General features: G+C 67.7%; 109 protein-coding genes, 3 tRNA genes and 1 other annotated feature (2 of these 113 running past the window's edge). Of the genes, 54 read left to right on the top strand and 58 right to left on the bottom strand.

Translation table 11 applies throughout. The features are described from left to right. Positions 1 to 481: the final stretch of a threonine aldolase family protein gene (locus tag ASE86_RS02485; RefSeq protein ID WP_056421943.1), read on the top strand. The gene continues 521 nt to the left of window position 1, outside the view; only the last 481 of its 1,002 coding nucleotides appear in the window; its start codon lies beyond the left edge, outside the window; it ends in the stop codon at positions 479 to 481. Between the two features lie 4 nt (positions 482 to 485). Then, on the top strand, positions 486 to 1,412 hold the full coding sequence (locus ASE86_RS02480) for a DMT family transporter (protein ID WP_056421942.1): 927 nt from the start codon (positions 486 to 488) through the stop codon (positions 1,410 to 1,412). Here the strand turns inward: ASE86_RS02480 and ASE86_RS02475 are convergent. Both ASE86_RS02475 and ASE86_RS02470 read right to left on the bottom strand, forming a co-directional pair. After that, positions 1,322 to 2,140 carry an NAD(P)-dependent oxidoreductase gene (locus tag ASE86_RS02475; protein WP_235523965.1) on the bottom strand — a complete coding sequence of 273 codons (819 nt, stop codon included), beginning with the start codon at positions 2,138 to 2,140 and terminating at the stop codon, positions 1,322 to 1,324. The two genes, ASE86_RS02480 and ASE86_RS02475, sit on opposite strands and share 91 nt — an antisense overlap. Further along, the gene (locus ASE86_RS02470) at positions 2,137 to 2,841 is read right to left on the bottom strand and encodes an NAD-dependent deacylase (RefSeq protein ID WP_056421940.1); all 705 of its coding nucleotides are present in this window, start codon (positions 2,839 to 2,841) and stop codon (positions 2,137 to 2,139) included. Before ASE86_RS02470 ends, ASE86_RS02475 begins: the two co-directional genes overlap by 4 nt. Before the next feature lie 173 nt (positions 2,842 to 3,014). Here ASE86_RS02470 and ASE86_RS02465 point away from each other — a divergent pair, with 173 nt between their 5' ends. The 4 genes from ASE86_RS02465 to ASE86_RS02450 all read left to right on the top strand — a co-directional run bounded on the left by ASE86_RS02465 (position 3,015) and on the right by ASE86_RS02450 (position 5,988). Beyond that, positions 3,015 to 4,160, top strand: a complete 1,146-nt coding sequence (locus ASE86_RS02465) for a sensor domain-containing diguanylate cyclase (RefSeq protein WP_056421939.1) — start codon at positions 3,015 to 3,017, stop codon at positions 4,158 to 4,160. A 75-nt stretch (positions 4,161 to 4,235) separates the two neighbouring features. Then, the gene (dapB, locus tag ASE86_RS02460) at positions 4,236 to 4,964 is read left to right on the top strand and encodes a 4-hydroxy-tetrahydrodipicolinate reductase (RefSeq protein WP_056421938.1); all 729 of its coding nucleotides are present in this window, start codon (positions 4,236 to 4,238) and stop codon (positions 4,962 to 4,964) included. Next, on the top strand, positions 4,961 to 5,626 hold the full coding sequence (gene nth, locus ASE86_RS02455) for an endonuclease III (protein ID WP_056421934.1): 666 nt from the start codon (positions 4,961 to 4,963) through the stop codon (positions 5,624 to 5,626). The genes dapB and nth overlap by 4 nt, the downstream gene beginning before the upstream one ends. After that, entirely contained in the window at positions 5,623 to 5,988 is a 366-nt protein-coding gene (locus tag ASE86_RS02450; RefSeq protein ID WP_056421933.1) for a hypothetical protein, read from the top strand. The genes nth and ASE86_RS02450 overlap by 4 nt, the downstream gene beginning before the upstream one ends. A gap of 12 nt (positions 5,989 to 6,000) precedes the next feature. On the opposite strand, the gene ASE86_RS02445 is transcribed toward ASE86_RS02450, so the two are convergent. Further along, positions 6,001 to 6,276 (bottom strand): DUF3297 family protein, encoded by a 276-nt coding sequence (locus ASE86_RS02445; protein WP_056421931.1) that lies wholly within the window; start codon positions 6,274 to 6,276, stop codon positions 6,001 to 6,003. A gap of 75 nt (positions 6,277 to 6,351) precedes the next feature. Further along, positions 6,352 to 6,729, bottom strand: coding sequence for a hypothetical protein (locus ASE86_RS02440; protein WP_056421929.1), 378 nt, complete (start codon positions 6,727 to 6,729; stop codon positions 6,352 to 6,354). A 142-nt stretch (positions 6,730 to 6,871) separates the two neighbouring features. Between ASE86_RS02440 and ASE86_RS02435 the strand changes: the two genes are divergently transcribed. The 4 genes from ASE86_RS02435 to ASE86_RS02420 are packed head-to-tail and all read left to right on the top strand — an operon-like array spanning position 6,872 to position 12,010. After that, positions 6,872 to 7,273: an EVE domain-containing protein gene (locus ASE86_RS02435; RefSeq protein WP_056421928.1), complete on the top strand. Its 402-nt coding sequence runs from the start codon at positions 6,872 to 6,874 to the stop codon at positions 7,271 to 7,273. Then, entirely contained in the window at positions 7,270 to 9,534 is a 2,265-nt protein-coding gene (locus ASE86_RS02430; RefSeq protein ID WP_235523964.1) for a dehydrogenase E1 component subunit alpha/beta, read from the top strand. Before ASE86_RS02435 ends, ASE86_RS02430 begins: the two co-directional genes overlap by 4 nt. After that, positions 9,534 to 10,532, top strand: coding sequence for a hypothetical protein (locus ASE86_RS02425; RefSeq protein ID WP_056421927.1), 999 nt, complete (start codon positions 9,534 to 9,536; stop codon positions 10,530 to 10,532). Before ASE86_RS02430 ends, ASE86_RS02425 begins: the two co-directional genes overlap by 1 nt. Beyond that, positions 10,529 to 12,010 (top strand): aldehyde dehydrogenase family protein, encoded by a 1,482-nt coding sequence (locus ASE86_RS02420; RefSeq protein WP_056421923.1) that lies wholly within the window; start codon positions 10,529 to 10,531, stop codon positions 12,008 to 12,010. The genes ASE86_RS02425 and ASE86_RS02420 overlap by 4 nt, the downstream gene beginning before the upstream one ends. Positions 12,011 to 12,076: 66 nt before the next feature. Here the strand turns inward: ASE86_RS02420 and ASE86_RS02415 are convergent, their stop codons facing one another. Further along, entirely contained in the window at positions 12,077 to 12,553 is a 477-nt protein-coding gene (locus tag ASE86_RS02415; RefSeq protein WP_056421921.1) for a MucR family transcriptional regulator, read from the bottom strand. A 255-nt stretch (positions 12,554 to 12,808) separates the two neighbouring features. Here ASE86_RS02415 and plsY point away from each other — a divergent pair, with 255 nt between their 5' ends. Together plsY and dprA are read left to right on the top strand one after the other, a co-directional pair. Next, complete coding sequence (gene plsY, locus ASE86_RS02410) at positions 12,809 to 13,429, top strand: glycerol-3-phosphate 1-O-acyltransferase PlsY (protein WP_056421919.1); 621 nt, start codon at positions 12,809 to 12,811, stop codon at positions 13,427 to 13,429. Continuing rightward, entirely contained in the window at positions 13,422 to 14,504 is a 1,083-nt protein-coding gene (dprA, locus tag ASE86_RS02405; protein ID WP_056421914.1) for a DNA-processing protein DprA, read from the top strand. The genes plsY and dprA overlap by 8 nt, the downstream gene beginning before the upstream one ends. On the opposite strand, the gene ASE86_RS02400 is transcribed toward dprA, so the two are convergent. Then, on the bottom strand, positions 14,495 to 16,282 hold the full coding sequence (locus tag ASE86_RS02400) for a hypothetical protein (protein ID WP_056421912.1): 1,788 nt from the start codon (positions 16,280 to 16,282) through the stop codon (positions 14,495 to 14,497). The two genes, dprA and ASE86_RS02400, sit on opposite strands and share 10 nt — an antisense overlap. Positions 16,283 to 16,408: 126 nt before the next feature. Between ASE86_RS02400 and ASE86_RS02395 the strand changes: the two genes are divergently transcribed. Continuing rightward, positions 16,409 to 16,825 (top strand): GtrA family protein, encoded by a 417-nt coding sequence (locus ASE86_RS02395; RefSeq protein ID WP_156347003.1) that lies wholly within the window; start codon positions 16,409 to 16,411, stop codon positions 16,823 to 16,825. Between the two features lies 1 nt (position 16,826). Continuing rightward, entirely contained in the window at positions 16,827 to 17,555 is a 729-nt protein-coding gene (locus tag ASE86_RS02390) for a class I SAM-dependent methyltransferase (RefSeq protein WP_056421907.1), read from the top strand. Between the two features lie 46 nt (positions 17,556 to 17,601). On the opposite strand, the gene ASE86_RS02385 is transcribed toward ASE86_RS02390, so the two are convergent. From ASE86_RS02385 to ASE86_RS02340, 10 genes are all read right to left on the bottom strand, one after another. Then, positions 17,602 to 18,642, bottom strand: coding sequence for a glycosyltransferase family 2 protein (locus tag ASE86_RS02385; RefSeq protein ID WP_056421905.1), 1,041 nt, complete (start codon positions 18,640 to 18,642; stop codon positions 17,602 to 17,604). Positions 18,643 to 18,670: 28 nt separating this feature from the next. Next, the gene (locus ASE86_RS02380) at positions 18,671 to 20,116 is read right to left on the bottom strand and encodes a M48 family metalloprotease (RefSeq protein ID WP_056421903.1); all 1,446 of its coding nucleotides are present in this window, start codon (positions 20,114 to 20,116) and stop codon (positions 18,671 to 18,673) included. A 164-nt stretch (positions 20,117 to 20,280) separates the two neighbouring features. After that, positions 20,281 to 22,095 (bottom strand): DUF885 domain-containing protein, encoded by a 1,815-nt coding sequence (locus ASE86_RS02375; protein ID WP_056421901.1) that lies wholly within the window; start codon positions 22,093 to 22,095, stop codon positions 20,281 to 20,283. Between the two features lie 101 nt (positions 22,096 to 22,196). Further along, complete coding sequence (locus tag ASE86_RS02370; RefSeq protein ID WP_235523963.1) at positions 22,197 to 23,237, bottom strand: sensor histidine kinase; 1,041 nt, start codon at positions 23,235 to 23,237, stop codon at positions 22,197 to 22,199. Between the two features lie 5 nt (positions 23,238 to 23,242). Beyond that, complete coding sequence (locus ASE86_RS02365; protein WP_056421899.1) at positions 23,243 to 23,686, bottom strand: response regulator; 444 nt, start codon at positions 23,684 to 23,686, stop codon at positions 23,243 to 23,245. Continuing rightward, a complete protein-coding gene (locus ASE86_RS02360; RefSeq protein WP_056421897.1) occupies positions 23,683 to 25,188 on the bottom strand; it encodes a sensor histidine kinase in 1,506 nt (501 codons plus the stop codon). The genes ASE86_RS02365 and ASE86_RS02360 overlap by 4 nt, the downstream gene beginning before the upstream one ends. Positions 25,189 to 25,233: 45 nt before the next feature. Beyond that, a complete protein-coding gene (locus ASE86_RS02355; RefSeq protein ID WP_056421895.1) occupies positions 25,234 to 25,992 on the bottom strand; it encodes a 3'-5' exonuclease in 759 nt (252 codons plus the stop codon). A gap of 81 nt (positions 25,993 to 26,073) precedes the next feature. Further along, positions 26,074 to 27,456: a phosphoglucomutase/phosphomannomutase PgmG gene (gene pgmG / locus ASE86_RS02350; RefSeq protein WP_056421893.1), complete on the bottom strand. Its 1,383-nt coding sequence runs from the start codon at positions 27,454 to 27,456 to the stop codon at positions 26,074 to 26,076. 173 nt (positions 27,457 to 27,629) lie between these two features. After that, complete coding sequence (locus ASE86_RS02345) at positions 27,630 to 27,887, bottom strand: J domain-containing protein (protein ID WP_056421892.1); 258 nt, start codon at positions 27,885 to 27,887, stop codon at positions 27,630 to 27,632. Continuing rightward, complete coding sequence (locus ASE86_RS02340; RefSeq protein ID WP_235523962.1) at positions 27,887 to 28,690, bottom strand: division plane positioning ATPase MipZ; 804 nt, start codon at positions 28,688 to 28,690, stop codon at positions 27,887 to 27,889. Before ASE86_RS02340 ends, ASE86_RS02345 begins: the two co-directional genes overlap by 1 nt. A gap of 80 nt (positions 28,691 to 28,770) precedes the next feature. Between ASE86_RS02340 and panC the strand changes: the two genes are divergently transcribed. Then, a complete protein-coding gene (panC, locus tag ASE86_RS02335) occupies positions 28,771 to 29,613 on the top strand; it encodes a pantoate--beta-alanine ligase (protein WP_056421888.1) in 843 nt (280 codons plus the stop codon). 65 nt (positions 29,614 to 29,678) lie between these two features. Beyond that, on the top strand, positions 29,679 to 29,975 hold the full coding sequence (locus tag ASE86_RS02330; RefSeq protein WP_056421887.1) for a hypothetical protein: 297 nt from the start codon (positions 29,679 to 29,681) through the stop codon (positions 29,973 to 29,975). A gap of 132 nt (positions 29,976 to 30,107) precedes the next feature. Here ASE86_RS02330 and topA read toward each other — a convergent pair whose 3' ends face one another. From topA to ASE86_RS02295, 7 genes are all read right to left on the bottom strand, one after another. Then, positions 30,108 to 32,735, bottom strand: coding sequence for a type I DNA topoisomerase (gene topA, locus ASE86_RS02325; protein ID WP_056421885.1), 2,628 nt, complete (start codon positions 32,733 to 32,735; stop codon positions 30,108 to 30,110). 63 nt (positions 32,736 to 32,798) lie between these two features. Continuing rightward, positions 32,799 to 33,422, bottom strand: a complete 624-nt coding sequence (locus ASE86_RS02320; protein WP_056421883.1) for a MarC family protein — start codon at positions 33,420 to 33,422, stop codon at positions 32,799 to 32,801. Beyond that, positions 33,419 to 34,051 (bottom strand): hypothetical protein, encoded by a 633-nt coding sequence (locus ASE86_RS02315; RefSeq protein WP_056421882.1) that lies wholly within the window; start codon positions 34,049 to 34,051, stop codon positions 33,419 to 33,421. The genes ASE86_RS02320 and ASE86_RS02315 overlap by 4 nt, the downstream gene beginning before the upstream one ends. Beyond that, positions 34,048 to 34,923 (bottom strand): bifunctional methylenetetrahydrofolate dehydrogenase/methenyltetrahydrofolate cyclohydrolase FolD, encoded by an 876-nt coding sequence (gene folD / locus ASE86_RS02310; RefSeq protein WP_056421881.1) that lies wholly within the window; start codon positions 34,921 to 34,923, stop codon positions 34,048 to 34,050. The genes ASE86_RS02315 and folD overlap by 4 nt, the downstream gene beginning before the upstream one ends. Before the next feature lie 221 nt (positions 34,924 to 35,144). Next, a complete protein-coding gene (locus ASE86_RS02305; protein ID WP_056421880.1) occupies positions 35,145 to 35,441 on the bottom strand; it encodes a YggT family protein in 297 nt (98 codons plus the stop codon). A gap of 44 nt (positions 35,442 to 35,485) precedes the next feature. Then, a complete protein-coding gene (argB, locus tag ASE86_RS02300; protein ID WP_056421879.1) occupies positions 35,486 to 36,385 on the bottom strand; it encodes an acetylglutamate kinase in 900 nt (299 codons plus the stop codon). Positions 36,386 to 36,440: 55 nt separating this feature from the next. After that, positions 36,441 to 37,103, bottom strand: coding sequence for a queuosine precursor transporter (locus ASE86_RS02295; RefSeq protein WP_056421878.1), 663 nt, complete (start codon positions 37,101 to 37,103; stop codon positions 36,441 to 36,443). Between the two features lie 166 nt (positions 37,104 to 37,269). Here ASE86_RS02295 and ASE86_RS02290 point away from each other — a divergent pair, with 166 nt between their 5' ends. Beyond that, positions 37,270 to 38,586 carry a NupC/NupG family nucleoside CNT transporter gene (locus ASE86_RS02290; protein WP_235523961.1) on the top strand — a complete coding sequence of 439 codons (1,317 nt, stop codon included), beginning with the start codon at positions 37,270 to 37,272 and terminating at the stop codon, positions 38,584 to 38,586. Further along, positions 38,583 to 38,864, top strand: coding sequence for a hypothetical protein (locus tag ASE86_RS02285; protein ID WP_056421876.1), 282 nt, complete (start codon positions 38,583 to 38,585; stop codon positions 38,862 to 38,864). The genes ASE86_RS02290 and ASE86_RS02285 overlap by 4 nt, the downstream gene beginning before the upstream one ends. Before the next feature lie 95 nt (positions 38,865 to 38,959). On the opposite strand, the gene ASE86_RS02280 is transcribed toward ASE86_RS02285, so the two are convergent. The 3 genes from ASE86_RS02280 to ASE86_RS02275 all read right to left on the bottom strand — a co-directional run bounded on the left by ASE86_RS02280 (position 38,960) and on the right by ASE86_RS02275 (position 40,914). Continuing rightward, complete coding sequence (locus tag ASE86_RS02280) at positions 38,960 to 39,655, bottom strand: L,D-transpeptidase family protein (protein WP_082441611.1); 696 nt, start codon at positions 39,653 to 39,655, stop codon at positions 38,960 to 38,962. 235 nt (positions 39,656 to 39,890) lie between these two features. Next, the gene (locus ASE86_RS16275) at positions 39,891 to 40,037 is read right to left on the bottom strand and encodes a hypothetical protein (RefSeq protein WP_200911473.1); all 147 of its coding nucleotides are present in this window, start codon (positions 40,035 to 40,037) and stop codon (positions 39,891 to 39,893) included. 7 nt (positions 40,038 to 40,044) lie between these two features. Then, a complete protein-coding gene (locus ASE86_RS02275) occupies positions 40,045 to 40,914 on the bottom strand; it encodes a 3-hydroxyacyl-CoA dehydrogenase NAD-binding domain-containing protein (protein WP_056426489.1) in 870 nt (289 codons plus the stop codon). Between the two features lie 163 nt (positions 40,915 to 41,077). Between ASE86_RS02275 and ASE86_RS02270 the strand changes: the two genes are divergently transcribed. After that, positions 41,078 to 41,644 (top strand): HNH endonuclease, encoded by a 567-nt coding sequence (locus ASE86_RS02270; protein ID WP_056421875.1) that lies wholly within the window; start codon positions 41,078 to 41,080, stop codon positions 41,642 to 41,644. A 56-nt stretch (positions 41,645 to 41,700) separates the two neighbouring features. After that, positions 41,701 to 43,851 carry a transglycosylase domain-containing protein gene (locus ASE86_RS02265; RefSeq protein ID WP_056421874.1) on the top strand — a complete coding sequence of 717 codons (2,151 nt, stop codon included), beginning with the start codon at positions 41,701 to 41,703 and terminating at the stop codon, positions 43,849 to 43,851. Between the two features lie 4 nt (positions 43,852 to 43,855). On the opposite strand, the gene ASE86_RS02260 is transcribed toward ASE86_RS02265, so the two are convergent. After that, positions 43,856 to 45,124, bottom strand: a complete 1,269-nt coding sequence (locus ASE86_RS02260; RefSeq protein WP_056421873.1) for a dicarboxylate/amino acid:cation symporter — start codon at positions 45,122 to 45,124, stop codon at positions 43,856 to 43,858. Between the two features lie 72 nt (positions 45,125 to 45,196). On the opposite strand from ASE86_RS02260, the gene glmM reads away from it, so the two are divergent. Next, positions 45,197 to 46,534, top strand: a complete 1,338-nt coding sequence (glmM, locus tag ASE86_RS02255; protein WP_056426486.1) for a phosphoglucosamine mutase — start codon at positions 45,197 to 45,199, stop codon at positions 46,532 to 46,534. A 16-nt stretch (positions 46,535 to 46,550) separates the two neighbouring features. Here the strand turns inward: glmM and ASE86_RS02250 are convergent, their stop codons facing one another. Continuing rightward, entirely contained in the window at positions 46,551 to 46,946 is a 396-nt protein-coding gene (locus ASE86_RS02250) for a hypothetical protein (RefSeq protein WP_056421872.1), read from the bottom strand. Between the two features lie 104 nt (positions 46,947 to 47,050). On the opposite strand from ASE86_RS02250, the gene ASE86_RS02245 reads away from it, so the two are divergent. The 5 genes from ASE86_RS02245 (at position 47,051) to folP (ending at position 51,600) form a co-directional block, all read left to right on the top strand. After that, entirely contained in the window at positions 47,051 to 47,275 is a 225-nt protein-coding gene (locus ASE86_RS02245) for a DUF1272 domain-containing protein (RefSeq protein ID WP_056421871.1), read from the top strand. After that, positions 47,275 to 48,408, top strand: a complete 1,134-nt coding sequence (thiD, locus tag ASE86_RS02240) for a bifunctional hydroxymethylpyrimidine kinase/phosphomethylpyrimidine kinase (protein ID WP_056426484.1) — start codon at positions 47,275 to 47,277, stop codon at positions 48,406 to 48,408. The genes ASE86_RS02245 and thiD overlap by 1 nt, the downstream gene beginning before the upstream one ends. Beyond that, positions 48,401 to 48,997, top strand: coding sequence for a ribonuclease HII (locus ASE86_RS02235; RefSeq protein WP_056421870.1), 597 nt, complete (start codon positions 48,401 to 48,403; stop codon positions 48,995 to 48,997). Before thiD ends, ASE86_RS02235 begins: the two co-directional genes overlap by 8 nt. Before the next feature lie 238 nt (positions 48,998 to 49,235). Further along, a complete protein-coding gene (locus ASE86_RS02230; protein ID WP_056421869.1) occupies positions 49,236 to 50,366 on the top strand; it encodes a site-specific DNA-methyltransferase in 1,131 nt (376 codons plus the stop codon). Positions 50,367 to 50,475: 109 nt separating this feature from the next. After that, entirely contained in the window at positions 50,476 to 51,600 is a 1,125-nt protein-coding gene (gene folP / locus ASE86_RS02225) for a dihydropteroate synthase (protein ID WP_056421868.1), read from the top strand. 36 nt (positions 51,601 to 51,636) lie between these two features. On the opposite strand, the gene ASE86_RS02220 is transcribed toward folP, so the two are convergent. The 3 genes from ASE86_RS02220 to ASE86_RS02210 form a co-directional block, all read right to left on the bottom strand. Continuing rightward, positions 51,637 to 51,966, bottom strand: a complete 330-nt coding sequence (locus ASE86_RS02220) for a hypothetical protein (protein WP_056421867.1) — start codon at positions 51,964 to 51,966, stop codon at positions 51,637 to 51,639. Positions 51,967 to 51,994: 28 nt separating this feature from the next. Continuing rightward, positions 51,995 to 52,747, bottom strand: a complete 753-nt coding sequence (locus tag ASE86_RS02215) for an SDR family NAD(P)-dependent oxidoreductase (protein WP_056426481.1) — start codon at positions 52,745 to 52,747, stop codon at positions 51,995 to 51,997. A 117-nt stretch (positions 52,748 to 52,864) separates the two neighbouring features. Beyond that, a complete protein-coding gene (locus ASE86_RS02210; RefSeq protein WP_056421866.1) occupies positions 52,865 to 54,286 on the bottom strand; it encodes a sigma-54-dependent transcriptional regulator in 1,422 nt (473 codons plus the stop codon). 146 nt (positions 54,287 to 54,432) lie between these two features. Here ASE86_RS02210 and ASE86_RS15590 point away from each other — a divergent pair, with 146 nt between their 5' ends. The 10 genes from ASE86_RS15590 (at position 54,433) to metW (ending at position 61,589) form a co-directional block, all read left to right on the top strand. Next, entirely contained in the window at positions 54,433 to 54,558 is a 126-nt protein-coding gene (locus ASE86_RS15590; RefSeq protein WP_082441609.1) for an aa3-type cytochrome c oxidase subunit IV, read from the top strand. Positions 54,559 to 54,574: 16 nt separating this feature from the next. Further along, entirely contained in the window at positions 54,575 to 55,699 is a 1,125-nt protein-coding gene (locus ASE86_RS02205) for a Re/Si-specific NAD(P)(+) transhydrogenase subunit alpha (protein ID WP_056421865.1), read from the top strand. After that, positions 55,696 to 56,148, top strand: a complete 453-nt coding sequence (locus tag ASE86_RS02200; RefSeq protein ID WP_082441608.1) for an endonuclease domain-containing protein — start codon at positions 55,696 to 55,698, stop codon at positions 56,146 to 56,148. Before ASE86_RS02205 ends, ASE86_RS02200 begins: the two co-directional genes overlap by 4 nt. Beyond that, positions 56,145 to 56,501, top strand: coding sequence for a hypothetical protein (locus tag ASE86_RS02195; protein WP_056421864.1), 357 nt, complete (start codon positions 56,145 to 56,147; stop codon positions 56,499 to 56,501). Before ASE86_RS02200 ends, ASE86_RS02195 begins: the two co-directional genes overlap by 4 nt. A 4-nt stretch (positions 56,502 to 56,505) precedes the next feature. Continuing rightward, positions 56,506 to 56,805: a proton-translocating transhydrogenase family protein gene (locus ASE86_RS02190; protein ID WP_056421863.1), complete on the top strand. Its 300-nt coding sequence runs from the start codon at positions 56,506 to 56,508 to the stop codon at positions 56,803 to 56,805. A gap of 154 nt (positions 56,806 to 56,959) precedes the next feature. After that, entirely contained in the window at positions 56,960 to 58,468 is a 1,509-nt protein-coding gene (locus ASE86_RS02185) for an NAD(P)(+) transhydrogenase (Re/Si-specific) subunit beta (RefSeq protein WP_056426474.1), read from the top strand. Positions 58,469 to 58,677: 209 nt separating this feature from the next. Then, positions 58,678 to 59,619: a MarR family winged helix-turn-helix transcriptional regulator gene (locus tag ASE86_RS02180; protein ID WP_056421862.1), complete on the top strand. Its 942-nt coding sequence runs from the start codon at positions 58,678 to 58,680 to the stop codon at positions 59,617 to 59,619. 112 nt (positions 59,620 to 59,731) lie between these two features. Then, a tRNA-Val gene (locus ASE86_RS02175) sits at positions 59,732 to 59,807 on the top strand. Positions 59,808 to 59,889: 82 nt separating this feature from the next. Continuing rightward, positions 59,890 to 61,005 carry a homoserine O-acetyltransferase MetX gene (gene metX / locus ASE86_RS02170; protein ID WP_056421861.1) on the top strand — a complete coding sequence of 372 codons (1,116 nt, stop codon included), beginning with the start codon at positions 59,890 to 59,892 and terminating at the stop codon, positions 61,003 to 61,005. After that, positions 61,002 to 61,589, top strand: coding sequence for a methionine biosynthesis protein MetW (gene metW / locus ASE86_RS02165; RefSeq protein ID WP_056421860.1), 588 nt, complete (start codon positions 61,002 to 61,004; stop codon positions 61,587 to 61,589). The genes metX and metW overlap by 4 nt, the downstream gene beginning before the upstream one ends. Before the next feature lie 164 nt (positions 61,590 to 61,753). On the opposite strand, the gene ssb is transcribed toward metW, so the two are convergent. Continuing rightward, entirely contained in the window at positions 61,754 to 62,296 is a 543-nt protein-coding gene (gene ssb / locus ASE86_RS02160; RefSeq protein ID WP_056421859.1) for a single-stranded DNA-binding protein, read from the bottom strand. A 49-nt stretch (positions 62,297 to 62,345) separates the two neighbouring features. Between ssb and ASE86_RS02155 the strand changes: the two genes are divergently transcribed. Beyond that, the gene (locus ASE86_RS02155; protein WP_056421858.1) at positions 62,346 to 62,525 is read left to right on the top strand and encodes a DUF4169 family protein; all 180 of its coding nucleotides are present in this window, start codon (positions 62,346 to 62,348) and stop codon (positions 62,523 to 62,525) included. On the opposite strand, the gene ASE86_RS02150 is transcribed toward ASE86_RS02155, so the two are convergent. The 7 genes from ASE86_RS02150 to ASE86_RS02120 all read right to left on the bottom strand — a co-directional run bounded on the left by ASE86_RS02150 (position 62,522) and on the right by ASE86_RS02120 (position 71,393). Next, the gene (locus ASE86_RS02150) at positions 62,522 to 63,223 is read right to left on the bottom strand and encodes a FadR/GntR family transcriptional regulator (protein ID WP_056421857.1); all 702 of its coding nucleotides are present in this window, start codon (positions 63,221 to 63,223) and stop codon (positions 62,522 to 62,524) included. The genes ASE86_RS02155 and ASE86_RS02150 overlap by 4 nt on opposite strands. Then, entirely contained in the window at positions 63,220 to 63,957 is a 738-nt protein-coding gene (locus tag ASE86_RS02145) for a helix-turn-helix domain-containing protein (RefSeq protein WP_056426471.1), read from the bottom strand. The genes ASE86_RS02150 and ASE86_RS02145 overlap by 4 nt, the downstream gene beginning before the upstream one ends. Before the next feature lie 56 nt (positions 63,958 to 64,013). After that, a complete protein-coding gene (locus ASE86_RS02140) occupies positions 64,014 to 65,318 on the bottom strand; it encodes an MFS transporter (RefSeq protein ID WP_056421856.1) in 1,305 nt (434 codons plus the stop codon). 166 nt (positions 65,319 to 65,484) lie between these two features. Next, entirely contained in the window at positions 65,485 to 66,885 is a 1,401-nt protein-coding gene (locus ASE86_RS02135) for an FAD-linked oxidase C-terminal domain-containing protein (RefSeq protein ID WP_082441607.1), read from the bottom strand. A gap of 8 nt (positions 66,886 to 66,893) precedes the next feature. Further along, positions 66,894 to 69,020 carry a TonB-dependent receptor gene (locus tag ASE86_RS02130; RefSeq protein ID WP_056421855.1) on the bottom strand — a complete coding sequence of 709 codons (2,127 nt, stop codon included), beginning with the start codon at positions 69,018 to 69,020 and terminating at the stop codon, positions 66,894 to 66,896. Positions 69,021 to 69,144: 124 nt separating this feature from the next. Next, a complete protein-coding gene (locus ASE86_RS02125; RefSeq protein ID WP_235523960.1) occupies positions 69,145 to 69,927 on the bottom strand; it encodes an SDR family NAD(P)-dependent oxidoreductase in 783 nt (260 codons plus the stop codon). Continuing rightward, positions 69,906 to 71,393 carry a carboxylesterase/lipase family protein gene (locus ASE86_RS02120; RefSeq protein ID WP_056421853.1) on the bottom strand — a complete coding sequence of 496 codons (1,488 nt, stop codon included), beginning with the start codon at positions 71,391 to 71,393 and terminating at the stop codon, positions 69,906 to 69,908. Before ASE86_RS02120 ends, ASE86_RS02125 begins: the two co-directional genes overlap by 22 nt. Before the next feature lie 226 nt (positions 71,394 to 71,619). Here ASE86_RS02120 and ASE86_RS02115 point away from each other — a divergent pair, with 226 nt between their 5' ends. From ASE86_RS02115 to ASE86_RS02095, 5 genes are all read left to right on the top strand, one after another. Then, positions 71,620 to 72,420, top strand: a complete 801-nt coding sequence (locus ASE86_RS02115; RefSeq protein WP_056421852.1) for a glycoside hydrolase family 75 protein — start codon at positions 71,620 to 71,622, stop codon at positions 72,418 to 72,420. A 99-nt stretch (positions 72,421 to 72,519) separates the two neighbouring features. Then, positions 72,520 to 73,263: an ABC transporter ATP-binding protein gene (locus ASE86_RS02110; protein ID WP_056421851.1), complete on the top strand. Its 744-nt coding sequence runs from the start codon at positions 72,520 to 72,522 to the stop codon at positions 73,261 to 73,263. Continuing rightward, a complete protein-coding gene (locus tag ASE86_RS02105; protein WP_056421850.1) occupies positions 73,260 to 74,699 on the top strand; it encodes an ABC transporter permease in 1,440 nt (479 codons plus the stop codon). The genes ASE86_RS02110 and ASE86_RS02105 overlap by 4 nt, the downstream gene beginning before the upstream one ends. Further along, positions 74,696 to 75,946: a DUF3526 domain-containing protein gene (locus tag ASE86_RS02100; RefSeq protein WP_056421849.1), complete on the top strand. Its 1,251-nt coding sequence runs from the start codon at positions 74,696 to 74,698 to the stop codon at positions 75,944 to 75,946. The genes ASE86_RS02105 and ASE86_RS02100 overlap by 4 nt, the downstream gene beginning before the upstream one ends. 59 nt (positions 75,947 to 76,005) lie before the next feature. Next, positions 76,006 to 76,061: a sequence feature (sul1 is cis-regulatory element that is thought to sense ions involved in sulfur or methionine metabolism; They are found in Alphaproteobacteria), on the top strand. 60 nt (positions 76,062 to 76,121) lie between these two features. After that, entirely contained in the window at positions 76,122 to 77,618 is a 1,497-nt protein-coding gene (locus ASE86_RS02095; RefSeq protein WP_056421848.1) for a SulP family inorganic anion transporter, read from the top strand. A 23-nt stretch (positions 77,619 to 77,641) separates the two neighbouring features. Here the strand turns inward: ASE86_RS02095 and katG are convergent, their stop codons facing one another. Further along, positions 77,642 to 79,915, bottom strand: a complete 2,274-nt coding sequence (gene katG / locus ASE86_RS02090; protein WP_056421847.1) for a catalase/peroxidase HPI — start codon at positions 79,913 to 79,915, stop codon at positions 77,642 to 77,644. Between the two features lie 136 nt (positions 79,916 to 80,051). Then, the gene (locus ASE86_RS02085; RefSeq protein ID WP_056421846.1) at positions 80,052 to 80,426 is read right to left on the bottom strand and encodes a hypothetical protein; all 375 of its coding nucleotides are present in this window, start codon (positions 80,424 to 80,426) and stop codon (positions 80,052 to 80,054) included. 154 nt (positions 80,427 to 80,580) lie between these two features. Between ASE86_RS02085 and uvrA the strand changes: the two genes are divergently transcribed. The 4 genes from uvrA to ASE86_RS02070 all read left to right on the top strand — a co-directional run bounded on the left by uvrA (position 80,581) and on the right by ASE86_RS02070 (position 87,677). Then, a complete protein-coding gene (gene uvrA / locus ASE86_RS02080; RefSeq protein ID WP_056421845.1) occupies positions 80,581 to 83,514 on the top strand; it encodes an excinuclease ABC subunit UvrA in 2,934 nt (977 codons plus the stop codon). A 189-nt stretch (positions 83,515 to 83,703) separates the two neighbouring features. Next, a complete protein-coding gene (locus ASE86_RS15865) occupies positions 83,704 to 85,023 on the top strand; it encodes a hypothetical protein (protein ID WP_156347002.1) in 1,320 nt (439 codons plus the stop codon). Beyond that, positions 85,020 to 85,868, top strand: coding sequence for a DNA adenine methylase (locus ASE86_RS15585; protein ID WP_082441606.1), 849 nt, complete (start codon positions 85,020 to 85,022; stop codon positions 85,866 to 85,868). The genes ASE86_RS15865 and ASE86_RS15585 overlap by 4 nt, the downstream gene beginning before the upstream one ends. A 216-nt stretch (positions 85,869 to 86,084) precedes the next feature. After that, positions 86,085 to 87,677 (top strand): hypothetical protein, encoded by a 1,593-nt coding sequence (locus ASE86_RS02070; protein WP_056421843.1) that lies wholly within the window; start codon positions 86,085 to 86,087, stop codon positions 87,675 to 87,677. Positions 87,678 to 87,686: 9 nt separating this feature from the next. Here ASE86_RS02070 and sdhA read toward each other — a convergent pair whose 3' ends face one another. The 3 genes from sdhA to sdhC are packed head-to-tail and all read right to left on the bottom strand — an operon-like array spanning position 87,687 to position 90,286. Then, complete coding sequence (gene sdhA / locus ASE86_RS02065) at positions 87,687 to 89,489, bottom strand: succinate dehydrogenase flavoprotein subunit (protein ID WP_056421842.1); 1,803 nt, start codon at positions 89,487 to 89,489, stop codon at positions 87,687 to 87,689. After that, on the bottom strand, positions 89,489 to 89,875 hold the full coding sequence (gene sdhD, locus ASE86_RS02060) for a succinate dehydrogenase, hydrophobic membrane anchor protein (RefSeq protein WP_056421841.1): 387 nt from the start codon (positions 89,873 to 89,875) through the stop codon (positions 89,489 to 89,491). The genes sdhA and sdhD overlap by 1 nt, the downstream gene beginning before the upstream one ends. A gap of 3 nt (positions 89,876 to 89,878) precedes the next feature. Then, positions 89,879 to 90,286, bottom strand: coding sequence for a succinate dehydrogenase, cytochrome b556 subunit (gene sdhC, locus ASE86_RS02055; RefSeq protein WP_056421840.1), 408 nt, complete (start codon positions 90,284 to 90,286; stop codon positions 89,879 to 89,881). A gap of 164 nt (positions 90,287 to 90,450) precedes the next feature. On the opposite strand from sdhC, the gene ASE86_RS02050 reads away from it, so the two are divergent. Then, positions 90,451 to 91,215, top strand: coding sequence for an OmpA family protein (locus ASE86_RS02050; RefSeq protein ID WP_056421839.1), 765 nt, complete (start codon positions 90,451 to 90,453; stop codon positions 91,213 to 91,215). Positions 91,216 to 91,297: 82 nt separating this feature from the next. Continuing rightward, complete coding sequence (gene gyrB, locus ASE86_RS02045) at positions 91,298 to 93,793, top strand: DNA topoisomerase (ATP-hydrolyzing) subunit B (protein ID WP_056426464.1); 2,496 nt, start codon at positions 91,298 to 91,300, stop codon at positions 93,791 to 93,793. A 49-nt stretch (positions 93,794 to 93,842) separates the two neighbouring features. Here the strand turns inward: gyrB and feoB are convergent, their stop codons facing one another. Continuing rightward, positions 93,843 to 95,699, bottom strand: a complete 1,857-nt coding sequence (gene feoB, locus ASE86_RS02040; protein WP_056421838.1) for a ferrous iron transporter B — start codon at positions 95,697 to 95,699, stop codon at positions 93,843 to 93,845. 4 nt (positions 95,700 to 95,703) lie between these two features. Continuing rightward, positions 95,704 to 95,967: a FeoA family protein gene (locus tag ASE86_RS02035; RefSeq protein ID WP_056421837.1), complete on the bottom strand. Its 264-nt coding sequence runs from the start codon at positions 95,965 to 95,967 to the stop codon at positions 95,704 to 95,706. Positions 95,968 to 96,129: 162 nt separating this feature from the next. Here ASE86_RS02035 and ASE86_RS02030 point away from each other — a divergent pair. Beyond that, positions 96,130 to 96,216, top strand: a tRNA-Leu gene (locus ASE86_RS02030). A gap of 383 nt (positions 96,217 to 96,599) precedes the next feature. Here ASE86_RS02030 and ASE86_RS02025 read toward each other — a convergent pair. From ASE86_RS02025 to ASE86_RS02005, 5 genes are all read right to left on the bottom strand, one after another. Continuing rightward, a complete protein-coding gene (locus ASE86_RS02025; protein WP_056421836.1) occupies positions 96,600 to 98,390 on the bottom strand; it encodes a DUF885 domain-containing protein in 1,791 nt (596 codons plus the stop codon). Between the two features lie 71 nt (positions 98,391 to 98,461). Then, positions 98,462 to 99,799 (bottom strand): dihydrolipoamide acetyltransferase family protein, encoded by a 1,338-nt coding sequence (locus ASE86_RS02020; RefSeq protein ID WP_056421835.1) that lies wholly within the window; start codon positions 99,797 to 99,799, stop codon positions 98,462 to 98,464. An 85-nt stretch (positions 99,800 to 99,884) separates the two neighbouring features. Next, on the bottom strand, positions 99,885 to 100,889 hold the full coding sequence (locus tag ASE86_RS02015) for an alpha-ketoacid dehydrogenase subunit beta (protein ID WP_056426463.1): 1,005 nt from the start codon (positions 100,887 to 100,889) through the stop codon (positions 99,885 to 99,887). 53 nt (positions 100,890 to 100,942) lie between these two features. Continuing rightward, positions 100,943 to 101,779, bottom strand: coding sequence for a serine aminopeptidase domain-containing protein (locus ASE86_RS02010; protein WP_156347001.1), 837 nt, complete (start codon positions 101,777 to 101,779; stop codon positions 100,943 to 100,945). Then, on the bottom strand, positions 101,779 to 103,065 hold the full coding sequence (locus ASE86_RS02005; RefSeq protein WP_056421833.1) for a thiamine pyrophosphate-dependent enzyme: 1,287 nt from the start codon (positions 103,063 to 103,065) through the stop codon (positions 101,779 to 101,781). Before ASE86_RS02005 ends, ASE86_RS02010 begins: the two co-directional genes overlap by 1 nt. 180 nt (positions 103,066 to 103,245) lie before the next feature. On the opposite strand from ASE86_RS02005, the gene ASE86_RS02000 reads away from it, so the two are divergent. Next, a tRNA-Arg gene (locus ASE86_RS02000) sits at positions 103,246 to 103,322 on the top strand. Positions 103,323 to 103,355: 33 nt separating this feature from the next. Here ASE86_RS02000 and ASE86_RS01995 read toward each other — a convergent pair. Both ASE86_RS01995 and trmB read right to left on the bottom strand, forming a co-directional pair. Then, positions 103,356 to 103,622, bottom strand: coding sequence for a hypothetical protein (locus ASE86_RS01995; RefSeq protein ID WP_056421832.1), 267 nt, complete (start codon positions 103,620 to 103,622; stop codon positions 103,356 to 103,358). A gap of 11 nt (positions 103,623 to 103,633) precedes the next feature. Continuing rightward, entirely contained in the window at positions 103,634 to 104,314 is a 681-nt protein-coding gene (trmB, locus tag ASE86_RS01990; RefSeq protein WP_056421831.1) for a tRNA (guanine(46)-N(7))-methyltransferase TrmB, read from the bottom strand. Between the two features lie 67 nt (positions 104,315 to 104,381). On the opposite strand from trmB, the gene ASE86_RS01985 reads away from it, so the two are divergent. Together ASE86_RS01985 and ASE86_RS01980 are read left to right on the top strand one after the other, a co-directional pair. Further along, positions 104,382 to 104,963 carry a phosphatase PAP2 family protein gene (locus ASE86_RS01985; RefSeq protein WP_056421830.1) on the top strand — a complete coding sequence of 194 codons (582 nt, stop codon included), beginning with the start codon at positions 104,382 to 104,384 and terminating at the stop codon, positions 104,961 to 104,963. Next, positions 104,960 to 106,342: an RNB domain-containing ribonuclease gene (locus ASE86_RS01980; RefSeq protein ID WP_056421829.1), complete on the top strand. Its 1,383-nt coding sequence runs from the start codon at positions 104,960 to 104,962 to the stop codon at positions 106,340 to 106,342. Before ASE86_RS01985 ends, ASE86_RS01980 begins: the two co-directional genes overlap by 4 nt. On the opposite strand, the gene ASE86_RS01975 is transcribed toward ASE86_RS01980, so the two are convergent. The 4 genes from ASE86_RS01975 to lnt form a co-directional block, all read right to left on the bottom strand. Further along, positions 106,326 to 107,375 (bottom strand): hypothetical protein, encoded by a 1,050-nt coding sequence (locus ASE86_RS01975; RefSeq protein WP_056421828.1) that lies wholly within the window; start codon positions 107,373 to 107,375, stop codon positions 106,326 to 106,328. The genes ASE86_RS01980 and ASE86_RS01975 overlap by 17 nt on opposite strands. Next, entirely contained in the window at positions 107,372 to 108,199 is an 828-nt protein-coding gene (locus ASE86_RS01970; protein WP_056421827.1) for a hypothetical protein, read from the bottom strand. Before ASE86_RS01970 ends, ASE86_RS01975 begins: the two co-directional genes overlap by 4 nt. Before the next feature lie 41 nt (positions 108,200 to 108,240). After that, positions 108,241 to 109,455 carry a methionine adenosyltransferase gene (metK, locus tag ASE86_RS01965; protein WP_056421826.1) on the bottom strand — a complete coding sequence of 405 codons (1,215 nt, stop codon included), beginning with the start codon at positions 109,453 to 109,455 and terminating at the stop codon, positions 108,241 to 108,243. 105 nt (positions 109,456 to 109,560) lie between these two features. Beyond that, positions 109,561 to 111,108, bottom strand: coding sequence for an apolipoprotein N-acyltransferase (gene lnt, locus ASE86_RS01960; protein ID WP_056421825.1), 1,548 nt, complete (start codon positions 111,106 to 111,108; stop codon positions 109,561 to 109,563). An 80-nt stretch (positions 111,109 to 111,188) separates the two neighbouring features. Here lnt and ASE86_RS01955 point away from each other — a divergent pair, with 80 nt between their 5' ends. Together ASE86_RS01955 and ASE86_RS01950 are read left to right on the top strand one after the other, a co-directional pair. After that, a complete protein-coding gene (locus ASE86_RS01955) occupies positions 111,189 to 111,611 on the top strand; it encodes a VOC family protein (protein WP_056421824.1) in 423 nt (140 codons plus the stop codon). 13 nt (positions 111,612 to 111,624) lie between these two features. Beyond that, the gene (locus ASE86_RS01950; RefSeq protein ID WP_056421823.1) at positions 111,625 to 111,927 is read left to right on the top strand and encodes a polyhydroxyalkanoic acid system family protein; all 303 of its coding nucleotides are present in this window, start codon (positions 111,625 to 111,627) and stop codon (positions 111,925 to 111,927) included. 107 nt (positions 111,928 to 112,034) lie between these two features. Here ASE86_RS01950 and ASE86_RS01945 read toward each other — a convergent pair whose 3' ends face one another. After that, on the bottom strand, positions 112,035 to 112,549 hold the 3' portion of the coding sequence (locus tag ASE86_RS01945) for a sterol desaturase family protein (RefSeq protein WP_082441818.1). The gene runs 385 nt beyond the window's last position; only the last 515 of its 900 coding nucleotides appear in the window; the start codon falls outside the window, past its right edge — the gene reads right to left on this strand; its stop codon occupies positions 112,035 to 112,037.

Raw genomic sequence — 112,549 nt, 5'->3', positions numbered from 1 at the left:
CAATGCGCTGGCGCATCTCGGCTGCGCGCCTGCCGACGTGACGTGGCGCGCCGGCGTCGATGCCCTGTCGTTCGGCTGCGTCAAGAACGGCGGCATGTCGGCGGAAGCGCTGGTGTTCTTCCGTCCCGAACTGGCCGCACCGATCCTCTACCGTCGCAAGCGCGCCGGACTGCTGTTTTCCAAGGGCCGCTATCTCGCCGCGCAGTTGCTGGCGATGCTGGAGGGCGACCTGTGGCTGGAGAACGGACGCGCCGCCAACGCCGGCGCGCGGTTGCTGGCGGAGGCCGCCGGCGACCGGCTGGTCCATCCGGTCGAGGCGAACGAGGTGTTCCTGCGGGTGACCGTCGACGAAGCGGCGTCGCTGCGCGCGCTGGGCTTCGACTTCTACGACTGGGGCGTCGGCGAAGCGCGACTGGTGATATCATGGAACCAGACCCAAGCGGAGATCGCGCCGCTGGCGGCCGCGATCGCGGCGCTCTGACGCGGTGACCACGCCCGCGTCCAGCGACCGCCCGCAATCGACCCGCCTGTCGGTCCTGCTCCCGTTCGCCATCGTCACCGCGATCTGGGGATCGACCTGGATCGTCATCACCGGGCAGCTGGGCGTCGTGCCGGCGAGCTGGTCGGTCACCTATCGCTTCATCGTCGCCGGCACCGCGATGCTCGCCTGGGCGGCGTGGCGGCGCGATCCCCTGCCGCTCGACGCGCGCGGCCTGATGTTCGCGGCCGTGCTCGGCGCGGCGCAGTTCGTGCTCAATTTCAACTTCGTCTACCGTGCAGAGGGTTACATCACTTCCGGCCTGGTCGCGGTCATCTTCGCGCTGATGCTGGTCCCCAACGCGCTCCTCGGGCGCGTCTTCCTGGGCCAGCGGCTGGGCAAGCAATTGCTGCTGGGATCGGCCATCGCGATCGCCGGCGTCGCGCTGCTGTTCGTCCACGAACTGCGCAGCGACCCGAGCGGCGGCGCCAAGCTGTTCGCCGGCATCGGCTTCACGCTGGCGGGCGTGCTGTCGGCCTCCAGCGCGAACATCCTGCAAGGCACGCAGACCGCGAGACGCTATCCGATGGCGTCGATGCTGGGCTTGGCGATGCTGATCGGCGCAGTCCTCGATGCGGCCTATGCCTATGCGACGGTCGGCCCGCCGGTGCTCGACCCGCGGCCGGTCTATTGGGCGGGCGTGCTGTACCTGGGGCTTGCCGCCTCGGCGATCGCCTTCCCGCTCTATTACGGCGTCATCCGCGTGATCGGCCCGGCCAAGGCGGCCTATTCGGGCGTGCTTGTCCCCGTCATCGCGATGCTGCTGTCGACCCTGTTCGAGGGCTATCGCTGGTCGCTGCTGGCCGCGGCAGGCGCTGCGCTGGCGATGGTCGGGCTGGTCGTCGCGCTGACCGCGCGCAGGCCCAATCGATAGTCGGCGTAGCGCGGGCGCCAGCCGAGCACCCGCTGCGCCTTGCCGTTCGCGACCCGGCGGTTCTCGGCGTAAAAGGCGCGCGCCATCGGCGACAGGTCGTCGAGTGAGACGAGCGGCGGCGGCGGAACCCCGATCAACCGCGCGGCATAGGTCACGACATCGTCCTGGCTGGCCGGCACGTCGTCGGACAGGTTGTAGGCCCCCGCCGGAGCATCGAACCCGGCGATGACGCCCGTCGCCAGGTCGTCGACATGGATGCGGCTGAACACCTGGTCGGTGAGGCCGGTGCGATGCGCGTGCCCCGCGCGCAGCCGGTCGATCGGCGAGCGGCCCGGGCCGTAGATGCCGGGCAGGCGAAACACGCGCGCGCGCCGTGCCAGCCACCGCGCATCGGCGGCATTGCGGTTCGCGCGCCGCCCGCGAACGGCCGAGCTTTCGTCGACCCACGCGCCGCCGGCATCGCCGTACACTCCGGTCGAGGACAGATAGCCCAGCCAGCGGTCACCCAGCAGGTCGCCGTACCGGTCGAGCACCGGATCGCCCTCGTCCGGCGGCACCGACGACAGGACATGCGTCGCTGTCGCCAGGCCCGCCCTTACCGCATCGGCATCGTCGAACGCGATGTCACCTGACTGCCCGGTCGCCGTCACCACGCCGCTGCGCGCGCGCACAGCATCGGCGATACGGGCCGCGGCATAGCCCAGCCCGAAGATGAAGAGCCGCGTCACGCGTCGCCCAGCACGCTGACGACCCATTCGGGCACCAGCACGCTGGCTGCTCCCATGCGGCTTTCGTGGAAGAAGACGCTGCCATCCGACGGGTCGAGGTTCAGCTCGATCGTCTGCGCGCCGCGCCACCGCGCGGTGCGGACGAAACCGGCCGCGGGATAGACCGCGCCCGACGTGCCGATCGAGACAAACAGGTCGCACGCCTCAAGCGCCGCCTCGATCCGCTCCATCGCGTACGGCATCTCGCCGAAGAACACGATGTCGGGACGCAATGCCGGCGCGCCGCACGCATCGCAGACCGTCGCCGGTGGCAAGTCCCCCGCCCATGCCGTCCGCGCCCCGCACCGCGCGCACAGCGCGGACCGCAACTCGCCGTGCATGTGCAGCAACCGCCTCGCCCCGGCCCGTTCGTGCAGGTCGTCGACATTCTGCGTGACGATCAGCAACTCGCCCGGCCAATGCGCATCGAGCCGCGCCAGTGCGCGGTGCGCGGCATTGGGCTCGACCGCCGCCAGAGCCGCACGGCGCAGGTCGTAGAAACGATGGACGAGCGCGGGATCGCGAACCAGCGCCTCGGGCGTGCAGACATCCTCGACCCGGTGGCCTTCCCACAGCCCGCCCGGCCCGCGGAACGTCGCAATGCCGCTTTCGGCGGAAATGCCAGCGCCGGTCAGCACGACGATGTTGCGGATGTCGGTCATCCGCCCGGCGCTACCCCAGCCGCGGCGCGAACGCCACGGGCGACGGGCCATGTAAAATCCCGCTTTCGGCGCTCGGCATAAACCTATGTTCAAAGATTCGCGTGTAGACCGTCGCCCTGATCGCAATGCCCGAGGGGCGGGGTTTCGTAAAAAGATGCCGATGGGGACCGACAATGACGAGTACCGCGGACCTGCGGTCGTGCGGGCGGGCGACTGACATGGTCGCCACTGCCGCGCTTGCCGCCCCGCGCCTGTCGCGCATCGGCACCTGGTTCGGGTCGCCTGCGGCGCAGCCGCAGCGCGACGACGCCGACGCGCGTCGCCGGGTCGATCGCCTGCTGTACGCGGTCATCGGCGACTTCCTCGACACGCACCGGCTTGCCCCCTCGCCGCTGCATTTCGAAGTCGCGCATGCCTATCTGACCGGAGAGGTCCCGCCGATCGCCGAGGGCATCGCCGCCATGATCGCCAGCGGCGACGGGCTGACGAGCGCCGGCATCGCCGCGTTGATCGCCCGGGTCCGCCCGGAGGCGGCGGTGCCGCAGGTGCTGGCGACGCTTGCCGACCAATTGCAAACGCGCCTGGCCGAATGCCTGGAGGCCGCCGATCGCTCGCACAGCTCGGCGAGCCGCTACGGCGACGCACTGGACATCGCGCAGGACGAACTGGCGACCGACCCGTCCGGCACGATCGGGCGGATCGCCGGGCTGACCCGCGACGTGGTCGAGACGACGCGACGGGTCCAGACCGAACTGGACCATACCCGACGCGAGACGGAAAAACTGCGCGGCGACCTCGACCGTGCGCTCGACGCGGCCGAGCACGACCATCTGACCGGCCTGCCCAACCGTCGCGGTGTCGAGCGGAAGCTGGCCGAATGGCGCGACCGTGACGCCACCGATACCCCCCGCCCGCGCGCCGTCGCCTTGTGCGACATCGATGATTTCAAGCGGGTCAACGATGTCCATGGCCACGCCGCCGGCGACCGCGTGCTGAAATTCGTCGGCACCTTTCTGGCCGATACGCTCGGCACTGCGGCCTGTGTCGGGCGGCACGGCGGCGAGGAGTTCATCGTGCTGATTGACGGGCATGACGTGGCGGCCGCGCGGATGCTGCTGGACGACGCGCGCGCCCGGCTCGCCGCGCGATCGCTGGTCAACCAGGACACCGGCATCGCCATCGGCCACATCAGCTTTTCGGCCGGCATCACGGCGTTCGACGACAGCCTGGCGCCGGCGCTCGAAGCCGCCGATGCCGCGCTTTACCGGGCAAAACGCAGCGGCAAGAACCGCGTGGAGACCGCCGCATCAGCTGCCTGATTGCTGTCGCAGGTCGTGCGCACGTCCACCGATAGGGCTGGGCCGCGCCTTCGGCTTGTGCCACAGGCTCCGCCCATGACGGCGATCGGCATCTACGGCAGCATGGGGCGTATGGGTCAGGCCATTGTCCAGGAACTCTCAGGGCTCGGCGCGCGCTACGCGGGCGGTGCGGATGCCAAGGACGATCCGGCGCCGGTCGCGCAGGCCGCCGATGTGCTGGTCGATTTCTCCGCACCCGCCGCCCTTGCCGCGCATCTGACCGCCGCGCGCGCGGCGAAGACGCCGATCGTCATCGGCACGACCGGCCTGTCGAGCGCGCACCATGCGATGATCGATGACGCCGCGGCCGACATCGCGGTACTCCAGACCGGCAACACGTCGCTCGGCGTCACCCTGCTCGCGCAACTGGTGCGCGAAGCCGCCGCGCGTCTCGATGCCGACTGGGATATCGAGATCGTCGAGATGCACCACCGCCACAAGGTCGATGCGCCGTCGGGCACAGCCCTCCTGCTGGGCGCCGCCGCCGCCGACGGACGCGGCACGACGCTGGCCGACAGCAGCGTCTACGACCGCGCGGGCGTCACGGGTGCGCGCAGCGAAGGCACGATCGGCTTCGCTAGCCTGCGCGGCGGATCGGTCATCGGTGACCATAGCGTCGTCCTGGCCGGCGAAGGCGAACGGATCGAACTGGTCCACCGCGCCGACAGCCGCGCGATCTTTGCCCGCGGTGCGGTGCGCGCGGCACTGTGGCTCGCGAAGCAACCCGCCGGCCGCTATGCGATGGCCGAGGTGCTCGGGCTTTGAAGAAGGCGGACGTCGTCACCTTTTTCCACCGGCTGGCGGAGAACGACCCGCATCCGGTCACCGAGCTCGAATATTCGAACCCGTTCACATTGCTGGTCGCGGTCGCCCTGTCGGCGCAGATGACCGATGCCGGCGTCAACAAGGCGACCCGCGCGCTGTTCGCGGTCGCCGATACGCCGGAAAAGATGGCCGCGCTGGGACTCGACGCGATCCGCGAGTATGTCCGCACGATCAATTTCAACAACACCAAGGCGAAGAACGTCCTGGCGCTCAGTGAGGCGCTGGTTCGCGATCACGGCGGCGTGGTGCCCGAGGATCGCGCGGCGCTGGAGGCGTTGCCCGGTGTCGGGCGCAAGACGGCGAACGTCGTGCTAAACACCGCCTTCGGGCACGAGACGTTCGCGGTCGACACCCACATCTTTCGCGTGTGCAACCGCACGAAGCTGGCGCCCGGCAAGGATGTGGTGGCGGTCGAGCACAAGCTCGACAAGACCGTTCCGCAACCGTTCCGCCTGCACGCGCACCACTGGCTGATCCTGCACGGTCGCTACACCTGCAAGGCGCGAAAGCCCGAATGCTGGCGCTGCATCGTCGCAGACCTGTGCCCGTTCAAGCCGAAGACGCCGCCACCCAAGGCCGCGGCCGAAGAGGAGACGCCATGACTCGTTTCGCGCTCGCCACGGTCCTGCTGATCGCCGCCCCCGCGCTCGCGCGAGACGAGCCGGTGCCGCCGGCGATAAAGATCGGCGCGGCCGTGTCGTGCATCTCGACCGTCGGAATGCGCAGCGAGGTGCGCAGCGACCGGGTGATCGATTTCACCGTGGCGGGCCGCACCTATCGCAACACGCTGCCGCAGGGCTGCCCCGGTCTCGGCTTCGACCGCAGCTTTGCCTACCGCGTGCCCCAGCCGCGCCTGTGCGACGTGGACATCATCACCGTGCTGCAATCGCCCGGTGTCTCAGGTGGTGCCAGCTGCGGGCTGGGCAAGTTCCAGCCGATCGCGCGACCCCGCCGCGGACGCTAGCGCGGCGCGCCCCTACTTCTCGCCGTCCTCGTCGCCTTCGGCACCCTCGGCGGGCGATTCATACCATGCCTCGACCGGGCCGGTCAGCTTGATCGTCAGCGGCTGGCCGTGGCGATCGACCTTCTTCTGGAGCTGGACGCGGATCCAGCCCTCGGTGATCGAATATTCCTCGACGTCGCGGCGCTCGACGCCCTTGAAGCGGATGCCGATGCCGCGGCGCAGCGCGTCTTCGTTGAAATGCGGGCTGCGCGGATTGTTCGACAGCGTGTCGGGGGGTGTATCGCTCATGCACGTTCCCCTGCCTCAACCACGCCCAAAAGAAAAGCGGCGCCGGAGGCCTACCCCCGGCGCCGCCAAATCTGCTTACCAGCCGCCGCGGTCGCAATAGCGGACACGGACGGTGCGGCCGATGTAGGGATCATACACCCGGCGGACGTAGCAATCGTTCCAACCCTGGTAGCGGTTGTAGTAATTGCGCGCGTAATAGCCGTCCTGCGGGAAATAGCCGCGCTGGTCGTAATAGCGGTAATCATAGCGATAGCGCGGATCATAGCGGTCGCGCCCCGACGTCAGCGCCGCGCCGATGGCCAGCCCGGCGATGCCCGCGACAAGCGCGGTGCCGGTGCGGTCGCGGTCCCGGTAATGCCGCCCGCGCCACTGCGCGTCGGCCGGTGCCGCTGCGGTCAGCGCGGTCGCGCCCAGGACTGCGCCGAGGGTCGCCTTCTTCAACAGAGTACGCATGGTCAACCTCCTCAAACTCGCATGGTCGTCACTGAAGGGATCAACGCCGATTCGACCGTGCTTGTTGCGTTTGATACGGCTAGGCGACTGAACTCAGGGCGAATGGCCCGTTTAATCGGCGTTCAGGGAGTGGAAGCGGGACATGGCGTACTGGTTGCTGCGGTCGGAGCCCGATGCCTACAGCTGGCAGGATCTGGAGCGCGACGGCGCCACCGAATGGGACGGCGTGCGCAACGCGACCGCGCGCATCCACCTGAAGGCGATGCAGCCCGGCGACCAGGCGATCTTCTACCACTCCAACACCGAAAAGGCCGCGGTCGGGGTTATGGAGATCACGCGGGCGTGGCGCGAAGACGGGCCCGATGGCAAATGGGCGTCGGTCGCGGTGAAGCCGGTCCGACCGCTCCCCCGCCCGGTCACGCTTGCCGCGATCAAGGCCGAGCCGCGGCTGGAAAACATGATGATGCTCAAGCAATCCCGCCTGTCCTGTTCGAAGGTCGAGCCCGACGAGTGGAAGGTGCTGATGGAGATGGCGGGAGCGTGATCGACGCCGCCGAAGCCGTCCATGCGAAGTTCGTCGCGCGCCTGGCGTCCCGCGACCTCCCGGCGGCGACGCTTGCACAAGGACTGGCGCGCGAGGATGTCGCGCAGATCTTTCAGAGCCAAGTGTCCAGCCGCCAGCTCGACCGGCTGGCGCGCCGGTTGCAGGCGCGCGGCGAAGGCTTCTACACGATCGGCAGCTCGGGGCATGAAGGCAACGCGGTGCTGGCCCGCGCCAGCCGGCTGACCGACATGGCGTTCCTCCATTATCGCTCCGCCGCATTCCAGATCGAACGATCGAGGCAGCTCGCCGGCCAGACGCCCGAATGGGACATGCTGCTGAGCTTCACGGCAAGCGCCGAAGACCCCATCGCCGGCGGACGGCACAAGGTCATCGGCTCCAAGCCGCTGTTCATCCCGCCGCAGACCAGCACGATCGCATCGCACCTGCCCAAGGCGGTGGGTGCGGCCTTCAGCATCGGTATCGCGCGCCGGATGGGGCTGGCCGACACGCCGCTACCGGGCGACGCGGTCGTCATCGCCAGTTTCGGTGATGCCTCGGCCAACCACTCGACCGCGCAAGGGAGCTTCAACACCGCCGGCTGGGCCGCGCACCAGGGCACGCCGATGCCGATCGTCTTCGTGTGCGAGGACAATGGCATCGGCATCTCGACCGCGACACCCACGGGGTGGATCGAGACGCAGTTCCGCCACCGCGCCGGGCTGCACTATATCCAGTGCGACGGCACCGACCTGGGCGACGCGTGGGCGGGCGCCAGTGAAGCGATCGACTACGCCCGCCGCACCCGTCGCCCGGTATTCCTGCACATGGCGACCGTGCGCCTGTACGGTCACGCCGGCAGCGACATCCAGTCGGTGTACCGCGCGAAGGCGGCGATCGAGGCGGAGGAGAGCCGCGACCCGCTGCTGAAGACCGCATCGCTGCTCGTGCAGATGGGCGTGCCGGCCGACGACCTGCTTGCGCTTTACGACGCGACCGAAACCCGCCTCGCCCGCGCCGCCGAACTCGCGATCGCGCGACCGAAGCTGGCGACATCGCAGGACGTGATGGCCAGCATCGCGCCGCCGAGGATCATGCCCCGCCCCGCCCGTGCCGTCACGCCCGAGGATCGCACCGCGCTGTTCGCGCGCGACGCCGGGCAGATCGACAAGCCGCAGCACATGGCACGCCTCATCAGCTGGACGCTGGCCGAACTGATGCTCGCCCACCCCGAGGTCATCGTCGCGGGTGAGGACGTCGGGCCGAAGGGCGGCGTGTACAACTGCACCGCGCGCCTGCACGAACGCTTCGGGTCGGCGCGGGTCATCAACACCCTGCTCGACGAACAGGCGATCCTGGGCCTCGCGATCGGCGCGGCGCACAACGGGCTGATCCCGATCCCCGAAATCCAGTTCCTGGCCTATGTCCACAATGCCGAGGACCAGATCCGCGGCGAGGCGGCGACGCTCAGTTTCTTCTCGAACGGGCAGTACACCAACCCGATGGTCGTGCGGATCGCCGGCCTGCCGTACCAGAAGGGGTTCGGCGGGCATTTCCACAACGACAATTCGCTCGCCGTCTTCCGCGACGTGCCGGGCGTGGTGCTGGCCGTACCGTCGAACGGCGCCGACGCCGTCGCGATGCTGCGCGAATGCGTCCGGCTGGCGCGCGAGGAGGGTCGCGTGGTGGTCTTCGTCGAACCGATCGCACTGTACATGACCCGCGACCTGCATACCGAGGGCGACGGGCTGATGACGACGACTTACGCCGACGTGGCACCGCTGCGACTGGGCGAGGTCGGGGTGCACGGCGATGGCGAAACCCTGGCGATCGTGACGTACGGCAACGGCGTCTTCCTGTCGCGGCAGGCGCAGCCGATCCTGGCCGCCGAGGGCATCGATGCGCGGGTGATCGACCTGCGCTGGCTGGCGCCGCTGGCGGCGGATGCGCTGCTCGCGGCGGTGGGAAATCGCCCGGTGCTGATCGTCGACGAATGCCGGACGACGGGGTCGCAAAGCGAGGCTCTGATGGCGTTTTTTGCCGAGAGGACGCCGGGACGTGCGGTGAGCCGGATTGCCGCCGAGGACAGCTTCATCCCGCTCGGCAAAGGCGCGACGCTGACGTTGCCGAGCCGGGATGGCATCGTGGACGCGGCCATCAAAGCCCTCTCCCCTTCAGGGGAGAGGGTTGGGAGAGGGGAAGGTGTCTTACCGAGACCTGAACCCGCGGATAGGCCCCTCTCCCCTGAAGGGGAGAGGGCGTGATGACCCGCCCCACTGCCCTCGTCGTAGCTCCCGGTCGCGGGAGCTACGGCAAGACCGAACTCGGCTCGCTAGCCCGCGCGGGCATCGACCTCGCCCCCTACGACGCGATTCGTCGCGCCGCCGGCAAGCCGACCCTCACCGACCTCGACCAAGCCGACCGCTTTTCCCCCGGCACCCACCTCGCCGGCCCGAACGCCGCGCCGCTGATCTATGCCGCGTCGATGGCCGACATGGCGGCGATCGATCCCGACAAGATCGACGTCGTCGCGGTCACCGGCAATTCGATGGGCTGGTACACCGCGCTCGCCGCGGCGGGTGCGGTCACATCCGAGCACGGTTTCCGCATCGCCGACGCGATGGGGGTCAATTCGGGACGGCACGGCCCCGGCGGGCAGTTGGTGCTCCAGACGCTCGACGACGACTGGCGCCCCGTCCCGGGCCTGCGCGACGCCGTCATGGCACTGGCGGAGCGGACGGGTATGCGGATGTCGATCGACCTGGGCGGCACGATCGTCCTCGCCGGCGACGAAGCTGCGGTGAAAGCCTTTGCCGCCGACAGCCCCGTCCCCGCCACCCGCCTCGCCGGGCACGGCCCGTTCCACACCGCGATGATGGCCGACAGCAGCGCCGCGGCGATGGCCGACCTGCCCGCTGCCTGGTTCGGCAACCCGCGCGTCCCGCTGATCGACGGCGCGGGCCGCATCTGGCAGCGTTGGGCGAGCCCCGCCGAGGCGCTGTGGCGCTACACCTTTGCCGCGCAGATCCTGGAAACCTATGACTTCGCCCGCGCGATTCAGGTCGCGGTGAAGGAATTCGCACCCGATCATATCATCCTGCTCGGGCCCGGTGACACGCTGGGCGGCGCGATCGCGCAGGCCCTGCTCGGCATCCGCTGGCTGGGCATGGAAACCAAGCAGGATTTCGTCGCCCGCCAGTGCGAGCGCCCCTTCCTGATCTCCATGGCCCGCCCCGACCAACGAAGGCTTGTGATCCGATGACGACCGCGCAGGACGTGACGCCCCTCCTCGACCGGCTGGGCGTGCGGCGGTCGAGTGCGGGCATGGAGGCGACCTCGCCGATCGACAGCGCGAGCCTGGGCCATGTCGCCGAATGCGACGATGTCGGCGCGGTGGTCGGCGAGGCGGCAGCGGCGTTCGATCGCTGGCGTCGGGTTCCCGCCCCGCGGCGCGGCGACCTCGTCCGCCGGCTGGGCGAAGTGCTGCGGGAGCATAAGGACGACCTGGGCGCATTGATCGCGATCGAGATCGGCAAGGTCACGTCGGAAGGCCTTGGCGAAGTGCAGGAGATGATCGACATCTGCGACTTCGCGGTCGGGCTTTCCCGCCAGTTGCACGGCCTGACCATCGCCACCGAACGCCCCGACCACCGGATGATGGAGACGTGGCATCCGCTGGGCGTCGTCGGCATCGTCACCGCGTTCAACTTCCCCGTCGCGGTGTGGGCGTGGAACGCGGCGCTGGCGCTCGTCTGCGGCAACGGCGTGGTGTGGAAGCCATCCGAAAAGGCGCCGCTGTGCGCGCTCGCGGTCCAGGCGCTGTTCCTCGAGGCCTGTCGCCGTTTCGGGGACGAGGCGCCCGCGGGCCTGTCGGGCCTCGCTATTGGTGGCCGGGACGTGGGCGAGGCGCTGGTCGACGACGCCCGCGTCGCGCTGGTCTCCGCCACCGGATCGACCGCGATGGGTCGTGCGGTCGGGCAGCGGGTCGCGGCGCGGTTTGGACGCTCTCTGCTGGAACTGGGCGGCAACAATGCCGCGATCCTGCGACCCTCCGCCGACTTCGACCTCGCCCTGCGCGGCATCGCTTTCGCCGCGATGGGGACGGCGGGACAGCGCTGCACGAGTCTGCGCCGCCTGTTCGTCGATGCGAGCATCTACGACGTGTTCGTACCACGACTGAAGGCCGCCTATGCCAGCGTACGCGTAGGCGACCCGCGCGAAGACGGCGTGCTGGTCGGCCCGTTGATCGATGCGGAAGCCTGGTATGCGATGGATGCCGCGCTTCAGGACGCGCGGGACATGGGCGGCGTCGTGACCGGCGGCGAACGGCACGATCGGGCAGGTACCTATGTCACGCCCGCGCTGGTCGAAATGCCGGTACACGCTGGACCAGTGCTGGCGGAAACCTTTGCCCCGATCCTGTACGTCCTGAGCGTGTCGGACCTGGACGAGGCGATCGCGCTCAACAACGCCGCCACGCAGGGCCTGTCGTCGGCGATCTTCACCAACGACCTGCGCGAGGCGGAGGCGTTTCTGGCCGCGTCCGACTGCGGGATCGCCAACGTCAACATCGGCACGTCTGGCGCGGAGATCGGCGGCGCGTTCGGCGGTGAAAAGGAAACCGGCGGCGGGCGGGAGAGCGGCTCCGACGCCTGGCGCGCCTATATGCGTCGCGCTACGAACACGATCAATTACGGGCGGGCGCTGCCGCTGGCGCAGGGCGTGACCTTCGACCTTTGATCGATCGAATACAAAAAAGCCCTCCCCGTCGCCGGGAAGGGCCCTTTGTCATGCAGACGGTCGGGCTCAGCCCTCGGCGGGCTTGCGGCCGGGCTTCTTCGCGCCGGCCGGGCGGGTCATGCCGGGCTTGCGGCCGAGGCCGATCTTCTTCGCCATTTCGCGGCGTGCGTTCGAATAGCTTTCGCTGACCATCGGATAATCGGACTTCAGGCCGAAACGTTCGCGATACTGTTCGGGCGTCATGCCGTGGCGGGCGAGGTGACGGCGCAGCGTCTTGTACGGCTTGCCGTCGATCATCGAGATGATGACGTCCTTCGACGCCAGCGACTTGCGCACCGACACCGCCGGCGACTGCGACGCACCGCTGTCGGCGACCGGCTCGGCCTCGACACCACCCGACAGCGAACCCACCGCTTCATGCATCGCGCGCAGGAAGCTCGGTACTTCCTCGGCCGACGCGCGGGTGTTCGGATTGGACAGCCAGGCGATCGTCAGTTCGGTCGCCAGTTCCACCGTGTTCGACATGTCGTGTTCGTCAGCCATCGCACATTACCTCCATATTGACTTGATCTGCGTCCCAAGCCAATTTCAGTGCCAAGTCAAGTACTGATCAAAGAATATCGATCGATTTATACATTTTCCATGATCGATATCGCAATCAACGCGAAATACGACGCGCGACGTGAAAAATTCACCAACAACAAAAGCTTGCCGTTTAGTTAGCAGGCCAAAATCGCGTGTTTGCGGCGGCAGAGTCGTTGCACAAGCCGCGCCGACCGCCTAGCGTCCCGCTTCGTCATGACCGCACACGAAGTCGAAATTCTGTGGATTGCCCCAGTGGCCGCGCTGGTGATCGGCTATCTGCTGGGCTCCATTCCCTTTGGCATCATCCTGACGCGCCTGGGCGGTGCCGGTGACCTGCGCCAGATCGGGTCGGGCAACATCGGTGCGACCAACGTCCTGCGCACCGGTCGCAAGGGACTGGCGGCGGCCACGTTGCTGCTCGACGGGTTCAAGGGCTGGCTGGCGGTGTTCGTCGTCGCCTGGGCGTTCCCTGGCGAAGCGCAGCTGGCCGCGGCGGCGGCGTTCCTCGGCCATTGCTATCCGGTCTGGCTGCGGTTTCGCGGCGGCAAGGGGGTGGCGACGCTGATGGGCATCGTGCTGGCGCTCCACTGGCCGCTGGGGCTGGTCTATGCGATCGTGTGGCTCGGGCTGCTCGGCACGCTGCGTATTTCGTCGGTCGCCGGGATCAGCGCCGCGATCAGTGCGCCGATCGCCGCCGCGGCGCTGGGGCGGTTCGACCTCGTCCCCCTCCTCATCGCGCTGGCGCTGATCGTGGTGTGGAAGCACCGCGAGAATATCGAACGGTTGCTGGCCGGCACCGAACCCCGCATCGGCGGCAGCAATCAGGTTGGCTGACACGGCGACCGCCCAGCGCCTGCGATTGATCCGCACGCGCGGCATCGGCCCGGTCACCTATGCGCAGTTGCTCGCCCGCTTCGGCACCGCCGCGGCGGCGCTGGAGGCTCTGCCTATGCTCGCCCGGCGCGGCGGCGGTACACCGCCCGCCATCGCCGACCTGCGCGCAGTCGAGCGTGAAATCGCCGAGGTTGCGCGGATCGGCGCGCGCCATGTCTTCATCGACGACGCCGACTATCCCACGCTGCTCCGCGAAATGGACAGCGCGCCGCCCGTGCTGACCGTCCGCGGCGACACCGCGCTGGCCCAGCGCACCACGATCGCGATGGTCGGCGCGCGCAATGCCTCGGCCGCGGCGTGCCGCTTCGCGCGGATGCTCGCACAGGCGCTGGGCGAGCGCGGCGTCACGATCGTCTCCGGCCTGGCGCGCGGGATCGACACCCAGGCGCATGTCGCCGCCCTTGCGACGGGCACGGTCGGGGTCATCGCCAGCGGTATCGACATCGCCTTCCCGCCCGAAAACCGCGAGTTGCAGGAAGCCGTGGCGACGCGCGGGTTGCTGCTGGCCGAACAGCCGCTGGGCGAGGAGCCGCGCGCGCGCAACTTCCCCAGCCGCAACCGCATCATCGCCGGTCTTGCCCTTGGCACCGTCGTAGTGGAGGCGGCACCCAAGTCCGGATCGCTCATCACCGCACGGCTGGCGGCGGAGGCCGGGCGCGAGGTCATGGCCGTACCCGGCAGCCCGCTCGACCCGCGCGCACAGGGCTGCAATGCGCTGATCCGCGAAGGCGCGACATTGGTCCAGACCGCCGACGACATTCTGGAGGCGATCCGCCCGATCGACGCGCGCGCGGTGCGATCGGGCACCCATGACTTTGCCGGCCCGCCCCCCGACGACGCGACCGATGCCGATCGGCGCCGCATCGGCGACCTCCTCGGCCCGGTGCCGGTCGCGGTCGACGAGCTCATCCGCCTGTCGGGCCTCGCCCCCGCCAGCGTCCAGACGGTGCTGCTCGAACTCGAACTCGCCGGTCGGCTCGATCGCCATGCCGGCGGGCGCGTATCCTACCGGTAGTCGATCCGCCACAGCCGGAGCGGCGAGCCCTTGGGCAGCGGCACCGGGATCAGCCACGACGGCACCTGCCCCTTCGCCAGCTGGGCATAGAAGCCGGTCTTCGCCCGCGCGCGATAGACGGTCGTCTCCGCCATGTTCGGGCACGTCAGCAGCATCCGCGCGCCGTGCGCCTGGGCGATACGGCGAAAATTCTCAGGAGTGCCCGTAAAGGCGTGGTGGACGTCCAGGATCGCGTCGCCGTTGCGGTGGTAGGGCCCGGCGATCCCGTAATGATGCGTCAGCACGATCAGCCGCGGCCCCAGGTCGACATGCGTGAACATCACCGTCGTCGGGAATCGGTCGAGTGCGCGCATCGCCGGGACCGACGCGCAGCGGGCGTTGGCGCGCTGGACGATCTGCGTCGTCTTGTTCGCCTGCCCCGCCGGCAGGAATCGCAGGACGAGCCCGGCGGCGAGCCCCGATATCACCAGGAACGCCGCGACCGACCCGAGCACCCGTACCGCCATCGATCGATGGCCCAGGCACCAGGGCACGATGATCCAGGCGAGCGCCGTCGCGCCCGGCACCGCCAGCAGCTGCGCGGCCGGACCCGCGCGGATCTGCCACAGCAGCATCAGCACGGCGAAGGCGGTGAACAGCGCGACCGGCAGCCAGCGCGTGAACGCCGCGGTCCCGCGCGCGCGCCACAGCGCGAACAGCGCCCCCGCCAGCCCGGCGACCGGCAACGCGGCGATCGGCACCGCCAGCCGCACCGGGTGGCCGTAGATCGGCTTGGCTTCCTTGACGTTGTCGAGCCACGTCCGCTGCAATTCGGGCGACACGCCCTCGGGCCGGCCCAGGCATTGCGGGAAGAAGTGGACGAAGCCGCCGACGATGATCGCACCGGCCAGTACGGCAAGACCCAGGCGTACCTCGCGCCGCTCCGGGCTGACGCGCGCCATCGTGAACAGCAGCGCGCCGGCGACGACCAGCACCGACAGCCAGACCGGCGTCAGCGCGTCGCAGCGCATCGCCTGGTTCGCCTGCGACGCGAACAGCGCAAAGCCCAGCGCGCTGCCACCGCCCAGCGTCACGGCATAGGTCATCAGCCGCCGCGCCTCGGCCCGGTCCCATACCCAGCGCAGGGTCAGGATGGCACCGGCCATCGCGCCGTACGGCAGCATCTCCAGCCCGATCGACAACGACACCGCGGTCGCGATGCCGACGACCGCGCCGCCACGCGCCTGCCGCGCGTCGGCCAGACCCGCGACGGTCAGTGCCAGCATCGTCAGCTGCCAACCGTGATGGTCGATCCGCATCGGCATGAACATCAGCATCGCCGACATGCCGCCAAGCATGATGATGAAGGCGAGCGCATAGGCCATCGGCGCAATCAGCCGGCGGACGGTAAAGGCGAGCGCGACCATCGTGATGCTGAGCGGCAGCATCGGCGCGATGCCGCAGGCCAGCCGCTCCGCCCAGGCGGCGCCGACAAACGGCTTGAAGACCAGGATCAGCGCCGCCAGCGGCAGGTCGACGATGCGCGACCAGTGGATGTTGAGACCGGTCGGCGGGTTCAGCCGGTACTGCGTCAGGTCGTACCAGCCCTGCCCCGCCAGCAACCCGCGCACCTGCATCAGCCGCATATTGTCGTCGGTATCGCCCAGCGCCAGCCAATAGACCCCGCCCCAGCGATCCCACAGCCAGTACGCGGCGATCCCCAGCCAGGCGATGATCGTGATCTCGCGCCAGTGCTTTGCCAGCAGGGCTTCGAAGCGCGACGGCGCGGTGGTGGTCAATTCGCTTCCCCTGAGGCGCAGTCGAGATTAGGGCGCTTCCCCATCCCCGTTCGCCCCGCGCGACGCCGGTTAGAAGAAAGTACAGGCCTTCGACAAGCTCAGGCCGAACGGTTTGAGGGTTTTTGCGTGGTTTCCAGGGTCCTTCACCATCTGAACTCGGGCGGCGTGATGGGTCAGCTGATCCGTTATGCCATCACCGGCGGCGGCGTGACGCTGCTCGGCGCGGGCCTTTACACCGGGCTCGTTCTGACGACGTCGGTCCACCCGCAGGCGGCGATGGCGTTGGCATATCTGGTGTGCGTCGCGGTCGGCTATGTCCTCCACAGCCGCTGGAGCTTTCGCGGCCATGGCACGCGCGACACGCCGGGAAGGACCACATTCCGCTTCTTCGTCGCGAGCGTCATCAGCTATGCGATGAACGCGTTCTGGACATGGGCGTGCATCAACGCGCTCGGGCTGCCCGAATGGACCCCCGTCCTCCCCTTGCTCTTCGTCACGCCGTTGGCGATGTTCGCGATCAACCGAAACTGGGTTTTCAAATAACATGGACCGCATCGTCTACGACCGCATGGCTGCGCATGATTCCACGCACTGGTGGTACCAGGCGCGCCGCGACATCCTGGCCGACTATGTCCGGCGCTTCGCCGGCCTGCCCAAGGACGCGCGGGTTCTCGAGATCGGCTGCGGCACCGGACACAATCTGCCGATGCTGGCGAGCTTCGGTGAGGTCGACGCGATCGAGATCGACGAGGCGGCGGGCGCCATCGCCAGCCAGCGGCTGGGCAAGCCGGTCGGCACCGCCCCCCTGCCCGAGCTCGCGGGCGTGGAACGCAGCGCATATGATCTGGTCGCCGTGCTCGACGTGATCGAGCATATCGAGGACGATGTGGCGGCGCTGCGGGCTATGGGCGAAGCGCTGAAGCCCGGCGGCAAGATCCTGATCGCGGTGCCTGCGCATCCGTGGATGTGGAGCGCGCACGACGTCGTCAATCACCACAAGCGCCGCTATTCGAAAGCAAGCCTCGACAAGGCGATCCGTGACGCCGGCCTGACGCACAACGGCCTGCGCTGGTTCAATTCGCTTCTGTTTCCGGTGGCCGTCGCCGCACGCATCGTCGGCAAGCTGACCGGCCGGGACGACAGCGACGACTCGCCGCCCGCCAAGCCGCTGAATGCCGCACTGGCAACCGTGTTCCGGCTGGAGCGCCACCTGCTCGGCCGCGTGCCGCTGACGCCGGGGCTGTCGCTGATCACGCTGGCGTCGAAGGGGTAGTTTACGTCCGTCATTCCCGCGCAGGCGGGGACGAGGGTGTGAGGCTTTACCCCTCGTCGTGCGGGGTTGCGGCGATCAGGCCTTCGTTGGGTTCCGGACGCACCGGCCGCGGGCCTTCGCCGGCGCGGTAGCCCAGGCTTGCGCGGCCCTGCGCGTGGCCTGCGACATCGGCGATCAGGTACAGCGGGCGCCGCTTCGATTCGACATACAGGCGCCCCAGATATTCGCCGATCATCCCCAGCACGAACATCTGGACCGACCCCAGGAACAGGACGACGAGCATCGTCGATGTCCAGCCCTGCACCGTGTGTCCCAGCACGAAGCTGCCCATGACGTAAAGGAACAGCAGTACCGTGGCGCCGGTCAGCGCCAGGCCGACGTGGCTGGCGAACCGCAAGGGCGCGGTCGAGAAACCGGTCACCGCGTCGAGCGCGAAGGCGATCATCTTGCCGAGCGGATATTTGCTTTCGCCCGCCACGCGTTCCTGCCGGTCGTACAGGAACGGCACCTGGCGGAAGCCGACCCAGGCGACCATGCCGCGGATGAAGCGCGCCTGTTCGGGAAGCGACAGGAACGCGTCGAGCGCCCTTCGACTCATCAGGCGGAAGTCACCGGTGTCGAGCGGGATCGGCACATCGGTGACCCGGTCGAGCACGCGATAGAAGGCGGAGGCCGTCGCCTTCTTGAAGAACGTCTCGCCGTCGCGCTTGCGGCGGACGGCGTAGACGACGTCGGCCGCCTGCTCGACCATCGCCGCACGCATGTCGGTCAGCAGCTCGGGCGGGTCCTGCAGGTCGGCATCGATGATCAGGATCTGCTCGCCGGCGCACAGGTCCAGACCCGCGGTCAGCGCGAGCTGGTGGCCGTGGTTGCGCGACAGGTTGATGGCGACGAGGCGCGGGTCGAGCGCGGACAGCCGCTGCATTACGCCCCAGCTGTCGTCGCGCGAGCCGTCGTTGACCAGCACGATCTCATGATCCTCGCCGACCGCGGCGCGCGCGGCGGCGGAGACGCGGGCGTGGAGCTGCTCGAGGCAGGCTTCCTCGTTGTAGCAGGGGATGACGACGGAAAGGGCCGGACGAGTCATCCGGCCCGCTTAGCGTCCAATCGCGCGGCTATCCAGTGACCACCAGCTTGACCAGGGTACCCGGCGCCAGTGTCGCCCCATCGGCAAGGCCGTTCAGCGTCAGGAAACGGTCGCGTTGCAGCGTCGGATACGCCATCTGCCGCGACAGGCTGTCGATCGTGTCGCCGGCGCGAACGGTGTGGATGCGGATGCGCTTGCCGCGGATCTGCGCGGCTTCGGTGGCGCTCAGCGGTACAAAGCTTGCCAGCAGCGGTTCGAACGGGCCGATGCCCGACCCCTGCGGCGTGATGACCGTCCAGGTGTAGGTGCCCGTCGGCAGCGTCATGGCGACGACGGTCGCATCGACGCGCTGGTTGTTGGCAGCCGCGCTGGACGTGGCGATCGCGGACGCGCGGCCACCGATCGTCGTCTCGCGCACCTGCGACACATCGATCCGGCCGCCGATCGCCTGGAAGCGCTGGACCACCGCGGCGGCAGGCGCAGTCCGGCCGGCGGCGGCAAGCTGCGCCTGCCCGCCCTGGCCGGCGACCGTCACTGCGTCGGCTCCGTTGGCGATGGTGTAGCCTGCGGGTGCGGTAAAGCGCAGGCGAAGCTGCGGGTGGCGAAAGGTCTGGCCGTCGATCACGCCCTGCGCGGGGTCGTCGTCATAGATCATGCCGTCCAGCATCCGCAGGAAGGCGGTGTCCTGTCCGGCCGGCGCGCCGGTTCGCGCGGCCTGCTGCGCCAGTTGCCGGGCCCGCTGGACCCGGGCCGCGTTCGACGGGTGCGTGCTGAGCCACGTCGGTACAGCCGTCGCGTCGCGCCCGGCGGCCCGCGCATCCAGCGCGGTTTCCGCGCCCAGCGCGTTCAGGATCAGCGGCGCGGCATTGGGGTCGTAGCCTGCGCCTGCGACATAGCGGATGCCCAGCGTATCGGCCTGATATTCCTGGTCGCGGCCGTATTTCAGCGTGTAGAGCCCGGCGGCCTGCTGCGCGCCCGCACCGATCAGCTGGCCGACCCCGGAATTGCCCGCGACCGCGCCGACGATGCCCGCCAGCACGCCGCCGATCGTCGAGGTCTTCTGCCGCCCGGACGAATGGCGCGCGGCGACGTGCCCGACCTCATGCCCCATCACGAACGCCAGCTCGTCTTCGCTGTTCATCAACGCGAGCAACTGGCGCGTGACATAGACATAGCCACCGGGGATGGCGAAGGCGTTCTCCACCGGCGAATCTAGCAGCTGGACGGTGAAGTCGTTCTGCGAATTCGACAGCCCCGACTGGAGTGCGACCCGCTTGCCGACGCGTTCGACGAACGCCGCCTGCGGGCCGTCGTAACGCCCGCCGAATTGCGCGACCAGCTCGGGGTTGGCCTGCGCGCCCTGGCTGCGATCGGACTGGGTGATCGCGCGAGCCGCCTGTGCCGATGCGGCGACGGGCGACAGCGCAAGCGCCGCAGTGGCAGTGGCAGTGGCGAGGGTCAGGCGGCGCAACATGGGTCAGTCTCCCTTTAGCAGGGAGAAAGCAGATTTGGCGGACGGGTTCCACGCACGATAGCCCTCTCCCCGTTCGGGGAGAGGGTTGGGAGAGGGGCCTGTCCACACGCTACAGTCTCGTGAGACATCTTCCCCTCTCCCCAGACAGAGAGAGGGCTGTCCCCTCACACCAACGCCCGCGCACGCTCCTCGACCAGGCGCTCCAGGATCGTCAGCGGCACCGCGCCGTCGCGCAGGACCTCGTGGAAGGTCTTCACGTCGTACTTGGCACCCAGGATCTTCTTCGCATTGTCGCGCGCGCGCAGCCACGCGATGTGACCGACCTTGTAGCTGCACGCCTGGCCGGCTTGCGTACAGTAGCGCTCGACCTCGCGCTGCGACCGCGGGCGGGCGAACCCGGTCGTCGCGACCATGTAGTCGGTCGCCTGTTCGCGGGTCCAGCGCTTGGCGTGGATGCCGGTGTCGATCACCAGACGCGCGGCGCGGAACAGGAAGGATTGCAGGTAGCCGGCCTTTTCCAGCGGCGTCGCATAGCCGCCCAGTTCGTCCGCCACCTGTTCGGCATACAGCGCCCAGCCTTCGCTGTAGGCGCTGAATCCGCCGACCTTGCGGATCAGCGGCTGGTCGCTGCCTTGCGCGATCGTGATCTGGAGGTGATGGCCCGGCACGCCTTCGTGGTAGGTGAGCGAGGGCAGCGTATACTTCGGCCAGTCGGCGACCGATTTCAGGTTGATCCAGTAGATCGCCGGCCGCGAGCCATCGAGCGCGGCGCGGCTGTAGTAGCCGTTCGACGCGCCGTCCTGGATCTCGGTCGGCACCGCCTGGATCATCAGCGGCGCGTTGGGCGGGGTGATGAAGGCACGCGCCAGCTTGGCCTGCATAGCGGCGTTGCCGGCATTCAGGCCGTCGATCAGTTCCTTCCGTCCCGCCGGCGTATCGGCATAGACCTGGTCGGGACGCGCGTTGAGCGCGGTCAGCCGCTCGCCCACGGTGCCTCTGGTCAGCCCCTGCCCCTTCAGGATGGTGTCGAGCTGCGCGCTGATCTCCGCCACCTGTTGCAGGCCCAGCTTGTGGACTTCATCGGGCGTAAACTTGGTCGTCGTCGCCTGTTCGAGCGCGGCGGCGTAGAGCGCCGCGCCCTGCGGCACGTCCCAGAGCCCGGCCGAGGTGCGCGCGGTCTTGCGCAGCTTCGTCACCAGCGCGATTTGCCGGTCGAGCGCAGGATAGACCTCGTTTGCGACGATGGTCGCGCAACGCGCGCCCCAGTCGCCGGGAATCTTGCCGGCGGTGCGACGGACGATCGACTGGGTCAGCGTGCTGTCCGCGGGGGCCGGCCGGCGCAGCGTCGCCATCTGCCCGAGCGCTAGGTCGAGCGAGAAGCCCGGCGCGAGATAGCCACGTGCCGCCTGCGCCGCCTGGTTCGCGCTATCCTGGTCGAGCGCGGTGGCGAACGCGCGGGTGCGGTCCAGATAGCCTTCGGCATCGTCGGCGGTCGTGATGGTGTGCGACGAATTGAGGAAATCGGGGACCGAGAAATAGGCCCCGCCCTGCTGGGTGATGACGAACGGGCGCTGTGGCGAATCGACGCCGAACTGCTCCGGCCCGACGATCTGCGAGCGCAGTTGATAGAGCACGACGTCGCGGTTGAGCTGCGCGCCTTTCGACAGCGTGGCGGGATCGAACCCCTCGATCGTCGCGATCGCCGCCTTGGTCCGCGCCAGGTTCTCCGCCCGCGCCGCCGGGCTGCGATCGGCCAGCCGGCGCTTCAGCGGCGCACCCGGTCCCTTGTCGAACCCGAGCGACGTCGCGAGTTCAGGAGAGCGCATCCCCGCTTCCATGAAGATGCGATTGAACTGCGCGTCGAGCGCAGCATCGCGCGCCCCGGCGGCCGGCTTGGCCTGGGCGGCAAGCGCCTTTGCCGGCACCAGCCCGATCGCTCCCGCCGCAGCCGTCGATGCCAGGAAATTCCGCCGATCCATGTCCATTCTCCCCGCGCAAGAGCGTCAGCCCCACCTCCGTTCGGGAGGGGGCATTCCCCGTGAAGTGGAAAGACTAGCCGCCCAAACGCGCACGGCAAGCGTCAGTTGAGCGACGCGACCAGGCTGGCGCGCAGGCCGCAGGGGGTGTTGGGGGTGTAGATCACTGCCGATTGCAGGCTCTGCGCCATCGTGCGGACCAGCTTGGTGCCGAGCCCGGTGCCCTTGGGCGCCGCCCCTTCGTCGATGCCGCAGCCGTCGTCCTCGACCGCCAGCTCGAACCGGTCGGCCCCGTCGCGGCGGAGCGCCACGCGGATCTCGCCGCCATGCGCGTCGGCATAGGCGTATTTGCAGGCGTTGCTGACCAGTTCGTTGACGATGACGCCGACCGATACCGCACGGTCGGTCGGCAGGCGGATGGCGTCGCTGGTGAGCAGGATGCGATGCGTCGGGCTGGACGACCACGTCTGGCCGAGTTCATCGACCAGCGCGCGGAGATATTCGTCCATCTCCACCCCCTCGACATCGTTCGAGGTATAGAGCCGACGGTGGACCGCACCGATCGCGGCGATCCGCGCCTGCGTGTCCTGTAATGCGGCGCGCGCCGCCTCGTCCTGGATCTGGCTCGATTGCAGGTGAACGAACGCGGACACGAGCTGCAGCGAGTTGGCGACGCGGTGGTTCACTTCCTTCAGCAGCGCTTCCAGCCGCGCGTTCGATGCCCGCAGCTCGGCCTCGGCCAGGTCCTTGCCGCGCTGGAGCGCCTGCTTGACCATGACGTTGGCGATGGCGCCGGTCAGCAGGTCGAAGAAATCGTCGCCCACCGTCTTCACGACATAATCGGCCGCGCCTGCCTTCATCGCAGCGACGGCGACACGCGCATCTTCCGACCCCGAGACATAGACGACCGCGGGCGGCTCCGGCAGCGCCGCGAGCCGCTTCAGCGTCTCCAGTCCGTCGAGGCCCGGCATGTAGTGATCCACCGCGACCAGATCGAACGCCCCTGCCGCCGCCAGGGCAAGCCCCGCCTCACCGCCGTCCGCAGTCGTCACCTGCATCCCCCGACGCGTCAGTGCACGCTCGGCGAGGCGGCAGAGGCCGGCGTCGTCGTCGATGTAGAGGATATTAGCGCCGGCGTGGGGCACGTGCGTTACTCGGCCTGGTCCGGGACCTGGATGACCGACAGGAACAGCCCGAGCTGGCGGATCGCGCTCGCGAAATTCTCGTAGTTCACCGGCTTGGTGATGTAGACGTTGCAGCCGAGGTCGTAGCAGCGCTGGATCTCGACCTTGTCGTCGGTCGTGGTCAGAACGACGACGGGAGTGCGCCGGACCGCCGACCCTTCGGCCTTCACCTTTGCCAGGATGTCGGTCCCGCTCATGTCGGGCAGGTTGAGGTCGAGCAGGATCAGCGCGGGGCCGTTGAGCGCGGGCCCGGCGGCGTCGTTGAACAGGTAATCGAGCGCGGTCGTGCCATCCAGGAAATGGCGGATGTCGTTGTTGATCCCGGCGCGCCGGATGTTCTTTTCGATCAGCCGGGCGTGGCCTTCGTCGTCCTCGATCATGACGATGGTGACGGATTGATGCGCGTTCATGCTAGCGGCCCTGACGTATCGATGGTGAGCGGGAGGTTAATGCGGAACGTCGCGCCCTGCCCCAGTTCGGACGCGACATCGATGGTCCCGCCCAGCCGGTAGGTCAAGGCGCGGACATGAGCGAGGCCGATGCCTTCGCCCGGCTGGTCCTGCGGTCCCGAACGGCGGAACAGGTCGAACACGCGGGCATGATCGCGCGGATCGATGCCGCGGCCGTTGTCCGTGATCTCGAAGACGGCGCGCGCACCCTGTTTCTGCCCCGATACGGCGATCCGCACCGGCCGCTTCGGGTCGCGGTACTTGACCGCGTTTTCGATGACGTTGGCAAAGACCTGTTCGATCGACAGCCGGTCGGTCACGAGTGTCGGCAGGTCGCCGGTGACCTCGACCGTGCCGCCGATCTCATCCAGCCGGTGCTGGACCGTGTCGCGGATGCCGCCGATCAGCGCGGCCATCGCGACCCGTTCGGGCGTGATCGTCCGGCGCCCCTCGCGCGACAGCTTCAGGATGGCGTTGATCAGCCGGTCCATCTTCTGCGTCGAGGTGCGGATGAACCCGATCGCCTCGGGCAAGTCTTCGCGCGCCGCAAAGCGGGCCTCGTCGGTCACCAGATCGGGTGCGGCCTCCTCGGCGCGGTCGACCAGTTCGGCCAGCACCTTCTGTCCCGCTTCCAGCTCGGCGGTGAAGCCCATGACGTTGACCAGCGGCGAGCGCAGGTCGTGGCTGACGATGTAGGCGAAGCGCTGGATTTCCTCGTTCGCGCGGGCGAGGTCGGTGGTGCGCTCGACCACCTGGTCCTCCAGCGTGTCATTCATGTCCTGCAAGCGTGCCCGCGACGCACCGAGATCGCGGGTAAAGCGAAAGATGGTGACGAAGGAAACACCCGCGACCAGCATGACGAGGAACCCGGCGGCGGCCAGCACGGACAGGAAGGTCGCCACGCTCGCGCGCTGGTCCGCGGCGCGCTCGTCGAGCAGCGCTTCCTCGGCCGCGAGCATGACGCGCAACCGCGCCCGAATCGCGCGCATCCCGGTGACCGACCCGTCCTGGGCGAACAGCGTGACGGCAAACGCCCGGTCACCCGACGCGACCAGCGCCATCGACTGTTCCCGAGTCTTCTGCACCACCTGCAACAGGCGGCGAACCCGCGCGACAGCATCGACCTGCGCCGGATTGTCGAGCGTCAGCCCGCCGATCTCGTCCAGTTCGGCGACCAGGCGACCGGCGTTGTCCTGGTAGAGCGTCCGGAACAGCGGATTGCCCGTCAGCAGGTATCCGCGCCGCGCCGTTTCCGACTGTTCGAGCGACACTTGGAACCGCCCGATCGCGTCGCGGACCTGATAGCTGTGATCGACGAGCGCAGCATAGCGCTGTGTCCGCTCGGTGCTCGACCAGGCGGCGATGCCCGCGCCCAGCAGCGCGGCGAAGCCCAGCGCCATCGCCCACAGCAGCAGGCGGCGCAGCGCGCGATCATCGTCGCGGATCGTTGCGGATACGCCCATTACCACGACGCTCCCCTGACCGAATTATAACGGACGTGCAATAATTTAGAGCAAAAGCTCCTGCGCCGTTGCGCGACCGATCTCGCCGCCGCCGCGTCGCCGGGCCAGTTCCGTTTCGGCAGTGAAGCGGATGTCGATATCGCGGTCGGTCAGAAAGCCGGCCAGGCTCTCGTTATCGATCTCGCGCCATTCCTTGCCACGGTCGGGACCGTAGCGGACCCGCGGCAGCAGTCCCGGCGCCTCGGTCCATTCGACCAGTTGCGCGACCGACGCTTCGTTCAGCTGGTCGCGGACGTGGAAGGCGGTGACATAGGCGTCGGGAAACGCGCGGTGGGCCGGCAGCCCGCGCTCATGCTCCAGCCCCGCGGGCTGGCGCCAGTAGCGCAGCATCTGGTTGGAGAAGCCCGGGCTGTCGGGCCAGAGCCGGAGCGCGCATTTCCAGGTGCAGATCCACTGGTTGCCGTGGGTCAGTGCGGACGTGCAGAACTGCTGTTCGAAGGTCGCACGGTGCGCGGCAAGCGCCACGCGGCGCGGCCAGGGGTCGAGGATCGGGCGCGCGACATCGTGCCAATAGCGCGCGTCGGCGACGTCCTCGTCCCGGATATGATGCACCGCCATGGTAACGGGCGGGATCGGGCGACCGGGATTGACGAGGATGCTGCCGCCCTCGCCCTCCAGCTCCCACCGCCCGTCGGGTTGCAGCGCCACGTCCTGCCAGCCGATCTCCACCACCGCGTGAGTAGGCGGGGCATTGCCGGTGGTTTCAAGGTCGATGACGCGGACGATACTGGGGGTGGGGCGCATTCCGCCTATTTGGGGGTTTCGCGTACGAGGCGCCACCCAAAAAGCCCCCTCCCCACCGACCGGGGGAGGGGGCCGGCCGGGTCAGTGCCCCGCCTGCTCGCCCCGCTCCAGGCCGCTGGCGGCAAGCTGGGCGTCGATCATCGCCATCAGCCGGTCGAGTCCGGCCTGGTCTTTCGCCTCGGCGCGGGCGACCAGCACGTCCTGGGTATTCGACGCGCGCAGCAGCCACCAGCCGTCGGCCGTATTCACGCGCGCGCCATCGGTGCGGTTGACGTCGGCGCCTTCGGCCTCCAGCCGGTCGAGCACTTCCTCGACCACCGCGAACTTGCGCGATTCATCGACCTGGAACCGCATTTCGGGCGTGTTGACCAGCGCGGGCATCTCGCCGCGGATTTGCGTCAGCGATTTGCCGATCACGTTCACCGCATTGATAAGCTGGACCGCGGCATACTGCGCGTCGTCGAAGCCGTAATAGTCCTGCGCGAAGAAGATGTGCCCCGACATTTCGCCGGCGAGCGGCGCGTGGGTTTCCTTCATCTTGGTCTTGATCAGGCTGTGGCCGGTCTTCCACATCAGCGGCTTTCCGCCCAGTTCGGCGATGCGGTCGTACAGCATCTGCGACGCCTTCACGTCGGCGATGATCGTGGCACCCGGCTCCTTGCGCAGCACCGGGACGGCGAGGATCGACAGCAGCTGGTCGCCCCAGACGACCCGGCCTTCACCGTCGATCGCGCCGACACGGTCGCCGTCCCCGTCGAAAGCCAGTCCGAAATCGAGGTTCTTTTCCGCGACAAGGCGTTTCAGATCGGCGAGGTTCTTTTCCTCGGTGGGATCGGGATGATGGTTCGGGAAATTGCCGTCTATATCGGTGAAGATCGTGTGGTGCTCACCCGGCAACTGCTGGACGAGCTTCTCGATGACGCGGCCGGCGGCGCCATTGCCCGCGTCCCAACCGATGCGGAATGTGCCGCCCGAATAGCCCGCCAGAAGGCGGCCGACGTAGGCGTCCTCGATATCGGCGTCTGAGACGGTACCGTCGCCCTCGTCCCACTCGCCGTCCGCCGCCATCTGGCCCAGCTGCTGGATCTGCTCGCCGAAGAACGGCTTGTGCTGCAGCACCATCTTGAAGCCGTTGTAGTCCGCCGGATTGTGGCTGCCGGTGATCTGGATGCCGCCGTCCACTTCCAGCGTCGCCTCGGCATAATATAGCATCGGCGTGGGGCCCAGGCCGACGCGGACGACATCCACGCCCGACGCGGTCAGGCCCTCGACCAGCGCTGCCTCCAGCATTTCCGACGAGACGCGCCCGTCGCGCCCGACCGCCACGCGGGTGCCGCCGGCGCGGCGGACCAGCGTCGCAAACCCGCGACCGATCGCGCGCGCGTCGTCGGCGCCGAGCGTCTTACCGACAATCCCACGGATGTCGTATTCGCGAAGGGACGTGGGATCGAAACGATGGGTCATGAAGTCTCCTGCGATCTGGAAAAAATGCGGTTCGGGCCGAGCTTGTCGAAGCCCTGTCCTTTTTTGATGTCAGTACCGCGACACCGAATAAAGGCAGCCCTTCGACACGCTCGGGGCGAACGGCGTCGGGTGATCGTTTCGCTCAAAGCGCGAACGGTCGGATGGTTGCAGCGCTACGCGCCCAGCCGCCGCAGCAGCACGTCGCGCGCGTCGTTGATCTGGCGGGTCAGTTCAGCCGATCCGCCGCGGTCGGGGTGGACGCCGGCCAGCAGGCGGCGGTGCGCGGCGCGGACATCGTCCACGCTCGCGTCGGCGCGCAGCCCCAGGATGTCGCGGGCGCGATCGACCTCGGGCAGGCGCGTCTTCGCCTTGGGCTTCAGCACCCACCACACCAACGCCATCAGCGCGAGGGCAAGGAGAATTTTTGCCATCAGGCCGCCGCCCCCTGGAGCAGCGGCACGCCGGCGTCCGGGAGGGCCAGGCCCGACATCATCTCGCGCAGTTCCTGCCGCGCGGCAACGTGGCTGAGGCCCATGCTGCCGAATTCCTTCGAATCGAGCATGGTCAGGCCCGACGGGAACAGCTCGCGGTAGATAACGCGTTCCGACAGGCCCGGAATGACGCGGAAACCGACGCGCTTCGACAATTGGTCGATCGCTTCCGACACGCGGCGCATGTTGCGCGCCTCGATATGCTGCAGGCGGTTGCGCAGGACGACCCAGTCGATCGTCGCGCCATCGGCGCGCGCCCGCGTCTTGCGCGCATCCCAGATCAGCTCGGAATAGAAGCTGGGCCGCGTCACCTTGAACGTATCCGGATCGACATGGCCGATCAGGTCGAAATCGACGAAGCTGTCGTTCATCGGCGTGACAAGCGTGTCGGCGTTGGTCGCCGCGATGCGCGCGAACTTGTCGTCGCGGCCGGGGGTGTCGATGACCAGGAAATCGGCGTTCGCGCTCAGGCGATCGAGCGTCTCGGCGAACAGGTCGTCGCTGGTCCCGTCATGCGTCGCATGGACCGGCGTCACGAGCTCGCGCCCCGTCCGCTTCTGCGTCGCGGCACGATTGTCGAGATAGCGTCCCATCGTGCGCTGACGATGATCGAGGTCGAACGCCGCCACCCGTGCGCCGCGCGCGGCAAGCGCGATCGCGACGTGAACGGCGGTCGTCGACTTGCCGGTACCGCCCTTTTCATTGGCGAAGACGATGACGTGCAGGTTGTTTGCGTCGGCCAAGGTGGCGACAATCCCCATGTTGATCGGTCGTGGTACGAACCGTAAGAGCCCTGGCTCGCTTTACCGAAGGGCCTGTCTGCGTGCAAACCATCCGTCGCCTTGCCGAGCTTCGCCCGGCCCTGTCCGTATTCTGGAGCGCGGGCGAGGATATCGCGCTGGTGCCGACGATGGGCGCGCTGCACGCCGGGCACATGGCGCTGGTCGCCGAGGCCAAGCTGGCCGCGCGGCGCGTCGTCGTGTCGATCTTCGTCAACCCGAGGCAGTTCGGCGCGAACGAGGATCTGTCGCGTTATCCGCGCAAGGACCTGGCCGACGCACGGATGTTGGCCGAGGCGGGCGTCGACATCCTGTGGATGCCAAGTGTGGACGAGGTCTATCCAGCGGGCTTTGCCACCACCGTGTCGGTCGCGGGCGTCAGCGAAGGCCTGGACGGCGCGGCCCGCCCCGGCCATTTCGACGGCGTCGCGACCGTGGTCGCCAAGCTGTTCAACCAGGTCCGGCCGCACGTCGCGCTGTTCGGCGAAAAGGATTTCCAGCAGCTCGCCGTCATCCGCCGGATGGTCGCCGACCTCGACTTCGGCATCGACATCCGTGGCGTGCCGACGCAGCGCGACGACGACGGCCTCGCCCTCTCCTCACGCAACATATACCTGGTCGCCGAAGACCGCGCGAAGGCCATTGCCCTGCCGCGCGCGCTGGGTGTCGCCGCGACGACGATCGCAAAGAATGGCAAGCCCGATGACGCGCTGGCGACGGCGCGCGATACGCTGACCGCGGCGGGCTTCACGGTCGATTATGTCGAGCTGGTCGATGCCGAAACCCTGGGCAAACCGGCACCGGGTCGCCCCCGCCGGCTGCTCGCCGCGGCACGGATCGCGGGCACCCGGCTGATCGACAATATCGCAGTGAACGAAGAAGGTTAATCGCGTTAACCATTCCCTTACACTTGGTCGTCAAACCTGACCCTGATGAAAAAGGGGTTCGGACAATGGCCATCAGCGAAAAGACTGCCGCCTTCCTGATCGAAAGCCGCCTGCGCGACGCCGCGCGCGGCAATGTGAAGGCCTATTTCGATCTGGGCATCGCGTATTCCACCGGCGCGCAGGGCGTCGATATCGACCTGATCGAAGCGCACAAATGGTTCAATCTGGCCTCGATCGCCGGCAACACCCGCGCGCAGGAATGCCGCGCGGAAATCGCCGACGAGATGAGCGCGCGGGACATCATCGCGGCGCAGAAGGCGGCCCGCGCGTGGTTGCAGGTCGGGGCGCGGGCGGCGGCTTGACCCGATCCTCCCCGTTCACGGGGAGGTGGCAGCGCGGCAGCGCTGACGGAGGGGAACCTCCACGCAACGATCCGCTCGGGGCACGCCCCTCCATCAGCCTTTGGCTGGTCCCCCTCCCCGTGCCGGGGAGGATTACTCGGCCTTCTTCTTCGCCGGCGCCTTCTTCGCCGCGGGCTTCTTGGCAGCCGCGGGCTTCTTGGCAGCCGCGGGCTTCTTGGCCCCCGCCGCTGCCTTCTTCGGCGCAGCCTTCTTCTTGCCCTTGCTTGCCGGTGCCGCCGCTGCACGCGCGTCGATCAGCTGCGCGGCTTCCTCCAGCGTCAGTTCGTCGGGCTGAACCGTCTTGGGCAGCGTCGCATTCGTCTCGCCATCGGTGACATAGGCGCCGTAGCGGCCCTCCATCAGCTTGATTTCGGCTTCGGTGCGCGGATGCTTGCCGAGAACCTTCAGCGGCTCGCGCGCCGCGCCGCGTGCCGGACGCCCGCCGCCCGCCGCCGCCTCAGCCAGCTTGACGACGGCCGCGTTCATGCCCGTCTCGAACACATCCGCCGTCGACTGAAGCCGCGCGTACTTCCCGCTATGCGCCAGATACGGACCGTAGCGTCCGATCGACGCAGTGATCGGCGCGCCGGTTTCCGGATGATCGCCAATCGTCCTGGGCAGGCTCAGCAGCTTCAGCGCCCAGTCGAGATCGAGCTCGCCGATATCCTTCGGGATCGACGCGCGCTTTGCCTCTTTGCCCTCGCCGAGCTGGATGTACGGGCCGAACCGCCCCGACTTGCGCTCGACCGGCAGATTGGTTTCGGGATCGGTACCGAGCGTCTCGGGGCCGCTATCGCCACCGTCCGCGCCGCCCGCCTGGCCGAAGCGACGGGTGAATTTGCAGTCGGGATAGTTCGAACACGCAACGAACGCACCGAACCGGCCGCCACGCAGCGACAGACGCCCGTCGCCGCAATTCGGGCACGCGCGCGGGTCGCTGCCGTCGTCCTTGGGCGGGAACAGGTAATCGCTCAGGAATTCGTCGAGCGCGGCGGTGACTTCGCTCGGCTGGCGTTCCTTGACCTCGTCCGTTCGCGGCTTGAAGTCGCGCCAGAACGCCTCGAGCACCGCCTGCCATTCGGCGCGGCCACCCGACACGTCGTCCAGCTCTTCCTCCAGCCCCGCGGTGAAGTCGTAGCTGACGTATTTCTCGAAGAAACGCTCCAGGAAGGCGGTCAGCAGGCGCCCGGTTTCCTCGGCGTAGAAGCGGTTCTTCTCCAGCCGGACGTAGCCGCGGTCCTTCAGCACGTCGATGATCGAGGCATAGGTCGACGGGCGGCCGATACCGAGTTCCTCGAGCCGCTTGATGAGCGACGCGTCGGAGAAGCGCGGCGGCGGCTGGGTGAAATGCTGTTCGCTCTTCACGCCGGTCTTTGCCGGCGCATCGCCCGACTTCAGGTGCGGCAGGCGGCGGCTGTCCTCGTCGTCCGCGGCGTCGGCCTGTTGGCCAGAGCCGCCAACAGCGACGCGATCGTCTCGACCCTCTTCATAGAGCGCGAGGTAGCCGGGGAAGAGCACGACCTGGCCGGTCGCGCGCAGCACGCATTTGCTGGTGCCGTCCTCCAGCTCGATCGAGGTCCGCTCCATCCGCGCCGCCGCCATCTGGCTGGCGAGCGCCCGCTTCCAGATCAGCTCGTACAGGCGGCCGTGATCGCCCGAACCTGCCCGATCCTTCGAAAAATCGGTCGGCCGGATCGCCTCGTGCGCCTCCTGCGCGTTCTTCGCCTTGGTCTGATATTGCCGCGGCTTTTCCGGCACATAGCCGCCGTCGTAGCGCTCGATCACGGCTTTCCGCGCCGCATCGATCGCCGACCCGTCCATCTGGACGCCGTCGGTCCGCATGTAGGTTATCGCGCCGTCCTCATACAGCGCCTGCGCGATCCGCATCGTGTGACTGGCCGAGAAACCGAGCTTGCGCGCCGCCTCCTGCTGCAACGTCGAGGTGGTGAACGGCGGGGGCGGGTTGCGGGTCGCGGGCTTGGTCTCGACGCGGGCGACCGAGAAGCGGCCGGCCTCGACCGCCGCCTTGGCGCGGGTTGCGGTGCCTTCGTCGCCGATCGACAGGCGGTCGAGCTTCTTGCCCTCCCACGCCGTCAGACGTGCGACGAACGGCGTGCCGTCCTGTTCGAACGTCGCTTCGACCGACCAGTATTCCTGGGGCTTGAACACCTCGATCTCGCGCTCGCGCTGGACCACCAGCCGCAGCGCGACCGACTGCACGCGTCCGGCCGACTTGGCGCCGGGCAGCTTGCGCCACAGCACCGGCGACAGGGTGAAGCCCACGAGATAATCGAGCGCACGGCGCGCGCGATACGCGTCGATCAGGTCGGTATCGAGCTCGCGCGGAGCCTTCATCGCCGCCAGGATCGCGGGCTTGGTGATCGCGTTGAACGTGACGCGCTCGACTTCCTTGGGCAGCGCCTTGCGGTTGCGCAGCACTTCCTGGACATGCCAGCTGATCGCCTCGCCCTCGCGATCAGGATCGGTCGCGAGGATCAGGCGATCGGCCTTTTTCGCCTCGTCGGTGATCGCTTTGAGCTGGCGCGACTTGTCGGCGTAGGTTTCCCATTCCATCGCGAAGTCGGCGTCGGGGTTTACCGACCCGTCCTTCGCCGGCAGGTCGCGGACGTGCCCGTAGGACGCGAGGACATGATAGTCCTTGCCCAGGTACTTCTCGATGGTTTTGGCCTTGGCCGGGGATTCGACGATGACGAGCTGCATGGTGGCCTTGAGCTAGGAGACTTCACGTGTACGCGCGAGGGTGGCGGGTGTTTCGTCGTAGCGTCAACCCGCGAAGCTGGCCTTCACCCCGTCGATGACGAACTGCGCGGCGAGCGCGGACAGGAGCACGCCGAGCAGACGGGTGATGACCGCCTCGATCTTGGCGCCGAGCACACGCATGATCGGTCCGGCCGCCAGCAACGCCAGCAGCGTGAGCGCCAGGATCGTCAGCATCGCCGCCAGCACGACCGCGGTTTCCGCCCAGCTCGGGTGTTGCGCGGTCAGCAGCATGGCCGAGGCGATCGAGCCCGGCCCCGCGATCATCGGCATCGCCATCGGGAAGATCGAGACATCCTCGATCTCGGGTGTTTCCTTGATCTTTTCGGCCCGCTCCTCCCGGCGCGCGGTGCGGCGTTCGAACACCATGTCCATCGCGATCACGAACAGCAGGATGCCGCCGGCAATGCGGAACGCGTCCAGCCCGATGCCGAGCGCGCCCAGGATGTTGCGGCCGAACAATGCGAAGACCAGCAGGATCGCGGTCGCGACCAGCACCGCACGCGTCGCCATCGCGCGGACGTGCGCCCGCCCGCCGCCGCTGGTGAGGCCGGCATAGATCGGCGCGCAGCCCGGCGGGTCGATCACCACGAAGAAGGTGATGAAGGCGGAGATGTATAGTTCGATCATCGCTTCGCTCCAGGCGCGGCGGGGGCGGGGTCCGGGGCGGGAATACGGTTCGCGATCACACGCTCCATCCGCCGCCCGTTCCACAGATGGACGTCGAGCGCACGCGCGCCCTCGGGCGTGTAGGTCCAGCGCCACTGCAGGGTCGAATCGGCCGAGCGACCGGAGGACTGCTGCTCGATCCCTTCCCGAGGCGCGCCCATCACGTCGCGCGCCCGGCCACGGCAGGATGCCTTGCGCTGCCTGGGCGCATCACCGGCGGGTTCGATCCGCCCGGTTTCGGCCCCGCCGTCGTACAGCCATTTCCACGTGCCGTCCGGCTGGCGACGCCAGATCGTGGTGAAATAGCCCGCCGCCTTTTCCGCAGGGACCATCCACGGGCCGGTATTGACCGCGGTCGCGCCGTCGCAGGACACGAAGCTGGCGCGCGGAAACCACTGGATCGGGTGTTTCGGCTCTGGCTTGTCGGCCAGGAAGCGCCGCGCGACGATCGGCCGCGGCGCGAACATCATCGCGTCCTCCGCCGCGGTGTCGCGGAACGCGGCCCATTGCTCGCCCTTCGCGGCGCGTGCGGCAAAGGCACGCTCCGCATCGAGCGCGCTGGCCTGCAACGCGACGAGCGCCAGGATCACAGGCTGCTCTCGTCGAACGACATTCCGGCGTTGCGACAGGCGGCGACCAGCGTGTTGCGCAGCAAGACGGCGATCGTCATCGGGCCCACGCCACCCGGCACCGGGGTGATCGCGGATGCGATGCCGGCGGCCGAATCGAAATCGACATCGCCGACCAGCCCGCTCTCGGTCCGGTTGATACCGACATCGATGACGACCGCGCCGGGCTTCAGCCACGCGCCCTTCACGAAGTACGGGATGCCGACCGCGGCGACAACGATATCGGCGCGGCCGACGTGACCGGCGAGGTCCTTGGTGCGCGAATGCGCGATGGTGACGGTCGCGCTGGCGCGCGTCAGCAGCGCGGCCATCGGCTTGCCGACGATGTTCGATCGGCCGATGACGATGGCGTCCTTTGCCGCAAGATCGCCGAGTTCGTTCTTCAACAGCATCAGGCAGCCAAGCGGAGTGCAGGGGACGAAGCCTTCAAGGCCCGTTGCCAGCTTGCCCGCATTGACCGGATGGAAGCCGTCGACGTCCTTCTCCGGCACGACGCGCTCGATAACCACACTTTCGCGGATGTGCTTGGGCAGCGGCAATTGGACCAGGATGCCGTCGACCGCCGGATCGGCGTTGAGCCGGTCGACCAGCGCGAGCAGATCGGCCTCCGTCACATCGGCGTCCAGACGGTGCTCGAAACTCGCCATGCCGGCAGCGATGGTCGCCTTGCCCTTGGAGCGGACATAGACTGCGGAGGCGGGGTCTTCGCCGACCAGCACGACCGCGAGGCCGGCCTTCCGCCCGCTCGCCGCCTCGAACGTCGCCGCCGCGTCACCCACCCGAGCCCTGAGCGCGGCCGCGGCCGCCTTTCCATCGATGATCCGTGCCGTCATGCGGCGGCGTCATAGAGGGGCTCGTCGCAAGCCGCCACCCGTTCGTCGTCGTTTCCAACGCTACTTATGACCGTCATCCCCGCGAAGGCGGGGATCAATAGTCGCTGAAGCCGATGAGTCTCACGCCGGTTAGCCAGAATGTATCCCCGCCTTCGCGGGGATGACGGTTGAAGGTGCGGGAAAGGCTACGCGCTCCATCCCCACCGCCAGGACGAAATCGCTCAAGTACCGGTGTAGGCAGCGATCAGCTGATTGCGGATGATGACGTCGAGGATCGCCAGGATGATGAGGACCACCACCGGCGACAGATCGAGCGCGCCGAAGTCGGGCAGGACGCGGCGGATCGGGCGGTACAGCGGCTCGGTCATCACGCCCAGCGCGTTCCACACGTTGCGGACCAGGTCGTTCGACGTGTTGATGACGTTGAACGCGATGAGCCAGGACAGGATCGCCTGGACGATGATGATCCACCACACGAGGTTGAGCAGGATCTGGAGAATTTCGAGGATCGTCGTCACGCCGTGGTCATTCCCGTGTCTGTCTTAACCCAATATAGCACCGATCAGCGCCGGACCAAGGTCCCGGCACCCCGTTCGGTGAAGATCTCCAGCAGCATCCCGTGCGGGATGCGCCCGTCGAGGATGACGGCGGCGTCCACCCCGCCCTCGACCGCGGCGACGCAGGTCTCCAGCTTGGGGATCATGCCGCCGGTGATCGTGCCGTCCGCGCGCAGGCCGGCGATGGCGGCAGGATCGAGGTCGGTCAGCAACTGCTTGTCCTTGTCGAGAACGCCCGGCACGTCCGTCAGCAGGAAGAAGCGCGCGGCACGCAATTCGGCGGCGATCGCGCCCGCCATCGTATCGGCGTTCACATTGTAGGTATGCCCGTCGGCGCCGAGCGCCACCGGTGCGACCACGGGGATGAACCCTTGGGCATTCAGGCTGGTCAGGATGGTCGGGTCGACCCGCGTCGGTTCGCCGACGAAGCCCAGGTCGACGTGGCGTTCGATGCCCTGCAACGGATCGGCCTCGCGCCCGGTCACCTTGCTTGCGACGACCAGGTTCGCATCCTTGCCCGAAATGCCGACCGCACGGCCGCCGGCCTGCGCGATCCAGGCGACGATTTCCTTGTTGATCGAGCCGGCCAGAACCATCTCGGCGATCTCTGCGGTCGGCTTGTCGGTGATGCGCAGGCCGTCGTGGAAGCGTGATTCGACGCCCAGCCGCTTCAGCATCGCGCCGATCTGCGGCCCGCCGCCATGGACGACGACGACATTGATCCCGACCATCTTGAGGAGCGTCACGTCCTCGGCGAAATCGCGCGCGAGTTCGGGGTCGCCCATCGCATGGCCGCCGTATTTCACGACGAAGGTCTTGCCGGTGTAGCGTTGCAGGTACGGCAGCGCCTCGGTCAGCGTTTCCGCCTTGGCGAGCATCGCGGGGGATGGGGCGTGGTCGATCATGCCGCGCCCCTTAATGGCCGGTCGCGGAAAACCCAAATCCTGCGTCGCCCCCGGGTCAGCGAGTGACGGCCGTACCGTCCAGCCGCCGCCCGAACGCCACCGCGACATAGATCAGCGGCGGCACCAGCAGCGCCGACAGCACGACCTTTGCCAGCATCTGCCCGACCAGCAGCCCGCCGATCGGAAATTCGCCGTAGAAGGCGATGGCGACGAACACGACCGTGTCGACGATCTGGCTGAGCACGCCCGCCACCGCCGAGCGGAACCACAGCAGCTTCGATCCCTCGCGGCCCTTCAGCGCGGCAAAGATCGTCACGTTCAGCGACTGCGAAATGCCATAGGCGATGATCCCGCCGATCCAGATCCGCCAGGTCGAGAACAGGATGCCCTCGATCGCCGCCAGCGCCTCCGGCCGGTCGGCGCGCATCTCGGCCGAGGCGGGCAGCGCATAGACGAGCAGCGAGAGCAGCAGCGACACGATCAGCGGCACGAAGCCGATCCGCACCAGCCGATTCGCCCAGGTCGCGCCGTGCAGTTCGGCCACCGCGCTCGACGTGACGACGAGCAGCAGGAAAGCAAAGATGCCGGCTTCGACGGCGAGCGGCCCCAGGCCGACCTGCTTGTTGCCCAGCACGCCCGCGATGCAGACCATGCCGCCGTAAAACAGCGCGAAGACGAAGAGCGAAAGCGGGAGTGTGCGTGGGTGCGGGGTTTCCATCGCGCGGACGCTAGCCGAAAATTTTCGTGAGGGAAGCCCCGGACACAAAACCCAATCCTCCCCTGCACGAGGAGGATGACTCGTGCTCCTCCGCACAAACCCCTGTCCCCTCACGCAAACCTCTGCCATGCTGGATGGCTGTGTTTCCCCAGGGGTGGGCGTCTACGTGCAGCATAATCTGATCGGCCTGGCCGGTATCGTCGTCATTCTTCTGGTCGCGGTCGCACTGTCGAACAATCGCCGCGCGATCCGGCTGCGGGTCGTCGGCCCGGCGTTTGCGCTCCAGGCGGGCTTTGCGGTGCTGGTGCTCGCGACCAGTTGGGGCAAGTCGGTCATCGCCGGGATGTCGCATGGCGTGTCGAACCTTCTCGGCTATGCCAAGGCCGGCACGGACTTCATCTTCGGTCCGCTCGCCGGGCCCACGATGGGCGCCAACAGCTTCGCGATCGCGGCGCTGCCGGTCATCATCTTCTTCGCCTCGCTGATCTCGATCCTCTACTATCTCGGCGTCATGCAGCTCATCATCAAATGGGTGGGCGGCGCGATCCAGCTGGTGACGGGGATCACCAAGGTCGAATCGCTCGGGTCGGCGGCGAACATCTTCGTCGGCCAGTCGGAAAGCCCGCTGGTCATCCGCCCGTATCTGGCGAGCCTGACGCCGCCGCAGCTGTTCACCGTGATGACGGTCGGCATGGCCGGCGTCGCGGGTACGATCCTGGGCGCCTATGCCAGCATGATCGGCGCGCAGCTGCTGCCGTATCTGCTTGCGGCCAGCTTCATGTCGGCACCCGGCGGCATTCTGATGTCGAAGATCATCATGCCCGACGTCGAGCCCCGACAAGGCGAGCTGCCGCTGGGGAGTGCGTCGGGCGACGCGGTCGCGCTCAGCGAACCGCACACCCGCGCCAGCGCGCCCGAGATCGAGGGCAGCGAGCCGATCGCGGAAGCCAGCCACGACGAGGAAAAGCCGGCCAACATCATCATGGCGGCGGCGCAAGGTGCGCAGACCGGCGTGAAGCTGGCCGTCGCGGTCGGCGCGATGGTGCTGGCGTTCGTCGCTCTCGTTGCGCTCGCCAACGGACTGCTGGCGGGGATCGGTGGCTGGTTCGGGCATCCCGAACTCAGCTTCCAGATGCTGCTCGGCTATGTCTTCCAGCCGGTGATGTTCATCCTGGGCGTGCCGTGGAACGAGGCGGGCGTCGCCGGCGGCCTGTTCGGCACCAAGATCGTACTGAACGAATTCGTGTCGTTCATCGAACTCAGCAAGATCCAGGGCACGCTGTCGCCCGCCAGCGTCGCGATCGTCACCTTCTCGCTGTGCGGCTTCGCCAATTTCTCGTCGATCGCGATCCAGATGGCGGTGACCGGCAACCTGGCCCCTAACCAGCGCCCGGTGATCGCGAAGCTGGGGCTGAAGGCACTGGTCGCCGGCAGCCTGTCGAACCTGATGTCGGCGGCGCTGGCGGGCCTGCTGATCGGGTGAGACTGGTCTTCGCCAGGGGCACAGGCAAGGCCGATCGCCCGGACGAGACGATCGATTGCCCCAGGCAGCGGATCATCCCGCACGACATGGTGCATTACGCGGTCGAAAGCGTACTCGACGCGCGCGGCTTCCTGGGTCGCGTGGCGAGCGGCGAAGCGGCGAACTTCACCATGGGCCCCGAATCGGAGAGCGACGGTGTCGAGCGGCTGGTCGAAGTGATCCAGGGCGACGGCTGGTCGGGCGGCGCGCTGGAACTGTCGTTCGAGCCTCGCCACTGACCACCCGGTGCTCCCGCGCAGGCGGGAGCCCAGAGCCACAAGCGGTGACCCTTCGTAATCCTGGGCTCCCGCCGGCACGGGAGCACCCGGGGGACTTACGCCGCCTTGATTGCCTGACCCTGGCTCAGCATCTCGCCGTTGGTCACGATCACCGTGTCTCCCAGCGCCACCGCGCCGAACAGCTTCTTCGCAAACGCGATCGGCACGCCGACGCAGCCGTGCGTCGCAGCGTCAGGGCGCATCGCTTCGCTGCCGTGGATCGACACACCGTCGTTGGTCAGCCGCAGCGTATAGGGCATCGGCGCGCCGTACAGGCTCGACACATGCTGCGCCTTGCGGAAGCTGACCTGGAATACGCCCAAGGGCGTCGGCTTGGTATCGGCGCCGTAGATCATGACCGCGGTGCCGATCTCGTGCCCGTTACGGAAGACCGAGAGCACCTGCGCCTTCAGGTCGACCGTCACGACGATCTTGCCGCCCTTGGCGGCTGGCGCGGCGCTTTCGTCCCAATACCAGTCGCCGTGGACGAAGGGCCTGCCGACGCTCAGCACGCTCTTGACGACATAGGCCGACGGATCGACGGGGGCCGGGGCAGCGGCCGGACGCGCGACGGGCTTCGCCCGCGACGCCGCGGTGGCGACCAGCGGCTGCGGGGCCGCCGACGTCGCGATCGGCGGCGCGGCGGCATCGCGCGCCGCCATCCGATCGGCGATATGCGCGGCGCCGAGGAAGCTCGCACAGCAGCCGAGCGTCAGGCCCGCCCGTTTCACCCAGGTCGCGGTGCTTGCCATCTCGTAATCGAATCCTTCGTGTCAGACCGCTCGTCATGCGACAGATCGTCTTTCGAAGGCGTCAAGAAAAGGCCGGATTTCCGGGTGTTCCGGGGTGGGACAGGGTGATGCGGCGTTTACCCGTCCCACCCGTCGCCATCAGCCTGTCGAGGGGCAGCCCCTTCGTCGGGCCGCGGGCCCCGCCACACGAAGAAAAGGCGGGTCGTCGACACGCTCGGCACGAACGCACGAAGAATCACTCGTCCGTCCGGATCTTCACCTTGTTCGGCAAATCCTTGCCCTTGGTCCGGCGCGACGGGACCTGCACCGGGTTCTTCTTCTTCCATTCGCCATAGGTCATCGGACCATCGGGCGTCTGGATGATGGTATCGTCGAGGGCCATGGCCGCCTCAACGTGTCGGTACGGGCTCGGGTCCCGAATAGTCGTAGAAGCCGCGCCCGGTCTTGCGGCCGTACCAGCCGGCCTCGACATACTTCACCAGCAGCGGCGCGGGCCGGAACTTGGGGTCGCCGGTGCCTTCGAACAGCACGCGCGTGATCTCCAGGCAGGTGTCGAGCCCGATGAAGTCGGCCAGCGTGAATGGACCCATCGGGTGGTTGAGCCCGAGCTGACACGCGGTGTCGACATCGCGGATCGTCGCGACGCCTTCGCCCAGCGCGAAGCACGCCTCGTTCAGCATCGGCATCAGCACGCGGTTGACGATGAAGCCGGGCGCGTCGTTGGCGTGGACGATCTCCTTGCCCAGCGTACGCCCGAACGCCTCGACCGCCTGGACCGTCGCGTCGCTGGTCGCCAGACCCCGGATCAGCTCGATCAGGCCCATGACGGGCACGGGATTGAAGAAATGCACGCCCATGAACCGCGCCGGATCGGGCGACGCCTGCGCCAGGCGCGTGATCGGGATCGACGATGTGTTGCTGGCGAGGATCGCGTCGCTGCGCATCCCCTTGCCCACCGCCGCAAAGATCTTGCGCTTGATCTCCTCGCGCTCGGTCGCCGCCTCGATCACCAGGTCGCAGTCCCCCATCGCCGCGACGTCGCCGACCGGTTCGATGTGGCCGAGCGTCGTGTCGCGCGCGTCGGCGGTGATCTTTTCCTTCGTCACCAGCCGGTCGAGCTGCTTGGCGATGCCTGCCTTGCCGGCGTCCGCGCGCGCCTGGTCGACGTCGGACAGCAGCACCCGGTACCCGGCCGCCGCCGACACCTGCGCGATGCCTGCACCCATCTGTCCCGCACCGATCACACCGATGGTCTTCATGTCGCTCTCCTTAGTCTTGGCGCTTCCATAGCGCGTCCGCAGGCCGACACCACCCATGCGCTTGACCACCCATGCGCTTGACCGGGCCGCCTTCCCTATGCTGTCATGCAGGTGTCATCCTTCGCGGCGATGGCTCGCGGAGCGACGAAGCGAAGGGGGACGTATGTTTCATCCTGACCTAATGCGGCATCCGGACAGTTGCCCGGCCCTGGTGCTCAATGCCGACTATACGCCGCTCAGCTACTATCCCCTGTCGATCTGGCCATGGCAGACCGCGGTGAAGGCCGTGTTCCTCGACCGCGTCGATATCGTGTCGCATTACGAACGCGAGGTGCGCAGCCCGACCGCGGCGCTGAAACTTCCCTCGGTCATCGCGCTCAAGCAATATGTCCGGCCATCGGCCTTTCCCGCCTTCACCCGCTTCAACCTGTTCCTGCGCGACCGCTTCGCCTGCCAATATTGCGGCACCGGCCGCGACCTGACGTTCGACCACGTCATCCCCCGCGCACAGGGCGGCCGCACGACGTGGGAGAATGTCGCGACCGCGTGTGCGCCCTGCAACCTGAAGAAGGGCGGGCGCACCCCGCGCGAGGCGGGGATGCCGCTGCACGTCCAGCCGATCCGCCCGACCAGCTGGCATCTGCAGGAACACGGGCGCAGCTTTCCGCCCAATTACCTGCACGACACGTGGCGCGACTGGCTGTATTGGGACATCGAGCTGGAAGCATGACGCCCAGGACATTCCGCGGCTTGCGGGTCGCGTGTTAGGTTGTTAATACAGTCGCCATGAACTTGGGTCCGCCGTTCGATCCGTCCGACCGCCGTCCCGGTGCGTCCGACGACGACCCCTTCGCCAATTTCGCGCGCACCGGGAAACTGTCCTCGGGCACGACGCCGCCTGCCCCGCCGCCGGGCGATCCGCTGCGCTTCGATCCCCCCTCAGCCACGCCGAAGCGCCGCATCCGCTGGGGCCGCTGGATCGTCCGCGGGACGGGTGTCGCCATCGTCCTGCTGGTCGTGGCGATCATCTGGCTGGCGATCACCGCGCCCCTCTCGCGGTCGCTGAAACCACCGACGCCGCCCAGCATCACGCTGCTGGCGAGCGACGGCAAGACGCCGATCGCGCGGCGCGGCGCGGTCATCGGCGATCCCGTCGACGTGCGCACGTTGCCTAAGCACATCCCGCAGGCGTTCCTGGCGATCGAGGATCGACGCTTCTATTCGCACTGGGGCGTATCGCCGCGCGGCATCGCCCGCGCGATGTGGAACAACGCGCGCGCCGGCGGGATGCGCGAGGGCGGGTCGACGATCACCCAGCAGCTCGCCAAGAACGCGTTCCTGTCGTCCGACCGCACCTTCGGCCGCAAGGCGCGCGAGCTGATGATCTCGTTCTGGCTAGAGGCGTGGCTGACCAAGGACGAGATCCTCAGCCGGTACCTCTCGAACGCCTATTTCGGCGACAACGTCTATGGCCTGTCGGCGGCGGCGAAGCATTATTTCAGCAAGCAGCCCGAGCAACTGAGCGTCGCGCAGGCCGCGCTGCTGGCCGGGCTGGTCAAGGCGCCGTCACGCCTCGCCCCGACCATCAACCTGTCGGGCGCACGCGCGCGGCAGAAGCTGGTCGTCGGCGCGATGGTCGAAAGCGGGTTCCTGACGAAGGCGGAGGCCGCCGACGTCGGCCCGGCGCGGTTGAAGGTCGAGCGGACGAAGACGCTCCCCTCCGGCACGTACTTCGCCGACTGGGTCCTGCCGCAGGCGCGCGACCGCGCCGGCGAGATCGCCAACGAGCTGACCGTCACGACCACGCTCGACCAGCGGATGCAACGCGCCGCCGAACGCGCGATCCGCCGCGCCGGGCTGCGCGAGGCGCAGGCGGCACTGGTCGCGATGCGCCCGGACGGCACCGTCGTCGCGATGGTCGGCGGCAAGGACTATGCGAAGTCGCCGTTCAACCGCGCGGTGCAGGCCAAGCGCCAGCCGGGGTCGACGTTCAAGCTGTTCGTCTATCTCGCCGCGCTGCGCTCCGGCATGACGCCCGAGAGCACTGTCGAGGACCGCCCGGTCACGATCGGCGAATGGAGCCCGAAGAATTCGGATGGCCGCTACGCCGGCGACATCACGCTAGCGCGCGCCTTTGCCAAATCATCCAACGTGGCCGCCGCGCGCCTGACCAAGGAGGTCGGCGTATCGAACGTCATCCGCGCCGCGCGCGACCTGGGCGTGACCAGCCCGATCCCGAACGAAGCGTCGATCGCGCTCGGCACCTCGACCATGTCGCTGCTGGAACTGACCAGCGCCTATGCCGCGATCGCCGCGGGCGAATATCCGGTGCGCGCGCGCGGGCTGTCGGCGGAGGAAGAAGCGGGCTTCATCGATCGCTGGCGCGGGCGTCGCACGGCGATCGACGACAAGACGCTGGAGGGAATGCGCGAGTTGCTGTCGCGCTCGATCGCCAGCGGAACGGGCCAGCAGGCCGCGCTCAGCATCACCGGCTTCGGCAAGACCGGCACGACGCAGGACAGCCGCGACGCACTGTTCGTCGGCTATGCCCAGGGGCTGGTCGCCGGCGTTTGGGTTGGCAACGATGACAATTCGCCCAATCCGGGCCTGCAGGGCGGCGGCATCCCCGCGCGCATCTGGCGCGACTTCATGATCGAAGCGCTGGGCGTGTCCGCCCCCCTGCCCGCGGTTATCGAGGAGCCTGAGGATCCGGTCGGCAACATGATCGACGACATGATCGATCCAAGCGAGCCGATCTTCACCGACGATCCCGCCGCGCCCCCGGCCGCGGAGATCGAGGGCCTTGGCCTGAACGTCCGGCTGGGCCGCGACGGCAGCTTCAACGTCGGCCCCAGCGACCGCCGCCGCGACGGCCCGCCACCGCGCCGCGAGGATCGGCGCGCGCCCGAGGACGAGGATGTGGACGGGCCGGGTTAGGCGATCATTCCGGCGCCTGTGCCAGGATCGCGTCTGCTTCACTCCTGGCCACGCCTGATCGCCGGCCGATCGCGGAGGTCGCGGCGACGTCCATCATGACGTTGCCCAGCGTACGCATGATGTCGGGAAAGGTCTCGACCGCGACCAGCAGGGCCAGCGGGCCGATCGGCAGACCCATCGCCAGCGCGATCGGCGCGATCGACGATACGAAACTGATGGTGCCCGGCAAGCTGACCGCGCCCATCGTCGTCACGGCGGCGGCGGCGATGCCGATCGCGATCTGCCCCGCGGTCAGCTCGACCCCAAAGATATGCGCGACGTACAGCGCGACCGCCAGGTTCATCGCCGGGCCGGTAAAGCGGAAGATCGCCACTGCCAGCGGCAACACGACGCCCGACGTCGCGACCGGCAGCCCCAGCTTCTCGCTGGCACGTAGCATCGCCGGCAGCGACGCGAGACTCGACTGCGTCGACACCGCGACCGCCGCCGGCTGCGTCATCGCGCGCAGATAGGTGCCCAGCCCCAACCGGCCGCCGATGATGGCCACCGGAAACGCGAGCAACGTGACGCCCGCGCCGCACGCGGTGACGGTCAGGACATAGTGGATCAGCGCGCCGAACGCCGCAGTCCCGGCCTTTGCCCCGACTGCAAAGGCCAGCGCGAAGACGCCCAGCGGCGCCAGCCACAGCACCCAGCCGATGACGATCAGCATCGCATCCGCCACCGCCTGGAAGAAGCCGGTCAGCAGCTTGCGCGGCTCGTCGGGCAACCGCGTGACGGCGAAGGCGAAGGCGACAGTGAACACGATCAGCGGCAGGAAGGCGTCATTGGCCGCCGCGGCCAGCGGGTTCGTCGGCACCATCGCGACCAGGAAGTCACTGAAGGGCGGCACCGCGCCCACCTCGCTGGCGCTGGCGACCGCGCCCTTCAGCGCGGCGGCCGCGTCGGGCCCGAGCGGGAAGAGATGCGTTATCCCGAAAAAGATCGCCGCCGACAGCGCCGACGACGTCCAGAGGAGCGCGATGAACACGATCAGCGCGCGCGTCGCGAGACGGCTGGCCTTGGCCGCTTCGGCGGTCGCGGCGATGCCGGTCACTAGCAGGCCGACGACCAGCGGCACGATGGTCATCTGCAATCCGTGCAGCCAGATCGTCCCCACTGGTTCGGCAATGGCGACGCCCAGCGCATCCGCCGACGGGGCGACGCGCGCCAGCAGGATGCCGAGCACGAGGCCGCCGACGAGCGAGATCAGGATACGGGTGGCTTGCGACATTACTCGATTCTCCGGTGGTCGCGCGCTATGGCGGCCCACTCACACGGCGACAAGGTTGCGGAAAACGTCACGATGGCAAGGAAATATTTCGGCACCGACGGCATTCGCGGCCTGACCAACGCCGACAAGATGACCGCCGAAATGGCGATGAAGGTCGGCATGGCCGCGGGGAAGCATTTCCTGCGCGGCGACCACCGCCACCGCGTCGTCATCGGGAAGGACACCCGCCTGTCGGGCTATATGCTCGAATCCGCGCTGGTCGCGGGCTTCACCAGCGTGGGCATGGACGTGGTCCTGCTGGGACCGATGCCGACGCCCGCGGTCGCGATGCTGACGGCATCGATGCGTGCCGACATGGGCGTCATGCTGTCGGCCAGCCACAATCCGTTCTTCGACAACGGCATCAAGCTGTTCGGTCCCGACGGCTACAAGCTGAGCGACGCCGACGAAGCCGCGATCGAAGACGGGATCGACGGCCGTGTCGACCTGGCGCCCGCCGCCGATATCGGCCGCGCCCGCCGCGTCGACGATGCCAAGGGCCGCTACATCCATTTCGCCAAGACGACCTTCCCCGGCGAACTGACGCTCGACGGGCTGAAGATTGTCGTCGATTGCGCGAACGGCGCCGCCTATCAGGTCGCGCCGTCCGCGCTGTGGGAACTGGGCGCGGATGTCATCGCCATCGGAGTCACGCCCAACGGCCGCAATATCAATGACCAGGTCGGGTCGACCGCACCGCTGACGCTGTGCGAGACGGTCGTCGCGTCCGGCGCGCACATCGGCATTGCGCTGGACGGTGACGCCGACCGGCTGATCGTGGTCGATGAAACCGGCCAGATCGTCGATGGCGACCAGTTGATGGCGACCATCGCCGGCGGCTGGGCGCGCCAGGGGCGTCTGCGCGGCGGCGGGCTGGTCGCGACGGTCATGTCGAACCTGGGCCTGGAGCGCCACTTGTCGGCGCAAGGGCTGGGGCTTGTGCGCACCAACGTCGGCGACCGCTACGTGCTCGAAAAGATGCGCGCGTCGGGCTACAATGTCGGCGGCGAACAGTCGGGACACATCATCCTCAGCGACTATGCGACGACCGGCGACGGCCTGGTCGCCGCACTCCAGGTGCTGGCCGAGGTGGTCCGCGCGGGCGCACCGGCCAGCGAAGTGCTGCGCCGGTTCGAGCCCCTGCCGCAACTGCTGAAGAACGTCCGCTATTCGGGCACCCAGCCGCTGGAGAACGCGACGGTCAAGGCCGTGATCGCCGAGGCCGAAAGCGAGCTGGAGGGCCGCGGCCGCCTGCTCATCCGCAAGTCGGGGACCGAACCGCTGATCCGCGTGATGGCGGAGGGTGAGGACAAGGCGCAGGTCGAGACGGTGGTCGACCGCATCGTTGCGGCGGTGAAGGCGGCGGCCTGACCGGCTGATCCCGATCCTATGCCGCGGCCTGCCCACGCTCGGGGACTGCGAACAGCCACGCGATCGCCGGCGCACGTTCGGCGAACACCTGCATGTCCGGGCGGTCGCGGCGGATACGCTCCATCTGCAAGGTGACGAGCGGCGAGGCGGTGACGAACGCCACGCGCCGCGCCCAGATCGCGCGGTAGGCGGGGTCGGTGAAGAAGACCGCAAAGGTGTCGAGTATCGCCGGCGACGCGACCCGGAGGCCGGTCAGGTCGTACAGCGTCACGTGGCGGCCCATGCGGTCTCCCAGCGAGCGGATCGCAGCGTGCAGCTGTGCAGCACCCGTGGCGATGTCGGCATCGGTCACGAAACCGTCCGCCGTCAGGTTCACAAGCGCATGCGAGCGATCGACGACGACCTTGATCATGGGCCTCTCCTCTCCCTGGATGCAGGTTTGATCCATATTGGTTGATTTTCGCCTTACGACCCGCCGTCTTTCCCGAAGCGCCGCCATCGCCTAAGGCCCGCGCCATGCTCGAGATGCGCCCCGATTGCGAACGCTGCGGCGTCGACCTGCCCGCCAACCGTCACGGCGCCTTCATCTGCAGCCATGAATGCACCTTCTGCGCCGACTGCACGGACGCGGTCGACGACATCTGCCCCAATTGCGGCGGCGAACTGGTCGATCGACCGACGCGCGTCGGCAAATCGCTGGCCGCCAACCCCGCTTCGACGCAGCGGCGCTTCCGCGGGTGATCTGCCCCCGCATCCTGATCGTTGCCGGGTCCGATTCTGGCGGCGGTGCGGGCATTCAGGCCGATATCAAAACCGTCACGATGCTCGGTGGGCACGCGATGACCGCGATCACCGCACTGACGGCACAGAACACGCTGGGCGTGCAGGGCGTGCTGCCGGTCCCTGCCGCCTTCGTCGCGCAGCAGATGCGATCGTGCATCGACGACATTGGCGTCGATGCGGTGAAGATCGGGATGATCGGATCGGTGGACGTGGCGCATGCCGTCGCCGATATCCTCGATACGCTCGACGTGCCCGTGGTGTTTGACCCCGTCATGGTCGCGACGTCGGGCGCGGTGCTGGCCGATGCCGACACGATCGCAGGCTTCGAACGGCTGATGCGGCGGGCTACGGTCGTCACGCCCAACCTGCCCGAGCTCGCGGCGCTGGGCGGCGAAGCGGGCATCCTCGCGCATGGCCCGGCGGTGTTGGTCAAAGGCGGTCATGCCGATGGTGACGATGTGATCGACCGGCTTGTCACGACGGACGGCGAGGTCGCGCGCTGGTCCGATCCGCGGATCGACACGCGGCACACCCATGGCACCGGCTGCACGCTGGCGAGCGGCATCGCCGAGGGCCTTGGTCGCGGCCTCGCGCTGCCCGCCGCGATCGCACGCGCACGGCGATTCGTCCGCGTCGCGTTGCGCGAAGCCCCGGGGTTCGGCGCCGGACATGGGCCGATGGGTCATGCCCGGGTACGGCTGGACGGCGCGACCGCAGGCATGGTCGCCAATCAGGTTACCCTGCCATCGACCGATTACGACGCGAGCGTCGGCTTCTATGGCGCGCTGGGACTGAGCAGGATCATCGACGCGCCGCCACGCTACGCCCGCTTCGAAGCCGCTGGCGGTACGACTCTGTCGATCGAGGCAATGGCCCACGACGATATCGGCGCGGTCGTCTATTTTGAAGTCGATGACCTAGACGCCGCCATCGCCCGCGCCCGCGCGGCGGGAGCCGTGGTAAGCGATCCCGTCGACGAACGTTGGGGCTGGCGAGAAGCGCTACTCAGCGACCCCGCCGGTAATCGCCTGTGCCTGTATCAGGCCGGCGAGATGCGACGCTTCCCGCCGTGGCGGATCGCCGATGCCTAGCCTGCGCCACGAGAAACTGTGCCTCGCCCCGGTCGTAGGCGTGGACGAGGCCGGGCGCGGGCCGCTCGCCGGGCCTGTCGTCGCCGCGGCCGTCATCCTGCCGTCCAAAGGAATCCCGCGCGGCATCGACGATTCGAAGAAGCTGTCGGCCAAGGAACGCGACCGCCTGGCGCTGCGCCTGCGCGACTGCGCGACCTTCGGCATCGGCATCGTCGAGCCGGCGGAGATCGACACGCTCAACATCTACTGGGCGACGATGAAGGCGATGACGCTGGCGGTCGAGGCGCTGGGCGTGGCTCCGGGCCATGTGCTGGTCGACGGCAACCGGAGCCCGCGCTGGTCATACGCCTGCACGCCCATCGTCGGCGGCGACGGACAAAGCCTGTCGATCGCCGCGGCCTCGATCCTCGCCAAGACCACGCGCGACGCGATCATGATCGCGGCGGCCGAAACCTACCCGGCATACAACTGGCATTCGAACAAGGGCTATGGCTGCGCGCGTCACATGGCCGCCTTGCGCGAACACGGCCCCAGCCCGCTCCACCGCCGCTCGTTCGCACCGGTCGCGCAGGCCGAACTGCCGCTCTGAGAGACACGGACCAACGATTCGTCGCAAAAGCCGGTTATCCATATTCGGCGAGTCCTTTTCGGCACACCACTAGGGGTTGTGGATAACTTGCCCACAGGACTCAAAATGCGGGCAGGTTCCGAGTTTGTTCCGCATCGTTAACGACTTCGCAAGGGTTTTCGTTAACCAATGTCCGCTTGACGGAGTCCGGGTGCTCCGCCGAATTGCGCGTCCAACAACGCCGGGGGGCCGATTCAAAATGGGTGTTATCGAAAAGCTGGCCGGCGCGCCGGCGGTGGCCGATGAAGCGCCCCTGGACCTGGCGCTGGACCGGATCCTGAAGGGCGACTGCATCGAGATGATGCGTCGCCTGCCCGCGGCCTCAGTCGACCTGATCTTTGCCGATCCGCCGTACAATCTGCAGCTCGGCGGCGACCTCAACCGCCCCGACGGCAGCCATGTCGATGCGGTCACCGACGACTGGGACAAGTTCGAGACGCTGGGCCATTACGACCGCTTCACCCGCGCCTGGCTGGCCGAGGCGCGCCGCGTGCTGAAGCCCAACGGCGCGATCTGGGTGATCGGCAGCTATCACAACATCTTCAAGGTCGGCGCGGCGATCCAGGACCTCGGCTACTGGATCCTGAACGACATCGTGTGGCGGAAAGCCAATCCGATGCCCAATTTCAAGGGCACCCGCTTCACCAACGCGCACGAGACGCTCATTTGGGCGTCGATGGGCGAGAAGTCGCGCTACACGTTCAATTACCGCAGCATGAAGACGCTGAACGACGAGCTGCAGATGCGCTCGGACTGGGAATTCCCGATCTGCGGCGGACAGGAGCGGCTGAAGAAGGACGGGGTAAAGGTCCACCCGACCCAGAAGCCCGAGGCGCTGCTGTACCGCATCCTGCTGGCATGCTCGAAGCCCGGCGACGTGATCCTCGACCCGTTCTTCGGTACCGGCACGACCGGCGCGGTCGCCAAGCGGCTGGGACGGCACTGGATCGGCATCGAGCGCGAGGATTCGTACATCGCCGCGGCCGAGGAACGCATCGCCGCCGCGCTGCCGCTCGATGAATCGGCGCTGGTGACGATGCAGAGCCCGAAGGCCGCGCCGAAGGTCGCGTTCGGAACCCTCGTCGAAACCGGATACCTGATCCCCGGCATCGTCCTGACCGACACCAAGCGCCGCTGGCGCGCCACCGTCCGCGCCGACGGGTCGCTGCTGAGCGACTGCGGGCAGGCGGGGTCGATCCACAAGCTCGGCTCGACGCTCCAGGGGGCGCCCGCGTGCAACGGATGGACGTTCTGGCATCACGACAGCGAGGGCGCGCTGAAGCCGATCGATACGATCCGGCAGACGTATCTGCTGGCGACGCAGCCGTAATAGCTGGCTGACCTCTCGCCGTTCGGGCTGAGCTTGTCGAAGCCCTGCCCTTTCTCAAGGCCAAGACGCACAGCACTTCGACAAGCTCAGTGCGAACGGGGTGGGTGCAGTGATTGATCCGCAGACGATACCAACCGAAGCCAGGCTCTACCTTCGCCCCGAAGCCCCCGTCGACACCCCTGTCGGTCGCGACGGGACAGTCGCGAGGCTGGCCGGCGGGTTGCTGTGGTTCGCCGCCTACGAACTGATCGCCGTCGTCGATCACCGCCGCATCGCACAGGCAAGTATCCCCGTCTCGGCCTTGCCCGCGCTTATCGCCAACCTCCCCCCCGCGCAGGCCGACCGCCTGCGCACCCTTGCCGCCGCCATCTCCGCGCCGCGCGCGCCCATCGTGCTGCCCGGCCGCACGATCCGGCTCGAGCAGCCGCAGGTGATGGGCATCCTCAACCGTACGCCCGACAGCTTTTCGGACGGCGGCGCCAATGCCGACGATGCTGCCGCCGCGCAGGCCGGGTTCGACATGGCGGCCGCCGGGGCGGCGATCATCGACGTCGGTGGCGAATCGACGCGTCCGGGCGCACAGGCGGTGTGGGAGGGCGACGAGATCGCCCGCGTCCGCCCCGTCATCGAACGCCTGGCCGCATCGGGCACCGCGTTGTCGATCGACACGCGCAAGGCCGGCGTGATGGAGGCCGCGCTCGCCGCCGGGGCCGGCATCGTCAACGACGTCGCGGCCCTCGCGTGGGACGACCGCGCCGTCGGCGTCTGCGCCAGCGCGGGCTGCCCGGTGGTGCTGATGCATACCCCCGACCCGTCCGCGGGTCCGCACGCCCGCCCGGTCTACGCCGATGTGCTGGTCGAGGTGTACGACTGGCTGGAGGCGCGGATCGATGCGGTCGTCGCAGGCGGCGTCAACCGGGCGAAGATCCTGGTCGATCCGGGCATCGGCTTTGCCAAGTCGCTCGCCGACAATCTCGCGCTGCTGAACGGCCTCGCGCTGTTCCACGGCCTGGGTTGCGGTATCGTGCTGGGGCCGAGCCGCAAGCGACTGATCGGCGCGCTGTCGAACGAAGCGCCGGTCGACGAGCGCCTGGGCGGCAGCGTGACGCTGGCGATCCACGGTGCCGACCGCGGGGTGCAAATCCTGCGCGTGCACGACGTGGCGGAGACGGTGCAGGCGCTCCGCGTCTGGCGCGGGCTGAAGGATGCCGGGCTGACCGGCCGGCGGGAATAGTCCGCCGTCCCGCTCCGCAGAGGCGATGACGCGACGTCAGTCCGCGACCGCGACCGCCTCCATCGGCCGTAACGTGGCGATGCCGTACAGTCCGAGTCCCAGGACGCCGCAGACCAGCGCCGCTATCGCGAGACTGCGACGATGGCCGGCCAGAAATCCGGGGACCGCGGCGCCGAAGAACAGGATGCCGCCGACCAGCCACCGGGAATCGCCCAAGATCCCGAACGTCGCGGCGCCAGCCAGACCGGCCGCCAGCGCAAGCACCAGCCGCGCAGTTCGCGTCCACGATGGCGCCGACGGGAAGAACCGACACGCCGCGACGGCGACGAAACCGAGTGCGAGCAACAGGCTGAGCGTGGGCAGCATCGCAGCATCTCCTGACCGGATCAAAGGACTATAACGTATACCCGCCGTCGCTGACCAGCGTCGTGCCGGTGACGAACGCCGCCGCGTCGGACAGCAGGAACGCGATCTGGCGGGCGATTTCGTCCGGCTTGGCGAACCGGCCGATCGGGGTCGCCATCTTCGCCATTTCGGCAAAGGCGGCATCGCGGCCTATCTCCGCGACGCGCGCCGTGAACATCGGCACCGCGTCCCACACCGGCGTCTCGACGCCCGCCGGCGCGATCGCGTTCACGCGGATGCCGCGCCCGGCACCTTCCTTCGCCGCCACGCGGACGAGGTGCATCAGCGCGGCCTTCGACGCGCCATAGGCCGCGGTTCCCGGCTCTGCCTTCAGGCCCGTGGCGGAGGCCACCGCGACGATTGCCCCGCCCCGCTTGGCCGTGGCCCGCATTGCCGCGCGCAGCGTCAGGAATGCACCGTCGAGGTTGACCGACAGGATGCGGCGCCATTCGGCGAAATCGAGCGTGGCGATCGGCCCGGCACCCGCGACTCCGGCATTGATGACGGCGGCGTCGAGGTCATCGAGCGTTGGTTGGGCGCTGTCCCAGAAGGCTTCGTCGGCGACATCCCCGGCCAGACGATCGATGGCGCAAGGTAGCGCGATGTCGGCGAGCGCATCGGCATCACGGTCGATCAGGATCAGGCGCGCGGCGCCATTCGCGGCGAGGTGCCGTGCGGTAGCTAGGCCGATGCCCGACGCGGCGCCGGTGACGAGGATGGTGCGGTTGGAGAAATCGGTCATGCCGACCAGCATACTCTGTTAAGCGTGGGTCGCCACACTCGTCAGACGGGACGGCTTCGCCGCCCCGCTGGCCGAGCGTGCCGAGTCCTCAATTTGCTCACGCAAACCGAGGCACGATCACGCTGCGCTCTGATCAATCCCGAGTTCGCCGAGCTTGCGATACAAGGTCGATCGCCCGATCCCCAGCCGCCGCGCGACTTCGGTCATGCGGCCCCGGTAATGCCCGATCGCCAGGCGGATCACGTCCGCCTCAATCTCCTCCAGCGCGCGCAGGTTGCCGTCGGCGCGGAACAGCGTGACGCCGCTCGCGCCCGCCAGATTGCCCGTGCCCGGCATCGAGCGTGCGCCCGCCAGCGTCGCGATCTGCGGGAAATCGCTCTTGGTCAGCGCGTCGCCATCGCACAGCACGGCCGCCCGGAAGAGCGCGTTCTGGAGCTGGCGGACGTTGCCCGGCCAGTCGTACTGGACCAGCAGCGACAGGGCATCGTCGGTGATGCCCAGCGGTCGCAGCCCCGGCTGCGTCGCGATGCGGGTCAGCAGGTGGCGGGCGAGCGGCGCCACGTCGTCGGGGCGATCGCGCAAGGGCGGGATCGTCACCTGGACGACGTTCAGGCGATAATACAGGTCTTCGCGGAAACGGCCGGCGGCGACTTCGTCGGCCAGCGTCTTGTTGGTCGCAGCGACCACGCGGACATCGACTTCGCGCGGGTGGCGTGCGCCGATCGCCTGGACTTCGCCCGATTGCAACACGCGCAGCAGCTTGACCTGCGCCTCCAGCGGCATCTCGCCGATCTCGTCGAGGAAGATGGTACCGCCATCGGCGTCCTGGAACCGGCCGATCTTGCGTTCGAACGCCCCGGTGAACGCCCCCTTCTCGTGCCCGAACAGCTCGCTTTCGACCAGGTTCGCAGGGATCGCGCCGCAGTTGACGCGGATCATCGGCTTCTTGGATCGGGGGCTTGCGGCGTGGATCGCGTCGGCGACGACTTCCTTGCCGACGCCGCTTTCACCCTCGATCAGCACCGGCACGCGGGCGCGCGCCGACTTGGCCGCGATGGCGAGCGCGGCGCGGAATTGCGGCGCCGCGCCGACGATGTCCTCGAACGCCAGGCTCGCCGGCAGCTTCTCGGTCAACGGACGCAATTCGCCCGCCGTCGCGCCCCCGATCGCGGCATCCAGCGCCGCAAGCATCCGCTCCGGCCCCAGCGGCTTCACCAGGAAATCGGTCGCGCCCGCGCGCATCGCGTCGACCGCGGCAGCGACCGAATTGTTCGCGGTCAGCATCAGGATCGGCAGCGCGGGGCGTCGCGCGCGCAACTCAGCGATCAGCGCGGCGGTGTCGGCCTGCGGCGACCAGCTGTCGAGCAGGATGGCATCCAGCGCCATGCCGTCGGGCGTGCCGAGCTGCGCCACTGCGACTTCCGCATCGCCGGCGAAGATCGTGCGCCAGCCGCGCCGACCGGCGATCGCCGCGATCAGCCGGCGCTGCGCGGGTTCGTCGTCGATCAGCATCAGCAGTCGCTGGCCGTTGCGATTCATGCGGCGTGTCCCCGTCGTCCCTGTTCGGGGCATGGTGTACGCACCGACCGGTAAAGACCGGCTTAAGTCCGTCCCTGCACGGGACTTGAGGGACAGCCGCGTGCTGGCTAAGGTTGTTTCAAATTCGCAATCGAGAGGGATCGAATATGGCCGAACAAGCCGACATGAAAGCACATGTATCGACCTACAACGGGGTCATGAACTTCCTGAAGTACGGCACCGTCGCCTGCGCCGTGATCGCCGCCGGAGTGATCTGGTTGATCGCCGGCTGATCGCGGGGGCGGGGGCATGAAGATCGCGGTCCTGAGGGAAACGGCAGCCGGTGAACGTCGCGTCGCGGCGACGCCGGAGACGGTGAAGAAGTTCATTGGCCTGGGGGCCACGATGGCGGTCGAAAGCGGGGCCGGCGCGACCGCGTCGATCGCCGACGACGCCTATGCCGCCGCCGGTGCCAGCGTGGGGACACGCGCCGATGTGCTGGCCGATGCCGACATCGTGCTGGGCGTCGCGGGCCCCGACCCGGCGAGCCTTGCAGGCATCAAGCCCGGCGCCTGGCTCGCCGCCGGTCTCAACCCGTTCGGTGAGCGCGCGCGCGTCGATGCCTATGCCACGCTCGGTATCGAGGCGCTGGCGATGGAATTCATGCCGCGCATCACCCGCGCGCAGTCGATGGACATCCTGTCGTCGCAGTCGAACCTCAGCGGCTACAAGGCGGTGCTCGACGCCGCGGGCGAATATGGCCGCGCGTTCCCGATGATGATAACCGCCGCGGGCACGGTCAGCGCCGCCAAGGTGTTCGTGATGGGCGTCGGCGTCGCCGGATTGCAGGCGATCGCAACCGCACGGCGCCTGGGCGCGCAGGTTTCGGCCACCGACGTCCGCTCGGCGACCAAGGAGCAGATCCAGTCGCTCGGCGCCAAGCCGATCTTCGTCGAGAATGTCGCTGGCATCGAGGGCGAAGGATCGGGCGGCTATGCGACCGAGATGTCGGACGAGTACAAGGCCGCGCAGGCCGCGCTCGTATCGTCGCACATCGCCAAGCAGGACATCGTCATCACGACCGCGCTGATCCCCGGCCGCCCCGCCCCGCGCCTCATCACCGACGCCCAGATCGCGACGATGCGGCCGGGCAGCGTGATCGTCGACCTGGCGGTGGAAGCCGGCGGCAACGTCGAAGGCGCGGTCGCGGGCGAAGTCGTCGAGCGCCACGGCGTGAAGATCGTCGGGCACCGCAACGTGCCCTCGCGCCTCGCCGCGGACACCAGCGCGCTGTTCAGCCGCAACCTGTTCAACTTCCTCAGCGCGTTCTGGGACAAGGATACAGGCAAGCCCGTTCTCGACGAAGAGATCGGCGACGCGGTGCGGCTGACCCAAGGCGGCCAGGTCGTAAACCCGCGGCTGCTGTCCGCATGATCCTCCCCGGCACGGGGAGGGGGACCGGCGAAGCCGGTGGAGGGGGCGTGCCGCGCCTGCTGCGCCCCGAAGTGGCCACCGCCCGCCGCCTCCGCCGAGATATGTCACTGCCCGAAGTCCAGCTGTGGCAGCACTTGCGTGGATCGCCAGGCGGCGTCCGGTTCAGACGCCAGCACCCGATCGGGCCCTATTTGGTCGATTTCTACTGCGCAAAGGCATCGCTGGTCGTCGAGATCGATGGCTTCGCGCACGACGTGGCGGATCGCCCCGAACGCGATGCCCTTCGGGACATGTTTTTGAGCGATAACGGATACTGGGTGGTACGCATTGCTGCCGCGCGTATCCTTGCCGACCCGCAAGCGACCGCCGACGCGATCGTCTCGCTTGCGGCCTGCCCCCTCCACCAGCCTGCGGCTGGTCCCCCTCCCCGTGCCGGGGAGGATAAATGATGATCCTCGTCATCCTCCTCGCCCTTCAGGCGCCCACGCTCACCGATCGTTTCCGCGACCTCGCGGCAGCAGAGCAGCAGGCGGCGAAGTGGGCGCACCTCGATCGCCGCCCGGCGACCCTTGCCCGCATCAAGAGCGCGCGCGCCGCCGCCGCGGCCGTCTCTGCCCGCGCGAAGCCGGCCGCCACCGCCGGCCGCCGTGCCTGGATCGCCATGCGCGACGGCGTCGACGACAGTTGCATCGTCGGCCCGACCGAGACCGGCCGCAGCAGCTACCGCGACATGATCGCCCATTATGAGCAAACGACGCGCGACGTGGCCGCCGCCCTTCGCGCATCCGGCAAAGGACGCTGACCCCATGGACTTCATCGCGATCCTCTCGATCTTCGTCATGGCGTGTTTCGTCGGCTATTACGTCGTATGGTCGGTGACGCCGGCACTGCACACGCCGCTGATGGCGGTGACCAACGCGATTTCCAGCGTCATCATCGTCGGCGCGCTGATCGCGGCCGCCGCGGCGGGATCAACCAGTTCGAAGTGGCTGGGGCTGCTGGGCGTCGTGCTGGCCAGCATCAACATCTTTGGCGGCTTCGCGGTCACCAGCCGGATGCTTGCCATGTACAAGAAAAAGGACCGGCCCACGTCGGTCGCGAAGTGACGATCCTCCCCGGGATGGGGAGGGGGACCATGCGTAGCATGGTGGAGGGGGCGTGCCGCATGGGGCGCCGCCGGCGCGTGCAGTGTGTGGGGCGAGCCCCCTCCACCACGCGCCTGCGGCACGCGGTCCCCCTCCCCGTGCCGGGGAGGACATGATGGAACACGTTACCGCAGGCAGCTCGTACGCGGCGCTCGCCTATCTGATCGCCGGGGTGTGCTTCATCCTCGCGCTGCGCGGGCTGTCGTCGCCGACGTCCAGCCAGCGCGGCAACCGCTTCGGCATGATCGGCATGACGATCGCAGTGGTGACGACGCTGGTTACGCATGTGCCGGGCGCGGATATGAATTATGCTCCGCCCGGACACCCCGCTTACAATCCGCTTAACTTCGCGCCTGACTGGCTAACGATCGTCGAACTCCTAGCAGCCATCGGCATCGGCGCGGTCATCGGTCTGGTCACCGCCCGCCGCATCGCGATGACCGCGATGCCGCAGCTGGTCGCCGCGTTCCACTCCCTTGTCGGCTTGGCCGCGGTCCTCGTCGCCGCCGCGGCCTTCCTGAACCCGATGGCGTTCGGTATCGCCAAGCTGGTCATCCCGATGATCGGCCAGCCCTTCGCCTTCATCGAACCCGTCAGCCGCATCGAGATGGGCCTGGGCGTCGCGATCGGCGCGATCACCTTTTCGGGGTCGGTCATCGCCTTCCTGAAGCTGAACGGCAACATGGGCGGGTCGCCGATCCTGCTGCCCGGTCGTCACCTGCTCAACCTGGGCACGCTGGCGGCAATCCTGCTGCTCGTCGTCTATTTCACGCAGGACCAGAGCCCGTGGGTGTTCTGGACGATCACTGCGTTGAGCTTCGTCATCGGCTTCCTGCTCATCATCCCGATCGGCGGCGCGGACATGCCGGTCGTCGTGTCGATGCTGAACAGCTATTCGGGCTGGGCGGCCGCGGCGATGGGCTTCACGCTGCACAATTCGGCGATGATCATCACCGGCGCGCTGGTGGGCAGCTCGGGCGCGATCCTCAGCTACATCATGTGTCGCGCGATGAACCGCAGCTTCATCAGCGTCATCGCGGGCGGCTTCGGCGCGGAAACGGGCGGGGGCAGTGCGGGCGCGGCCAAGACCGACCGCCCGTGGAAGCGCGGCTCGGCCGAGGATGCCGCTTTCCTGATGAGCCAGGCCGAACAGGTCATCATCGTCCCCGGCTACGGCATGGCGGTCGCGCAGGCGCAGCACGTTCTGCGCGAAATGGGCGACAAACTGAAAGACCACGGCGTCCGCGTGAAATACGCGATCCACCCGGTCGCCGGCCGCATGCCGGGGCACATGAACGTGCTGCTCGCCGAGGCGAACGTGCCCTATGACGAGGTGTTCGAGCTGGAGGACATCAACAGCGAGTTCGCGCAGACCGACGTCGCCTTCGTCATCGGCGCCAATGACGTGACCAACCCGGCGGCGAAGACCGACAAGACCTCCCCCATTTACGGGATGCCCGTGCTCGACGTGGAAAAGGCCAAGACCGTGTTGTTCATCAAGCGCAGCATGGGCGGGGTCGGTTATGCCGGCGTCGACAACGACGTGTTCTACATGGACAACACGATGATGCTGCTCGCCGACGCCAAGAAAATGGTCGAGGAGATCGTGAAATCCCTCGACTGATCTCGCACGGACGGTGACGGAAAAAGAACCAATCTGACATCTATCTACCTGCAATCGTTCAGGAATCAGGCGATGACTCCGAAATGGAGTCATTTCGCCGGTATCGCCGGCGGGCTGATCGAAATCAGTCCGTTCCGGTGCCGTCGTGGCTCGAACCCGTCGCAGCCGACCCCCATGACCGGGGCGGGAATACACGAAGGATCGTCACGATGACCGCCGATGCGACCGCCGACCTGCTGTACGACGATGCAGCGACCGTCCTGCTGGTCGGCGATCATCCCGGCGACCTGGCGACCGCAGCCCGCGCGATCGCCGATGCGGGATATCGCAGCGTCGGGACGGCATCGCTGGCGGACGGCGCCGCGGCACTTGCGCTGCGCAGCGGACCCGACGTGATCCTGATCGAGGCGCGCCGGATCGACCCGGTCCGTGCCGACGACTGGCTCGACCCGATCGACACGCTGGCGCGCGAACGCGGCATCGACATCGTCGTCACCAGCGGCGCCGGCGACGAGATGGATGTCGTCGCCGCCGTGCTGTTCGGCCCCCACGTCCGGCAACTCTGCGACCCGAGCGTGACCGACCGCGTCGCGGCGTTGCGCACCGCCGGCGGCGTGCGCGGGATGCGGCTGCACGACAATGCCCGCGACGCCGACGACCGCTTGCGCCAGCTAAATGCGGAGGTCGCACGCTTTGCCGACACGCTGGCGCGCTTGGCGGCCGAGGGCGACCGGCCGCGCTTCGGCGGGCAGGTCCGCGATCCCTCGCCGATGTTCCGCGCCGAACGCTTCGCCCCCAGCGCGCCGGCCGACGCCGCGCTGGTCCGCGACACCATCCGCGGCCGGCGGATGCGCGCGCCGCATTTTGCCGAGGAGTTGTTCGCCGATCCCGCCTGGGACATGCTGCTCGACCTGTTCGCTGCCGACCTCGAGGGGCGCCGCGTCTCCGTCTCCAGCCTGTGCATCGCAGCGGCCGTCCCCGGTACGACGGCGCTCCGCTGGATCGGGTCGATGGTCGATGCCGGGCTGTTCGAACGCTATGCCGACCCCGCCGACCGTCGCCGCGCCTTCATCTCACTTTCCGACACCGCGCGCGCGGGGATGGAGGCCTATTTCGAGGCGATCCGGCGCGCCGGACTGATGTCGGCGTAGCCTAGGGGCTTGCGGGATCGCGCGCGACGCGGCAAAGCGAGCCTGCCCCGGCGCAGGCCGGGGTCGGATGGGCCGTGCCCGCCGGCCGTGCTCGGGTCTGCGACCCTCGCATGGGCGCTTAGCTCAGTTGGTAGAGCATCTCGTTTACACCGAGAGGGTCGGCGGTTCGAACCCGTCAGCGCCCACCACGCACACGAAGGATTGGCCCGTGTCCGGGCAATGGCCGCGCGCCCTTTCCCCGCTCCCCCGATCCATGCCATTGCGCGCCGGATGATCGCCACCGACCACCGCCACGGCCTCGACCGCATCGCCGCCCTCGGCCCGCTGGCGCTCGACGGTGGCGGAACGCTGGCCGCGGTCGAGATCGCGTACGAGACCTATGGTACGCTCGACGCCGATGCGTCGAACGCGATCCTCGTCTGCCACGCGCTGACCGGCGATCAGCACCTCGCTTCCGCCCACCCGCGCACCGGCAAGCCCGGCTGGTGGGCGCGGATGGTCGGGCCGGGCAAGCCGATCGATACCGACCGCTGGTTCGTCATCTGCTCCAACGTCATCGGCAGCTGCCTCGGTTCGTCGGGCCCGGCGAGCATCGATCCGGCGACCGGGCGACCCTATGGCATGAATTTTCCGGTCATCACCATCCGCGACATGGCGCGCGCGCAGGCGATGCTGGTCGATCATCTGGGCATCGACACTTTGGCGGGCGTGGTCGGCGGATCGATGGGGGGGATGCAGGCGCTCAGCTGGGCGGCGACCTTTCCGACCCGCCTGCGCGCCTGTGTCGTGCTGGCCAGCGCCGCGCGGCATTCGGCGCAGAACATCGCTTTCCACGAAGTGGGGCGCCAGGCGATCATGGCCGATCCCAACTGGGCGAACGGCGCCTATTACGACGGCACCCCGCCAACCGCAGGACTGGCGGTCGCGCGGATGGCGGCGCACATCACCTATCTGTCCGAAGCCGGGCTGACCGCGAAGTTCGGCCGCTCGCTCCAGGACCGCACCGCCAAGACCTTCGGCTTCGACGCCGATTTCCAGGTCGAGAGCTATCTGCGCCACCAGGGCCTGTCGTTCACCGACCGGTTCGACGCCAACAGCTACCTCTACATCACCCGCGCGCTCGATTATTTCGACTTGGCGGAAGAACATGGCGGGCGCCTCGCCAACGCGTTTCGCGGCTCGCAGGCACGGTTCTGCGTCGTCAGCTTCGACACCGACTGGCTGTATCCGACCGCAGAGTCTCGTAGTATCGTCCATGCGCTGAACGCGGCCGGTGCGCCGGCGAGCTTCGTCGAGCTGTCGTCGCCGTACGGCCACGACGCGTTCCTGCTCGATAACCCGGCACTTGATCGCGTCATCGCAGGCTTCCTGGGAGCGGCGTCATGACCCTACGCCCTGATCTCGCGATCATCGCCGCGAACGTCGCCCCCGGTTCGCGCATCCTCGACGTCGGGTGCGGCGACGGGGCGCTGATGGCTGCGCTCCGCGACACGCGCGGGTGCGACGCACGGGGGCTGGAACTCAACCCCGACGACGTCGCGACCGCGCTCGAGCGCGGACTGTCGGTGATGCAGGGTGACGCCGATACCGATCTTGCCGACTACCCGGATGCCGCGTTCGACTATGCCATCCTCAGCCAGACGCTACAGACCACGATGCGGCCGCATGTCGTGCTCGACCAACTGCTGCGGATCGGCACGCGCGCCTTCGTCTCGTTCCCCAACTTCGCGCACTGGCGGGTTCGCGCGTCGCTGCTGTGGGGCGGGCGGATGCCAGTGACGACGCTGCTGCCGCTCGAATGGTATGAGACGCCGAACATCCACCATGTGACGGTCGACGATTTCCGGGCATTCACCAGCGCGCGGGGCATCATGGTCGAGGGGGCGTGGTTTTTGGCGCGAGGGGCGCTGACAAGTGCGGCGGCGGCCAACTTTCGCGCCGAGCATGCGGTTTTTCTCTTGAGGCGCTGAGCCCTTCCCGTTCGGGCTGATCTCGTCGAAGCCCTGCCCATTTCGTGCGGAGGTTGGTCGGGATACAAAAAAGGCGTGGACAAAGCCCACGCCGTCGGCCGGGCTATGCCCGCCGGCCGATCTTGTGCGAGTCGGACGGCATGCTGCCGTCCGACGCACTGCGATCAGAACGGCACGTCGTCGTCCAGGTCATCGCCGTAGCCGCCACCGAAGTCGTTCTTCGCCGCGCCCGAGCTCTTCTGCGCGCCGGAATTGAAGTTTCCGCCGCCGCGCGACGAATTGCCGGCGAAGTCGTCGCCGCCGCCCCAGTCGCTGCCACCGCCCGAATCGCGCTGACCGCCGCCGCCCTGACCGGGCGCGCCGTCGAGCATCGTCAGGACGCTATTGAAGCCCTGCAGCGTGATCTCGGTCGAATAGCGGTCGTTACCCTGCTGGTCCTGCCATTTGCGGGTCGTCAGCGCGCCTTCGATATAGACCTTGCTGCCCTTGCGCAGAAAACGCTCGGCGACGTTGGCCAGGCCTTCGTTGAAGACCTTGACCGTGTGCCACTCGGTCTTTTCCTTGCGCTCGCCCGAATTGCGGTCCTTCCAGCTCTCCGACGTCGCGATGCGCAGTTCGACCACCTTGCCGCCGTTCTGGAACGTGCGGCTTTCGGGGTCGCGCCCCAGGTTGCCCACCAGAATCACCTTGTTGACGCTGCCCGCCATGTCCGCTCCAAATGTTCGAAAGTCGGATACCATCTAGGCTGAAAAACCCATGGCGGAAATCGTAAATCTCAACCGCTTTCGAAAGGCCAAGGTCCGGGCCGACGCCGCGGCGCAGGCGGACGCTAACCGCGCGAAGTTCGGGCGCAGCAAAGCCGAAAAGGCTGCCGACGCGCTCGAGGACAAACGCCGCCGCGACCTGCTGGACGGAGCTAGGCGCGACGACGACTAAAGCGAGAACAGGTCGCTGATGCTCGCGTCGAAATGCCGGTCCATCGCGTCCTGCGCCGCCGCCGCATCCCGATCGGCGACAGATTGCGCGATGTCGCGGTGCAGCTGCAGGATCGCCGAGCGCTGGTCGTCGGTGCGCCGCGTGTCCCAGGCGGCGGGGACGGCGGTGCGCATCAGCGGTTCGAACGACCGCACGATCTGCGTGAACAGCGGATTGCCGCTCGCCCGCGCGATCGTCTGGTGAAAGGCGATGTCGTGGCGGATCAGCGCGTCGAGATCGCTCGCCTGCGCCTGCATCGCGGCGGCATGATCGATGATCGCGCGTGCATCGGCGTCGCTGCGCTTCTCGGCCGCGAGCGCCGCGGTGCGCAGTTCCAGCGTGCGGCGGACGTCCCAGACATCGCTCGTCGCGATCTGGGCGGTCGCGACCGCGTGGTCGATCGACGAGGCCATCACCGATCCGTCGATCGCCGCGACGCGCGCCTTGCGCCCGTTGCCGACGTCGATCTGGCGTAGCGCCGCCAGCGCGCCGAACGCCTCGCGCATCACCGCGCGGCTGACGCCCAGTTCGGCGGCGAACGCGCCTTCGCCCGGCAGCGTATCGCCGACCGTCAGATCGCGGTCGCGGATATAGCCGCGCACCGCACGGATCGCCTGGTCGACCAGCGAGCCGCCGTCGATCGCCGCCACGCCGCTCATGCCGCTGCCCGCAACTGGGTCGGCGCCAGACCGAAGCGGCGCGAGAAGGCGCGGGTGAAGGCGGCGTTGTTGAGGTAGCCGCAGGCAAAGCCGACCGACGACACCGGCAGGTCGGTGGTCAGCAGCATCGACCGCGCCCCGCCCAGCCGGCGTTCGGCGATGGCGTCGGCGATGGTGCAGTCGAACATCGCGCGAAAGCCGCGGGTCAGCTTCGCGCGGTTGATGCCGCAGGCGCGCGCGATGTCGTCCAGCGTCAGCTTCTGGTTCCACCGGTCATCGATCATCCGGCGCGCCGCGGCGATGCGTTCGGCGTCCAGCGCCGACAGAATGCGCGCGCCATCGACCGGCACCAGCGCGCCCGTTCCCAACCGATCGAAGGTCGCGCAGAGCAACTCGATGCTCTTCGCCAGCCGCAGCGTCGTGCGAACGGGCTCGGCAAGCGGGCAGTCGCGGATGGCCAGTGCGATCAGGCGGATGTCACTCGGCAGATGCCAGTCGCCCGACACGTCCGGTGCGAGGGCGAAAAGGCGGCGGCAGGCGGGGGCCGTCACGATCAGGACGACGTCGGCATCGGCCAGCGCATCGCTGTCCAGCGGATGCGGGTCGATGGACACCGTGCCGTCGCCCAGCCGAAAGGCGAGGCCAATCGGGTCGTCGGGCCAGCCTTCCGCCGCGACGGCGCCGTCACCGACGAAGGCCAGCATCTCGCCCGAGACCTCAATCTTCACTTTCATCGCGCTCTCCGCCATGTAAGCCGCTTAACCTATCTGACAGGTAGCCGCAAGAGCTTTCAGATAGGTTCGGCGGTTGCGGACGAAGGTGCGCGGCGAGCGGCCTGAGCGAAGGCGAGGACCGCGATCACGCTGGTCGTGACGCCGACGATGGCGAGTGCGCGGCCGACCATGGCCTCGCCCCCGAGCAGGTCGCTGATCGCGGCGACCAGCGTCGGCGACACGCCGAAGCCGATGATGCCGGCGAAGGCAATGAACGCGCCGATGCACAACCCGCGCAGTTCGTTCGGGATCAGCACGGTCAGCGCGACGGACGTGATCAGGCCGGTGATCGTGCCACCGAGTTGCAGCAGGCCAAAGGCGATGGCGAAGCTGGTCACGTCGGGCATCACCGGGAACAGCGCGGCGGGGACGCCCAGGATCGCGGCGACGATCGCGCCATACAGCAGCCCACCGCGACGACCGCTGCGATGCCCGCGATCGGCGGCCAGCCCGCCCAGGATCGCGCCGCCGACCCCTGCCCCCAGCAGCACCGCACCGATCCATCCGGAGAATTGCTCAGGGCTCTGGCCGTAGCTGCGTGCAAGCACCGGCGCGGCCCAGATATTGGCGGCGGCATCGGCCATCACGACGCTCACCTGGCCGATGAACAGCGGCGCCAGGAACGCGCGGCGCGACCAGAGTTCGGCCAGCACCTGCCGCGCCGGTGCATGGGTACTCGACGCGACCTCGCGCCGGGCGGGTTCGCGCAGCAGGAGAACCGGCAGGACAAGCACCAGCGCGAGTGCCGCGAGCACGACATGCACGCCGCGCCACGCGGCCAGCGATCCGATCGGCGCGACGCTGCCGCCGGTGAACAGGCCGTAGAGTGCGCCGGTCAGTGCGAACCCGGCGGCGACACCGCCCGCCTTGCCGAGATTGACCAGCAGCAGCGCGCGGCCGCGCTGGTCCGGGCGGCAGACATCGGCGGCAAGCGACAGCGCCGCGGTCAGCGCGCCGGTGGTGCCGATGCCGGTCAGCATCCGCGCGGCGAAGAGTATTGGGGCGGACGATGCGAACGCGGTCAGCAGCGTGCCGAGCGTCCACACGCCGGCCAGAGCTAGCATCAGCCGGACGCGGTTGGTTCGGTCGACCAGGATGCCGATGGGGATCGAGAACAGCGCGAGCGGGATCGCTGCGGACAGGCCCTGGATCAGGCTGAGGCTGTAGTCGCTGAGGCCCAGTTCGGCCTTGGCGGCTTCCTGCACTGGCGCGAACGAGGTCATCAGCGTGAAGCCGATCGCCATGGTGAGCGCGAGGGCGAGGAGCGCGAAGATCGGGCGGGTGGTGCGGCGATCGGTCAGGTCTCTCGCTATCGAGGCCATGGGTTCTCTCCTGATCGAAACGCGCCCCTCTCCTTCGTCATCCCCGCGAAGGCGGGGATACATTGGCGCTGAGCGCAGTGAATCTCACGTCGTCCGGCGACTATTGATCCCCGCCTTCGCGGGGATGACGAAATGGTGGGCAGGACGTGGATGCGTGTGGGGCGCACTACAGCGCGAAGATCTTGCCCGGGTTGAACAAATCCTGCGGGTCGAGCGCGCGTTTCAGGGTGCGCATGATGTCGACCGCGTCGCCCAGTTCCTCGACCAGCCAGTCCTGTTTGCCCAGACCGATGCCGTGTTCGCCGGTGCACGTCCCGTCCATGTCGAGCGCACGGCGGACGAGGCGCGCGTTGATCGCGGCGACCTCCGCCATTTCCTCCGGCCTGTTCGGGTCGATCGAGAAGATCACGTGGAAATTGCCGTCGCCGACATGACCCAGGATGGTTGCGGGTACGCTCGACGCATCGAGATCAGCGCGGGTCGCGAGGATGCAGTCGGGCAGGCGGCTGATCGGCACGCACACGTCGGTCGACCAGCCGACCGCGCCGGCGCGCACATTGACCGCGGCGTAATAGGCCTCGTGCCGCGCCTTCCACAGCTTCGCGCGTTCTTCGGGCAAGTTCGACCAGGCGAAGTCGCCGCCGCCGTTGGCCGCGGCCAGCATCTCGACCGTCTCGACCTGTTCGGCGACACCGCGCTCGGACCCGTGGAATTCGAAGAACAGCGTCGTCACTTCCGCCAGATCGAGTTTCGACCAGGCATTGACCGCGCGGATCTGCATCGCGTCGAGGAATTCGACCCGTGCGAGCGGCACGCCGAGCTGGATCGCCTGGACGACGGTGTCGACCGCCCCCTGAATGGTCTCGAACCCGCAGACCGCCGAGCTGATCGTCTCCGGGATCGGGTGGAGCCGCAGCGTGACCTCGGTGATGATGCCGAGCGTGCCTTCGCTGCCGACGTAGAGGCGGGTCAGGTCGTAGCCCGCCGCCGACTTGCGCGCGCGCCGGGCGGTGCGGATTACGGTGCCGTCCGGCGTTACCACCGTCAGGTTCAGCACCGCCTCGCGCATCGTGCCGTAGCGGACCGCATTGGTGCCGCTGGCCCGCGTCGCCGCCATGCCGCCGATCGTCGCGTTGGCGCCGGGATCTATGGGGAAGAACAGCCCCTGGTCGCGCAGGTGCAGGTTCAGCTCCTCGCGCCGGCACCCGGCCTGCACGGTGCAGTCGAAATCCTCGACATTCACCGCCACCACCGCATTCATGTGGCTGAGGTCGATGCTGACCCCGCCGCGCACCGCCAGCGTGTTGCCCTCGATCGAGGTGCCCGCGCCGTACGGCACGATCGGCACGCCGTGCGCGACGCAGAGCTTCACCGCGGCGACCACGTCGTCCGTCGATTGCGCGAAGACGACGCCATCGGGCGGCATGCTCTCGAAATGCGCTTCGCTGGCGCCGTGCTGGGCGCGGATATTCTCCGACAGGTGAAAGTGGAAGCCGAACCGCTCCGACATCGCGTCCGAGAACGCGCGGTCGAGCGGTGGCCGGGTCGCGATGGGGGCGTGGTGCATCACGTCACTCAGAACTTGAAGTTCACCCGCGCGCCGATGCGGCGGCGGTCCCCGACGATGCCCAGGTCGGACGCGGGCAGGCCGGCGAGTTGCAGCGTCGTCTTTTCGATATAGCTTTCGAAAAAATCGGCCTGGAGCAGGTTGTTGGCGAAGACCGAGACTTCGATCGGGCCGTGGCGATAGCCGATCGATGCGTTGACCAGCGTATAGCCGTCGAGCAGCGTCGGCGTGACCTGATTGAGCGTCGCCGCCAGCCGCTTGCCCTTGTAAGTCGCGCCCGCCGACAGGGTGATGCCGTTATCATCGTCGATCGGGATGGTATAGTCGGTCTGGATGTTCGCCATCACGTCGGGCTGGAAGGTCAGCCGGTCGGACGACAGCGTGCGCCGCGTGGTCGCGGTATAGGCGGTCGCATCGGTAATCCGCGCGTGCATCAGCGTCAGCCCGCCCGAGATCGACCAGTTGCGCACCGGCCGCAGCACGCCTTCCAGTTCCAGGCCGTAGCTTTCGACATCGCCGGTGTTGAGGTCGACCGTGACCAGACCGCCGGTCGAGGCCGGAGCAATCGAGTTGAGGCCGATGTAGTCCTTGTAATCGCTGTAGAAGACCGCGCCCGACAGCGTCACCAGATTGTCGGACGAGACGTAACGGCTGCCCAGTTCATACGTCCAGGCGGAGTCGCCGCGATAGGTGCGGGTCGGCGCGTTGACCGCATTGAACCCGCCGCCGCGATAGCCGCGCGCGGCCGAGGCGTAAGTCATGATCTCACCGGTCCAGTGGCGCGTCACCGACAGGCGCGGCTGCCATTCGTCGGACTTGATGAAGGCGGCGGGCACGACCGCGCCGTTGATGAATCCGCGCGAGCGGCGGCTTTCGTGATCGAAGCGCAGGCCGGCGGCGACTTCCCAGATGCTGTCGGGCTTCCAGAACACCGTGCCGAACGCGGCATAGGTGTCGGCGTCGGTCAGATTCTGCGCGTTGTTCGTGATGTTGAACGGAATGACGCGGGTGATGCCGTTGGAGCGGAAGCCTTCATAGCTGTGGAACAGGCCGGCCAGCGTCGAGATCTGGTCGGTCCACTGGCTGTCGAGCCGCGCTTCGATCGTCTGGGTGCGCAGTTCGTCGCTGCCCGACGTGCGAACGATGTTGGCGGGTCCGAAGTCGCCTTCGCCGTCCGCGGTCACGCTGTCGCGCAGGTCGTAGGCGCCGATCAGCGAGAGGCGCGATCCGCCGCCGAGATCGGCTTCGGCGCGCGCGTTGACGCCGCGGTAGCGGTACTTCGTGCGATTGAGCGTGTTGAACTGGATGCTGCGCGAATAATTGGTCGGGCCGGTCACGCGGGCATAGGGCGTGTTGGCGCCGTCGACCCAGTCGTAATAGCCCTTCACGGTCAGCGAGAAGCCCGATTGCGGGGTCAGGCGGATCGTGGCGTTCAGCGAATCGGTGTTGAAGGCGTTGGCGTTGCCGCCGATGACGGTGTTGGTCAGGAACCCGTCCTGCTGGCGATGGCCGGCGGCGATGCGCACCGCCAGCACGTCCTTGACGATGGGTGCCGAGACGGCGGCGCCGACGTTCCAGCTGTCGTCCGGCCCGGCGTAGCTTGCGTTGCCGCGCACTTCGAAATCGTTGCCCGGCTGGCGGGTGATGACGTTGATCGCGCCGCCCATCGTGTTCTTGCCGTAGAGCGTGCCCTGCGGCCCGCGCAGCACCTCGATCCGCTCGACGTCGTTCAGCGGGTTGTTCAGGTACGAGGTGTTGGGCTGGTAGATGCCGTCGATGAACAGGCCGACGCCCGGCTGGACGGTCTGGACCAGCGTCACGCCGACCCCGCGGATCGCGACGAACGCGCGGCCGGTGCCGTCGGAATTGATGTTGAGGCCCGGTGCCAGCGCCGCCGCCTCGCGCACCGAGGTGATGCCGCGGCGGGTCAGCGTGTCGCCGCTGATCGCGGTCGCGGCGATAGGCACGTCGAGCAGCGTCTCGGCGCGCTTGCGGGCGGTAACGACGATGTCGGCGGGCGTGGTGTCGGTGCTGTCGTTCGACTCTTGCGCGGTCGCTTCCGCGGTCTGCGCGCTCGCCGCGACGGGCAGCAGCGCAAGCGCGGTGGTGGCGGCGAACAGGGTGCGAAGGCGCATGACGGAATCCTCTCTGAAGAGATGGGTCGACCGCCCACCTGTCAGAAAGGTTTATGCCGTAAGAATGACCTATCTGAAAGGTTCCACGACTATGCCGATCGGAATCCCCTCTGCGCCGATCGGATCACCAGCAGGTGTAGCCGCCATCGGCCAGCACGATGCTGCCGGTCATCAGGCTGGCGGCGTCGGAGGCGAGGAACAGGATGACCGACGCGACTTCCTCCGGCTCGCCCAGCCGGCCCTGCGGCGTGCCGTCGATCCAGCGGCGGTACATTTCGCTCGTCTTGTCGGCGAACGCGTTGAGCGGCGTCGCGATGTAGGTCGGCGCCACCGCATTCACCCGCACGCCGCGGCCGGCCCATTCGGCGGCGAGGCTGCGGGTCAGTTGATGCACCGCGGCCTTCGACGCGTTGTAATAGCTCTGCGGTTGCGGACGATTGACGATGAAGCCGGACATCGAGCCGACGTTGACGATGCTTCCCCGCCCCGCCGCGAGCATGTGCCGGCCGAAGGCGCGGGCGCACCAGAATGTGCCGTTGAGGTTGACGTCGAGGACGTTCAACCAGTGTTCGTCGGCGACGTCCTCCGCGGGGGTATCGCTGCGCGCGATGCCGGCGTTGTTGACCAGCACGTCGATGGCGCCCAGCCGGTCGGCACGCGCGGTGACCGCGACGCTATCGGTCACGTCGAGGATTTCGGTGGCGACCGAATACCCCTTCGCGGCCAGCGTGTCGGCGGCGCGGGCAAGCGCATCGCCGACACGATCGGCGATGGTCACCGCCGCGCCGGCTTCGGCCAGGGCTTCGGCAGTGGACAGGCCGATCCCCTGCGCGCCGCCGGTGACGAGCGCTGTACGGCCATCGAGGCGAAAGCGGTCGAGGTAGCTCATGGCAGGAACGGCGCGCACGGCATCGGCGCTTCGGTGACCGCGCGGCCCTCGGCCAGGCGATAGACCTGGCGCGTCTCGCGGTCGAACGCGGCCCACGGCAACGTGCCATCGCGCGCGAAATCGACCCAGATGCGGTGGACGCGATCCGCCAGATCCTGCGGCGGCGCCTCCCCGCACAGCCCTTCCGGCCCGGTCACGCTAGCGAGCGAATCGAAGACGAAGCCCAGCTCCATCCCGTGCGCCGCGCCTAGCTGGTCGTCGTATCGCGGCGATCGCCAGTCGAATTCATAGACGTGGGTTCGCCCCTGGTGCTCCTCGGCGAAGCGGCGCGCCGGCCAGCGGAAGACGAGGTCGCTCATCGCATCGGCCAGCACATGCCCGCCCTTGCGCGTGCCGAGACCATAGGCCTTCAGCGTCGCCCACGAGCGCGGGTGCGACTTGCGCAGGACGAACCACGACAGCAGGGCGCCGAGCTTTTCGCGCACGCCGGTCGGGACGAGGTAGAGTTTCATCTCCTCGCTGTTTGACCCGATCAGCAGATCGACCTCGGCGCCCGCCCCCGCCTTCAGCGCCTCGAGCGGCGGCTGCGGCAGCACGTCGTCGCCGTGGACGGGGACGAACTTGCTGATGCCGAACACCGGCTCCCGGCCATCGGTACCGCGCAGGTCGATCCGCGCGGTCGGCTGCGACACCGCTTCGACCGCATCGAGCATCGCGTCGGGATCGACACCGGCGAACCCCTCGCGGGTCGGGGCGATCGTCAGCAGGCCGGCGAGTTTCGTCACCAGCCGCTGCGCGACGCCGATGTCGCGGGTCATGCCGCCATGGCCGCTCTGGACGATCGCGCGGGCGAACAGACCCTTGGCGAGCGGCGAGGCGACCAGGTCGGCGATCGCCATGCCGCCAGCCGATTCGCCGAACACGGTGACGTTCGCCGGATCGCCGCCGAACGCCGCGATCTCGTCACGCACCCATTCCAGCCCGGCGATCATGTCGCGCAGCCCCAGGTTGGTCGGCACGCCGGGGATCGGCAGGAAGCCGTCCACGCCCATGCGGTAGTTCATCGCGACATAAACGATGCCGTCGCGCGCGAAACTCGCCCCGTCCTGCACCGGTGCATCCTTGCTGCCGACCAGGAAGCCGCCGCCGTGGATGAAGACCATCACCGGCAGTCCGGTGGCCTCGGTCGCAGGCCGCAGCACGTCGAGCGTCAGATGGTGGTCGCCCCGCACCCAGCCCGACCCGATCAGCGGCACGACATCCAGCCCCGGCAGCGCGCGCGTCCGCTGCGGCGCGTTGGCGCCGGGCGTCTCGACCAGCAGAACGCCCTCCCACCGCACGTCGCGATCGGGCTCGGCGAACCGTCGCGCACCGACCGGGGCGGCGGCATAGGGAATGTCGCGGAAGTGCAGGATGCCGTCCTTCACCACGCCGGGCACGATGCCGCCGGGCACGCGGACGGTCGGGTCGGAACTTGCTGGCATGGGCCACCCCCTCTCGCAGGACGCGACTGATCGCGGTGCGGCGATGCTAGGCGCGCCTGCGGCGCCTTGCCACCGCGGCCGCTGTGCCGATCGGCTGATCCGCGCTGCCGAAGATGCCGCCGGCCGCATCCGGTCGAGCCGAAACGGACGCGATCGCGCTTGTATCTCGGCAAGCGTCTTGCTGTCCTGTGCCCGGACCGTCGTGTCCGATATTCGGGAGGGCTTTATGAACCGGGCATTCCTTGCGATCGCACTCGTCGGCAGCGCGCCGGCCACCGCTGCGGACTTCCGTCCGTGGACCGACTTTCCGGGCGCCCGGTTCAAGGGCACGCAGTTGTGGCGCGACGCGGGCTCCGGCGCCTATTGCTATGCGACCGATCACAGCCGGGTCGATGCCGACGGCGCCCCCGATGCCTATCATCCCGACGACCGGATGCGGTCGCGCCCGCCGTACCTCGGGCTCGACAATCCGCAGAACGCCGGCTGGCCGCAGACCGGGTGGTGGCCCGACGTCCTGACGCGCGATCCGGCAAATCCGAAGGTGCCGTATCGCCAGCAAAGCGGCCCGTACCGCGGATATTTCGTGTCGCACACCGCGCTACGCGTGCGCGGCGGCTCCGAAACGGATCCGGCGACCTTTGCTGATTCGCGAACCATCCCGTACATCGTCCTGCCCGGCAGCGACTTCCCCAGACGCCGCGGCACCGGTGCGCCCGGCGATGTCGGCTGGGCCTGGAACTTGGCGACCGGCAAGGGGACGGCCTTTGTCATCGGCGACACCGGCGGCGGCGCGGGCGCACGGCTGGGCGAAGCGTCGATCGCGTTCTTCAAAGCCTTGGGCGGCACCGCGCCCAACGCCCGCACCGGCGCCGGCGTCGCACCCGGTACCGTCCGGTTCGTGGTCTTTCCGGGATCACGCCGCACGCTGGGCTGGCCGGCGACCCCGCAGCAGGTCACGACGCTGGCCAGGCAACAGGTCGATCGGCTCGGCGGCGCCGGACAGCTGAAAGTCTGCGGCGGCGGGTGATCCCACCCGCCCGACACGCCCCGTCGACTGCCCTGACAAATTGAAATGATACATCATTACGCTTGACCTGCCGGGCGACGGCAGGGCACAGGCGCCGCCATGCCGGACATCCCGCCCCCGCCCGCCCCTTCGCCCGAGATCGCGATCCAGGACGCGGTCCTGTCCTATGGCGCGCACCGCGTGCTCGACGGGCTGTCGCTGTCGGTCGCGGCGGGGGAGATTTATGCGCTGCTCGGCGGCAACGGTGCGGGCAAATCGACGACGCTGTCGGCGCTGCTCGGCTTCGTGCGCGTCGATGACGGGCAGGTACGCATCGGCGGACACGATCCGGCGGTCGATCCGGACGCGGCGCGGCGGCAGGTGGCGTATCTGCCGGAGAATGTCGCGCTCTACGAGCATCTGAGCGCGGTCGAGAATGCCGATTACCTGCTCGCGCTGTCGGGCACGCCGCGGTCGCGCCACGCGATCACCGACGCGCTGGCGGCTGCGGGGTTGCAGGACCGCGCCTACGTCCAGCGGCTCGGCGGCTTTTCCAAGGGAATGCGCCAGAAGGTCGCGATCGCGGTTGCCCTGTTGCGCGAAGTACCGGTGTTGTTGCTCGACGAGCCGACCTCCGGCCTCGACCCGCGCGCGACCGCCGATTTCAACACGCTGCTCCATGCCGTCCGTGCCCGCGGCACCGCGGTGCTGATGGTCACGCACGACCTGTTGAGCGCGGCCGATGTCGCCGACCGCATCGGCTTCCTGGAGCGCGGGCGGATCGTCGACGAGGTCGCGGCGGGCGGGACCGCACGGTTCGACGTGCGCGCGCTGCATCACCGGTTCTCGGGCGCACCGGCATGATCGCGGTCCGGCTGATCGCCCGCGACGAGTTGCGGCTGATGTGGCGCAACCGGGTCGCGGTGACCGCGGTCGTGCTGTTGCTGGTGCTGACGCTGGTCGCCGTCGTCACCTCCTGGACGCATCAGCAGGGCATCGCCGACGCGCGCGCGCGCCACCAGGCGGAGGCCGATCACGCGTTCGAGGCACAGCCCGATCGCCACCCGCACCGCGTCGTCCACTATGGCCACTTCATCTTTCGCCCGCTGGGCCCGGTCGCTGCGTTCGATCCCGGAGTCGATGCCTTCACCGGCAACAGCATGTTCCTGGAGGGGCACCGCCAGAACACCGCCAATTTCGGCGACGTGCGGCAAAGCTCGCTGCTGGTCCGGTTCGGCCAGCTGACCCCGGCGTTCGTGTTGCAGGCGGTGGCGCCACTGCTGCTGGTCTTCCTGGGCTATGGCGCGGTCGCGCGCGAAACCGAACGCGGCACGCTGCGCCCGCTAATGCTGCAAGGCGCGTCGGCGCGGGCGATCGTGCTGGGCAAGCTCGCGGCACTCGGTCTGGTCGCGGTGCTGGTCGGATTGCCCGCGATGATCGGGCTGGTGCTCATCGCGGATCAGCCGGGCGCCCATGCCGGGCCGATGGCGGTCATCGCGCTCGCCTATGCCGGCTATCTCGCGCTGTGGGTCGTCGCGATCACGGTCGTGTCGATGCTGGTCAGGCGGCGGCGTGACGCCTTGCTGGCGCTGCTGGCGGTCTGGGCGGTGACCGTCGTGCTGCTGCCCCGCGTCGCGCCCGATGTCGCGAGCCAGGCCTATCCCCTCGCCAACCGCCTCCAGACCGACGTCGCCATCGCGCGCGACCTGCGACGGATGGGCGACAGCCACAATCCCGACGACCCGCACTTCGCCGCATTCAAGGCAAGCGTCCTGAAGCGCTACGGCGTGACCCGGGTCGAGGACCTGCCGGTCAACTACAAGGGCCTGCTGGCGCTGGAGGGTGAAGCGATGACCAGCCGCCTGTTCGATCGCTATGCAAGCGAGAGTTTCGCCACGCACGCGGCGCAGAACGCGCTGGTCGCCGGCGTCGGCCTGATGAGCCCGACGATCGCGCTGAAACAGGCGTCGATGGCCGCCGCCGGCACCGATTTCGCCGGGCACCGTCGCTTCCTGGAGCAGGCGGAGGCGTATCGCTACGATCTGGTCCAGCGGCTGAACCGGTTGCAGGCGGAGGCCGTCAGCTATGCCGACGATACCGCGCGGGACGCCGGCGCCGATCGTCGCAAGCGTATCGGTGCGAACAACTGGCAGCGGATGCCGGAATTCGCCTTCGCGCCGCCCGATGCGGCAACGCTGGTCCGCGCGAGCCTGCCCGGCCTCGGCATCATCCTCGGCTGGCTGGCGCTGGGCCTGGTCGCGCTGGCCGTCGCCACGCGCCGGTTGGGAGCCCGCCGATGACGTTGTGGGTGCACGAGACGCGCCTGCTGCTCCGCTCGCGTCTGGCCGGCATCGCGCTGGTCCTGCTGGCGGTATTCAGCGCGGCGGCAGTGACCGCCGGCATGGCCGAGGTCGCCCGACAGCGCGCCGCGATCGCTGCCATCGCCCCGGCGCAGGCCGAGGATATCGCCGCGGTCGCCGCCTATATCGACCGCGAAAAGGATGCCGGCAGTGCGGCCTACTACAGCTTCCACCCGACGTGGGACGCGCCCGCCCCGCTCGCCTTTGCCGCGATCGGGATGCGCGACGTGGCCCCCTACATCCTGCGTGTCCGCGCGCTGGGGCTGGAGGCGCAGATCTATGACGGTGACACGTTCAATCCCGAACTCGCGCTGCCGGGGCGGTTCGACTTCGCCTTCGTGCTGGTGTTCCTTGCGCCGCTATTCGCCATCGCGCTGTTCCATGACCTGACGTCGGGCGAGCGTGAGGCGGGGCGGGCGCGGATGCTGGAGGCGATGCCGGGCGCGCGGCGGCTGTGGCTGCGGCGGGGCCTGGTGCGCTTCGCACTGTTGCTCGCGGCGCTGGCGGTGCCGTTCGTTATCGGCGCGATCCTGTCGGGCGTCGCAGCGGATACGATGCTGCTGATCGTCGCGGTCGCGGCCCTCTACCTGCTGTTCTGGATCGGTCTCGCCGGGATCGTCTCGCGGTTCGGCCGCGGCTCGACCGCCAATGCCGCGACGCTCGCCGGGCTCTGGCTGGTGCTGGTGCTGGTCGTACCCACGCTCGCCAACGTCGTCATCAACCGCGCGATTCCGGTCGACGAAGGATCGCGGATCGCGCTCGCCCAGCGCGAGAACGTCCACCGCGCCTGGGAAATCCCGCGCGAGGAAACCATGCGCCGCTTCTACGCACGGCATCCCGAATGGGCGGATTCGGCGCCGCTGCCGGTCGCCTTTCACTATAAATGGTACTTCGCCTTTCACCAGAACGGGGACGACAGCGTCGCGCCGCAGGTCCGCGCCTATCGCGCAGGGCTGGAGCGGCGCGCAGCCGTGGCGACCGCGATCGGCTGGGCACTCCCCTCGGTCGGCGTGCAGGCGCTGCTGACCCGTCTCGCCCGCACCGATCTGGCCGCGCAGCTTGCGTACCAGGACCGCATCCGCGCTTTCCACCGGCGGCTGCGCGACTTCTATTATGGCTATATGTTCCGCGACCGGCCGTTCGGGCGAGAGGATTTCGCGAAGGCCCCGACCTTCGCGGCATCCTGACCCCGCACCGTCCGCGGTTGCGCACGCCGCCTGGTTTCGGTTAAGGCGCGCGGCAATCGCAAGGACCCGGTGCAAACCCGGGTGGCTATTCCGGCCGCCGATCCGCCGGACAACATCACACATGCAACCCTTTAGCGCCGCTTCGTCGCGCCATGTGCCCTGATGTGGACATTCCATGACGTTCGATTTTCCTATGTATCGCCGCCAGTGGTTCACTGACGGCGCCGCCGCCCGCCGCGACGTGCTGGCCGGCATCGTCGTCGCACTGGCGCTGATACCCGAAGCGATCGGCTTCTCGATCATCGCCGGCGTCGATCCGCGCGTCGGGCTGTATGCCTCGGTCGCGATCGCCATCGTTATTTCGCTGGTCGGCGGTCGACCGGGCATGATTTCCGCCGCGACCGCCGCGGTTGCGGTCGTCGTCGTGCCGCTGGTGCGCGACCACGGCGTCGACTACCTGTTCGCCGCGACGATCCTGATGGGGATCATCCAGATCGTCGCCGGGCTGCTGCGGCTGAACCTGGTCATGCAGTTCGTGTCGCGGTCGGTCATCACCGGTTTCGTCAATGCGCTGGCGATCCTGATCTTCCTCGCACAGCTCCCCCAGCTGACGGGCGTCGGGTGGCAGACCTATGCGATGGTCGCCGGCGGCCTCGCCATCATCTACGGGTTCCCGCGGCTGACACGCGCGATCCCGTCGCCGCTGGTCGCGATCCTGGTACTCAGCGCGCTCAGCATCGGCCTGGGTCTGACCGTCAACACCGTCGGCGACATGGGGAAGCTGCCCGAGGGGCTGCCGAGCCTGACGCTGCCGAACGTGCCGCTGACGCTCGACACGCTGTGGATCATCCTGCCCTATTCGCTGACGATGGCGGCGGTCGGGCTGCTGGAATCGCTCCTGACCGCGCAGATCGTCGACGACATGACCGACACCGACAGCGCCAAGCGCGTCGAATGCGCCGGGCAAGGCGGCGCGAACATCGTCGCGGCGCTGGTCGGCGGCATGGGCGGCTGCGCGATGATCGGCCAGTCGGTCATCAACGTGACCTCGGGCGGGCGCGGGCGGCTGTCGACCTTCGTCGCGGGTGCCTTCCTGCTGTTCCTGCTCGCGGTGCTCGGGCCCTTCGTCGGCCGCGTGCCGATGCCGGCACTCGTCGCGGTCATGATGATGGTGTCGATCGGAACGTTCAGCTGGAATTCGATCGCGAACCTGCGCCGCCATCCGCCAACGTCATCGGTGGTGATGGTGACGACCGTCGTCGTGGTCGTCGCGACCCGCGACCTGTCGCTGGGCGTGCTGGCCGGCGTGCTGCTGTCGGGCATCTTCTTTGCCGGCAAGGTCCAGCGGATGTTCGCGGTGGCGCGCGAGGACAGCGGGGACGGGGCGCACACCACCTACCGCGTCACCGGCCAGATCTTCTTCGCCTCGGTCGACCGCTTTACCCGCGCGTTCCAGGATGCGGGCACCGCGGCGCACGTCACCATCGACGTGGCGGCAGCGCATTTCTGGGATATCTCGGGCGTCGGCGCGCTCGACACCGTCGTTGCCCGCCTGCGCCGCGACGGACGCACCGTCGAAGTGATCGGCTACAACCGCGCGAGCGCCGATCTGGTCGATCGCTTCGCGTTGCACGACAAGACCGGCGTGGAACTGGGGCTGGCGCCGCACTGAGCGCGGACACCAGTCCGGGCGGGTCACTGGTGGCAGTCGAACCGGTCTGCCATCATCACCTTCGTCCAGACCGCCACGAAGTCGCGGATGAAACGCTGGTGCGCATCGGCGGCCGCATAGACTTCGGCGATGGCGCGCAGCTGCGAATTGGCGCCGAAGATCAGGTCGTTGCGCGTCGCGGTGAAGCGCTGCTTCCCGCCGTCGCGCGTCACCAGATGGAAGCGATGCCCGCCGCCGTCCGCCGCCTTCCACACATAGTCCATGCTCGTCAGCGTGGTGAAGAAGTCGGTGCTCAGCACGCCGACGCGGTCGGTGAAGACGCCGTCCGCCGAGCCGTCCCAATTGGCGCCGAGCGCCCGCAGACCACCGGTCAGCACCACCCATTCGGGCGCCGACAGTCCCATTTGCGCGGCGCGATCGAGCGCCATCTGCTCGGGCGAAAGCTTGCCTTGCGCGACATCGTCGAACGCATCGTCGATGTAGTTGCGCAAGCCGTCGACGACCGGCCGCAGCCATTCGAAGCTGTCGGCGTCGGTCCGCGCATCGTCGGTATCCATCCGGCCGGGGACGAACGGCACCGCAACCGCGTCACCCGCGTCGGCCGCCGCCCGTTCGACCGCGACGGTGCCGGCCAGCACGATCAGGTCGGCCAGCGACACGCGCTTGCCACCGCCCGCCGCGCCGTTGAAGTCGGCCATCACCTGCTGCAACCGCGCGATCACCGGTCGCGTCCGCTGGTTGATCGCCCAGTCCTTTTGCGGGGCGAGCGCGATGCGCGCGCCGTTCGCCCCGCCGCGCTTGTCGGTCGTGCGGAAGGTCGAGGCCGCCGAAAACGCGGTAAACGCAAGGTCGGATACCGACAGCCCCGTATCTCGGATCGCCTGCTTCAGCGCGTCGATGTCGCCCGCGTCGATCAGCGGATGATCGACCGGCGGGATCGGATCCTGCCACAACAGGTCGTCCTCGATCGTGCGCTCCTCGCCCAGGTACCGTTCCTTCGGCCCCATGTCGCGGTGCGTCAGCTTGTACCACGCCTTCGAGAACTGCTCGGTGAAATAGTCGAAGTCAGCCAGGAAGCGCTCGCAGATCGGGCGATAGACCGGGTCCATCTTCAGCGCGAGGTCGCTGGTCATCATCATCAGCGGATGCGTCTGCCCCGCGATATGCGCGTCGGGCGTGTGCGGCGCGGACTTGTCGATCGGCGTCCATTGCAACGCGCCGGCCGGGCTGTGGGTCTGTTCCCAGTCGAACCTGAACAGGTTTTCGAGGTAGCTGTTGTCCCACGTGGTCGGATCGGGCGTCCAGCTGCCCTCGATCCCGTTGGTCATCGTGTGCTCGGCGTTGCCGGACCCTTCCGGATTGTGCCAGCCGAGCCCCATCTGCTCGATCGGCGCCATTTCGGGCGGCGCGCCGATGCGATCGGATTTCACCATGCCGTGGCTCTTGCCGAACGCATGGCCGCCGGCGATCAGCGCCACCGTCTCCTCGTCGTTCATCGCCATCCGGGTGAAGGCGATGCGGATATCGCGCGCGGATTCGATCGGGTCGCCGCTCTTGTTCGGGCCTTCGGGATCGACGTAGATGATCGCCTGGTTGGTCGCGGCCAGCGGCTGTTCCAGGTCGTAATCGGCATCGCCGTTCTGCCCGCGCCACCGCTTTGATCGGTCGGTCATCTTGTCGAAGGATTCGACCGTCGTCATGTCGACGACTTCCGGCCCCCAATAGGTCGCGTCGTCGGCCTCCCACGCGTCGTGGCGCCCACCGGCGAAGCCGTAGGTCGGGAAGTTCATGATCTCGAGCGCGCAATTGCCGGTCAGCACGATCAGGTCGGCCCACGACAGCGCAGCGCCGTATTTCTGCTTGATCGGCCAGATCAGTCGGTGCGACTTGTCGGTGTTGCCGTTGTCCCACCAGCTGTCGACGGGCGCGAAGCGCTGCATCGCCTCGCCAGCCCCGCCGCGGCCGTCGGCGATGCGATAGGTGCCGGCCGAATGCCACGCCATGCGGATCATCTGCGGCCCGTAATTGCCGTAATCGGACGGCCACCACGCGACCGAGGTCGTCAGGAATGCCTTGATCTCCGCCTTCAACGCCTGAAGGTCGATCGCTTCAAACGCCGCCTTGTAATCGAAGTCCTCGCCCAGCGGATTGGCGCGCGGGCCATCGCGGTGCAGCTGCTCGACGCGCAGGCGATTGGGGTACCAGTCCTGCAGCGTCGGCGGATTGGTGTGTGCGCCGCCGATGCGATCGCCGCCGAACGGGCATTTGCCGGCAAGGACGTCCTTGTAGTCATTCATGAACCGCGTGCTCCTCGAATGGAGCGAGTCACGCCCGATCCATGAGACCGCAGAACGATGCGCCGTGCGCCGCGTTGCCTAAACTATGATTTAAGTTTGCCTGTGCGCCGGGTGAGTAACTGCGGCCAGCGGATCGTCACCGTCGCCGGTTGAAGAACCCGTCGATGAACGCGCTCGCCGCCTTGCCGACCGCGTCGGCGATCGCGTGCGGATCGACCGCGCCCTGCCCCATGCCATCGGGCGGCGGCGTAGGCGGTGTCGAAGGGGGCGGCGGCGCATCGGGTGCGACCGGCGGCACGGGTGGTTCGGGCGGGCGCGGCGGCGGCGTGTCGTGCGGCTTGGGCGTCGACCGCGTCGCCAGCGCACTCGCCGCGATCGCGAAGCCCGCCGCCAGCATCCGGCGCCCTTCCGGCGTCTGCGCCTTGGCGATCAGCTTCTCCGCCGGCTTGCGCACCGTCTTCGGCAGCTTCACGCCGGCGATCGTCTTCGGCAATTTGCCCTTCTTGGCCATCGGTCACCTCTTAAGTGTATCGGGAATATAATACACGCGCGGGCATTGCCAAGACCCCGCCCGCCTTGCCGCCCGTGCCACCCATTCCCATTTCAGGCGTTGGCGGGCGCGGGGCGCTTGCTCCCAGCGAACAAATCTGGAACGGAAGAGCGCCATGAGCCTGACCCACATCTCCGTCCGCGGCGCGCGCGAGCATAACCTGAAGGACGTCAGCGTCGACATCCCGCGCGACACGCTGACCGTCATCACCGGCCTCTCGGGCTCGGGCAAGTCCTCCCTCGCGTTCGACACCATCTATGCCGAGGGTCAGCGCCGCTACGTCGAGTCGCTGTCGGCCTATGCCCGCCAGTTCCTCGAACTGATGCAGAAGCCCGACGTCGATCATATCGAGGGTCTGTCGCCCGCCATCTCGATCGAGCAGAAGACGACCTCGCGCAATCCGCGTTCGACGGTCGCGACGGTCACCGAGATCTACGATTATATGCGGCTCCTCTGGGCGCGCGTCGGCGTTCCCTATTCGCCGGTCACCGGCCTGCCGATCAGCGCGCAGACCGTCAGCCAGATGGTCGACCGCGTGATGGCGCTGCCCGAGGGCACCCGCCTCTACCTGCTCGCCCCCGTCGTGCGGGGCCGCAAGGGCGAGTATCGCAAGGAACTCGCCGAGTGGCAGAAGGCGGGGTTCAGCCGCGTGCGCATCGACGGCGAGCTCCACAACATCGACGAAGCCCCCGCACTCGACAAGAAGTACAAGCACGACATCGAGGTCGTCGTCGACCGCATCGTCGTGAACCCCGACCAGGCCACGCGTCTCGCCGAAAGCTTCGAGGTCGCGCTGAAGCTGGCCGAGGGTCTCGCCTATGCCGACCTGGTCGACGGCGTCGTGCCCGGCCGCGAGAACGACGCGACCAATGCGGGCGCGATGAAGAACGCCGGCGTCCCCGCCAACCGCATCGTCTTCAGCGAGAAATTCGCCTGCCCCGTCAGCGGCTTCACCATCCCCGAGATCGAGCCGCGCCTCTTCTCGTTCAACGCGCCGCAGGGCGCCTGCCCGGCCTGCGATGGTCTCGGCGAAAAGCTGGTGTTCGACGAAGACCTCGTCGTCCCCAACCATAGCTTGAGCATCAAGAAGGGCGCGGTCGTGCCCTGGGCGAAGTCCAACCCGCCCTCGCCCTATTACATGCAGGTGCTCGGCTCCCTCGCCAAGGCGTTCAGCTTCAGCCTCGACACGTCCTGGTCCGACCTTAGCCCTGAGCAACAGGCCGTCATCCTCCACGGCACCAAGGGCAAGCCCGTCACCCTCACCTTCATCGACGGCCGCAAGTCCTACGACGTGAAGAAGCCGTTCGAGGGCGTCATCGGCAACCTCACGCGACGCATGCTCTCGACCGAAAGCGCGTGGATGCGCGAGGAGCTGTCGAAGTATCAGTCGAGCCGCCCGTGCGAGACCTGCCACGGCGCCCGCCTGAAGCCCGAGGCGCGCGCGGTGAAGATCGCCGGCGAGGACATCAGCCACGCCACCCGCCTGTCGGTGGTCGACGCGCTCGCCTGGTTCACCGCCATGCCCGCGACGCTGAACCCGCAACAGACCGCGATTGCCGAACGCATCCTGAAGGAAATCCTCGAACGCCTGGGCTTCCTCAACAACGTCGGGCTCGATTACCTCAACCTCGACCGCACGTCCGGCACGCTGTCGGGCGGCGAGAGCCAGCGCATCCGCCTGGCGAGCCAAATCGGCTCAGGGCTCTCGGGCGTGCTCTACGTCCTCGACGAACCCAGCATCGGCCTGCACCAGCGCGACAACGACATGCTGCTCGCCACGCTCCGCCGCCTGCGCGATCTCGGCAACACCGTCATCGTCGTAGAGCATGACGAAGACGCGATCCGCATGGCCGATTACGTCATCGACATGGGGCCCGGCGCCGGCGTCCACGGCGGCGAGATCGTCGCCAAGGGCACGCTGAAGCAGATCCTGAAATCCAAGGGCAGCGTCACCGCCGATTACCTGAACGGCACCCGCGAAGTCCCCGTGCCGACCAAGCGCCGCAAGGGCAACGGCAAGAAGCTGACCGTCCAGAACGCGACCGCCAACAATCTGAAGGGCGTCACCGCGTCGATCCCGCTCGGCACCTTCACCTGCATCACCGGCGTGTCGGGATCGGGCAAGTCGAGCTTCACCATCGACACGCTCTACGCCGCCGCCGCGCGCGAGCTGAACGGCGCGCGCATCCTCAGCGGCAAGCACGACGCGATCACCGGCCTCAAGCACCTCGACAAGGTCATCGACATCGACCAGTCGCCGATCGGCCGCACCCCGCGGTCGAACCCGGCGACCTACACCGGCGCGTTCACCCAGATCCGCGACTGGTTTGCGGGCCTGCCGGAGGCGCAGGCGCGCGGCTACAAGCCGGGCCGCTTCAGCTTCAACGTCAAGGGCGGCCGCTGCGAAGCGTGCCAGGGCGACGGCGTGCTCAAGATCGAGATGCACTTCCTCCCCGACGTCTACGTCACCTGCGACGTCTGCCACGGCGCCCGCTACAACCGCGAGACGCTGGAGGTGAAGCACAAGGGCAAGAGCATCGCCGAAGTGCTCGACATGACGGTCGAGGACGCGGTCGAATTCTTCAAGGCCGTGCCCCCCATCCGCGACAAGATGGCGATGCTGGCCGAAGTCGGCCTCGGCTACGTCAAGGTCGGCCAGCAGGCGACGACCCTGTCGGGCGGCGAGGCGCAGCGCGTGAAGCTCGCCAAGGAACTCTCCCGCCGCGCCACCGGCAACACGCTGTACATCCTGGACGAGCCGACCACGGGGTTGCACTTCGAGGACGTCCGCAAATTGCTCGAAGTCCTCCACGCGCTGGTCGAGCAGGGGAATACGGTGGTGGTGATCGAGCATAACCTCGACGTCATCAAGACGGCGGACTGGATTCTTGACCTGGGGCCGGAGGGCGGCGTGAAGGGTGGGGAGATTGTGGCGGAGGGGACACCTGAGGTTGTCGTGCAGGAGCCGCGGAGCTTTACCGGGCGGTATTTGGCGCCGTTGTTGAAGGGCGGTGCGGGCGCCGAAGGACACGCGGTGGCGGCGGAGTGAGCAGGGGTGCGGATTGGGCAATTTGACCGATCGACTGCTACTCTGATCGTTTTCACGTCATCGTGATGACTAGAAGGTTCAAAAAGATTCGATGCAAAGAATCCATTTTGACTGTATATGCCAATTTTTAAACGTAAGTTCTTGCCTGTCGGTCCAGCGCTGAGCTAGCATCTGCGCAGGGAGACGGGGATGTTCGATAATTTCACCTACAGTTCGGTACCGCTTGAGAAAATTGAACTAGATGTCCGCAATCCAAGGCTAGTCACACTAAAACCTCTGAAAACAGAGGTAGAGATAGTTGACTACATGTTTGCTCATGAGCGCCTGGGCGAGCTTCTTGAAAAAATTGCGAGCGAGAGTCGAAATGTTGGCGCAGAACGACCGTACGTCGTTAAATGTGGAAATCGTTATACCGTAATCGAAGGTAATCGCCGGATAGCGACCTATAAGTTGCTCACGGGCCTTTTGAAGCCGGCCAAGCAGTATCAGGCTAAGATACCGGCTATAACTGAAGAATCGAAGTCAAAGCTTCTCAACATCGAATGCTCTATCGCGCCATCGCGCGACGATCTTCTTCCAATAATGGCGAGCGCCCACTTTGGATTGGGAGACAAATCAAAGTGGGGTTATCTTGGAAGTCGAAAAGCCGTTTATGACGAGCATCAATCAGGCCGCTCAGTTGCATCTCTCGCAGCTGCTTTTGATCGGCGCAAGGGGCAAATAAGAGACTATATTCTCGAATATGGTCTTTATCTCAATGCTCTGACATTCAACTGGAGTAACGAAGAGCGGGAGATTTTGGAAGACCCATCTGTTGAGTTCAATCCTCCCATTCGCTTTCTGCAGGCTCAAGGGCATAAGGATAAGGTTGGGATTGAATTTGACAGAGATAATTTGCTGATAAAGTTTAACACCCCTTATGCCGACCAAAAGTTGCAGCATTTGGTACGGAAGCTTGTGATTGCACCAGAGAAGGGCCTCGGCGCCACTGCCGGCTACGACGATGTATTCAAGGATTTCAAAGCGGGCGTGAAATCTGGTGAGAGTAATGACAAAAAGTCTGGTGATGATAAAATCGACAAGACAGAACAAGATAATAATTCCAAAAGTCCTAATCTTAAGTCTGGCGCTCTTTTTAATTATCCCGTCACGAAACACAATCAGCTGATCAAACAGCTTGCTAAAGAGGCGAGAAATCTCAACTGCCAGGTGTATCCAGCCGCAGGTACATTCCTTTTGCGGAACATTGTTGAGTCCATATTGAAGCACATCATTGATGAGAAGGATGCAAATAAAAAGGGCACTTCTCTGAGTTTAGAATCAGCAATACAGCTGGCTATGTCCCCGGCGTTGAGCTTGCCCCAATCCGATAAGCAAGTATTATCGGAGTTTAGAAAAGCCCATTTAGACTATGTCAATCTTGGGTCGCACGCGAATATAATACCGAACCCACTTCGCTTGTTTTCGGCTCGTGATTGCATTGATCAGTTTATTAAGCGCAATATATGACTGTTATACGCTCACCACTCCGCTATCCAGGCGGAAAGTCAAAGCTTTTTCCATTTATGGCCGATCTGATTGCGAGGAACAGTCTTTATAATTGCACATACAGGGAACCGTACGCCGGCGGCGCCGGACTGGCTCTAAATTTGTTGTTTGCGGGATATGCAAAATCCATCATTCTCAACGATATCGATCCAGCCATATACTCTTTTTGGTGGGCTGTAATTAATAGAAACTCTGAGTTTCAACGAAAAGTCCACGACATAAAGTTCAATATTGATGAATGGCACAACCAGAAGGCAATATGGCTGTCCCCTAAATCTTCTAATGAACTAGAGCTTGGATTTGCCGCTTATTACCTTAATCGGACAAATAGATCAGGGATTATTGAAGGCGCTGGCCCGATAGGTGGATATGCTCAATCTGGTACTTATAAGATGGACGCCCGATTTTCTCTAGATGATCAGCTGACCATGCTGCAGCTTATCGGGAGTGCAAAAGATAGAATATCGGTAAAGAATGAGGATGCGCTTAGCTTCATCTCAAGTAATTGCGGCCGAGAACCGGAGCTCACTTATTTAGATCCCCCCTATTATATCAAGGGACAGAGGCTTTATAGAAATTACTATAATCATTCTGACCATGAAGCGATCGCTCGGCTTATGAAATCATATTTAAGACATTGGCTGGTAAGCTACGATGATGTTGACGAAATCCGTCAGCTATATTCTTGGCGCACTCCAGTCAGCCTTGTCCTTCAGTACAGCGCGGGTCCGACAGTTTCTGGAAAGGAAGTCATGTTCTTAAGTGAAGGCCTATCGTATGATGCTGGGCTTTTAAGGGCCGCTTAAGCGCTCGCTGCGGTAAAGCCGCGTCGTCGGTCGGGTAGCATCGGGGGCGCTCGCGCGCAGCTTCGCTGCGCTCTCGCGGCGCCGAACATAGGAACTTTCCTAGTTGGAAATCTTCGTATAACTGATCTCCCCTCTTGAACAGGAGGGACCCATGGCACACCCGACACGCGACCGGCCGACCGCCGCCACCCGCCCCCACATGCCGGAGGGCCGGGCATGACCATGATGACCCCCATCGAGGGCATCACCGCCCCGGCCATCCCCGCTCGCACTGACGTCGCCGCCGCCTACGCCGGCACCTTCCCCGCCACCCGCGCCACCGCGCGCGAGCGCGCCACGGCGGACGACGACGATCATCTCGCCAACCGCCCGCTCGACCCCGACGATCTGCAGGAGGATTTCGCCCGCACCGCCGCCACGGAGGGCCCCGCGTTCACCACCGCGCGCCGCGCCGACGGCTGGACGCCCGACCGGCAGCGCGGCTTCCTCGATTATCTGGCGCAGGGGTGCACCGTCTCGGACGCGGCGACGCTCGTCGGCATGTCGGCGACCTCCGCCTATGCCTTTCGCAAGCGCGCCGCCGGCGCCGCCTTTGCGGTCGGGTGGAGCGCCGCGCAGCTGCTCCAGCGCAATCGCCTGGCCGACGAGCTGATGGGCCGCGCGCTGAAGGGCAATGTCGACTACGCCGTCAATCCGAAGGGCGAGCGGGTGGAGCGCCACCGCCACGACAACCGCCTGGCGCTCGCGCTGCTGACACGGCTCGACAGGATCGCCGCGGCCGACGTGCCCGACCGCACCGGCGACGCGCGTGCGGCGCGGCTCGCGGCGCAGGACTGGGACCGCTATCTCGACATCATCGGCGGCGACGCGTCGCCAGCGCAGGCCGGGCTGTTCCTGTCGCTGCGCACGACCGAAGGCGAATCGGCCGCGATCGCGCCGATCGTCGCGCTGGCCCGCGCCGATCTCTACCGCCGCACCGGCGCCGGCCATGCGGGCGAGGTGCACGTCCACGACCTCGACCCCGCGCACCGCCACGACTGGTCGGCCGCCGACTGGGCGCGGGCGGAGGCCGGCGGGCTGGTGTCGCTCGCCGCGCCGGCCAAGGAAGACGCCCACAGCTCTCAACTTTCTCAACTTCCCCGGAACGAAGACTATGGCGTCTGGTGGAGCGACTACGCCGAAGACTGGCGCACCGCCTTCCCCCCGCCCGCCGGCTTCGACGGCGTGGAGGACGGCGCCTATGGCAACGGCGGCTACTGCCGGTCGCTGAGCGACGACGAACTGGACGCGGTCGAAACCTGGAATGCGCGCGAGCTTGAAGCCAAGCGCGTGCCGCAGGAGGCCGAGCGGGTGCGGTTCTTCGCCGAGCTGCTGGCGGGGGATGTGGGGGCGGATGCTTGCCCGAGCGAACCGTGCTCCGGCGACGGCCGGAGCGTTGGTGAGCGCGAGCCTGACAAGGCCACCGCTCCGGCCTGCGCCGGAGCACGGGAGGACGGCGTCTCTTCGATAGCCCCGGACGACCTAACCGAGGACGGCCCCCTCCCCGTTGGTGCTGAATTGGTGGAGGACCACCCCCTCCCCGTTCGTGCTGAGCTTGTCGAAGCACCGTACTTCGTGCCGCAAGCCGTGAAGTCAGAAGAAGAAGGGCGGCCCTTCGACGAGCTCAGGGCGAATGGGGGGTATAGGGCGGGCGAAGTAAGTCTCACCAGCCCCGCCGCGGGAGTAAATCCCGCGTCGTCGGACGGCGCTATAGCGCCGCCGGCCGGAGCCGGCGCGGAGGTGCGCGTCCGTAGCTTCGCTACGGCCTAGCGCGCCGGCTCAGTACACCCGCTTCTTCGGCTCAATGTATTCGATGTCGTCGGTCAGCGTGTAGTCATGCACCGGCCGGTAATCGATCGCCACCGATCCGCCCTTGCCGCCCCAGCCGTCGAATGTCGCGATGGTGTGCTTCATCCAGTTGGCGTCGTCGCGCTCGGGGAAATCCTCGTGCATGTGCGCGCCGCGGCTTTCCTTGCGGTTTTCTGCGCAGCGGATCGTCACGACGGCCTGGCCGATCAGATTGTCGAGCTCCAGCGTCTCAATGAGGTCGGTGTTCCAGATCATCGAGCGGTCGGTGATGCCGATGTCGCCCATGCCCTGATAGACTTGGTCCATATGCTCGACGCCCTCGGCGAGCAGCTTGCTGTCGCGGAACACCGCGGCGTGGCGCTGCATCGTCTTCTGCATGTCGGCACGGATCGTCGCGGTCGGCGTGCCGCCCTTCGCCTGGCGGAAGTGGTCGAGCCGGGCGAGCGCCATGTCCTCCGAGCCCTTGGGCAGCGGATTGTGCTGGGTATGCGGCTTGATGATCTCCTTAAGCCGCAGCCCCGTGGCGCGGCCGAAGACGACCAGGTCGATCAGCGAGTTGGAGCCGAGGCGGTTGGCGCCGTGCACCGAAACGCACGCCGCTTCGCCGACCGCGAACAGCCCCGGCACGACGCTGTCGGGGTCGCCGTTCTGATTGCGAACGACTTCGCCGTGATAGTTACAGGGAATGCCGCCCATGTTGTAGTGGACGGTCGGCACCACCGGCAGCGGCTTGCGGGTCAGGTCGACGCCGGCGAAGACCTTGCCGGTCTCGGTGATGCCCGGCAGCCGCTCGGCCAGCACCTTGGGGTCGATGTGGTCGAGGTGGAGGAAGATATGATCCTTCTCCTTGCCGACGCCGCGGCCCTCGCGGATTTCCATGGCCATGCTGCGGCTGACGACGTCGCGGCTGGCGAGGTCCTTGGCCGACGGAGCATAGCGCTCCATGAAGCGCTCGCCCTCGGAATTGGTCAGATACCCGCCCTCGCCGCGCGCGCCCTCGGTGATGAGCACGCCGGCGCCGTAGATGCCGGTCGGGTGGAACTGGACGAATTCCATGTCCTGCAGCGGCAGCCCGGCACGCAGCACCATGGCGTTGCCGTCGCCGGTGCAGGTGTGCGCCGACGTCGCCGACTGGTACACCCGGCCCCCGCCGCCCGTCGCCAGAACGACGGCATGGGCGCGGAAGCGGTGGATGCTGCCGTCCTCCATGCACATGGCGATGACGCCGCGGCAGGCGCCATCCTCCATGATGAGGTCGAGCGCGAAATATTCGATGAAGAAGTCGGCGTCGTACTTCAGGCTCTGCTGGTACAGCGCGTGGAGCATGGCGTGGCCGGTCCGGTCGGCCGCGGCGCAGGTGCGCTGCACCGGCGGGCCCGCGCCCATGTTCTGCATGTGCCCGCCGAAGGGGCGCTGATAGATCGTGCCGTTCTCGTTCCGGCTGAAGGGCACGCCGGCGTGTTCCAGCTCGTACACCGCCTGCGGTGCGTTGCGGACCATGTATTCGATCGCGTCCTGGTCGCCGAGCCAGTCGGAGCCCTTGACGGTGTCGTACATGTGCCACGACCAATGGTCCGGCGTGTTGTTGCCGAGCGACGCCGCGATGCCGCCCTGCGCCGCCACGGTGTGCGACCGGGTCGGGAACACCTTGGTGATGCACGCGGTCTTCAGCCCCGCTTCGGCCGCGCCCATCGTGGCGCGCAGGCCCGAACCGCCCGCGCCAACGACGACGGCGTCATAGGTGTGGTCGATGATCTTGTAGCTGTCAGCCATCAGTTCACGCTTCCGGTGAAGGCGATCTTGAGGATCGAAAAGATGGCGGTCGCCGCGGCGCCCACCGTGAAGAGGTTGAGGAGGATGAGGCCCGCGACGCGGCTGGCGTCATGCTGGTAATCCTCGATCACGACCTGCAACCCGAGGCGGAAATGGTAGAACACGCTGACGACCAGCAGGACCAGCGGCAACGCAGTCCACGGCGTCGACAGCCATTTGGTCACGTCCGCCAGGCCATAGCCCGGCAGGCGCGCGATGCTGATGAAGAACCACAGCATCAGCAGCAGGTTGGTGCCCGCCGTCAGCCGCTGGTGCCACCAGTGATGCGTGCCTTCCTTGGCACTGCCGAGGCCACGGACGCGGCCGATCGAGGTTCCGTTACCCATGTCTCAGCGCCCCAGTACGATATAGGCCCAGAAGGCCGCGGTCGCGAGGCCTGCAAAGGCGAGCGTGGCGACAGCCGATGCCCGGTTGCCCTTCAGCTCGAAGTTCGCGCCCAGGTCCATGAACAGGTGGCGCACGCCGTTCGCCATATGCTGGAAGAACGCCCAGGTCAGGCCGACGCCCAGAATGTAGCCGAGCGGCGCCCAGTCACCGGTGAACCACGACAGGAACGTGGCATAGGCTTCCTCCCCGGCCGCAGCGGCAGCGAGCCACCACACGAACAGGATCGTGCCGACCGTCGCGAGACCACTGCCGGTCGCCCGGTGCAGGATCGAAACAAGCATGTGCGGTCCCCAGGTATAGACCTGGAGATGCGGAGCCCGTGGGCGGGCAGGTTTGGACACGGTGGCCAAGGATTACGTCCTTCACGTCGCGAAAACGGATTGCCGCATCCCTTGGCGTGGGGCGGCCCGGGATGCAAGCGCCTGAACCTTTCCTGTCACATGGATCAAGCTGGGGTTCAAATGCGTAGGGCCATTCGGGAATCAAGGAGCGGGACGTTCAAAGGAGTAGTTCAATGCGTACGAAGACGATGATGGCCACGCTGGCAGCCGCCGCAACGCTCGCCACCGTACCGGCGGCGTCGGCACAGGATCGCTGGGACTGGTCGGGCGGCCGTCCGGGCGGGCGCGAGACGCGCTTGGTGGGTCCGGGCGTGCGGCTGCTGTTCCCGGAACTGCGTGCGTCGGTGCGCGGCCGCGCGTGGGTCGCGCGCAACTTCGACCGCAACCGCGATGGCCTGATCGGTCCGAACGAAGCGCAGCGTGCGAACGACGTCTTCGCCGACGTGGCCGGCGACGGCCGGGGCCGGTTCGACTGGGATGCGCGCGATGCCGGCTGGCGGCGCCCGGGGCCCGCGGTCGGCGGCGGGTGGGACCGCGGCGCGATGCGCGGCTACGGCTTCCGCCAGACCCCGCGCGGCGCGACGCTGAGCTTGCAGGAGGACGTGCTGTTCGCCACCGACAGCGCGGTGCTGCGCCCCGGCGCGGTCAACAAGCTGGAGGCGCTGGCAGGCTATCTGCGGTCCAATCCCGGTGTCCGAGTTGCGATCGACGGGCATACCGATTCGCGTGGCACCGATGCGCATAACGATGCGCTGTCGCTGCGCCGGGCCGATGCGGTGCGGGCCGCGTTCGACCAGATGGGCGTGACACGCGCGCGCTTTAGCGTGAAGGGCTTCGGTGAACGTCAGCCGGTCGCCTCCAACGCGACCCCGCAGGGCATGCGCCAGAATCGCCGCGTCGAGATCACGCTCCTCGGCCGCCGCGCAAGCGAGTTCTAAGCGCGATGTGATGGGCGCCCGGCCATGGTGCCGGGCGCCCATTTCGCTTTCGTTACACTGCACGCATGCCTATATGCCCGGCATGGCTGACACTCCCGAAACGATCCCGAATACCAACGATTACGGCGCCTCCTCGATCAAGGTGCTCAAGGGCCTGGACGCGGTGCGCAAGCGGCCGGGCATGTATATCGGAGACACCGACGACGGGTCCGGCCTGCACCACATGGTGTTCGAAGTCAGCGACAATGCGATCGACGAGGCGCTGGCCGGGCATTGCGACCGCATCGTCATCCAGCTGAACGCCGATGGCTCGGTCAGCGTCGAGGACAACGGCCGCGGTATCCCGACCGGGATCCATCCCGAAGAGGGCGTGTCGGCAGCCGAAGTCATCATGACCCAGCTACACGCCGGCGGTAAGTTCGAGAACACGTCGGACGACAATGCGTACAAGGTGTCGGGCGGCCTGCACGGCGTTGGCGTTTCGGTGGTCAACGCGCTCAGCGAATGGCTCGACCTGACGATCTGGCGCGACGGCGAAGAAAATTACATGCGCTTCGCCTTCGGTGACGCGGTCGCGCCGCTGAAGGTCGTCGGACCCGCGCCTGAGGGCAAGAAGGGCACGAAGGTCACCTTCCTCGCCAGCCCCGCCACGTTCAAGATCACCGAGTATGACTTCGAGAAGCTCGAGCACCGCTACCGCGAACTCGCCTTCCTGAATTCGGGCGTGCGCCTGTTCCTGCGCGACGCGCGGCACGAGGAGGTGAAGGAAGTCGAGCTCTATTACGAAGGCGGCATCGCTGCGTTCGTGAAGTATCTCGACCGCAACAAGACGCCGCTGATGCCCGATCCGGTGGCGATCGCGGGCACCCGCGACGACGTGACGATCGACGTCGCGCTGGAGTGGAACGACAGCTATTACGAGAACGTCCTGGCGTTCACCAACAACATCCCCCAGCGCGACGGCGGCACGCATATCGCCGCCTTCCGCGCCGCGCTGACCCGCACGATCAACAACTACGCCGACAAGTCGGGGTTGCTGAAGAAGGAAAAGGTCTCCCTCACCGGCGACGACATGCGCGAAGGACTGACCGCGATCGTCAGCGTCAAGCTGCCCGATCCGAAGTTCAGCAGCCAGACAAAGGACAAGCTGGTCTCATCCGAAGTCCGCCAGCCGCTCGAGAGCCTGATGGCCGACAAGATGGCCGAATGGCTGGAGGAGAACCCCGCGACCGCCAAGGCGATCATCCAGAAGGTGATCGACGCGGCGGCCGCGCGCGAGGCAGCGAAGAAAGCGCGCGAGCTGACCCGGCGCAAGGGCGTGATGGATATCGCCAGCCTGCCCGGCAAGCTGGCCGACTGTCAGGAGCGCGACCCCGCCAAGTCCGAACTGTTCCTGGTCGAGGGCGACTCGGCCGGCGGATCGGCCAAGCAGGGCCGCGACCGGCATTACCAAGCGATCCTGCCCCTGCGCGGCAAGATCCTGAACGTCGAGCGCGCGCGCTTCGACCGGATGCTGTCGAGCCGCGAGATCGGCACGCTCATCCAGGCGATGGGCACCGGCATCGGCCGTGACGACTTCAACCTGGAAAAGCTGCGGTACCACAAGGTCGTCATCATGACCGACGCCGACGTCGACGGCGCGCACATCCGCACGCTGCTGCTGACCTTTTTCTACCGCCAGATGCCCGAGATCATCCAGGCCGGGCACCTCTACATCGCCCAGCCGCCGCTGTATAAGGCCGCGAAGGGCCGGTCGGAAGTCTATCTCAAGGACGACGCGGCGCTCGACCAGTATCTGGTCGATGCCGGCGTCGGCCTGCTGGCACTGGAGACCATCGGCGGTACGCGCTCGGGCGAGGACCTGCGCACGCTGGTCGACCATGCCCGGCGGATGCGCACGCTGATGCGCTTCGTGCCGCGCCGCTACGACGCCAACATCGTCGAGGCGCTGGCACTGGCCGGCGCGCTCGATCCCGAAGCCTCGCGCGAAGACCGCACGGCGCGCCTCGCCGCGGTCACCCAGCGGCTCGACCAGACCGACAGCGACGCGCGCTGGACCGCGCAGATGTCGGAGGAAGGCGGCTATCACTTCCAGCGCATCTGGCGCGGCGTGACCGACCACCACATCGTCGAGGCCGCGTTCCTGGGCTCGGCCGAGGGGCGCAAGCTCCATGCGCTGGCCGCCGAAGCAGCAGAGAATTACGCTGCGCTCGCCAAGCTGGTCCCGCTGAAGGGTGCCGCGGCGACCGACGAGGCAGCGGGCGAAGAGGAAGAGGCACCGGTCGCGGCCGGCAAGGGCGAGAAGCTGGTCGCCCGCCCGTCCCAGTTGCTCGACGCGATCCTGACCGCCGGACGCAAGGGCCTGAGCATCCAGCGCTACAAGGGCCTGGGCGAGATGAACGCCGATCAGTTGTGGGAAACCACGCTCGATCCGTCGAACCGGTCGATGCTGCAGGTCGAGATCGACCAGGCCGATGTCGCCGACGAGATCTTTACCCGCCTGATGGGTGACGTGGTCGAACCGCGCCGCGAATTCATCCAGGAGAACGCGCTGACGGTGGCCAACCTCGACGTCTGACCGCCGGTGGGTTTGATCGCAGGGAGTAAGGTTTCGACGGCCCCGCGCGTCATCCCCACCCGGCCCACACCGCCAGCCAGTACGTCACGCCCGCCGCGACATATGCCAGCGCGAACAGATACCCGATCATGAACGCCGGCCATTTCCAGCCGTTCGTTTCGCGGCGGACGACGGCGATGGTCGACAGGCACTGGGGCGCGAAGACGAACCACGCGAGGAAGGCGAGCGCGGTGGCCAGGCTCCAGCGGCCGGCCAGTTGCCCGCCCAGTTCCTGCGCACCCTGGTCCTCGTCCGCGGCGTCGATCGCATAGACGGTCTGCAGCGCCGATACCGCGACTTCGCGCGCGGCCATCGCGGGGATGATGGCGAGGCTCATCTCGTGGTTGAAGCCGATCGGCTTCAGGCCGACCTCCAGCACGCTGGCGATGCGGCCGGCGATCGAATATTCGCTCTGCTTGATGCCGTCGGGGGCGACCGGGTAGCTCGCCAGCAGCCACAGCGCGATCGTCACGCCCATGATCATCGTGCCCGCGCGACGCAGGAATACCCAGGCGCGCTGCGTGAGCCCGATCGCGACGTCGCGCAGGTTGGGCCATTGGTAGCGCGGCATTTCCAGCAGGAAGCCGCCACCGACGCCCTTGGTCGCGGTCCGCCGGATCAGCACTGCGGCGAGCATCGCGCTGACGATGCCGGCGAGATACAGCGCCAGCAGCACCAGCCCCTGCAAACCGACGCCCGGCAGGACCTGCCGCGCCGGGATGAACGCGCCGATGATGACCGCATAGACCGGCAGTCGCGCCGAACAGGTCATCAGCGGCGCGACCAGGATCGTCGTCAGCCGTTCGCGCGGATCGCTGATCGACCGCGTCGCCATGATGCCGGGGATGGCGCAGGCAAAGCTCGACAGAAGCGGGATGAACGCGCGCCCCGACAGGCCGACACCCGCCATCAGCCGGTCCATCAGCATCGCCGCGCGCACCATGTATCCCGACGCTTCGAGCAGCAAGATGAACAGGAACAGGATGACGATCTGCGGCAGGAAGACGACGACCGATCCGACGCCGCCGATGATGCCCTGGACCAGCAGATCGCGCAGGAATCCTGACGGCAGCGTCGCCAGCGCGGTGTCGCCCAGCCACCCTTGTGCGCCCTCGATCCAGCCGATCGGCGCCTCGGACCAGCTGAACACCGCCTGGAACATCACGAACAGCAGCGCGAGCAGGATGAGCGGCCCGAGCACCGGGTGCAGCGCGAACCGGTCGAGGCTGCGGGTGACGCCGCGCACCCGCGACGTTTCCGTACTGGCGACGCGCGCGATGCGGCGGGCCTCACGCTGGAAATGGCGGATGTCGGCATCGATCGACTCGAGCGCGACCTGCGGCACGGCACGCGTGCGCAGCGCCTCGCCCAGTGCATCACGCAACGGGTCGAGCCCGCGCCGACGCACCGCGACCGTCTCCACGACCGGCAGGCCCAGTTCGGCCGACAATGCCGCGGCATCGATCGTCAGGCCGTCGCGCGCCGCCATGTCGACCATGTTGAGCGCCAGCACCATCGGTAGCCCGAGCTGCTTGAGTTGCAGGACGAAGCGCAGGTGATTGTCGAGGTTGGTCGCATCCGCCACCACCACGATCGCATCCGGCCGGCGCTCGCCCGCCTGGCGGCCATAGACGACGTCGCGGGTCACTTCCTCGTCGGGGCTGGAGGGGTCGAGGCTGTAGGTGCCGGGCAGGTCGACCAGTTCGACCGGGCGGCCATCGGTCAGCGCCAGGCGGCCGGTGTGCCGCTCCACGGTGACGCCGGGATAATTGCCAACCTTCTGCCGCGCGCCGGTCAGCGCGTTGAACAGCGCGGATTTGCCGGCGTTGGGATTGCCGACCAGCGCGACCAGCGGAAGATCGGTCATCGTGTCAGACGGTTACGCGAATCGCCCGGGCGATATGGCTGCGGAAGGTGATGGTCATCCGCCCGATCCGACAAGCGAGCGGCCCGCCGCCCAGCGTCGCGCCGTGCAGCAGCTCGATCTCGACGCCCTCGTCCAGCCCGAATTCGCGCAGGCGCCGCGCTTCCGCATCGCTCAGCTGCGTCCAGTCGATCCCGGCAACCGTCGCCAGGGCGTGGCGCGGCAGGGCGGCGAGATCGATCGGCAGAGGAATCGGAGAATGCACGGTCATCTGATGCGAGTGATTATCAATAGAACGGTGCCCTGACCAGCCCAAAAGCGATAATCGTCGCGGCCGTGCGGCGCTCGCGAAAACGCCATTGCCACGCCCCACAGGCCTTGCTAGAGGCGCCCTCCTTGCCAACCTTCCGGTCCGTCCGGTTGGGGTTCACGTGCGGTCGTGGCGGAATTGGTAGACGCGCAACGTTGAGGTCGTTGTGGGCGAAAGCCCGTGGAAGTTCGAGTCTTCTCGACCGCACCAGAACATCTGCCCAGTCGACCTCCGGTCGCACGGCCATCGCAAAACAGTCTTTCTTTGTCGAATATGGCGCGTAGTCTTCATCTAGCGATGGAGAGAACTGTGGCGCGATCGACGGACTGCGAGCTGTGGGCAAATAACGCATGGCAGGTAATCGATATCGCGCTCGCGTTGGAGATGCCCCGAAGCAGAAAACTTCGGTGCATCGACTGCGGCGGTAGGGTTCGAGCGCATCGGACAGGCGCGACAGGTCAAAACGCTCATTTTGAACATCGCTAACGTCATAGAGGCTGTCCGCGCGGCGATTGTTACGATGGCGTGCCAAGGCCACATCATAAACCGGTCCAATAAGAGACGGTTCTTACCAACGCCGTTGGCGACGCGCCTCAGCGCCGCCGCTCGGCAATGTAGCGGTTCACCTGCTCCTCCAGCACGTCCAGCGGCAGCGAGCCCTGGCGCAGCACGGTTTCGTGGAAGTCGCGGATGTCGAACGTCGGGCCCAGCTCGCGCTCGGCTCGCTTCCGCAGTTCGGCGATCTTGAGCTGGCCGACCATGTAGCTGGTCGCCTGTCCCGGCCAGTTGAAATAGCGATCGACTTCGCGCGCGATATCGGTGTCGGACACCGAACTGTTCGCCTTGAAATACGCGATCGACTGCTCGCGGGTCCAACGCTTGGAATGGATGCCGGTGTCGAGCACCAGGCGGATCGCGCGCCAGACCTGGAGCGACAGCATGCCGAAGCGATCGTAGGGCGTTGTGTAGATGCCCATTTCGTCGGCCAGCCGTTCCGAATACAGGCCCCACCCTTCCGCATAGGCGCCGTATCCGCCGAAGCGGCGGAACTTCGGGATGCCGGTCAGCTCCTGCTGGCGCGCGATCTGGAAATGGTGCCCCGGCGCGCCTTCATGTGCGGCAATGCCGGCGACCTGCACCTTCTGCGTCTGGTTCATGTCGATCAGATTGACGTAGTAGATGCCCGGCCGCTTCCCATCGGCGGACGGCGAATTGTAGAAGGCGGTCGACGCGGTCGCCTCCCGCCATTTTTCGACCGCGCGCACCTCCAGCTGCGCCTTGGGCAGCACGCGAAAATATTGTGGCGCCTTGGCCATCACCGACCCGATGACCGCGCGGGCGTCAGCCAGATATTCTTCCCGGCCGGCCACCGTATTCGGATATTTCAGCGTCGGATCGGTGCGGACCTTGTCGAAGAACTGTTCGAGCGTGCCGGTAAAGCCGACCTGGCGCTTGATCGCCTCCATCTCCTGCCGGATCGCCGCGACCTGTTGCAGGCCGAGCGTGTGGATCTGGTCGGCGGTCAGGTCGGTCGTCGTCGACTGCCTCAGCCGGTCGGCATAATAGGCCGCGCCGCCCGGCAGCGCCCAGACGCCGAAATTGCCCTTCGACTTGGGCTCGATCTCGTCGATCGCGGCGATCAGCGTGTCGTAGCCGCTCTTGAACGGCCCGGTCAGCGCGGCCTGCGCGTCGGCCAGCAGCCGCGCCTTGGTCGCTGCGGGCGCGTCGAGGGCGGTCACCTTCTTGCGGAAATCGCCCATCAGCGTCGAATCTGAGCCGCTGTCGAACGGCGCGCCGACCAGCACCTTCTTCGCATCGTTGCGGGCGGGCGCGAAATTGACCTGGTTGGGGACGATGCCGGCAGCGGCCTGTGCGCGCATCGTCGCGGCGACTTCGCGCATCACCCGCTGCGTGTCGCGCAGGCGAGCGATATAGGCCTGCGCGTCTTCAACGGTGTCGACCTTGTGGTTGTTGATCAGCAGGACCGGGATCCCGCCCGCCGGACTGCCGTTGGTCGATACCGGAAAGCGCAGGTTGCGGAAGCGGAAGCTGTCGGCGGCGCGGGCGTTCTCATATTCGAACAGGCGATAGCTGATCCGCGCATTCTCGCTGAGGCGATCGGGCCGGAACCGCGCCTGCATGTCCTTGGTCTGCGCCGCGACCAGCGTGCGCATCCGGACCGCGGCGGCATCGGTATAATCGTCCAGCCGGTCGTAGTTGGTCTTTAGCCCCAGATCGGTCTGGGTTTCCGGGCTGAGCGCGACCTGTTCGTCATACGCCGTGTCGACGAAGGCGAGCAGCGCGGCGTCCTGCGTCTGCGCGGGGGCCGCCGCGGACAGGACGGGCACGATCGCCAGCATACCCAAGGAAACCGCCTTGCCCATCGTCACTCTCCCGCATCCCTTGCCCCGATCGTGGCACGGCCGGGGCAAGGAGGAAAGCAATGCGGCGCGGATCAATCCGCGAACAGCAGGACCGGCGTCTCCAGCAGCTTGCGGACCGCCTGGACATAGCTTGCCGCGTCCCAGCCGTCGACGACGCGGTGGTCGCAGCTGATCGACAGGTTCATCAGCTTTGCCCGCACGATGTCGTCGCCTCCCGAACCATTAGGGCGGAACATCGGGCGCTCGACGATCTTGTTCGGGCCGATGATCGCGACTTCGGGGCGGTTGATGACCGGCGTCGTCGCAATGCCGCCCAGCGGCCCGAGCGAGGTGACGGTCAGCGTCGAGCCCGACAGCTCCTCCGACTTCGCCTTGCCGGTGCGTGCGGCCTCGGCGAGACGCCCGATCTCGCTCGCAAGCTGCCAGACGTTCTTGTCCTGCGCATCGCGGATGACCGGGACCATCAGGCCGGCATCGGTCTGCGTCGCCATGCCCAGGTGCACGCGACCGTGGCGTGTCACCACACCCGCTTCGTCGTCGTATCGCGCGTTGAGCATCGGGAAGTCGGGGATCGTGCGGCAGATCGCGACGATCAGGAACGGCAGCATCGTCAGCTTCGGCCGGTTGCCACGGTTGGCGTTCAGGTCGCCGCGCATCTCCTCAAGCGCGGTCACGTCGATTTCGTCGACATAGGTGAAGTGCGGGATCTGCCGCTTCGACGCGGCCATGTTCTCGGCGATGCGACGGCGCATCCCGATGACCTTGACCGGCTGGTCGTCGCGCGCGCGCGATGCGTGGGGGGCGTGATAGCCCTGGCCGGCGGAATAGCGCAGGTACGCGTCGAGATCGGCGTGGCGGATATGCTGGCCGTCGTGCTGGACGGCGGCGAGGTCGATGCCGAGGTCCTTGGCACGCGCGCGGACCGCGGGCGAGGCGAGGACGTGCTGTGACGTCGGCGCCTTATCTCCGCCGTGCTCCCGCGCAGGCGGGAGCCCAGGGTTACTCGCCGGACGCTCTTGGCTCTGGGCTCCCGCCTGCGCGGGAGCACTGGCGGGTTGTGGCGCAGGTTCTGCCGCAACCTCCTCCACACCGGGATTCTCGGCCTCGATCTGCTCCTCGACCGCGTCCGACACCGGCGCGGCGGCAGCGGGCTCGGCCGCAGCCTCACCCTCGGTCTCGATCACCACAAGCGTCGACCCGATCGGCACCTGATCGCCGACCTCGCCCGCCAGCGCGATGACGGTGCCCGACACCGGCGATTCCATCTCGACGGTCGCCTTGTCGGTCATCATGTCGGCCAGACCCTGGTCCTCCTCGACACGATCGCCGACCGCGACGTGCCAGGCGACGATCTCGGCCTCGGCGATGCCTTCACCGATGTCGGGCAGGCGGAATTCGAAGCGGGCCATCAGATGCCTCCGTTCGTGCCGAGCGCAGTCGAGGCACGGGGGGTTGAAACACGGGTGAGCGGGGAAACGGACGATGCCATGCGCATCAGTCCTTCATGATCTTGGCGAGCGCCTGTCCGATGCGGACAGGGCCGGGGAAATAGGCCCATTCCAGGCTGTGCGGATACGGCGTGTCGAAGCCGGTGACGCGCTCGATCGGTGCCTCCAGATGATGGAAGCAGCGTTCCTGCACCAGCGCCGACAGCTCGGCGCCGAAACCGCCGGTGCGCGTCGCTTCATGGACGATCATGCAGCGGCCGGTCTTCTTCACCGACGCCTCGATCGTCTCGATGTCGAGCGGGACGAGCGTGCGCAGGTCGATCACCTCGGCATCGACGCCGGCCTCCTCGACGCTGGCCAGCACGACGTGCACCATTGTGCCATAGGCCAGGATCGTCAGGTCGTTGCCGGGCCGCACGATCTTCGCCTTGCCCAGCTCGACACGGTAGTATCCGGTCGGCACTTCGCCCGCCGGATGCGCCGACCAGTTCGATGCCGGGCGATCCCAATGGCCGTTGAACGGGCCGTTGTAGATGCGCTTGGGTTCCAGGAACAGGACGGGGTCGTTGTCCTCGATCGCGGCGATCAGCAGGCCCTTGGCATCATAGGGCGTCGACGGGATAACCGTCTTGATGCCCGAGACATGGGTAAAGATACCCTCGGGCGACTGCGAATGCGTCTGCCCGCCGAAGATGCCGCCGCCGTACGGGCTGCGCACTGTGATCGGCGCGGTGAACTCGCCGGCGGAGCGATAGCGCAGGCGCGCCGCTTCGCTGACCAGCTGGTCGAGCGCGGGGTAGATGTAATCGGCGAACTGGATTTCGGGCACGGGGCGCAGGCCATAGGCGCCCATGCCGATCGACACGCCGATGATGCCGATCTCGGTGATCGGCGTGTCGAACACGCGGGTCTTGCCGTATTTCGCCTGGAGGCCGGCGGTCGCGCGGAACACGCCACCGAAATAGCCGACGTCCTCGCCCATCACGACGATGTCGGGGTCGCGGTCCATCAGCACGTCCATCGCGCTGTTGATCGCCTGGATCATGTTCATGCGGGTCGTCGCGCCGGTGTCGGCATCGCCCGCGGGGGTGTCGATAACGTCGGTCATGCTGCCTTCACCACGAAGCGGTCGCCGGCCGGCGCCGTCCAACCTTGAAGCTTTTTGAGCGCCTGGGCGTCGCCCGTGCCATAGGCCGCGACGAACAGATCGACCGCCGGCAGCACGCGCGCCATCGCCACCGCGTCGGCGACCAGTTCGTGCCCGCCATCCTTGGCGACCAGCGTGTAGGCCGCCTTGCCCGCGGTCTGTCCGACGAACAGATGATCGGCCGGATCGGTGACGAAGCCGGGGACGGTGTCGGCGGTGCCGGTGACGATCATCGCGGGTACCGCCAGCGAGGTATAGGCCGTCGGCTGGACCAGGCCCGGAATCTTGCCCGGCGTCGAGAAGCCGAGCACCGCCTTCACCGCCGGCATCCGGAACGGCGCGATGTAGGACAGCGCGCCGCCCAGGCACAGCGCGACGAGCGTACCGAAGCTGTGCCCGACCGCGATCACCGGCAGGCCCGGATAGTCCTTTGCCGCGACCGCCGCCGCCGCGCCCATGTCCGCGATCCGCTCGCCGAAGCTCGCCTGCATCGTGAACTTCGCGCGGTCCGGGTAACGCATCGAATCGACATGCAGCGGCGCAAGCACCGCCCAGCCCTGCGCCGCCAGATACCTGGTCAGCACCGCGTAACGATCGGGCCACGATCCGTGCCCGGTCGAAAACAGCACGACACCGCGCGGCCTGGCCGGGCGCACGCGGAACAGCCGCGTCTCGCGCGTGCCGACGGTCAGCGCGACATCGTCGTCCGTGATCCGCTCCGCCGCCAGCAGCGGGCGCGCGGCGAGCAGGGCGGAGGCGCCGGCGATCCCGCCGATCAGCGTGCGGCGGTCCATCACTTCCTCGCCCACGGGCGGCCCGAGGCTTCTTCCTCAGCGACCATTTGCGCCTGTTGCTCGCGCAGGTGCCACGGCATCTCCTCGAACACGCCGTCGAACAGCGAATCGAGCGGCTGGTGCAGGCCGTGGCCCAGGATGCCGTTCTTCTCGGCCTCCTTCTGCGCGGCCTTCACCTGTTCGGCAAGCTCGCGGTCCATCTCGGCATGGCGATCCATGTCCCATTCGCCGGTCGCGATCAGATGGTCGCGCAGACGGACGATCGGGTCGCCCAGCGGCCACGCGGTCGGCTCCCCGGCGGAGCGATACTGCGACGGGTCGTCCGACGTCGAATGGCCCTCGGCGCGGTAGGTGAAATGCTCGATGAGCGTGGGGCCGGCGTTGGTCCGCGCGCGCTCGGCCGCCCACAAGGTCGCGGCATAGACCGCCAGCACATCGTTGCCGTCCACCCGCAGCCCGGCGATGCCATAGCCGATCGCGCGCGCGGCGAACGTCGTCGATTCGGCCCCGGCGAACCCGGAAAAGCTCGAGATCGCCCACTGGTTGTTGACGACATTGAAGATCACCGGCGCACGGTAGACGCTGGCAAAGGTGCAGGCGGAATGGAAGTCGCCCTCCGCGGTCGACCCTTCCCCGCACCACGTCGCCGCGATCCGCGTGTCGCCCTTCGCGGCCGACGCCATCGCCCAGCCGACGGCCTGCGGATACTGCGTCGTCAGGTTGCCGGAGATCGAGAAGAAACCGAACCCCTTCTCCGAATACATGATCGGCAGCTGCTTGCCCTGCAGCTTGTCGCCCCGGTTCGAATAGATCTGGTTCATCATGTCCGTCAGCGGGCACCCGCGCGAGATCAGGATGCCCTGCTGGCGGTACGACGGGAAGCACATGTCGTCGGACGCGAGCGCCGCGGCCGCCCCCACCGACACCGCCTCCTCGCCCAGCGACTTCATGTAGAAGCTCGTCTTGCCCTGGCGCTGCGCACGAAACATGCGCTCGTCAAAGGCGCGGGTCAGCGCCATGTTGCGCAGCATCTGGCGCTTCAGGTCGGGCGAAATCCGCGGGTCCCACTGGCCACCCGCCGTCCCGTCCAGGTCGAGCACGCGGACGAGGCCGAACGCCAGGTCGTGGAAGCCCGCCGCCGCATCGGCCGTGTCGGGCCGGCGCGCCGCATCGACGGGAGGTACGCTGACTTCGGCGAAGTCCACCGCGTCGCCGGGCCGGAACTTGGGCTCGGGCACGTGCAGGGCAAGCGGCGGCAGATTGGATCGACGGGATGCGTCGGACATGGGCTCTCCTCGGGCGGCGCATCACGACGCTGCCCGGGACAAGCTTTGCGAGCGTTGTAATAAAATTTCAAGAGGGCGTGCGCCGGTCCGATATGCCGGCGGGGCGAAACCCTGTGCCCGATCGCGACTTGGGGCTGGCGCGCGGCGTCCGCCGCTGCTAGGCACCCTCCCCACGCACCGGCACCCGTAGCTCAGCTGGATAGAGCGCTGCCCTCCGAAGGCAGAGGCCACAGGTTCGAATCCTGTCGGGTGCGCCATGCCCTCCCTCGCGACAACTCCAGCCGCTGCAGTCAGGCGCCGGGGCCGCCTTCGACCAGTTCGACGACCTCGAAGTCGTAACGCTCCCACCCGCGTGTCCGCGCCGCCTCGGCCAGCGGCAGGCGCTTGGCGGTCGCCTCGCGCAGCGACTTGGCGTGACCCCAGAAGACGTCGGTCCTGCCGCCGCCCAGATGCGCGACGATTCGCCAGTAATGCGTGAACGGCGCCGATGTCGGGCCGATCGTCTTGACATAGCCATCGGCCATCGTCGCCGTCAGCAGGCGCCTGCGCTTCGCCACGCCGCGGCCGCTCAGACCCGGACGTAGCGGAAATACCAGACCTCGTGCCCCTGCCGCCGCGCCTTGCGTTCGTAGCGCGTCTCGGGCCAGTCGGCCGGGCGGGTCAGGAAATCGGCCGCACTCCCGGCCTGCCAGACGAAGTCGCGCCGCCCGTTCATCACCATCATCGCGTGCCGGCAATAGGTCGGGTCGTCGGTGCCCAGCCGAAACCCGCCGCCCGGTTTCAGCTTCGCCGCGATCATGTCGAGCGGGCCGTCGTTGACCATCCGCCGCTTGGCGTGGCGCGGCTTGGGCCAGGGATCGGGATGCAGCAGGTACAGCCGGTCCAGGCTGGCGTCGGGCAGCCGGTCCAGCACCTCGATCGCATTGCCCATGTGCAGCCGGACGTTGTCGAGCCCGGCGTCGCGGATATGGTTCAGCGCGCCGACGACGCCGTTCAGGAACGGCTCGCACCCGATGAAGCCGTGGTCGGGACGCATCTTCGCCTGACCCGCCAGATGCTCGCCCGCACCAAAGCCGATCTCGAATTCCAGCGGTCGGTCGTTACCGAACAGCCGGGTGGCATCGAGCGGCCCGCTCTCGGGCACTTCGACGCGCGGCAGCAGCTCCTCGACGAGCGCGGCCTGGCCGGTGCGCAGCTTGTGCCCGGCGCGGCGGCCATAGAGCTGGCGGTGAGTGGCGGGATCGACCATGACGGGTGCCGATAGGCGGCGGATCGCCGATCCGCAACCACACGCCTGCCCAAGCGGTTGGATAGCCATGACCAAGGTGAAAAAGGCGGCCAGGCGACTGGAAAAGGCCGATCGCGAGATCACGCATAAGGCAGCGTCCAAGCACGACACGCCGCCGATGCGCATGGCGGCGAACGTGGGCGAACTCGCCGACCAGCCGCCGTTGATCGCGCTATCGGCCGCCACGCTGGCGATCGGCCTGATCCTGCGCCACCGATCGGTGGCCGGGGCCGGCGCGCGGATGCTCGCCAGCCACCTGCTCGCAACCGCCGCCAAGGAGGTCGTGAAGCGCAGCATCGACCGTACCCGCCCGCATTCCGTGAAGAAGGGCCACGACTACAAGCTGGAACCCGGCGACGACCGGTCGCACCACTACAGCAGCTTCCCCTCCGGCCACACCGCCGGGGCCGTTGCGGTCGCGCGGGCGGCGGCACGGGTCTGGCCCGATGGCACGCCCGTCCTGTCGCTGGTCGCGGCCGGTGCGGGCGCGATCCAGGTGCCGATCGCCAAACATTACGTCAGCGACGTGGTGGCGGGCGCGGTGATCGGCCTGGCCAGCGAATGGCTGGTCGACGCGGTGGTCCGCACAGCGATGCGGGACGACGCATGACCCGCGCCCTCCTCGACCGCGACGCCGCGCTGGCCGAGGGCCTTGCCGCGATCCGCGCCGAGTTCACCGTGCCCGCCGGCTTCCCGCGCGAGGTCCTCGCCGCCGCCGAAGCCGCCGCGCGTCGCACGCCCGATGCCCATCGCGACCTGACCGACACGCCCTTCGTCACGCTCGACCCGGCGACCGCGACCGATCTGGACCAGGCCTTCGCGATCGAAACGGCGGGCGGCGACCTGCTGCTCCATTATGCCATCGCCGACATCGGCTGGTTCGTGGCCGATGGCGACGCGGTAGACCATGCAGCGTGGAACCGCGGCGAGACGCTGTACCTGCCCGATGGCAAGGCCGCGCTCTATCCGAGGGTGCTGGCGGAAGGGGCGGCCAGCCTGTTGCCCGACGGTCCGCGCCCGGCGATCGTGCTGACCACGCGGATCGCGCCGGACGGCAGCGGTGGGATCGAGCGCGTCGAGCGCGCACTGATCCGCAGCCGGGCCAAGCTCGCCTATGACGCGGTCGTGCCTGCCGACCTGCCGCCGGGCTTCGCCGAGATCGCCCGTCGCATCCGCGCCGCCGAAGCCGCCCGCGGCGCGACGCGGGTCGACCCGCCCGACCAGGAAGTGACGCGTGGGCCCGACGGTCGCCTGACCCTAGCCTTCCGCCCGCTCCTGGACAGCGAACGCGACAATGCGGCGCTGTCGCTTGCGACCAACATGGCCGTCGCCGACCTGCTCCACGCGCACGGCACCGGCCTGTTCCGCGTGATGGAGCCGCCCGACGACCGCGCTGTCGCGCGGCTGCGTCGCGAAGCCGCCGCGCTCGCGCTGGCGTGGCCGGACGCCATGTCGCTCGCCGATTTCGAACGAACCCTGCGCGCGACCGATCGCGCGGAGGCGACGATGATGCTGGCGATCCGCCGTGCAGGCGGTGGGGCCCGTTACGCGGCGTACAGCACGGATGTCGTCCCGTGGCACGCTGCGGTCGCCGCGCGCTATGCCCATGCCACCGCACCGCTCCGGCGGCTGGCCGACCGCTACGTGCTGACCGCCGCCCTGGCCGTCGCCAACGGCCGCCCGGTGCCCGAGGCGACCACGCAAGCCTTTGCCCGCCTGCCAAAGGTCATGGCCACCGCCGACGCGCGCGCCGGCCGCATCGACCGCGCGGTCGTCGATCTGGCCGAAGCGGTGATGCTTCAGGGCCGCGAGGGCGACGCCTTCACCGCCGTCGCAACGGACGTCGACGATCGCGGCGTGCGCGTCCGGCTATGCGACCTGCCGATCCTTGCGCGCGTCGATGCGACCGGCGTGGCGCCGGGCGAAACGCTGACCGTCCGCCTGACCGGCGTCGACACGACGGCGCGGCGGATTACTTTTTCGATTTGAGGGCGTCGGGCGAGATGGTGACGGTCCGCTCCTTGCCCCACGTCGTCACGACGCTGTTCGGCCGCCCGGACGCGATGGTCAGCACCTGTTCGGGCGCCGGCAATCGATCCTGTTCCGGAAAGACGATGGTCCGCCCCGGCGTGATGAAATCGACGCCCCATGCGATCTTCTTGTCCTTGGCGACCAGGCCCGTCGCCGCTGGCCCGACCCAGATGCCCCGCCCCGCGTCGGACAGTGCGAGCAGATACCCGTCACCCTGCGCATCCGGGCGATAGACCGCTCCCATCGGCACCGTCGCCGCGTCCCGACACCATATCCGTGCCGGGGCCGACGTTCCGCGCTTGATCGTCGATGCGTTCGCCAGCAGTGCGCCCATCATCGACGATGTCAGATCCGGCGCCAGTGCCTTGGCCTGTCCTTTGAACCGCAGGGCATCGGGACACGCGGCGACCGGCACCGCGGCGGCGGCATCCACGGCCGCCGCCGGCCATGTCAGTCCGGCAAGCGCTGTGCGGACTTTCGCCAGCGCGGTCGGCCCGTCGTCGGCCTTGCTCGAATAGCGCAGCTTCACCAGCCATTCCCCCATCGGCAGCAGCGCGACCGCGGTGCCGCGATACGGACCGCCGGCGATCGTCCACCCCTGCGCCAGCCCGCTCGCCGTGCCGCGCCCCGGCGGCGCGACCGCGACCGGCGCGGCGATCGGCGTCAGCGTGCCCCAGCCGTCGCGCGATTCGATCGCCCAGACCGCGCGGTCGAACCACACCGGCACCGCACCCGACAGCGTGCGATAGACATAGACCGTCAGTTCGCCGGGGCCGTCGGTATAGGTGCCGACGACGTCCAGCTCCGGCCCCTCGAACTCGCGCACCTGCGTCCGCGGCAGGCCGATCAGCGTGACCGGCAACGTCAGTCCGCTGTTGGCATGAACCCATGCCGCGTCGGCGGACACCGGCAGGATGCGGGGGCCCTGCTGCGCGGTGGCGGGGACCGCGGCCAGCAGGGCCAGGCAGGTGAGAGAGGTCAGGCGGATCATCTGGCAGTCCCTTTGGCGGCGGGTATCTCGATCCGGCGCACGGGGCGCCCCGGCAGCGCGGCGTACATCGTCATCGCCGTGTCCGGCCCCGGTACGCCGACGATCAGCGGCAGCCCGTAGGACGTGGCGGTGAAGACATGCGTTTCATTGGGAATCGTGTCGGTCAGCGTCGTGGCGAAGAGCACCGGCGACTTGGCGTCCTTCGGCGGGCGATCCTGCGTCAGGCACCCCTTGCTGAACGCGAACGGCACGCTCGCCCGGCCGGCCGTATCAACATCCACCCGGTAATGACCGCCGATCACGACCTTGTCCGCCGCAGTCCGCGCCGACAGGAAATAGACGCGGGTCGGTCCGCCGGGTTCGTCGGGCGGCAGGACGACGGTGTTGAAGCGGGTCGTGCACGATGTGATCCGCGCCGAGGCCAGCGCTGCCCTGGCGGCCGTGCGCGCAGCTATCATCGCAAGTTGGTCGGTGGACAACAGTGCCGCATCCCCGGTCGGCAGCATCGGATCGACCAGCTTCCCACCCGACATCTGCGCGACATAGACCGCGCGCGGCGTGGGCTCACGATCGTAGAAGATAATCCGCGCACGATCCGCCGGACCATCGACGATCCACCCCGCGATCCTGGTCTTCGCATCCGGCACACGCTTCAGCATGTCGTCGGTGCCGAGCCAGGCGGCGCTATCATAGGCAAAGAGCAGTGCGCCGCGTGTCGACACCTGCTGCAAGCGGTCCGAGGAGTCGGCGACCTGCGCAGGGGCGGCCGCAGCGGCGGCACAGGCCAGCGCCGCAGCGCCGATACGGAACGGGAGGCTCGTCATGACGACGAACCTCCCGCAGAATTCCGATACTGTCGAGCGATTTACGCCGCCAGCGCCGCCTTCAGGTCATCGACCAGGTCGGTCCGCTCCCACGGGAACAGGTCGCCTTCCGCCTTGCGGCCGAAGTGGCCATAGGCCGCGGTCTTCGAATAGATCGGCTTGTTGAGGCTAAGGTGCGTGCGGATGCCGCGCGGGGTCAGGCCGCCCAGCTTCTCGATCCGGCCGATCGCGGCCTCGATCGCATCGTCGGCGACCGTGCCGGTGCCGTGCGTGTCGACATAGAGCGACAGCGGCTTCGACACGCCGATCGCATAGGCGAGCTGGATCGTGCAGCGCTGCGCAAGACCTGCGGCGACGATGTTCTTGGCGAGATAGCGCGTGATGTACGCCGCCGACCGGTCGACCTTCGTCGGGTCCTTGCCCGAGAACGCGCCGCCGCCGTGCGGCGCGGCACCGCCGTAGGTGTCGACGATGATCTTGCGACCCGTCAGGCCTGCGTCGCCGTCCGGCCCGCCGATCTCGAAGCTGCCGGTCGGGTTGATGTGATAGACGGTCTCGTCCGACAGCAGCTCGGCCGGGATGACGTCGGCGACGACCAATTTCACATAGGCGTGGAGCTCGGCTTCCTTCTCGCCCTGGTCGTAACCCGGCGCGTGCTGGGTCGACACGACGATCGCGGTGCAGGCGACGGGGCGGCTGCCTTCATAGCGCAGCGTGACCTGGCTCTTCGTATCCGGCTCCAGGAACGGCGCCTTCTTGGAATGGCGGTCGGCGGCCATGCGCTCCAGGATCCGGTGGCTGTACTGCAGCGTCGCCGGCATCAGCTCGGGCGTGTCGTCGGCGGCATAGCCGAACATGATGCCCTGGTCACCGGCACCTTCGTCCTTGTTGCCCGACGAATCGACGCCCTGCGCGATATGCGCCGACTGCGGGTGCAGGTTGTTTTCGAACCGCAGCGTCTGCCAGTGAAAGCCATCCTGCTCGTAGCCGATGCGCTTCACGGTCTCGCGCACGGTCTGCTCGACCTCCTCGCGCACGCCTTCGGCCCAGTTGCCGGCCTCGTCCATGATGCCCTTGCCGCGGATCTCACCGGCCAGAACGACCAGCTGGGTCGTGGTCATCGTCTCGCAGGCGATGCGGGCTTCGGGGTCCTTGGACAGGAACAGGTCGACGATGGCGTCGGAGATCTGGTCGGCGACCTTGTCGGGATGGCCTTCCGAAACCGATTCGGACGTGAAGAGATAGCTGGAACGCATGGGAATCCTCGAATTCGAATAACGAGGGAAAGCCCTAGGGCCGTTGCCATGCCCAGGGATATAAAGCTTTCCTTATATGCGCCCTAGACCGCTGCCGGCCAAGCGTCAACGCCGCCGCAGAATGCGCGCGGCGGCCAGCAGCAGCAGCGCGACGACCAGCGCGGCCCAGTTGCCGATGCGCGAGAACGGCGTCGGCGCGTGCGCGGGCGGGATGGCCACGTCGATCGCGCCCGCGGTGAAGTGCGGCACCTGCGCGATCAGCGCACCGTCCGCGCCGATCACCGCGGAGACGCCGTTGGGCGTCGATCGCACCACCGGCACCCCCTCCTCGATCGCGCGCAGCCGCGCCTGCGCCAGATGCTGCACCGGCCCCCAGCTGCCGAACCAGGCGTCGTTCGACGGATTGAAGATCAGCCGCGGGCGCCTGGCCGGATCGACGACCTGGCCGGAAAAGATGATCTCGTAGCAGACCTGGAACCCGATCGCCCCGAACGGCGCGATGTCGATCGATCGCGGGCCGGGGCCATCCGCAAAATCGATATCCCCCGCGACCAGCCGCGACAGGCCGAGCGGCTCGGTCAGCGCGCGCATCGGCAGATATTCCCCGCCGGGGACGAGATGCGCCTTGTCGTAGCGGCCGTCGAGGCGCGCGTCCGGGGTAACGACGAACACCGAATTGCCGGCTTGCGTGATCTCGCCCGCTGCATCGAACATCAACGCGGTGCCGCCGACCAGCGCGCGGTCGTTCGGCCCCAGCAGCCGCGCGATCTGCGCCCGTGCAGCGATGGGCGAGCCGAACTTTAGATACCATTCGTACGGGTAGCCGTCCTCGAGGTACGGCTGGACGATCCCTTCGGGCCACAGCACCAGCCGCGGCGCGCGGCCGGGCGTCCCCGACAAGGCCGCCAGCCGGGCCGACGTGGCGCGCCAGTCGTCGCGGTCGATATGCGCCTGCTGGTCGATGTTCGGCTGGACGACGCGCAGTCGCGGTGCGGTCGGCGGTTGCGGCGCGGGGCGTGCACGGTAGCTGAGCGCGGCAAGCGGCACCGGGAGCAGCACGGCAAGGGCGGCGAGCGCGAGCGCGAGCGGCCGGCGCGGCACCATCAGCAGCAGCGACGCCGCAGTGACGGTCAGCCCCGACAGCGCATAGGTCCCGACCAGCGTCGTGACCCACGCGATCGGCTGCACCGGCACCCACGCGACCGCCAGCGGGTCCCATGCATAGCCGGTGAAGAGCGTCGATCGCAGCCACTCCCCCGCAATCCACCCCGCACCGGCGACCAGCGCAAAGGACAGGCCCGGCGCCGTCTGCGCATCACCCCGGCTGCGCGGGCTCGCCAGCCGCCACACCAGCCCGGCGGTCAGCATCGGATAGACCGCGAGATACAGCGCGAGGCCGACCGCCGCGCCATAGCCCAGCACCGGCGGCATCTTGTCCTGATAATCGAATGCGTGCTGAATCCAGTTGTTGTTGACCGTGAAATGGCCGACCCCGAACAGCCACCCCGTCAGCATCGCACGCTTCAGCGTCGGCGCATCGTGGACCATCCGCAACCACAGCGCGACCGCGACGATCGTCAGCGGTACCAGCTGGAGCGGCGCGAAGCCGGTGGCGGCGACGGCGCCGAGCAGGACGGGGATAAGGAAACGCATCCTGCCCGCCCTAACCGATCCGCGCGGGCGGGGGAAAGGCCCCTTCCCGACCCGTTTCGCGACCTGCTAGACGTGTCGCCATGACCCTACGCCCCTTCCACCTTGCCTTCCCCGTCCACGACCTGACCGCTGCGCGGGAATTCTACGGCAAGACGATGGGCTGCACCGAAGGGCGGTCGTCGGAGCAGTGGATCGATTTCGACTTCTACGGCCACCAGATCGTCGCCCACCTCGATCCCGCGGCCCGGCCCGTCGCGGTCGCCAACGAAGTCGACGGCCACCATGTCCCGGTACCGCATTTCGGGATCGTGCTGACGATGGCCGACTGGCAGGCGCTCGCCGACCGCCTGCGCGCGGCGGGCACGGTGTTCGGCATCGAACCGCACATCCGCTTCCAGGGCCAGCCCGGCGAACAGGCCACGATGTTCTTCCGCGATTCCAGCGGGAACGCACTGGAGTTCAAGGCGTTCGCCGACGACTCCCAGCTTTTCGCCACCGCTTAATAAGGACGCCCCCATGAGCGAGCCCGTCGAACTCGACATCGCCCACAGCATCGGCCGCGAGGCCGCCCGCGCGCGCATCGCCGGCGGGATCGCCAAGCTTGAGAGCTTCATCCCCGGCGGCAAGGTGACCGAACATAGCTGGGACGGCGACCGGCTGATGTTCACCGTCGCCGCCATGGGCCAGCGCGCCGCGACGACGATCGACGTGCTGGAGGACAAGGTCCACCTGAAGGTCGAGCTGCCCCCGTTCCTGGGGATGTTCGCCAACAAGATCCGCGACGTGCTGGGGCGCGAGGGACCGAAGCTGCTGAAGTGACTACGGCCCAAACCCCTCCCCGTTCGGGCTGAGCCTGTCGAAGCCCTGCACTTCTTTTCTGGAGCGTTCCGTTTGCGGAGCGAAGGAAAGGCGGCCCTTCGACAAGCTCAGGGCGAACGGGGTGGTGTCTGGGCTTCTTCCCAACGCGCGCGAATATCGTCCGACGTCTCGCGACTGCCGTCATGGCTCCACCCCGGCTCGCGCAGCAGATACCCGAGCTTCGAGCCCCACGGCGCCGCCCACATATCCTTCGCGATCCCGACCCATTCGTGGAACGCCGCCCACAGCAGGTTGAAGCTGCCGAGATCGCGCACGATGCCGTAGCGCGGCCGCTCCGCATCGACCTCCGGTGCATAGGTGCCGAACAGCCTGTCCCACACGATGAACACGCCCGCATAATTGCGGTCGAGATAGCGCGGGTTGGTCGCATGGTGGACGCGGTGGTGGCTGGGCGTGTTCATCACCGCCTCCACGAGAGCCGGCAGCCGCCCAATCGCCTCGGTATGGATCCAGAACTGATAGACCAGGTTCAGCCCGGCGACGAAGAAGACCATGGCCGGCGGAAAGCCGATCAGGAACAGCGGCACGCGGAACAAGAACGCCAGGCTGAAGAACCCCGTCC

Source organism: Sphingomonas sp. Leaf33, assembly GCF_001421785.1.
In the GTDB taxonomy this organism is placed as follows: Bacteria; Pseudomonadota; Alphaproteobacteria; order Sphingomonadales; family Sphingomonadaceae; genus Sphingomonas.
The sequence above is the reverse complement of the archived record's forward strand: the minus strand, read 5'-3'. Positions and strand labels throughout refer to the sequence as shown.

Bases quoted from the DNA above. Each gene is read 5' to 3' on its own strand.
- ASE86_RS02470 (WP_056421940.1), bottom strand. From the start codon at position 2,841: ATGACCGACATCCGCAACATCGTCGTGCTGACCGGCGCTGGCATTTCC.
- ASE86_RS02260 (WP_056421873.1), bottom strand. From the start codon at position 45,124: ATGTCGCAAGCCACCCGTATCCTGATCTCGCTCGTCGGCGGCCTCGTG.
- ASE86_RS02330 (WP_056421887.1), top strand. From the start codon at position 29,679: ATGGCCATCAGCGAAAAGACTGCCGCCTTCCTGATCGAAAGCCGCCTG.
- ASE86_RS02265 (WP_056421874.1), top strand. From the start codon at position 41,701: ATGAACTTGGGTCCGCCGTTCGATCCGTCCGACCGCCGTCCCGGTGCG.
- ASE86_RS02115 (WP_056421852.1), top strand. From the start codon at position 71,620: ATGAACCGGGCATTCCTTGCGATCGCACTCGTCGGCAGCGCGCCGGCC.
- ASE86_RS02280 (WP_082441611.1), bottom strand. From the start codon at position 39,655: ATGGCAAGCACCGCGACCTGGGTGAAACGGGCGGGCCTGACGCTCGGC.
- katG (WP_056421847.1), bottom strand. From the start codon at position 79,915: ATGAATGACTACAAGGACGTCCTTGCCGGCAAATGCCCGTTCGGCGGC.
- ASE86_RS02185 (WP_056426474.1), top strand. From the start codon at position 56,960: ATGGAACACGTTACCGCAGGCAGCTCGTACGCGGCGCTCGCCTATCTG.
- ASE86_RS02015 (WP_056426463.1), bottom strand. From the start codon at position 100,889: ATGAACATGATCCAGGCGATCAACAGCGCGATGGACGTGCTGATGGAC.
- folD (WP_056421881.1), bottom strand. From the start codon at position 34,923: ATGACGGCACGGATCATCGATGGAAAGGCGGCCGCGGCCGCGCTCAGG.
- ASE86_RS02390 (WP_056421907.1), top strand. From the start codon at position 16,827: ATGGACCGCATCGTCTACGACCGCATGGCTGCGCATGATTCCACGCAC.
- topA (WP_056421885.1), bottom strand. From the start codon at position 32,735: ATGCAGCTCGTCATCGTCGAATCCCCGGCCAAGGCCAAAACCATCGAG.
- ASE86_RS02450 (WP_056421933.1), top strand. From the start codon at position 5,623: ATGACTCGTTTCGCGCTCGCCACGGTCCTGCTGATCGCCGCCCCCGCG.
- metX (WP_056421861.1), top strand. From the start codon at position 59,890: ATGATCGCCACCGACCACCGCCACGGCCTCGACCGCATCGCCGCCCTC.
- ASE86_RS15865 (WP_156347002.1), top strand. From the start codon at position 83,704: ATGTTCGATAATTTCACCTACAGTTCGGTACCGCTTGAGAAAATTGAA.
- ASE86_RS02360 (WP_056421897.1), bottom strand. From the start codon at position 25,188: ATGGGCGTATCCGCAACGATCCGCGACGATGATCGCGCGCTGCGCCGC.
- ASE86_RS02145 (WP_056426471.1), bottom strand. From the start codon at position 63,957: ATGAAAGTGAAGATTGAGGTCTCGGGCGAGATGCTGGCCTTCGTCGGT.
- ASE86_RS02425 (WP_056421927.1), top strand. From the start codon at position 9,534: ATGACCCGCCCCACTGCCCTCGTCGTAGCTCCCGGTCGCGGGAGCTAC.
- ASE86_RS02380 (WP_056421903.1), bottom strand. From the start codon at position 20,116: ATGTTGCGCCGCCTGACCCTCGCCACTGCCACTGCCACTGCGGCGCTT.
- ASE86_RS02150 (WP_056421857.1), bottom strand. From the start codon at position 63,223: ATGAGCGGCGTGGCGGCGATCGACGGCGGCTCGCTGGTCGACCAGGCG.
- ASE86_RS15585 (WP_082441606.1), top strand. From the start codon at position 85,020: ATGACTGTTATACGCTCACCACTCCGCTATCCAGGCGGAAAGTCAAAG.
- ASE86_RS02130 (WP_056421855.1), bottom strand. From the start codon at position 69,020: ATGCGCCTTCGCACCCTGTTCGCCGCCACCACCGCGCTTGCGCTGCTG.
- feoB (WP_056421838.1), bottom strand. From the start codon at position 95,699: ATGACCGATCTTCCGCTGGTCGCGCTGGTCGGCAATCCCAACGCCGGC.
- ASE86_RS02375 (WP_056421901.1), bottom strand. From the start codon at position 22,095: ATGGATCGGCGGAATTTCCTGGCATCGACGGCTGCGGCGGGAGCGATC.
- ASE86_RS02210 (WP_056421866.1), bottom strand. From the start codon at position 54,286: ATGAATCGCAACGGCCAGCGACTGCTGATGCTGATCGACGACGAACCC.
- gyrB (WP_056426464.1), top strand. From the start codon at position 91,298: ATGGCTGACACTCCCGAAACGATCCCGAATACCAACGATTACGGCGCC.
- ASE86_RS02415 (WP_056421921.1), bottom strand. From the start codon at position 12,553: ATGGCTGACGAACACGACATGTCGAACACGGTGGAACTGGCGACCGAA.
- ASE86_RS02085 (WP_056421846.1), bottom strand. From the start codon at position 80,426: ATGGCCAAGAAGGGCAAATTGCCGAAGACGATCGCCGGCGTGAAGCTG.
- plsY (WP_056421919.1), top strand. From the start codon at position 12,809: ATGACCGCACACGAAGTCGAAATTCTGTGGATTGCCCCAGTGGCCGCG.
- ASE86_RS02190 (WP_056421863.1), top strand. From the start codon at position 56,506: ATGGACTTCATCGCGATCCTCTCGATCTTCGTCATGGCGTGTTTCGTC.
- ASE86_RS01950 (WP_056421823.1), top strand. From the start codon at position 111,625: ATGAGCGAGCCCGTCGAACTCGACATCGCCCACAGCATCGGCCGCGAG.
- sdhA (WP_056421842.1), bottom strand. From the start codon at position 89,489: ATGGCTGACAGCTACAAGATCATCGACCACACCTATGACGCCGTCGTC.
- ASE86_RS02205 (WP_056421865.1), top strand. From the start codon at position 54,575: ATGAAGATCGCGGTCCTGAGGGAAACGGCAGCCGGTGAACGTCGCGTC.
- ASE86_RS02025 (WP_056421836.1), bottom strand. From the start codon at position 98,390: ATGGGCAAGGCGGTTTCCTTGGGTATGCTGGCGATCGTGCCCGTCCTG.
- ASE86_RS16275 (WP_200911473.1), bottom strand. From the start codon at position 40,037: ATGGCCCTCGACGATACCATCATCCAGACGCCCGATGGTCCGATGACC.
- metW (WP_056421860.1), top strand. From the start codon at position 61,002: ATGACCCTACGCCCTGATCTCGCGATCATCGCCGCGAACGTCGCCCCC.
- ASE86_RS02200 (WP_082441608.1), top strand. From the start codon at position 55,696: ATGATCCTCCCCGGCACGGGGAGGGGGACCGGCGAAGCCGGTGGAGGG.
- ASE86_RS02135 (WP_082441607.1), bottom strand. From the start codon at position 66,885: ATGCACCACGCCCCCATCGCGACCCGGCCACCGCTCGACCGCGCGTTC.
- ASE86_RS15590 (WP_082441609.1), top strand. From the start codon at position 54,433: ATGGCCGAACAAGCCGACATGAAAGCACATGTATCGACCTACAACGGG.
- ASE86_RS02220 (WP_056421867.1), bottom strand. From the start codon at position 51,966: ATGCTGCCCACGCTCAGCCTGTTGCTCGCACTCGGTTTCGTCGCCGTC.
- ASE86_RS02005 (WP_056421833.1), bottom strand. From the start codon at position 103,065: ATGTCCGACGCATCCCGTCGATCCAATCTGCCGCCGCTTGCCCTGCAC.
- ASE86_RS02445 (WP_056421931.1), bottom strand. From the start codon at position 6,276: ATGAGCGATACACCCCCCGACACGCTGTCGAACAATCCGCGCAGCCCG.
- ASE86_RS02215 (WP_056426481.1), bottom strand. From the start codon at position 52,747: ATGACCGATTTCTCCAACCGCACCATCCTCGTCACCGGCGCCGCGTCG.
- ASE86_RS01975 (WP_056421828.1), bottom strand. From the start codon at position 107,375: ATGATCCGCCTGACCTCTCTCACCTGCCTGGCCCTGCTGGCCGCGGTC.
- ASE86_RS02120 (WP_056421853.1), bottom strand. From the start codon at position 71,393: ATGCCAGCAAGTTCCGACCCGACCGTCCGCGTGCCCGGCGGCATCGTG.
- ASE86_RS02140 (WP_056421856.1), bottom strand. From the start codon at position 65,318: ATGGCCTCGATAGCGAGAGACCTGACCGATCGCCGCACCACCCGCCCG.
- ASE86_RS02095 (WP_056421848.1), top strand. From the start codon at position 76,122: ATGACGTTCGATTTTCCTATGTATCGCCGCCAGTGGTTCACTGACGGC.
- ASE86_RS02345 (WP_056421892.1), bottom strand. From the start codon at position 27,887: ATGGCAAAAATTCTCCTTGCCCTCGCGCTGATGGCGTTGGTGTGGTGG.
- uvrA (WP_056421845.1), top strand. From the start codon at position 80,581: ATGAGCCTGACCCACATCTCCGTCCGCGGCGCGCGCGAGCATAACCTG.
- ASE86_RS02420 (WP_056421923.1), top strand. From the start codon at position 10,529: ATGACGACCGCGCAGGACGTGACGCCCCTCCTCGACCGGCTGGGCGTG.
- ASE86_RS02155 (WP_056421858.1), top strand. From the start codon at position 62,346: ATGGCGGAAATCGTAAATCTCAACCGCTTTCGAAAGGCCAAGGTCCGG.
- argB (WP_056421879.1), bottom strand. From the start codon at position 36,385: ATGATCGACCACGCCCCATCCCCCGCGATGCTCGCCAAGGCGGAAACG.
- ASE86_RS02270 (WP_056421875.1), top strand. From the start codon at position 41,078: ATGTTTCATCCTGACCTAATGCGGCATCCGGACAGTTGCCCGGCCCTG.
- trmB (WP_056421831.1), bottom strand. From the start codon at position 104,314: ATGGTCGATCCCGCCACTCACCGCCAGCTCTATGGCCGCCGCGCCGGG.
- ASE86_RS02440 (WP_056421929.1), bottom strand. From the start codon at position 6,729: ATGCGTACTCTGTTGAAGAAGGCGACCCTCGGCGCAGTCCTGGGCGCG.
- ASE86_RS02245 (WP_056421871.1), top strand. From the start codon at position 47,051: ATGCTCGAGATGCGCCCCGATTGCGAACGCTGCGGCGTCGACCTGCCC.
- glmM (WP_056426486.1), top strand. From the start codon at position 45,197: ATGGCAAGGAAATATTTCGGCACCGACGGCATTCGCGGCCTGACCAAC.
- ASE86_RS02355 (WP_056421895.1), bottom strand. From the start codon at position 25,992: ATGCGCCCCACCCCCAGTATCGTCCGCGTCATCGACCTTGAAACCACC.
- ASE86_RS02275 (WP_056426489.1), bottom strand. From the start codon at position 40,914: ATGAAGACCATCGGTGTGATCGGTGCGGGACAGATGGGTGCAGGCATC.
- ASE86_RS02035 (WP_056421837.1), bottom strand. From the start codon at position 95,967: ATGACCGTGCATTCTCCGATTCCTCTGCCGATCGATCTCGCCGCCCTG.
- ASE86_RS02365 (WP_056421899.1), bottom strand. From the start codon at position 23,686: ATGAACGCGCATCAATCCGTCACCATCGTCATGATCGAGGACGACGAA.
- ASE86_RS02110 (WP_056421851.1), top strand. From the start codon at position 72,520: ATGCCGGACATCCCGCCCCCGCCCGCCCCTTCGCCCGAGATCGCGATC.
- ASE86_RS02320 (WP_056421883.1), bottom strand. From the start codon at position 33,422: ATGATCGAACTATACATCTCCGCCTTCATCACCTTCTTCGTGGTGATC.
- ASE86_RS02105 (WP_056421850.1), top strand. From the start codon at position 73,260: ATGATCGCGGTCCGGCTGATCGCCCGCGACGAGTTGCGGCTGATGTGG.
- ASE86_RS01970 (WP_056421827.1), bottom strand. From the start codon at position 108,199: ATGACGAGCCTCCCGTTCCGTATCGGCGCTGCGGCGCTGGCCTGTGCC.
- ASE86_RS02385 (WP_056421905.1), bottom strand. From the start codon at position 18,642: ATGACTCGTCCGGCCCTTTCCGTCGTCATCCCCTGCTACAACGAGGAA.
- ASE86_RS02230 (WP_056421869.1), top strand. From the start codon at position 49,236: ATGGGTGTTATCGAAAAGCTGGCCGGCGCGCCGGCGGTGGCCGATGAA.
- lnt (WP_056421825.1), bottom strand. From the start codon at position 111,108: ATGCGTTTCCTTATCCCCGTCCTGCTCGGCGCCGTCGCCGCCACCGGC.
- ASE86_RS02100 (WP_056421849.1), top strand. From the start codon at position 74,696: ATGACGTTGTGGGTGCACGAGACGCGCCTGCTGCTCCGCTCGCGTCTG.
- ASE86_RS02465 (WP_056421939.1), top strand. From the start codon at position 3,015: ATGACGAGTACCGCGGACCTGCGGTCGTGCGGGCGGGCGACTGACATG.
- ASE86_RS01985 (WP_056421830.1), top strand. From the start codon at position 104,382: ATGACCAAGGTGAAAAAGGCGGCCAGGCGACTGGAAAAGGCCGATCGC.
- ASE86_RS02050 (WP_056421839.1), top strand. From the start codon at position 90,451: ATGCGTACGAAGACGATGATGGCCACGCTGGCAGCCGCCGCAACGCTC.
- ASE86_RS02180 (WP_056421862.1), top strand. From the start codon at position 58,678: ATGACCGCCGATGCGACCGCCGACCTGCTGTACGACGATGCAGCGACC.
- ASE86_RS02010 (WP_156347001.1), bottom strand. From the start codon at position 101,779: ATGGACCGCCGCACGCTGATCGGCGGGATCGCCGGCGCCTCCGCCCTG.
- ASE86_RS02295 (WP_056421878.1), bottom strand. From the start codon at position 37,103: ATGGAAACCCCGCACCCACGCACACTCCCGCTTTCGCTCTTCGTCTTC.
- ASE86_RS02250 (WP_056421872.1), bottom strand. From the start codon at position 46,946: ATGATCAAGGTCGTCGTCGATCGCTCGCATGCGCTTGTGAACCTGACG.
- sdhD (WP_056421841.1), bottom strand. From the start codon at position 89,875: ATGGGTAACGGAACCTCGATCGGCCGCGTCCGTGGCCTCGGCAGTGCC.
- ASE86_RS02195 (WP_056421864.1), top strand. From the start codon at position 56,145: ATGATGATCCTCGTCATCCTCCTCGCCCTTCAGGCGCCCACGCTCACC.
- ASE86_RS02070 (WP_056421843.1), top strand. From the start codon at position 86,085: ATGACCATGATGACCCCCATCGAGGGCATCACCGCCCCGGCCATCCCC.
- ASE86_RS01980 (WP_056421829.1), top strand. From the start codon at position 104,960: ATGACCCGCGCCCTCCTCGACCGCGACGCCGCGCTGGCCGAGGGCCTT.
- dapB (WP_056421938.1), top strand. From the start codon at position 4,236: ATGACGGCGATCGGCATCTACGGCAGCATGGGGCGTATGGGTCAGGCC.
- ASE86_RS02020 (WP_056421835.1), bottom strand. From the start codon at position 99,799: ATGGCCCGCTTCGAATTCCGCCTGCCCGACATCGGTGAAGGCATCGCC.
- ASE86_RS02435 (WP_056421928.1), top strand. From the start codon at position 6,872: ATGGCGTACTGGTTGCTGCGGTCGGAGCCCGATGCCTACAGCTGGCAG.
- ssb (WP_056421859.1), bottom strand. From the start codon at position 62,296: ATGGCGGGCAGCGTCAACAAGGTGATTCTGGTGGGCAACCTGGGGCGC.
- ASE86_RS01955 (WP_056421824.1), top strand. From the start codon at position 111,189: ATGACCCTACGCCCCTTCCACCTTGCCTTCCCCGTCCACGACCTGACC.
- pgmG (WP_056421893.1), bottom strand. From the start codon at position 27,456: ATGACCCATCGTTTCGATCCCACGTCCCTTCGCGAATACGACATCCGT.
- metK (WP_056421826.1), bottom strand. From the start codon at position 109,455: ATGCGTTCCAGCTATCTCTTCACGTCCGAATCGGTTTCGGAAGGCCAT.
- ASE86_RS02235 (WP_056421870.1), top strand. From the start codon at position 48,401: ATGCCTAGCCTGCGCCACGAGAAACTGTGCCTCGCCCCGGTCGTAGGC.